This is a genomic window from Streptomyces sp. NPDC091377 (assembly GCF_044757045.1).
Classification (GTDB): domain Bacteria; phylum Actinomycetota; class Actinomycetes; order Streptomycetales; family Streptomycetaceae; genus Streptomyces.
Genome location: NZ_JBIVUE010000006.1, coordinates 1 through 111991 on the forward strand (window position 1 = coordinate 1; position 111991 = coordinate 111991).

The 111991-nt window shown below is 72.3% G+C and carries 104 protein-coding genes and 5 pseudogenes (1 of these 109 cut by a window edge); 65 read left to right on the forward strand and 44 right to left on the reverse strand.

All coding sequences use genetic code 11. The features are described 5' to 3' along the window. Positions 1 to 241 precede the first annotated feature (241 nt). On the forward strand, positions 242 to 607 hold the full coding sequence (locus tag ACIQNG_RS14705) for an iron chaperone (RefSeq protein WP_401485117.1): 366 nt from the start codon (positions 242 to 244) through the stop codon (positions 605 to 607). Between the two features lie 373 nt (positions 608 to 980). Next, the gene (gene istB / locus ACIQNG_RS14710) at positions 981 to 2252 is read left to right on the forward strand and encodes an IS21-like element helper ATPase IstB (protein ID WP_401485119.1); all 1272 of its coding nucleotides are present in this window, start codon (positions 981 to 983) and stop codon (positions 2250 to 2252) included. Between the two features lies 1 nt (position 2253). Here istB and ACIQNG_RS14715 read toward each other — a convergent pair whose 3' ends face one another. From ACIQNG_RS14715 to ACIQNG_RS14725, 3 genes are all read right to left on the reverse strand, one after another. Beyond that, on the reverse strand, positions 2254 to 2535 hold the full coding sequence (locus tag ACIQNG_RS14715) for a hypothetical protein (RefSeq protein WP_401485121.1): 282 nt from the start codon (positions 2533 to 2535) through the stop codon (positions 2254 to 2256). A gap of 126 nt (positions 2536 to 2661) precedes the next feature. Then, a complete protein-coding gene (locus tag ACIQNG_RS14720; protein WP_401428206.1) occupies positions 2662 to 2790 on the reverse strand; it encodes a hypothetical protein in 129 nt (42 codons plus the stop codon). Between the two features lie 208 nt (positions 2791 to 2998). After that, positions 2999 to 6046 carry a helicase-associated domain-containing protein gene (locus ACIQNG_RS14725; protein WP_401485122.1) on the reverse strand — a complete coding sequence of 1016 codons (3048 nt, stop codon included), beginning with the start codon at positions 6044 to 6046 and terminating at the stop codon, positions 2999 to 3001. A gap of 231 nt (positions 6047 to 6277) precedes the next feature. On the opposite strand from ACIQNG_RS14725, the gene ACIQNG_RS14730 reads away from it, so the two are divergent. Together ACIQNG_RS14730 and ACIQNG_RS14735 are read left to right on the forward strand one after the other, a co-directional pair. Continuing rightward, the gene (locus tag ACIQNG_RS14730) at positions 6278 to 7384 is read left to right on the forward strand and encodes a hypothetical protein (protein ID WP_401485124.1); all 1107 of its coding nucleotides are present in this window, start codon (positions 6278 to 6280) and stop codon (positions 7382 to 7384) included. 44 nt (positions 7385 to 7428) lie between these two features. Continuing rightward, positions 7429 to 8097: an HAD family hydrolase gene (locus ACIQNG_RS14735; protein WP_401428212.1), complete on the forward strand. Its 669-nt coding sequence runs from the start codon at positions 7429 to 7431 to the stop codon at positions 8095 to 8097. Here the strand turns inward: ACIQNG_RS14735 and ACIQNG_RS14740 are convergent. Beyond that, a complete protein-coding gene (locus ACIQNG_RS14740) occupies positions 8049 to 8324 on the reverse strand; it encodes a hypothetical protein (protein WP_401428214.1) in 276 nt (91 codons plus the stop codon). The two genes, ACIQNG_RS14735 and ACIQNG_RS14740, sit on opposite strands and share 49 nt — an antisense overlap. Before the next feature lie 320 nt (positions 8325 to 8644). Between ACIQNG_RS14740 and ACIQNG_RS14745 the strand changes: the two genes are divergently transcribed. Further along, positions 8645 to 9028 (forward strand): cold-shock protein, encoded by a 384-nt coding sequence (locus tag ACIQNG_RS14745; protein ID WP_401428216.1) that lies wholly within the window; start codon positions 8645 to 8647, stop codon positions 9026 to 9028. Positions 9029 to 9157: 129 nt separating this feature from the next. On the opposite strand, the gene ACIQNG_RS14750 is transcribed toward ACIQNG_RS14745, so the two are convergent. The 4 genes from ACIQNG_RS14750 to ACIQNG_RS14765 form a co-directional block, all read right to left on the reverse strand. Continuing rightward, positions 9158 to 10075, reverse strand: coding sequence for a 1,4-dihydroxy-6-naphthoate synthase (locus ACIQNG_RS14750; RefSeq protein ID WP_401428218.1), 918 nt, complete (start codon positions 10073 to 10075; stop codon positions 9158 to 9160). Continuing rightward, positions 10053 to 10865: a futalosine hydrolase gene (locus tag ACIQNG_RS14755; protein ID WP_401485127.1), complete on the reverse strand. Its 813-nt coding sequence runs from the start codon at positions 10863 to 10865 to the stop codon at positions 10053 to 10055. The genes ACIQNG_RS14750 and ACIQNG_RS14755 overlap by 23 nt, the downstream gene beginning before the upstream one ends. Then, positions 10835 to 11332, reverse strand: a complete 498-nt coding sequence (locus ACIQNG_RS14760) for a DUF2771 domain-containing protein (RefSeq protein WP_401485129.1) — start codon at positions 11330 to 11332, stop codon at positions 10835 to 10837. Before ACIQNG_RS14760 ends, ACIQNG_RS14755 begins: the two co-directional genes overlap by 31 nt. A 95-nt stretch (positions 11333 to 11427) precedes the next feature. After that, on the reverse strand, positions 11428 to 12819 hold the full coding sequence (locus tag ACIQNG_RS14765; RefSeq protein ID WP_401485130.1) for an MFS transporter: 1392 nt from the start codon (positions 12817 to 12819) through the stop codon (positions 11428 to 11430). Between the two features lie 399 nt (positions 12820 to 13218). On the opposite strand from ACIQNG_RS14765, the gene ACIQNG_RS14770 reads away from it, so the two are divergent. Beyond that, on the forward strand, positions 13219 to 14148 hold the full coding sequence (locus tag ACIQNG_RS14770) for a DUF3027 domain-containing protein (RefSeq protein ID WP_401428226.1): 930 nt from the start codon (positions 13219 to 13221) through the stop codon (positions 14146 to 14148). A gap of 17 nt (positions 14149 to 14165) precedes the next feature. Here ACIQNG_RS14770 and ACIQNG_RS14775 read toward each other — a convergent pair whose 3' ends face one another. Both ACIQNG_RS14775 and ACIQNG_RS14780 read right to left on the reverse strand, forming a co-directional pair. Beyond that, positions 14166 to 14363 carry a hypothetical protein gene (locus ACIQNG_RS14775; protein WP_401428229.1) on the reverse strand — a complete coding sequence of 66 codons (198 nt, stop codon included), beginning with the start codon at positions 14361 to 14363 and terminating at the stop codon, positions 14166 to 14168. Between the two features lie 96 nt (positions 14364 to 14459). Beyond that, positions 14460 to 15089, reverse strand: coding sequence for a TetR/AcrR family transcriptional regulator (locus ACIQNG_RS14780; RefSeq protein WP_401485133.1), 630 nt, complete (start codon positions 15087 to 15089; stop codon positions 14460 to 14462). 50 nt (positions 15090 to 15139) lie between these two features. Between ACIQNG_RS14780 and ACIQNG_RS14785 the strand changes: the two genes are divergently transcribed. Together ACIQNG_RS14785 and ACIQNG_RS14790 are read left to right on the forward strand one after the other, a co-directional pair. After that, entirely contained in the window at positions 15140 to 16069 is a 930-nt protein-coding gene (locus tag ACIQNG_RS14785) for an NADP-dependent oxidoreductase (protein ID WP_401485135.1), read from the forward strand. Positions 16070 to 16419: 350 nt separating this feature from the next. Next, positions 16420 to 17304 (forward strand): TIGR03619 family F420-dependent LLM class oxidoreductase, encoded by an 885-nt coding sequence (locus tag ACIQNG_RS14790; RefSeq protein WP_401428235.1) that lies wholly within the window; start codon positions 16420 to 16422, stop codon positions 17302 to 17304. Positions 17305 to 17340: 36 nt separating this feature from the next. On the opposite strand, the gene ACIQNG_RS14795 is transcribed toward ACIQNG_RS14790, so the two are convergent. Then, positions 17341 to 18189 (reverse strand): BPL-N domain-containing protein, encoded by an 849-nt coding sequence (locus ACIQNG_RS14795; RefSeq protein WP_401485137.1) that lies wholly within the window; start codon positions 18187 to 18189, stop codon positions 17341 to 17343. Between the two features lie 564 nt (positions 18190 to 18753). On the opposite strand from ACIQNG_RS14795, the gene ACIQNG_RS14800 reads away from it, so the two are divergent. Beyond that, positions 18754 to 19392: a DUF4232 domain-containing protein gene (locus ACIQNG_RS14800; RefSeq protein ID WP_401485139.1), complete on the forward strand. Its 639-nt coding sequence runs from the start codon at positions 18754 to 18756 to the stop codon at positions 19390 to 19392. Between the two features lie 51 nt (positions 19393 to 19443). On the opposite strand, the gene ACIQNG_RS14805 is transcribed toward ACIQNG_RS14800, so the two are convergent. Beyond that, entirely contained in the window at positions 19444 to 20523 is a 1080-nt protein-coding gene (locus ACIQNG_RS14805) for a hypothetical protein (protein WP_401485141.1), read from the reverse strand. Then, entirely contained in the window at positions 20520 to 20762 is a 243-nt protein-coding gene (locus ACIQNG_RS14810; RefSeq protein WP_401485143.1) for an ATP-binding protein, read from the reverse strand. Before ACIQNG_RS14810 ends, ACIQNG_RS14805 begins: the two co-directional genes overlap by 4 nt. A 330-nt stretch (positions 20763 to 21092) precedes the next feature. On the opposite strand from ACIQNG_RS14810, the gene ACIQNG_RS14815 reads away from it, so the two are divergent. From ACIQNG_RS14815 to ACIQNG_RS14830, 4 genes are all read left to right on the forward strand, one after another. Next, on the forward strand, positions 21093 to 21950 hold the full coding sequence (locus ACIQNG_RS14815; RefSeq protein ID WP_401485145.1) for a helix-turn-helix domain-containing protein: 858 nt from the start codon (positions 21093 to 21095) through the stop codon (positions 21948 to 21950). Then, a complete protein-coding gene (locus ACIQNG_RS14820; RefSeq protein ID WP_401485146.1) occupies positions 21947 to 22153 on the forward strand; it encodes a DUF397 domain-containing protein in 207 nt (68 codons plus the stop codon). Before ACIQNG_RS14815 ends, ACIQNG_RS14820 begins: the two co-directional genes overlap by 4 nt. 97 nt (positions 22154 to 22250) lie before the next feature. Next, on the forward strand, positions 22251 to 22454 hold the full coding sequence (locus ACIQNG_RS14825; RefSeq protein WP_401485148.1) for a DUF397 domain-containing protein: 204 nt from the start codon (positions 22251 to 22253) through the stop codon (positions 22452 to 22454). A 30-nt stretch (positions 22455 to 22484) separates the two neighbouring features. Then, entirely contained in the window at positions 22485 to 22817 is a 333-nt protein-coding gene (locus tag ACIQNG_RS14830) for a DUF397 domain-containing protein (RefSeq protein ID WP_401485149.1), read from the forward strand. On the opposite strand, the gene ACIQNG_RS14835 is transcribed toward ACIQNG_RS14830, so the two are convergent. The 3 genes from ACIQNG_RS14835 to ACIQNG_RS14845 all read right to left on the reverse strand — a co-directional run bounded on the left by ACIQNG_RS14835 (position 22802) and on the right by ACIQNG_RS14845 (position 26202). Next, positions 22802 to 23653, reverse strand: coding sequence for an alpha/beta fold hydrolase (locus ACIQNG_RS14835; RefSeq protein ID WP_401428256.1), 852 nt, complete (start codon positions 23651 to 23653; stop codon positions 22802 to 22804). The two genes, ACIQNG_RS14830 and ACIQNG_RS14835, sit on opposite strands and share 16 nt — an antisense overlap. Positions 23654 to 23663: 10 nt before the next feature. Beyond that, the gene (locus ACIQNG_RS14840) at positions 23664 to 24698 is read right to left on the reverse strand and encodes a sporulation protein (protein WP_401485151.1); all 1035 of its coding nucleotides are present in this window, start codon (positions 24696 to 24698) and stop codon (positions 23664 to 23666) included. 178 nt (positions 24699 to 24876) lie between these two features. Then, a complete protein-coding gene (locus ACIQNG_RS14845; protein WP_401485153.1) occupies positions 24877 to 26202 on the reverse strand; it encodes a sporulation protein in 1326 nt (441 codons plus the stop codon). 291 nt (positions 26203 to 26493) lie between these two features. Between ACIQNG_RS14845 and ACIQNG_RS14850 the strand changes: the two genes are divergently transcribed. The 3 genes from ACIQNG_RS14850 to ACIQNG_RS14860 all read left to right on the forward strand — a co-directional run bounded on the left by ACIQNG_RS14850 (position 26494) and on the right by ACIQNG_RS14860 (position 31062). Continuing rightward, positions 26494 to 26718, forward strand: coding sequence for a hypothetical protein (locus ACIQNG_RS14850; RefSeq protein ID WP_401428264.1), 225 nt, complete (start codon positions 26494 to 26496; stop codon positions 26716 to 26718). Next, on the forward strand, positions 26679 to 29915 hold the full coding sequence (locus ACIQNG_RS14855; protein ID WP_401485155.1) for a sacsin N-terminal ATP-binding-like domain-containing protein: 3237 nt from the start codon (positions 26679 to 26681) through the stop codon (positions 29913 to 29915). The genes ACIQNG_RS14850 and ACIQNG_RS14855 overlap by 40 nt, the downstream gene beginning before the upstream one ends. 268 nt (positions 29916 to 30183) lie before the next feature. Further along, positions 30184 to 31062 (forward strand): hypothetical protein, encoded by an 879-nt coding sequence (locus ACIQNG_RS14860; protein WP_401485157.1) that lies wholly within the window; start codon positions 30184 to 30186, stop codon positions 31060 to 31062. 78 nt (positions 31063 to 31140) lie between these two features. Here the strand turns inward: ACIQNG_RS14860 and ACIQNG_RS14865 are convergent, their stop codons facing one another. After that, positions 31141 to 33534, reverse strand: coding sequence for an HAD-IC family P-type ATPase (locus tag ACIQNG_RS14865; RefSeq protein ID WP_401485159.1), 2394 nt, complete (start codon positions 33532 to 33534; stop codon positions 31141 to 31143). Between the two features lie 164 nt (positions 33535 to 33698). After that, positions 33699 to 33959, reverse strand: coding sequence for a DUF2530 domain-containing protein (locus ACIQNG_RS14870; RefSeq protein ID WP_401428272.1), 261 nt, complete (start codon positions 33957 to 33959; stop codon positions 33699 to 33701). A gap of 147 nt (positions 33960 to 34106) precedes the next feature. Between ACIQNG_RS14870 and ACIQNG_RS14875 the strand changes: the two genes are divergently transcribed. Next, positions 34107 to 35501 carry an NCS2 family permease gene (locus ACIQNG_RS14875; RefSeq protein WP_401428274.1) on the forward strand — a complete coding sequence of 465 codons (1395 nt, stop codon included), beginning with the start codon at positions 34107 to 34109 and terminating at the stop codon, positions 35499 to 35501. A gap of 159 nt (positions 35502 to 35660) precedes the next feature. Here ACIQNG_RS14875 and ACIQNG_RS14880 read toward each other — a convergent pair whose 3' ends face one another. Then, a complete protein-coding gene (locus ACIQNG_RS14880) occupies positions 35661 to 35849 on the reverse strand; it encodes a ribbon-helix-helix protein, CopG family (protein WP_401485161.1) in 189 nt (62 codons plus the stop codon). Between the two features lie 148 nt (positions 35850 to 35997). Between ACIQNG_RS14880 and ACIQNG_RS14885 the strand changes: the two genes are divergently transcribed. From ACIQNG_RS14885 to thpR, 3 genes are read left to right on the forward strand one after another with little or no spacing between them, the layout of a single operon-like run. After that, entirely contained in the window at positions 35998 to 36435 is a 438-nt protein-coding gene (locus tag ACIQNG_RS14885) for a MarR family winged helix-turn-helix transcriptional regulator (protein WP_401485163.1), read from the forward strand. 60 nt (positions 36436 to 36495) lie between these two features. Next, positions 36496 to 37932: an MFS transporter gene (locus ACIQNG_RS14890; protein ID WP_401485165.1), complete on the forward strand. Its 1437-nt coding sequence runs from the start codon at positions 36496 to 36498 to the stop codon at positions 37930 to 37932. A gap of 7 nt (positions 37933 to 37939) precedes the next feature. Beyond that, positions 37940 to 38512: an RNA 2',3'-cyclic phosphodiesterase gene (gene thpR, locus ACIQNG_RS14895; protein WP_401485167.1), complete on the forward strand. Its 573-nt coding sequence runs from the start codon at positions 37940 to 37942 to the stop codon at positions 38510 to 38512. 221 nt (positions 38513 to 38733) lie between these two features. Here the strand turns inward: thpR and ACIQNG_RS14900 are convergent, their stop codons facing one another. Further along, complete coding sequence (locus ACIQNG_RS14900) at positions 38734 to 39726, reverse strand: aldo/keto reductase (RefSeq protein WP_401485169.1); 993 nt, start codon at positions 39724 to 39726, stop codon at positions 38734 to 38736. A gap of 85 nt (positions 39727 to 39811) precedes the next feature. On the opposite strand from ACIQNG_RS14900, the gene ACIQNG_RS14905 reads away from it, so the two are divergent. Next, entirely contained in the window at positions 39812 to 40621 is an 810-nt protein-coding gene (locus ACIQNG_RS14905) for an aminoglycoside adenylyltransferase family protein (RefSeq protein ID WP_401485171.1), read from the forward strand. Positions 40622 to 40701: 80 nt separating this feature from the next. Here the strand turns inward: ACIQNG_RS14905 and ACIQNG_RS14910 are convergent, their stop codons facing one another. Continuing rightward, entirely contained in the window at positions 40702 to 41385 is a 684-nt protein-coding gene (locus ACIQNG_RS14910) for an SGNH/GDSL hydrolase family protein (protein ID WP_401485173.1), read from the reverse strand. Between the two features lie 86 nt (positions 41386 to 41471). On the opposite strand from ACIQNG_RS14910, the gene ACIQNG_RS14915 reads away from it, so the two are divergent. Next, entirely contained in the window at positions 41472 to 42479 is a 1008-nt protein-coding gene (locus tag ACIQNG_RS14915) for a WD40 repeat domain-containing protein (protein ID WP_401428294.1), read from the forward strand. 253 nt (positions 42480 to 42732) lie between these two features. Here ACIQNG_RS14915 and ACIQNG_RS14920 read toward each other — a convergent pair whose 3' ends face one another. Next, positions 42733 to 43569, reverse strand: coding sequence for a TetR/AcrR family transcriptional regulator (locus ACIQNG_RS14920; protein ID WP_401485687.1), 837 nt, complete (start codon positions 43567 to 43569; stop codon positions 42733 to 42735). 115 nt (positions 43570 to 43684) lie between these two features. Between ACIQNG_RS14920 and ACIQNG_RS14925 the strand changes: the two genes are divergently transcribed. The 5 genes from ACIQNG_RS14925 (at position 43685) to ACIQNG_RS14945 (ending at position 47204) form a co-directional block, all read left to right on the forward strand. Continuing rightward, positions 43685 to 44698, forward strand: a complete 1014-nt coding sequence (locus tag ACIQNG_RS14925) for an ATP-binding cassette domain-containing protein (RefSeq protein ID WP_401485176.1) — start codon at positions 43685 to 43687, stop codon at positions 44696 to 44698. A gap of 14 nt (positions 44699 to 44712) precedes the next feature. Next, the gene (locus ACIQNG_RS14930) at positions 44713 to 45534 is read left to right on the forward strand and encodes an ABC transporter permease (protein WP_401428693.1); all 822 of its coding nucleotides are present in this window, start codon (positions 44713 to 44715) and stop codon (positions 45532 to 45534) included. A 273-nt stretch (positions 45535 to 45807) separates the two neighbouring features. After that, positions 45808 to 46677 carry a helix-turn-helix domain-containing protein gene (locus ACIQNG_RS14935; RefSeq protein WP_401428298.1) on the forward strand — a complete coding sequence of 290 codons (870 nt, stop codon included), beginning with the start codon at positions 45808 to 45810 and terminating at the stop codon, positions 46675 to 46677. After that, complete coding sequence (locus tag ACIQNG_RS14940) at positions 46674 to 46853, forward strand: DUF397 domain-containing protein (RefSeq protein ID WP_401485178.1); 180 nt, start codon at positions 46674 to 46676, stop codon at positions 46851 to 46853. Before ACIQNG_RS14935 ends, ACIQNG_RS14940 begins: the two co-directional genes overlap by 4 nt. Before the next feature lie 84 nt (positions 46854 to 46937). Next, on the forward strand, positions 46938 to 47204 hold the full coding sequence (locus ACIQNG_RS14945) for a hypothetical protein (RefSeq protein WP_401485180.1): 267 nt from the start codon (positions 46938 to 46940) through the stop codon (positions 47202 to 47204). Between the two features lie 156 nt (positions 47205 to 47360). On the opposite strand, the gene serC is transcribed toward ACIQNG_RS14945, so the two are convergent. Both serC and ACIQNG_RS14955 read right to left on the reverse strand, forming a co-directional pair. Further along, entirely contained in the window at positions 47361 to 48479 is a 1119-nt protein-coding gene (gene serC / locus ACIQNG_RS14950; RefSeq protein WP_401428306.1) for a phosphoserine transaminase, read from the reverse strand. Between the two features lie 143 nt (positions 48480 to 48622). Continuing rightward, a complete protein-coding gene (locus ACIQNG_RS14955; RefSeq protein WP_401485182.1) occupies positions 48623 to 49057 on the reverse strand; it encodes a DNA-binding protein in 435 nt (144 codons plus the stop codon). Positions 49058 to 49210: 153 nt separating this feature from the next. On the opposite strand from ACIQNG_RS14955, the gene ACIQNG_RS14960 reads away from it, so the two are divergent. The 10 genes from ACIQNG_RS14960 (at position 49211) to ACIQNG_RS15005 (ending at position 64272) form a co-directional block, all read left to right on the forward strand. Then, on the forward strand, positions 49211 to 52387 hold the full coding sequence (locus ACIQNG_RS14960; RefSeq protein WP_401485184.1) for an FAD-linked oxidase C-terminal domain-containing protein: 3177 nt from the start codon (positions 49211 to 49213) through the stop codon (positions 52385 to 52387). 98 nt (positions 52388 to 52485) lie between these two features. Then, entirely contained in the window at positions 52486 to 53571 is a 1086-nt protein-coding gene (locus tag ACIQNG_RS14965) for an EamA family transporter (protein ID WP_401485185.1), read from the forward strand. 144 nt (positions 53572 to 53715) lie between these two features. After that, positions 53716 to 54510 carry a TIGR03084 family metal-binding protein gene (locus ACIQNG_RS14970; protein ID WP_401485187.1) on the forward strand — a complete coding sequence of 265 codons (795 nt, stop codon included), beginning with the start codon at positions 53716 to 53718 and terminating at the stop codon, positions 54508 to 54510. 89 nt (positions 54511 to 54599) lie between these two features. Continuing rightward, positions 54600 to 56321: an acyclic terpene utilization AtuA family protein gene (locus ACIQNG_RS14975; protein ID WP_401485689.1), complete on the forward strand. Its 1722-nt coding sequence runs from the start codon at positions 54600 to 54602 to the stop codon at positions 56319 to 56321. Further along, the gene (locus ACIQNG_RS14980) at positions 56318 to 57916 is read left to right on the forward strand and encodes an acyl-CoA carboxylase subunit beta (RefSeq protein ID WP_401485189.1); all 1599 of its coding nucleotides are present in this window, start codon (positions 56318 to 56320) and stop codon (positions 57914 to 57916) included. Before ACIQNG_RS14975 ends, ACIQNG_RS14980 begins: the two co-directional genes overlap by 4 nt. A gap of 5 nt (positions 57917 to 57921) precedes the next feature. Beyond that, complete coding sequence (locus ACIQNG_RS14985; RefSeq protein WP_401485191.1) at positions 57922 to 59877, forward strand: acetyl/propionyl/methylcrotonyl-CoA carboxylase subunit alpha; 1956 nt, start codon at positions 57922 to 57924, stop codon at positions 59875 to 59877. A 58-nt stretch (positions 59878 to 59935) separates the two neighbouring features. After that, a complete protein-coding gene (locus ACIQNG_RS14990; protein ID WP_401485195.1) occupies positions 59936 to 61069 on the forward strand; it encodes an acyl-CoA dehydrogenase family protein in 1134 nt (377 codons plus the stop codon). A gap of 158 nt (positions 61070 to 61227) precedes the next feature. Then, positions 61228 to 62826, forward strand: coding sequence for a 4-coumarate--CoA ligase family protein (locus ACIQNG_RS14995; RefSeq protein ID WP_401485197.1), 1599 nt, complete (start codon positions 61228 to 61230; stop codon positions 62824 to 62826). Positions 62827 to 62852: 26 nt separating this feature from the next. Beyond that, entirely contained in the window at positions 62853 to 63587 is a 735-nt protein-coding gene (locus ACIQNG_RS15000) for an enoyl-CoA hydratase family protein (RefSeq protein WP_401485691.1), read from the forward strand. Between the two features lie 82 nt (positions 63588 to 63669). Next, positions 63670 to 64272 carry a TetR/AcrR family transcriptional regulator gene (locus ACIQNG_RS15005; RefSeq protein WP_401428325.1) on the forward strand — a complete coding sequence of 201 codons (603 nt, stop codon included), beginning with the start codon at positions 63670 to 63672 and terminating at the stop codon, positions 64270 to 64272. 23 nt (positions 64273 to 64295) lie between these two features. Here ACIQNG_RS15005 and pdxH read toward each other — a convergent pair whose 3' ends face one another. After that, positions 64296 to 64988, reverse strand: a complete 693-nt coding sequence (gene pdxH, locus ACIQNG_RS15010; protein WP_401485199.1) for a pyridoxamine 5'-phosphate oxidase — start codon at positions 64986 to 64988, stop codon at positions 64296 to 64298. Between the two features lie 314 nt (positions 64989 to 65302). Here pdxH and ACIQNG_RS15015 point away from each other — a divergent pair. Next, positions 65303 to 65545 (forward strand): annotated as a pseudogene (locus tag ACIQNG_RS15015) (citrate/2-methylcitrate synthase); the annotation flags it as partial. Between the two features lie 10 nt (positions 65546 to 65555). Here ACIQNG_RS15015 and ACIQNG_RS15020 read toward each other — a convergent pair. Together ACIQNG_RS15020 and ACIQNG_RS15025 are read right to left on the reverse strand one after the other, a co-directional pair. Continuing rightward, positions 65556 to 66104: an N-acetyltransferase gene (locus ACIQNG_RS15020; RefSeq protein WP_401485201.1), complete on the reverse strand. Its 549-nt coding sequence runs from the start codon at positions 66102 to 66104 to the stop codon at positions 65556 to 65558. Between the two features lie 17 nt (positions 66105 to 66121). Then, positions 66122 to 67378 carry a Tat pathway signal protein gene (locus tag ACIQNG_RS15025; protein WP_401485202.1) on the reverse strand — a complete coding sequence of 419 codons (1257 nt, stop codon included), beginning with the start codon at positions 67376 to 67378 and terminating at the stop codon, positions 66122 to 66124. A 240-nt stretch (positions 67379 to 67618) separates the two neighbouring features. Here ACIQNG_RS15025 and ACIQNG_RS15030 point away from each other — a divergent pair, with 240 nt between their 5' ends. The 7 genes from ACIQNG_RS15030 to tgmC all read left to right on the forward strand — a co-directional run bounded on the left by ACIQNG_RS15030 (position 67619) and on the right by tgmC (position 72244). Continuing rightward, the gene (locus tag ACIQNG_RS15030) at positions 67619 to 68047 is read left to right on the forward strand and encodes an ATP-binding protein (protein ID WP_401428333.1); all 429 of its coding nucleotides are present in this window, start codon (positions 67619 to 67621) and stop codon (positions 68045 to 68047) included. Beyond that, complete coding sequence (locus ACIQNG_RS15035; protein ID WP_401485205.1) at positions 68044 to 68388, forward strand: hypothetical protein; 345 nt, start codon at positions 68044 to 68046, stop codon at positions 68386 to 68388. The genes ACIQNG_RS15030 and ACIQNG_RS15035 overlap by 4 nt, the downstream gene beginning before the upstream one ends. Then, positions 68385 to 69086, forward strand: a complete 702-nt coding sequence (locus tag ACIQNG_RS15040) for a hypothetical protein (protein WP_401485207.1) — start codon at positions 68385 to 68387, stop codon at positions 69084 to 69086. The genes ACIQNG_RS15035 and ACIQNG_RS15040 overlap by 4 nt, the downstream gene beginning before the upstream one ends. An 89-nt stretch (positions 69087 to 69175) precedes the next feature. Next, a complete protein-coding gene (locus ACIQNG_RS15045; protein WP_401485209.1) occupies positions 69176 to 69802 on the forward strand; it encodes a hypothetical protein in 627 nt (208 codons plus the stop codon). 86 nt (positions 69803 to 69888) lie between these two features. Further along, positions 69889 to 70143 carry a putative ATP-grasp-modified RiPP gene (gene tgmA, locus ACIQNG_RS15050; protein WP_401485211.1) on the forward strand — a complete coding sequence of 85 codons (255 nt, stop codon included), beginning with the start codon at positions 69889 to 69891 and terminating at the stop codon, positions 70141 to 70143. Next, positions 70140 to 71111, forward strand: a complete 972-nt coding sequence (gene tgmB, locus ACIQNG_RS15055; protein ID WP_401485213.1) for an ATP-grasp ribosomal peptide maturase — start codon at positions 70140 to 70142, stop codon at positions 71109 to 71111. The genes tgmA and tgmB overlap by 4 nt, the downstream gene beginning before the upstream one ends. Beyond that, positions 71108 to 72244: an ATP-grasp peptide maturase system methyltransferase gene (gene tgmC, locus ACIQNG_RS15060; RefSeq protein WP_401485214.1), complete on the forward strand. Its 1137-nt coding sequence runs from the start codon at positions 71108 to 71110 to the stop codon at positions 72242 to 72244. The genes tgmB and tgmC overlap by 4 nt, the downstream gene beginning before the upstream one ends. A 124-nt stretch (positions 72245 to 72368) precedes the next feature. Here the strand turns inward: tgmC and ACIQNG_RS15065 are convergent. Then, positions 72369 to 72473 (reverse strand): annotated as a pseudogene (locus ACIQNG_RS15065) (citrate/2-methylcitrate synthase); the annotation flags it as partial. On the opposite strand from ACIQNG_RS15065, the pseudogene ACIQNG_RS15070 reads away from it, so the two are divergent. The 3 genes and pseudogenes from ACIQNG_RS15070 to ACIQNG_RS15080 form a co-directional block, all read left to right on the forward strand. Then, positions 72467 to 72985, forward strand: a pseudogene (locus ACIQNG_RS15070) (citrate/2-methylcitrate synthase); the annotation flags it as partial. The pseudogenes ACIQNG_RS15065 and ACIQNG_RS15070 overlap by 7 nt on opposite strands. 478 nt (positions 72986 to 73463) lie before the next feature. Next, entirely contained in the window at positions 73464 to 74303 is an 840-nt protein-coding gene (locus tag ACIQNG_RS15075; RefSeq protein WP_401428350.1) for a GNAT family N-acetyltransferase, read from the forward strand. A gap of 203 nt (positions 74304 to 74506) precedes the next feature. After that, positions 74507 to 76024: a PAS domain-containing protein gene (locus ACIQNG_RS15080; protein ID WP_401485216.1), complete on the forward strand. Its 1518-nt coding sequence runs from the start codon at positions 74507 to 74509 to the stop codon at positions 76022 to 76024. A gap of 146 nt (positions 76025 to 76170) precedes the next feature. Here the strand turns inward: ACIQNG_RS15080 and ACIQNG_RS15085 are convergent, their stop codons facing one another. Continuing rightward, on the reverse strand, positions 76171 to 76926 hold the full coding sequence (locus ACIQNG_RS15085; protein WP_401485218.1) for an SIS domain-containing protein: 756 nt from the start codon (positions 76924 to 76926) through the stop codon (positions 76171 to 76173). A 263-nt stretch (positions 76927 to 77189) separates the two neighbouring features. On the opposite strand from ACIQNG_RS15085, the gene ACIQNG_RS15090 reads away from it, so the two are divergent. Next, the gene (locus ACIQNG_RS15090) at positions 77190 to 77882 is read left to right on the forward strand and encodes a metal-dependent transcriptional regulator (protein WP_401428357.1); all 693 of its coding nucleotides are present in this window, start codon (positions 77190 to 77192) and stop codon (positions 77880 to 77882) included. 719 nt (positions 77883 to 78601) lie between these two features. Next, positions 78602 to 79468 (forward strand): alpha/beta fold hydrolase, encoded by an 867-nt coding sequence (locus ACIQNG_RS15095; protein WP_401428360.1) that lies wholly within the window; start codon positions 78602 to 78604, stop codon positions 79466 to 79468. Between the two features lie 252 nt (positions 79469 to 79720). On the opposite strand, the gene ACIQNG_RS15100 is transcribed toward ACIQNG_RS15095, so the two are convergent. The 3 genes from ACIQNG_RS15100 to ACIQNG_RS15110 form a co-directional block, all read right to left on the reverse strand. Then, a complete protein-coding gene (locus tag ACIQNG_RS15100) occupies positions 79721 to 81286 on the reverse strand; it encodes a transporter (RefSeq protein ID WP_401428362.1) in 1566 nt (521 codons plus the stop codon). A 233-nt stretch (positions 81287 to 81519) separates the two neighbouring features. Beyond that, a complete protein-coding gene (locus ACIQNG_RS15105; RefSeq protein WP_401428364.1) occupies positions 81520 to 82287 on the reverse strand; it encodes an ABC transporter ATP-binding protein in 768 nt (255 codons plus the stop codon). Between the two features lie 93 nt (positions 82288 to 82380). Continuing rightward, positions 82381 to 83034 (reverse strand): bifunctional DNA primase/polymerase, encoded by a 654-nt coding sequence (locus tag ACIQNG_RS15110; RefSeq protein WP_401485220.1) that lies wholly within the window; start codon positions 83032 to 83034, stop codon positions 82381 to 82383. An 846-nt stretch (positions 83035 to 83880) separates the two neighbouring features. On the opposite strand from ACIQNG_RS15110, the gene ACIQNG_RS15115 reads away from it, so the two are divergent. Both ACIQNG_RS15115 and ACIQNG_RS15120 read left to right on the forward strand, forming a co-directional pair. Next, entirely contained in the window at positions 83881 to 85266 is a 1386-nt protein-coding gene (locus ACIQNG_RS15115) for a transcriptional regulator (protein WP_401485222.1), read from the forward strand. 202 nt (positions 85267 to 85468) lie between these two features. Then, positions 85469 to 87493 (forward strand): hypothetical protein, encoded by a 2025-nt coding sequence (locus ACIQNG_RS15120; protein ID WP_401485224.1) that lies wholly within the window; start codon positions 85469 to 85471, stop codon positions 87491 to 87493. A 42-nt stretch (positions 87494 to 87535) separates the two neighbouring features. Here the strand turns inward: ACIQNG_RS15120 and ACIQNG_RS15125 are convergent, their stop codons facing one another. After that, positions 87536 to 88882 (reverse strand): ABC transporter substrate-binding protein, encoded by a 1347-nt coding sequence (locus tag ACIQNG_RS15125; RefSeq protein ID WP_401485226.1) that lies wholly within the window; start codon positions 88880 to 88882, stop codon positions 87536 to 87538. A gap of 117 nt (positions 88883 to 88999) precedes the next feature. Here ACIQNG_RS15125 and ACIQNG_RS15130 point away from each other — a divergent pair, with 117 nt between their 5' ends. Continuing rightward, on the forward strand, positions 89000 to 89500 hold the full coding sequence (locus tag ACIQNG_RS15130; RefSeq protein WP_401485227.1) for a hypothetical protein: 501 nt from the start codon (positions 89000 to 89002) through the stop codon (positions 89498 to 89500). A gap of 30 nt (positions 89501 to 89530) precedes the next feature. Beyond that, the gene (purU, locus tag ACIQNG_RS15135; RefSeq protein WP_401428378.1) at positions 89531 to 90415 is read left to right on the forward strand and encodes a formyltetrahydrofolate deformylase; all 885 of its coding nucleotides are present in this window, start codon (positions 89531 to 89533) and stop codon (positions 90413 to 90415) included. A 75-nt stretch (positions 90416 to 90490) separates the two neighbouring features. Here the strand turns inward: purU and ACIQNG_RS15140 are convergent, their stop codons facing one another. Then, a complete protein-coding gene (locus ACIQNG_RS15140; RefSeq protein WP_401485693.1) occupies positions 90491 to 91729 on the reverse strand; it encodes a maleylpyruvate isomerase N-terminal domain-containing protein in 1239 nt (412 codons plus the stop codon). 146 nt (positions 91730 to 91875) lie between these two features. Continuing rightward, positions 91876 to 92466 carry a sigma-70 family RNA polymerase sigma factor gene (locus ACIQNG_RS15145; protein WP_401428380.1) on the reverse strand — a complete coding sequence of 197 codons (591 nt, stop codon included), beginning with the start codon at positions 92464 to 92466 and terminating at the stop codon, positions 91876 to 91878. 375 nt (positions 92467 to 92841) lie between these two features. On the opposite strand from ACIQNG_RS15145, the pseudogene ACIQNG_RS15150 reads away from it, so the two are divergent. Together ACIQNG_RS15150 and ACIQNG_RS15155 are read left to right on the forward strand one after the other, a co-directional pair. Next, positions 92842 to 93222, forward strand: a pseudogene (locus ACIQNG_RS15150) (STAS domain-containing protein); the annotation flags it as partial. Positions 93223 to 93512: 290 nt separating this feature from the next. Then, positions 93513 to 94025, forward strand: a complete 513-nt coding sequence (locus tag ACIQNG_RS15155) for an EF-hand domain-containing protein (protein WP_401485229.1) — start codon at positions 93513 to 93515, stop codon at positions 94023 to 94025. Here the strand turns inward: ACIQNG_RS15155 and ACIQNG_RS15160 are convergent. After that, entirely contained in the window at positions 94009 to 95577 is a 1569-nt protein-coding gene (locus ACIQNG_RS15160; RefSeq protein ID WP_401485230.1) for a class I adenylate-forming enzyme family protein, read from the reverse strand. The two genes, ACIQNG_RS15155 and ACIQNG_RS15160, sit on opposite strands and share 17 nt — an antisense overlap. Positions 95578 to 95784: 207 nt before the next feature. On the opposite strand from ACIQNG_RS15160, the gene ACIQNG_RS15165 reads away from it, so the two are divergent. From ACIQNG_RS15165 to ACIQNG_RS15180, 4 genes are all read left to right on the forward strand, one after another. Next, positions 95785 to 97029 (forward strand): amidohydrolase family protein, encoded by a 1245-nt coding sequence (locus tag ACIQNG_RS15165; RefSeq protein WP_401485232.1) that lies wholly within the window; start codon positions 95785 to 95787, stop codon positions 97027 to 97029. Next, a complete protein-coding gene (locus tag ACIQNG_RS15170; protein ID WP_401485234.1) occupies positions 97029 to 98165 on the forward strand; it encodes an acyl-CoA dehydrogenase family protein in 1137 nt (378 codons plus the stop codon). Before ACIQNG_RS15165 ends, ACIQNG_RS15170 begins: the two co-directional genes overlap by 1 nt. A 7-nt stretch (positions 98166 to 98172) precedes the next feature. After that, the gene (locus ACIQNG_RS15175) at positions 98173 to 99138 is read left to right on the forward strand and encodes an acyl-CoA dehydrogenase family protein (RefSeq protein WP_401485236.1); all 966 of its coding nucleotides are present in this window, start codon (positions 98173 to 98175) and stop codon (positions 99136 to 99138) included. Positions 99139 to 99706: 568 nt separating this feature from the next. Then, positions 99707 to 100219 (forward strand): ATP-binding protein, encoded by a 513-nt coding sequence (locus ACIQNG_RS15180; RefSeq protein WP_401485695.1) that lies wholly within the window; start codon positions 99707 to 99709, stop codon positions 100217 to 100219. Between the two features lie 415 nt (positions 100220 to 100634). Here the strand turns inward: ACIQNG_RS15180 and ACIQNG_RS15185 are convergent, their stop codons facing one another. Beyond that, positions 100635 to 101561: a cyclase family protein gene (locus tag ACIQNG_RS15185; RefSeq protein ID WP_401485238.1), complete on the reverse strand. Its 927-nt coding sequence runs from the start codon at positions 101559 to 101561 to the stop codon at positions 100635 to 100637. Between the two features lie 85 nt (positions 101562 to 101646). Here ACIQNG_RS15185 and ACIQNG_RS15190 point away from each other — a divergent pair, with 85 nt between their 5' ends. The 3 genes from ACIQNG_RS15190 to ACIQNG_RS15200 all read left to right on the forward strand — a co-directional run bounded on the left by ACIQNG_RS15190 (position 101647) and on the right by ACIQNG_RS15200 (position 104951). Further along, complete coding sequence (locus ACIQNG_RS15190; protein WP_401485240.1) at positions 101647 to 102558, forward strand: SDR family oxidoreductase; 912 nt, start codon at positions 101647 to 101649, stop codon at positions 102556 to 102558. Positions 102559 to 102769: 211 nt separating this feature from the next. Next, positions 102770 to 103885, forward strand: coding sequence for an acyl-CoA dehydrogenase family protein (locus ACIQNG_RS15195; protein WP_401485242.1), 1116 nt, complete (start codon positions 102770 to 102772; stop codon positions 103883 to 103885). Positions 103886 to 103898: 13 nt separating this feature from the next. Next, entirely contained in the window at positions 103899 to 104951 is a 1053-nt protein-coding gene (locus ACIQNG_RS15200; RefSeq protein WP_401485244.1) for a Zn-dependent alcohol dehydrogenase, read from the forward strand. Between the two features lie 18 nt (positions 104952 to 104969). On the opposite strand, the gene ACIQNG_RS15205 is transcribed toward ACIQNG_RS15200, so the two are convergent. The 4 genes and pseudogenes from ACIQNG_RS15205 to ACIQNG_RS15220 form a co-directional block, all read right to left on the reverse strand. Then, positions 104970 to 105092: a hypothetical protein gene (locus ACIQNG_RS15205; protein ID WP_401485246.1), complete on the reverse strand. Its 123-nt coding sequence runs from the start codon at positions 105090 to 105092 to the stop codon at positions 104970 to 104972. Between the two features lie 163 nt (positions 105093 to 105255). Further along, positions 105256 to 105819 (reverse strand): annotated as a pseudogene (locus ACIQNG_RS15210) (XRE family transcriptional regulator); the annotation flags it as partial. Between the two features lie 458 nt (positions 105820 to 106277). Continuing rightward, complete coding sequence (locus tag ACIQNG_RS15215) at positions 106278 to 106931, reverse strand: flavin reductase family protein (protein ID WP_401485248.1); 654 nt, start codon at positions 106929 to 106931, stop codon at positions 106278 to 106280. Positions 106932 to 107187: 256 nt separating this feature from the next. Then, on the reverse strand, positions 107188 to 107373 hold the full coding sequence (locus ACIQNG_RS15220; protein ID WP_401485250.1) for a hypothetical protein: 186 nt from the start codon (positions 107371 to 107373) through the stop codon (positions 107188 to 107190). 21 nt (positions 107374 to 107394) lie between these two features. On the opposite strand from ACIQNG_RS15220, the gene ACIQNG_RS15225 reads away from it, so the two are divergent. Both ACIQNG_RS15225 and ACIQNG_RS15230 read left to right on the forward strand, forming a co-directional pair. Then, positions 107395 to 107676 carry a winged helix-turn-helix transcriptional regulator gene (locus tag ACIQNG_RS15225; RefSeq protein WP_401485251.1) on the forward strand — a complete coding sequence of 94 codons (282 nt, stop codon included), beginning with the start codon at positions 107395 to 107397 and terminating at the stop codon, positions 107674 to 107676. Position 107677: 1 nt separating this feature from the next. Next, a complete protein-coding gene (locus tag ACIQNG_RS15230; protein WP_401485253.1) occupies positions 107678 to 107923 on the forward strand; it encodes a hypothetical protein in 246 nt (81 codons plus the stop codon). 109 nt (positions 107924 to 108032) lie between these two features. Here ACIQNG_RS15230 and ACIQNG_RS15235 read toward each other — a convergent pair whose 3' ends face one another. From ACIQNG_RS15235 to ACIQNG_RS15245, 3 genes are all read right to left on the reverse strand, one after another. After that, entirely contained in the window at positions 108033 to 109031 is a 999-nt protein-coding gene (locus tag ACIQNG_RS15235) for an enoyl-CoA hydratase/isomerase family protein (protein ID WP_401485255.1), read from the reverse strand. A 5-nt stretch (positions 109032 to 109036) separates the two neighbouring features. Further along, the gene (locus tag ACIQNG_RS15240) at positions 109037 to 111289 is read right to left on the reverse strand and encodes an acetate--CoA ligase family protein (protein WP_401485257.1); all 2253 of its coding nucleotides are present in this window, start codon (positions 111287 to 111289) and stop codon (positions 109037 to 109039) included. Positions 111290 to 111444: 155 nt separating this feature from the next. Beyond that, positions 111445 to 111991, reverse strand: partial view of a hypothetical protein gene (locus ACIQNG_RS15245; protein WP_401485259.1) — the 3' portion only. 470 nt of this gene lie beyond the right edge of the window; the window shows 547 of its 1017 coding nt (coding positions 471-1017); its start codon lies beyond the right edge, outside the window — the gene reads right to left on this strand; its stop codon occupies positions 111445 to 111447.

Here is a 111991-nt window from a genome sequence, read left to right on the forward strand (position 1 = left end):
GCCCGCGGACGTCGAGCTCGCCGCATGACCCCAGCCAGCCCGAATCACCCCAAACCCCACAGAGACGCCTTGACGAAGGACATAGAGGCACCCCCGCCGACCGCCCTGGCAATCGGGCCCGCCCCCCGGCCCGGAACGTCCCGGTGGGCCCGCCGAAGTTGCTCCGGACCCCTTACCCGCACGCCGCCGGGGCGCTGGTTTCCGGATTTTCCGGTGCCTCGAACCGCAGTACGCTCGCCGCATGGTGCGGAGCAGGGCGGAGACCGTCGAGGCGTATCTCGGCGAGGCCCAGGAGGGGCAGCGGGCGGCGTTGGCGCGGTTGCGGGCGCTGTGTCGGGCCGAGCTGACCGGTTTCCGGGAGGTGATGGCGTACGGCATGCCCGCCTACGAGCGGGACGGCACCGCCGAGATCGCCTTCGCGGGGCAGCGGCAGTACATCTCCCTCTACCTCATGCGCCCCGATGTGCGGGACGCCTTCGCCGAGCGGCTCGCCGGGCAGGACATGGGCAAGGGGTGCCTGCGGTTCCGCGACGTCGAGCGGATCGACCACGACCTGGTGCGGGATCTGCTCAGGGCGACCGCCGCCATGCCGGGCCCGGTCTGTTAGGGCGGCTCTGTCACCGGGAGGAGTACGGCCGGGGCGCCACGTTCACCCTCCCTCTTGACGGCGGGATCCGCCCCCGCCCCTCGTGCCGGGGCCGTCGGCCGGTCCCGGCGCGACGATCCGCGGGGTGCGCCGGTCGTCCGGCGTTCATCCGTCGTACTGGATACCTAATCCCCCCAACGGGTGTCAGGGGTTGAGCCGGACGGCCGTGAGGTCCGGAGAATCGGGCAATGTGCAGCACCTAACCCCCACACCCACACCAGCCCCACCCACCCCCTACGCATCCGGACCTCCGCCGTCCCCCTATTCCCCCGCTGCCCCGGCAGCCCCGGCAGCCCCGGCAGCCCCGTTGTCCCCCTACCCCCCCGCCCCCCACATGCCGCTGACCCCCACCCCGGCGCCCCTGCCGCCCCGCACCCTCGGCCTCGCCCTCTTCGCCACCCGCTGGCTCCAGGCGCCCCTCTACTTCGGCCTGGTCGCCGTCCAGGGCGTCTACGTCTACAAGTTCTTCTACGAACTCTGGAAGCTGATCGTCACCTGTGTGGGCGGCCGGGCGACCGAGACGTACGTGATGCTCGCGGTGCTCAAGCTGGTCGACGTCGTGATGATCGCCAATCTGCTCATCATGGTCATCGTCGGCGGCTACGAGACCTTCGTCTCGCGCATCGGCCTCCAGGGCCACCGCGACCAGCCGGAGTGGCTCAGCCACGTCAACCCGAACGTGCTCAAGGTGAAGCTGGCCACCGCCATCGTCGGGATCTCCTCGGTGCATCTGCTCCAGATGTTCGTGGACGTGCACCGCACCTCACGGCACTCCCTGCTGTGGGGGACCGTGATCCATATGGCGTTCATCGTGTCGGCGGCGATCCTCGCCTACATGTCCGGGCCGATGTCGGCCCGCGCGGACCAGATCCACAGCGAGATCCAGCAGCACCACTACCGCGAGAGCCACGGCCACGGCGGCCACGGCGGTCCCGGCTCGCCCGCCACCACCGGCGCCCCCGCCGCTACGGAGACCGCACTCCCCGTACCGGCCACACCGGTGGCGATCCCCGCGCCGCGCACGGGCGAGCCGGGTGCCGAGTCCCGGATCACCGAGGCCGGTTTCCCCGACCGGATGCTGCTGGAGCACTTCGACGCCGACCACCCCCGCGTCTACGACCGTGAGACCGTCGCCCGGCTCGGCAAACTGGAGTTCCTGACCACCCACCGCAACGTCGTCTTCACCGGCCCGCCCGGCACCGGCAAGACCCATCTCGCCGTCGGACTCGGCATGCGGGCCTGCCAGGCCGGACACCGGGTGCGGTTCGCGACCGCCGAGGAGTGGGCCGTACGGCTGGCGACCGCGCAGACGGCGGGCCGGCTCGCCGACGAACTGGCCGCGCTCGACGGGTACGCGCTGCTGATCGTGGACGAGGTCGGCTACGTCCCCTTCGCCGCGGAGACCACCCGCCTCTTCTTCCAACTCGTCACCCACCGCTACGGGCGCGGCTCCCTGATCGTCACCGGTGACCGCCCGCCCGGCCGCTGGGACGAGGTGTTCGGCGGCCCGGCCGGGGCGGCGATGGCCGACCGCCTCGCCCACCACGCCGAGGTCGTACGCCTCGAAGGGGACAGCTACCGCACCCGCTGGATCTCCGGGGGATAGCTCACAGCAGGGGCGCGGGCAGGATGATGCTGTTGATCAGCGGCCCCTCCACGGTCACACCCTCGGTGATCAGCGACTCGGGCGTCGTGGGCAGCGGCAGCGGCAGGATGGCGGCGTTCGCCGGGGCCACGGCGGCCGGAGCGGCCGGAGCGGCGGGGGCCGCGGCAGCCGCGGGCGCGAACACGCCGAGCAGCAGGCCCGCGGCGACGGCGACGGCGAGTGCGAGTGCGGGGGCGGGGGCGGGGTGGACGGAGCGGGTCGGGGTGGCGGGCTTGGCGCGCATACGGGCGTCGGGCCTTTCGTCGGAGGGCCGTCCCGGGCGGGAACCGGGGAGACGGGGCGAGCGGGGGCGGGCCGGAGCCGGGGACCAGGACGGTCCGGCCCGTTCCCGTTCGAGGCGGACGCCGGCTCAGATCGCCGGGGTCTCGATGATCAGACCGGCGATCTCGATGCCGATGGCCGCGGCCTGGGTGGCGAAGGCGCCGATGAACAGCGCGGTCGTGGTCAGCACGGTCGCGACTCGACGGGCAGAACGCATGGTGGGGCTTCCTTTCGGCGGTGCTCGCCCGGATCTCTCTGGACCCCGGGCTCGTTCTGGACACCCCCTGGCTGCCCCCGCCCCACCCGCACGATGCGGCACACCCCGCAAGCTCCCCCGTGGGTGGGAAACGCCCGGCGTGGCGCGCATGAACCCGGCCGTACACCCCCAGGGGTGAGGCCGGGGGAGCCCCCGGTGAGCGGAACGGTCAGGCTCCGCCGCCCGGACCCGGCCCCTCCGCCTCCTCCGCCAACTCCGCGACCCCCGTGATCCGGTGCAGGGCGTAGGTGCGGACCTCGTCGGCGGTGTGGTCGTACGCCGTCACGAAACCGCCCTCGACCCGCACCGGCGCGATGACCCGCTGGCTCGCGGCGCCCTCGGCGTTGACGTAGCCGATCCACAGGGTCTGCCCGGTCATGACGGCGGCCTGGAGGGTGGCCAGGGTCTCCCCTGGCCCGGTGCGCGGCGGCTCGGCGCCACCGGGCCGCGGGGTGGGCGGGGCCTTGTGCGGGGCTTTGTGCGGGGCGGTGGCGGCCAGGTCGCCCGCCCGGACGGCCCGGATCGCCGCCGCCAGCAGCGTGGCGTCGGGTGGCGGCGGACCGTCCGGGACGGGTTCGGGCGCGGTGCGCGGCGGGGTGCGGTGGGCGAGGGCCCGGGTGATCAGTACGTCGCCCTCGGCGGACTCGGCGGCCGGCGCGAAGCCCATCGCGCGCAGCCCGTCGAGCAGCGTGGCCGGGTCGGCCTGCGCGGCCAGCACCGTCGGCGCGAGACGGCGCAGCCGCAGTCCGGCGGAGCGCTTGTCGGCGAGGATCTCGCCGAGGACGGTGTCGTCGTCGCAGCGGACGTACGCCGAGGCGGCGCCGACCCGGAGATGCCCGTGCTTACGGGCCACGTCGTCGATGAGGTACGTGAGCGGCTGCGGCACCGGCGTCCGGGAGCGCTCGGCGAGGAAGGCGTGCAGGTCGGTGGCGGTCTGCCCGGCGTCCAGGGCCCGCCGCACCGACCCCGGCGTGAACCGGTACACGGTCGCCCCGCCCTTCGACTCCACCTCCGCGAGCACCCCCAGCAACTCCGCCAACGGCCGCTCAAGAGGCCCCGGCGCGACCGCCGTCAGATCGGCCTGGAGGAGCACATGGCCGAGCGGCTCGGGCAGTTGCGGCGCGAGCAGCCGAGCGGCCGTCACGGCGGCGGCGGCCCGCTCGGCGGGGGAGAGGGGTTCGGGCGCGGGCGGCTCAGGGGGCGGTACGGGAAGGACGTGGTGGTGATGATGAACGGGCAACTTGTCACCCGGCCCGGAGCCCCCGACACCGGGTCCAGCACCGACAGGGCCCCTGACAGCGGCTCCGGTATCGGCTGCGGCAGCGGCTCCGGCTCCGGCTCCGGCTCCGGTATCGGCTGCGGCTGCGGTATCGGCTCCGGCAGTGGAATCGGTTGGGGCAGTGGCCCCGACACCGGGAGCGGCATCGGCACCGGCATCGGCTCCGGCTCCGGTAGCGGCATCGGCTCCGGCTCCGGCTCCGGCATCGGCTCCGGCTCCGGCATCGGCTCCGGCTGCGGCATCGGCTCCGGCTGCGGTATCGGCTGCGGCTGCGGTATCGGCTCCGGCAGTGGAATCGGTTGCGGCACCGGCTCCGGCATCGGCCCCAGCACCGGCCCCGGCTCCGGCACCGGCTCCGGCACCGGCTCCGGCCCCGGCAGCGGAATCGGCCCCGGCACCGGCACCGGAATCAGCAGCGGCATCGGCCTGGCCGCCCACTCCCCCCGCCGTCACCGCGGGCCCCGGGGTCGGCAGTCCCAGGAGTGCCCGGCCGTGTCCCGCGAGGGCTCCGCGGCCGGTCACGCCCAGCAGTTCCGCCTCGGTCAGGGTCCAGCCCGCCAGGCGGGCCCGCAGATCGTCCTCCCGGCGGGGCGGGCGCTCCCACCGCAGCCGGTCCAGCACCGCCTGCCGGTCCGCCGCCGCGCCCGCCGGGAGGGCGGCGAGCAGGGTCAGCACCCGGTGCCGTACCTCGGGCGCCGCCGAGCGGTCCAGGCCGGGGCCGAGCGCGGCGAGGGTACGGTCCTTGCCGTCCCGGCCGCCCACCAGCCCCGGCGTACGCGTCGCGGTCAGCCAGGTCTCCGCGAGCAGCGCCCAGCGCTCGGCCGCCGGACGCTCCCGCCACTCGTCGTACAGCGGCGTCGCCGCGTACCGCTCGGCCGCCTCGCCGTCGGAGGCGATCAGCCCCGCCGCGTAGGCCAGTTCGACCCAGAACGCGGCGACGGGCTCGGAGACGTCGAGCGCCACCGCCGTTCGCTTCAGATCCCGCACGGCCAGGCCGCCCGCGCGCAGCACCGCCGGTCCGCCCTCGTCCCAGTCCTTCAGCAGTTCGTCGACCGTCGCCAGCGCGCCGAGCGCCTGCCCGGCGGCCGTCGCGTCCACAACCTGTGGATGGTGCGTGGCGGCCGGGACGACGGCGGGCGGCACCGGCTCGACGGTCCGGTGCGCGTGCCCCGCCCGCATATGCAGGGCCACCTCCCGCGGCAGCACGACCGTGCCCGGCGCGGTCGGCAGCAGCAGCCCCCGGTCGAGGAGCCAGCGCAGCCGGGCCGCCGGCTCGGCCGTGACCTGACCGTACGGCGGCCCCCACACCAGCCGGTCGAGCACGTCGAGGGACTCCGCCGGGGCCTTGGCGAGCAGCCTCCCCAGCCGTTTGCGGTCGCTGAACAGCATCGTCAGCCGCGCCGCCGCCGACACCGCGTCGGGCGTGCCGCCGAGCCCCGCCGCCGTGACGATCTCCTGGATCCGCCCCGGCGACATCCCGGCCGTCGCCTCCCGCACGGTCGGCCCGAGCCCGGTCGGCGACGGATGCTGGGCCGAGGGCGCGAGCAGCTCACGGGCGGTGCGCACCAGCCGCAGCCGGTTGTCCGCGCCCCACACGAGCGCCTGCTCGCGCAGCCCGGCCAGCGCCCGGGGCAGTGCCGCCGCGGTCACCGGATCGCGCGCGTCGCCCGCCATGAGCCCGAGCAGTTCGTCGTACGACGCCGGATCCCTGGCCACCGCCAGGGCCTGCGCGGTCTGCTGGCTGAACCGGTCCAGGCGCTCCAGCGCCCGCAGCACGGAGGCACGGGTGCCCGCACGGGTCGCGAGCTGGGTGAGATCGGTGGGTACGGGGGTGATGAGGTCCGGACGGGCGCGCAGCAGCGCGGCCAGGGAGGCGTCGTCCCTGCCGCGGAGCGCCTCCGCGAGGGAACGAGGTGCGGCCGGCTTCTCGTCGCTCATCCGCTCAACGTTAGCGGGTCCCCCTGACAGCGGGCCCGTCCTGACCGCGCCACCGGGCCGGTTGTGACAGCGACCCCCGGCACGTCACGACAATGGCCCCGCCCCGCCGCGACACCCGCCCCGCCCCTGCCGTCAGCACGCCGGGAGGGAGAACTCCGGCGGATGCGGGCCGATATGAGCGGCTGCGCTACCGTCGTGGCACGGGCAGTCCGGGACCCGTGAGGGGACAGCGTGGGGATCGAGAGCGACCAGGTCGTCTACGAGTATCTGAGCCGCGTCGGCGACGTGGCGCAGCAGCAGCAACTGCCCTCGGCGACGCGCATGCGGCTGGTGGCGCATCTGCGGGACGAGATCGACGCGCGGCGGGCCAAGACCCCGGTCGACAGTCCGGCGGCGGTGCGCCGCATCCTGACCCGCCTCGGCACCCCGGACGAGGTGGTCGCCAGGGCGGGCGGCACCCCCGTCGCCCCCGACACCCCGACCGCGGCGGTCCCCGTCCAGCGCGAGAGCCAGGACAACCGCCGGGGCCGCGACCACCGCCGGGGCCGGGATCCCGGCCAGGACCGCGACGGCGGCGAGGACCGTACCGACCTGAAGGCCGCCGCCCGCAAACGGCTGCGCCGGGTCATCCCCAAGCCCCGCCCCGCCGAGGCCGCGCCACCCCCCGCCCCTTTCGAGGGGCCGTCCTCCCCGCACTTCGCCCCCACCCACGAGCTGGGCGACCCCTCCGCCCAGCCCGACTGGTGGCGCACCGACAACACCCCCTTCGGCCCCGGCGACCAGGTCCCCGGATTCGTCGGCGGTGTGGAGATCCCCGAACTCCTCAAACCCCCGCCGAAGAAGCGCGACGACGGCGACGACGGCGGGGACGGGGACGGGGACCACGAAGGCACCGAGGGCGCCGAGGGGGATGGGGACGACGCGGCCGGCGCGGAACCCGGCGTGGAGACGGAGGGCGAGGGGTCCGCGAGCCGCCGCCGGCTGCACTTGCCCGCCGCGAGGGAGTGGAACAACCCCCTTCTCCTCCTCGCCGCCGCCCTGCTCGTCACGGGCGCGGTCCTCGGCAATCTGCTGCCCCTCGCGCTGGGCTGGCTCATCGCCTGGGCCAGTCGCCGGCTCACCCGCGCGGAGATGAAGACGGCCGTGATCGGGCTGCCCGCGCTGGCCGTGGCGGCGGCCGTGGTCTGGCTCTGGGGCCGGACCGACGGCCGCTGGGGCGAGCCCATCCCCGAGGGCACGATGGACGACGTCCTCAACGACACCTGGCCCTGGGTCCTGCGCGGCGCGGCCGTGGCCTCGGCGGCGTTCCTGGTCTGGCGCTCCCAGCGCCCGCGCTAGGAACCGGCCCAGGGGCCCCGTCGGGCGGTCGGCACAATGGACCCATGACGTCCGCCCCGGCCACCCCGCCCAAGCCGCCCACCGTCGGGTTCGACCTCGACATGACGCTGATCGACTCCCGGCCCGGAATTCACGCCTGCTACCGGGCGCTGGCCGAGCGGACCGGGACGTACATCGACGCCGATCTGACCATCACCCGCCTCGGACCGCCGCTGACGCAGGAGCTGAGCAACTGGTTCCCGGCGAAGGACGTGCCCGCGATGGCCGACCTGTACCGCTCGATGTATCCGGCGATGGCCATCGAGGCGACCCCCGCGCTGCCCGGCGCCCACGAGGCGGTGACGGCCGTACGGGCGGCCGGTGGGCGGGCGATCGTCGTCACGGCGAAGTACGAGCCGAACGCCAAGCTGCACCTCTCCCACCTGGGCATCGAGCCGGACGTGGTGGTCGGTGACCTGTGGGCCGAGGCCAAGGCGGGGGCCCTGCGCGAGCACGGTGCCTCGGTCTACGTCGGTGACCACGTCGGCGATGTCCGGGGCGCCCGCGCGGCCGGTGCCCTGTCCGTCACGGTGCCGACCGGGCCCTGCGGCACCCACGAACTGCGCGGCGCCGGGGCGGACGTCGTCCTGACGGACCTCACCGAGTTCCCGGCCTGGCTGGCCGCCTACCTGGACGGCACCCCCGACTCCGCCCCGGACGCGGCCCGCGCCTGACGCCGCCCGGCGGCGGCCGACTGCAGCACCCCGGCCCCGGCCATGGCGAAGCCGACGCCCATGAGCATGCTCAGCACGAACATGTACGTCGGGAACGGCGTCGTACCGAGGAACAGCGGGGCCACGGTGACCAGGGTGGCCACCGCGCCGATGATGAACACCACGGCACCGGCCTGGATCAGCCGGTCGCCGGGCGCGGCGGAATTCGCTTGGGTTTTGTCACGCACCCGACCAGGGTAGTTCCCAGCGCAAAGGACCGAAGCCATGGACCGACGCCATGGACCGATGCGACGGATCGATGCAATGGATCGATGCGACGGGCCGACGCAATGGGCCGACGCAATGACCGACGCGGCGGACCGGGCGAAGGACCGACCAGAACGGCCCAGAACGGCCGGGTGAACAGCCGGGCGACGTCTTGTCACCCGACCCGGGACCATTAGCCTGGTAGCGGCGGGTCACGGTCGACCCGCCGCAGTGCTATCAAGGGCCGTTCACGAGCCGTTTCCGAAGCAGTTTTCCGACAAGTACGAGGACGAGGACAGACGTGCCTACCGGCAAGGTCAAATGGTTCAACAGCGAGAAGGGCTTCGGCTTTCTCTCCCGCGACGACGGCGGTGACGTCTTCGTCCATTCCTCGGTTCTCCCCGCCGGAGTCGAGGCGCTCAAGCCGGGACAGCGGGTGGAGTTCGGCGTCGTCGCGGGGCAACGCGGCGACCAGGCCCTTTCGGTGACGATCCTGGACCCGACCCCGTCGGTCGCCGCCGCCCAGCGCAAGAAGCCGGACGAGCTGGCCTCGATCGTGCAGGATCTGACGACCTTGCTGGAGAACGTCACCCAGACCCTGGAGCGGGGCCGCTACCCCGACAAGACGGCCGGCAAGCAGGTGGCCGGCCTGCTGCGCGCGGTCGCCGACCAGCTCGACGTATAGCCACCGCCCCGCCGCCCCCGCCCCTCGCCTCTGCCGTAGCCACCACCGAATCCACCACGTCATCCACCGCGCCATCCACCACGGCATCCACTGACGCAGCCGCCACCGCGGCCGTCGCCGTACCTCCCGTCACGGGAAATCCAGCGCATGAGGGCCGAGGGGCGGTACCAGCCCCTCGGCCGCCGCGCGGGTGAGCAGTCCGCGCACCGCCGCGTACCCCTCCTCGCCGAGGCCGGCGGTGAATTCATTGACGTACAGCCCGATGTGCTGGTCCGCGACCGCCGGGTCCATCTCCTGGGCGTGCTCCATGACATACGGCCGGGAAGCCTCGGGGTCGTCCCAGGCGGCCCGTACGGAGGCCCGGATCGCGTCGGCGAGCGCGTGCAGGGTCGTGTCCCCCAGCGTCCGCCGGGCGATGATCGCGCCGAGCGGGATCGGCAGCCCGGTGGTCCGCTCCCAGTGCTCGCCCAGGTCGGCGAGCTTGTGCAGCCCGTAGTTCCGGTACGTGAAGCGCGCCTCGTGGATGACGAGACCGCCGTCCACCTTCCCGTCCCGTACGGCGGGCATGATCTCGTGGAACGGCATCACCACGATCTCCCCGACCCCGCCCGGCAGCACCTCGGCGGCCCACAGCCGGAACAGCAGGTACGCCGTCGACTTCTCGCTTGGCACCGCCACCGTCCGCCCGGCCAGTCCGCCACCGCCCGAGGCGTGGGCGCCGCCCCCGGCCTCCGGCTCCCGAGTGAGCACCAGCGGCCCGCAGCCCCGCCCCAGCGCCCCGCCGCAGGGCAGCAGGGCGTACGCGTCCAGGACGTAGGGCAGGACGGCGTACGACACCTTCAGCACATCGAGTTCGCCGCGCTCGGCCATGCCGTTGGTGAGGTCGATGTCGGCGAAGGTCACGTCGAGCGCGGGGGCGCCCGGCACCCGGCCGTGGGCGAGGGCGTCGAAGACGAAGGTGTCGTTGGGACAGGGGGAGTACGCGATCCTCAGCGGGCCGGCGGAGTCGGCGTCGCCCGGCTGGTCACCGGTCAGGTCGATGGTCATGTCGGTTCCAACTCTCCAGGGCGGGCGGGAGCTTCCCGAATCCGGCGGTGAGGGCCGCGAGGGCGTCGGGAATGCGCCAGGCGGCCCGGTCGCGCGGGCCGACCGGGTTGGACACGGCCCGCAGTTCCAGCACCGGTACGCCGTGCGCGGCGGCGGCCTCGGCGACCCCGAAGCCCTCCATGGCCTCGGCGAGCGCGTCCGGGTGGGCGGCGCGCAGCGCCTCGGCGCGGGACGCGGTGCCGGTGACGGTGGAGACGGTGAGGACGGTGCCGGTGCGGGCACCGGTGGCGGCGGCCACGGCGGCGACCAGGGCCGGGGGCGGCCGGTGGGTGACGGTACCGAAGCCGAGGTCGGTGACCGGGAGGAAGCCCTCGGTGGTCTCGGCGCCCAGGTCGGCGGCGGTGATCGCGGCGGCGACGACGAGCGAGCCGACGGGCGCCCGGGGCGCGAACCCGCCGGCGATCCCGGCGCTGACGACGAGGTCGTAGGCGGTGCCGGTGAGGGCGGCGGTGGTCAGCGCGGTGGCCGTGGCGGCGGCGGCGAGGGCCGGGCCGACCCCGACGGCGAGCAGATCGGGGCCACCGCCCGCGACCCGCAGCAGAGGGAGCCGCAGCAGCGGGGCGGCAGGGGAGCCGGGGGCGGTGGAGCCGTGGGGCGGGGGCACCTCGGAGACGAGGTGTCCGGGAAACGCGCGTGCCACCGCGTCCCGCTCGGCGGGGACGGCGGTGGCGACCAGGACGCGCGGCGCGGGGCGCGTGATCAGGCGTCCTTCTTGAGCTTGAAGGACCACAGCCCGACGGCCTCTCCCTCGCCCTCCTTGACGGAGACCGTGGTGGTGTTGCCGCTGGCCCCGTACTGGGCGTTGAAGAAGACACTGCCCGGGATGGTCCGGTAGGTCTTGGTGCTCGGGTCGGTCAGCGGCTGACCGTTCATCAGGATGGTCCAGCCCTTGTCCGCGATCTTCGGGTCGACACCGAAGCGGACGGTCTCGTCCGGGTCCACGCTGATCGTCTTGACGTCCGCGTCCTTCAGGCAGGCCGTCAGCTCGGCCGAGGGCACGGGCTTGCCGTCGTTGTAGCAGCTCGCCTCCGAGCTGACCGAGTCGGTGCCGACGGTGAGGGTGGCCATCGGGGACGGCTTCTCGCAGGCCGTCAGGGCGAAAAGTCCGGCGGAGACGGCACCGGCGGCGACGACGGCGCGGCGGCGTCGCACAGCGCGGAGCACAGGGGCGGCTGCGCCGCGGGGCATCGTGGTCATGGCGGAAGATTATCGGGCCGACGGCCCCCCGCCCCCACGAGGGTGGCGGCCGTGCCGCGGGTCGGCCCACCCGTACGGGGCCGGGCGAGGGGGCGTCAGGCGACGCGCGGGTGGGTCCGTCCGCCGCGCCGGGCGGACAGCAGCAGCCCGCGTACGGTGCCCAGCCACCCGACGGCGACGATCACCGCGGCGACGGAGAGCCCGAAGGGCCCGTTCAGCGGCAGCGCGATCCCGATGGCGCCGCCCAGCACCCAGGCCATCTGAAGGAGGGTCTCCGAACGGGCGAACGCCGACGTGCGGACCTGCTCGGGCACGTCCCGCTGGATCAGCGCGTCCAGGGACAGCTTGGCCAGCGCCTGCGCGAACCCGGCGACGGCCGCGAGACAGGCCACCAGGAACGCCCCGAAGAACACCGCGGCGATGATGACGGCCGCCAGCACACCCGCCACCACGGTCACGATGATGACCTCCGGCGCCCGCGACCGCAGCCACGCCCCCACGGCCGTACCGCAGGCGTTGCCCGCGCCCGCGGCGACCGCGACCGTGCCCAGGGAGACGGCGGCGCTCTGCCCGGTCAGCGGATGCTCGCGCAGCAGGAACGCCAGGAAGAAGATCAGGAACCCGGACAGACAGCGCAGGGCGGCGTTGGCGCCGAGCGCGTGGGTGACGGCGATCCCGACGGTGCGCAGCCCGGGCCGCTTCACCCGCCCGCTCCGCGGCCCACGCAGATGCTCGGCGTCGGCCGCGAGCAGCGCCCGGTCCTCGCCCTTGGCCGAGTCGACCTTGGGCGGCAGCGTGAAGGAGAGGACGGTTCCCGCCACGAAGATGACGAACGCGCCGTAGAGCGGCCAGCGTGGCCCGATGAACTGGAGCCCGGCCCCGACGGGCGCGGCGACCCCGGTGGCGAGCAGCCCGCCGAGCGTGACCCGGGAATTGGCCTTGACCAGCGAGAACCTGGGCGGCAGCAGCCGGGGCACCACGGCGCTGCGGACCACCCCGTACGCCTTGGACGCGACCAGCACCCCCAGCGCGGCCGGGTACAGCTCGATCCCGCCGGTGATCACCGCGGTGGACAGCACCAGGGCGAGCAGGGCGCGGGCGAGCATCGCGCAGGCCATGGCGGCGCGCCGGCCGTGCGGGACCCGGTCGAGGAGCGGGCCGATGACGGGGGCGAGGAGGGCGAAGGGTGCCATGGTGATGGCGAGATAGAGGGCGACCCGTCCGCGGGCCTCGTCGGTGGGGACGGAGAAGAACACGGTCGACGCCAGCGCGACCGTGATCATCATGTCCCCGGCGCCGTTGACGCCGTGGAGTTCGATCAGCTTGCCGAGCCCCGACTCGCCGGCCCCGTGCGCGTGGGTCGCCCTGCGGATTCCCCGGGCGGTCCCGGTGAAGGGGCTGCGCAGGGCGCGCCCGACCGCGCGGACAGGACGCCACGGCCCTGAACCGCCGCCTTTCCGCCTGCCTGCGGTTGCCACGCCGTTCATAGTGCCCCGAGAAGGGGCCGGGTAGGCGGGACGCGGGCGGAGCGGGGCGGGGCCGGGGCCCGTACGGCTTGGGGGCGTGGGGGGCTGGGGGGCGTACGGCCCGGGACCGGCGGTCGTACGGCCTGGCGTCGGGGGGTGTACGGCCCGGGACCGGCGGTCGTACGGCCTGGCGTCGGGGGGTGTACGGCATCGGGTCCGGAGTGCGAAATGATCGGCGCGAAGCGCCGAAAAGGACACCGGTGTAGGCCAAGCGCCGACGAACAGGCAGAATGGTTGACGGAGATGTGCCCGAGCGCGACAGGACTCGGACGTCGACGCGGCCCAGAGGTCCGCTCCGTCCGCGCCACCGCCGGAGGAAAGGCGCATCTGAGCGACGGGCGTAGGAGAGAAGCGATACCTGTGAGCGCAGCGACAACGCGAAGCCGTACCCCCGACCGCCTGTGTGCCGAGGCCGTCGACCTCGCCCGTTCCGCCGCCGAGGAGGCTGCGGCACCCGGGGTCGTGGGGGAGCATGACGGGCTGGTCTCGGAGGGCGACCGCGTTGTCACGCACTTCTTCGCCTGCAAGGAGCCCGGGTACCGGGGCTGGCGCTGGGCGGTGACAGTGGCGCGGGCGTCCCGGGCGAAGGTGGTGACGCTCGACGAGGTCGTACTGCTCCCCGGCCGTGACGCGCTGCTGGCACCCGAATGGGTTCCGTGGAGCGAACGGCTGCGCCCCGGCGACATGGGTCCGGGCGATCTCCTGCCCACGGACGCGGAGGATCTCCGCCTGGAGCCCGGCTTCAGCGCCGAGGAGGAGCCGCCGCCGGACTCGGCGGTGTCCGAGGAGATGGCCGAACTGGTGGAGGCGGAGGACGCCGAGGTGACGCGGGGTGTTCCCGCGCATCTGCCGGTGCCGCCGTCCCGGGGCTCGATCGCGGCGACGGCCGAGGAACTGGGCCTGGGCCGGGCGCGGGTCCTGTCCCGCTACGGCCGCGATGTGGCCGCGGACCGCTGGGAGGAGGCGTACGGCGCTCAGACCCCGATGGCCCAGGCGGCCCCGGCGACCTGCGTGAGCTGCGGTTTCCTGGTCCCGATCGGGGGTTCCCTGGGACAGGCGTTCGGTGCCTGCGCCAACGAGTTCTCCCCGGCGGACGGCCGTCTGGTGTCCCTGGCCTACGGCTGCGGCGGCCACTCGGAGGCCGCGATCATGCCGAGGCCCCCGCAGCCGCCGCCCCCCGTCCTGGACGAGACCAGGGTCGACGAACTCCCCCTCCACCCGCCCCACGCCTCCGGCTCCGTCCCGGAGACGGCGTCGGACGACGAGTCGGCGGAACTGGGACATTCCTGAGGAAGGGACCGCCTGTGTCAGGGGCGGTCGGTGTTCTGGTCCCTGGCACGGAGATACGCGTCGTGCAGACCGGGGGCGAAGAGCCCGGCGACGAAGGCGACCGGGCCGCCGTACAGCAGGGGCGGCCCGACCTCGGACATCCAGTCCCCGATCGCGAGAACCGCGATGACATCGACGTAGCAGAACAGGAACAGCAGCCCCGCTCCGACCTTCATCAAGCGTCCTCCCCCCTTGAGGGTCGCCGGGCGGCCACCCGTTCCCCGCTGCATGCCCGGCCCGCCGGCGCCTGAACCAGCGGCTAGATCACGCGGCTAGATCACCACCGGCAGCGGCAGCCGGACCGCCGGGGGCAGCGGCGCGACGGCGGCGGGCTCGGCCCGCATGCCCTGGATCAGCAGCGCGGCGAAACGCCGGGCGGCGGCCACCGCCGTGGTCGGCGAGGTGGTGCGGATGCCGCCGTTGGCCATGAGCACCATGACCAGGTCCTCCAGGACGAAATCCGGGCGCAGACCGCCCGCGGCCTTGGCCCGGCGGGCGAGTTCGGCGATGTGGCCCAGGGTCCGGTCACGGGCGACGGCGAAGTCGACCGGCACCGGGAAGGTCGAGACGAACGCCGCGGCGAAACCCCGGTCCCCCGCGTGCATCGCGCAGAACTTCTCGATGACCAGGCAGAAGCCGAGCCAGGGATCCGGATGGGCCAGCCCCTCCTTGACGACGGCGGCACAGGCCCCCATCTGCTCGGTGAAGACCTCGGTGAGCAGCGCCTCCTTGGTGGGGAAGTGCCGGTAGACGGTCGCGGGGCCGACCTCGGCCCGGCGCGCGATCTCCCGCATCGCCACGTCCAGCCCCTGCTCGGCGAAGGCAGTACGGGCCACGGCGAGGATGCGTTTCCGGTTGTCCCGGGCGTCGGAGCGCGGGGAGTGAGACAGATCGTGGGTCACCGCTCTCACTTTAGCTAAACGGACGGGGTGTTCCGTTAGCGTCCCGGGCCATGAAAGCACTGCAATTCAGCGCGTACGGTCCCGTGAGCGTCCTTGAGATCGCCGAGGTGCCCGCACCGCACGCCGGGCCGGGTCAGATCCGGGTGGCGGTCAGGGCCTCGGGGGTCACTCCCGCCGACCGGTATCTGCGCTCGGGCCGGTTCCGCGACCTGCTGCCGGTGCCGCTGCCCCATGTGCTCGGCGTGGATGCGGCGGGCGTGGTCGACGAGGTCGGCCCAGGGGTGCTCGGTGTGCGGCCTGGTGACGCGGTCTTCGGCCTGGTCGACCTCGCGAAGCACGGCGGCGCGAACGCCGAGTACGCCGTCCTGGCCGACTGGGCGCCGAAACCGGACGCGCTGAGCTGGGAGCAGGCGGGCGGGGCGGCGGGCAACGTCGAGACCGCCACACGAGTGCTCGACCGGCTGGAGGTCGGCACCGGCACGACCCTGCTGATCGAGGGCGCGGCCGGCGGCGTCGGCACGATCGCCGTCCAGCTCGCGGCGGCACGCGGCGCGACCGTCATCGGTACCGCGGGCCCGCACAACCACGCGTTCCTCGCGGGGCTGGGGGCGACACCGACCACCTACGGCCCCGGGCTGGGCGAGCGGGTCACCGCCCTGGCACCGGACGGCGTCGACGCCGTGCTGGACTGCGCGGGCTCCGGCTCGCTGCCCGAACTGGTGAGCCTCGCCGGAAGCCCGGACCGGGTGGTGAGCATCGCCGACCCGGAGGCGCCGCGGCACGGGGTGCATCTGTCACGCTCGGCGGGCCCCGGAGGGGACCTGCCGGCGGTGCACGGCCTCGCCGAGGCCGCCGCCCTCGCGGAACAGGGCCGCCTCACCGTGCCGGTCGCCGCGGCCTTCCCCGTCGAGCGGGCGGCCGAGGCCCACGAGTTGAGCGGGACCGGCCACGCCCGAGGCAAAATAGTCCTCACTTTCTGAACGTCCTCAATTCTCTGAACCCCCTGACTCCCTGGACCTCTTCGACTCCCTGGACCCCCTCGACTCCTTGGACCCCCTGAACTCTCCGGGCTTTCCGGGGCGTTCTCCGAAAGTAGAAGCCGTCTGCGCGAAGGGCGGGGCACCCGGAGCCCGGGTGCCCTGCCTCGCAGGGCGGCGGATCACCCGCGTGTTCGGGCGTACGAGGCCATCGACCGCACGCCGCGCCCCACGGCCGGGCGACCTGTTCCGGTCGATGCGGGACGAACGATCTCGGAGGGCGTACTAGCCTGCGGGGCAGCTCAGTTGGTGGTGTCCGTCCGCTCCGTGGGCCGCTCCCGAAAGGCATCCTCATGCCCCTGCCTCGCCTCGGTGTCTCCCTCCAGCCGCGTTGGCCGCTCGACGACGGGGCGGGTGCGCTGAGAGCGGCGCGACGAGCCGAGGAACTGGGGTTCGACCATGTGGCGGTCGGCAACCGCGTCCTGGACAGCGGCTCCGGTCTCGACACGGACCCTTTCGTGCTGCTGTCCGCCGTCGCGGGAGCCACCACCCGGCTACGACTGCTGACCTCGGTCCTGGTCGCGCCGTACTACCCCGCCCTCGTCCTCGCCAACCAGGCCGCCACGCTCGACGTGATCTCCGGCGGGCGCCTCGTCCTGGGCGTCGGCACCGGTTGGAATCCGGACGAGTTCACCGCCCTCGGCATCTCCGCCCGTGAGCGCGGTGCCCGCACCGACGACCACCTGGGCGCCGCGAAGGCCCTGTGGACGCAGCGTCCCGCCGACTTCGACGGCCCCTTCACCACCCTGCGCTCCGCGACCCTCGGCGTCCCCCCGCTCACCCCCGGCGGCCCACCCGTCTGGATCGGCGGCCACAGCGACGCCGCCCTGCGCCGGGTGCTGCGCTTCGGCGACGGCTGGTACGGCACCGGCGCCGACCCCGCCACGGTCACCGACATCCACCGCCGCCTGCGCGACCTGGACCCCACCGGCGACGCCGACCGCCTCACCCTCGCCTCGATGGCGTTCTTCACCCCACCCGGCATCCCCGCCGCCGTAGGTACCCCCGGCCGGCCCCTCGGTGGCCCCGAGCCCACTCCCGAGAGCGTCACCGACGCCCTCGGCCGCCTCGCCGAGGCGGGCCTCACCGACATCACCCTGTGGCTCCCGATCGCGGCGGACCGGGTGGAAGAGGCCCTGGAATGGACCGCCGCCGAAGTCTTCCCCCGACTCGGCTGAGCGACGCCCCCCCCCGTTGCCGGGTCGGCCCAGGTCTCAACGTGATCCGACGGTCTTCGCGGCGGTCTTGGCGGCGGTCTTCGCGACGGTCTTGGCGACGGTCTTGGCGATCAGTTCCTGGGCCAGGTCGAAGCGGATGCCGTCGGGGTTCTCCAGGTCCGCGTTCTCGTACCAGGTGCGGTCGGCTTCCGGGTGGGGGCCGCTGACGCCGACCCGGCCCTTGCCGTAGGGGGCGACGACGACGGCGGCGGAGCCGTTGGGGTAGGTCGCGAGGACGTCGGCGTCGGCGCCCTTGTCGAGGAGGAACGCCGGGCCGTCCTGGAAATACATGTGCCGCCGTCTGCCACCCCATCGCACCGGTACGACGGTGTCCCGCGCGTCGTGGATCGTGGTGTCGGGGAGGTCGATGTATCCGTCCGTGTCGCCGGGCAGCAGGTCGAACCCGGGGTCGCGTCCGGCGAGGTAGGCGCCGAAGCACAGGCCCAGGTAGCTGCCGCCCTCCCCGACCCAGTCACGCAGCATCCCGGCCGAGCCGCGCAGGTCCCGCCAGGCGCCCTCCAGGTCGGAGCCGCCGCCGGGCTGGACGTACAGCCGCGCCTCGGCCAGCGCGTCGGCGGTCAGCGCGACGTCGGTGCCGGGGCCCACGTAGGTGACCCGGAAGGGCTGGGGCGCCCGGCGCAGCACGGTGGCGATCGACGACGGGCAGTCGGGGCAGCCCTGGGGGCCGCCGTAGACCAGGGCGAGGGGCGGCCGTTCGCTTCGCTCGTCCCCCTCCGATCGGCCGCAACCTGCCAGTGCGGCGGTGACCGGGAGAAGCCCGAGGAGCAGCCGACGCCGATCCAGGGCGGCTGAGCGGCGGCCGGCGTTCGGGAACGTACCGGGCATGGGGCTCTCTCTCCTGTCTCCCGGCCCGGACCTGGACCGGTGGCCGGGGTGGCCGGTGGCGCACGTACCGCGAGCGGCGTCCGCGTGTACGTCCGCGTGTATGTCCGCATGTACGTCCGCGTGTACGTCCGCTGCGCAGACCCCCCTCACCCTGTAGCACGGGATCACGCCCGGCCGGGTTCCCTGTGGCCGGCTTGCTCGGTGGACGGACGGCAGTCGAGTGAGCGTGCGGTCCCGCACGGGAGGAGGGTGAAGAGGGTGTGGAGGTGAAGAGGGCATGCCACTGGTCAAGGCTCGAAGGGTCACGGCTCTGTTCCAGCGCCGCTGAGCCGCGCACACCCGCGGAACGGGGTGGGAACGGTGGCCCGCCCAGCCGTTCCGCCCGATGCCCCGGTCATACGTGTAACAGCGAGGTATTAGGGGCTGGTGGGGCGGAACGGCCTGCCGGGTCGGGGCGGTCCTGGTGTTCAGAAACGGTCGCTCGTATTGACCCGCCGTTCAGATCAGGACCGAGCGGCCGAGTCGACCGGCACCACCGACCGATACCGAGGGAAGAGAAAAACCATGCGCGTTCGCAAGCTCACCGTCGTCGCCCTGGCCGTCGTCGCGGGCCTCTCGCTCACCGCCTGCCAGAACGACGACATGGCCGTCGGAGGCAACGACCGGCAGACCTCCGCCGCCAAGGACTCCTCGGAGCAGAGCAACGGCAAGGACGCCGCCGCGAACGGCTCCGACGGCCAGGGCACGGCGTCCGGGACGGACTCCGGCGACAACGATGCCGCGTCCGGCGACTGCCGTACCGACGAGCTGGAGATCACGGCGACGGACAGCACCATCGGCGGCGATGAGGAAGGCACCGTCGGCGTCACCTTCAAGAACGGCGGCGGCCGGGAGTGCTCGCTCTCCGGGTACGCGGGTGTCGACCTGGAGACCAGCGAGGGAACGCTGTCCGCCGAGCGCAGCGGCGAGGAGACCACCCCGGTCGTCCTCAAGGACGGCGAGGAGGTGCACTTCGGCGTCCAGTACCCGCTCAACGAGTCGGGCGGCTCCGGCGTCCGGATCACCGGGCTGGTCGTGACCCCGCCGAACGAGACGAAGTCGGTCACCCTCGACTGGCCGGGCTCCGCCACGCTGCCCGTCACCGAAGGCGGCGGCTCCTCCGTGACGGTCGGCCCCCTCGGCGGCATCGGTCAGGGTGGCTGACCCCCGCGCGCACCCGGTCGCCGCAGTCACCCGGTCAGCGCGGCCACCCCGTCAACGCACCGGATCACGCCGTACGACCTCGCCCCGCTCGTCCGCCTCCAGCGATGCCGCGCCCTTCGGGCCGGTCACCGAGACCCGGATCTTCAACGCCTCGGTGAGACCGTCCGCCGTGAGCTGCCAGCTCTCCGGCGAGCCCGTTCCCAGCGACGTCCCGGCCTCCTCCACCAGTGCCGGTATGCGGTCGAAGGGCAGCGCGTACGGGTCGAAACCCGGGGCCTTCGTCCCCGCGGCGGCGTACAGGATCGCCACGGTGTGCTCCTGCACGACGACACTGGTCGCCCGGCGCTGCGGCCCTTCCACCGCCTCGGCCAGCGACTCCACCGCCCACCGCAACTCACCCTCGTCCCGCAGCGACGCGTCCCGTTCCACGGTGAGCGTCGCGGACGACGACGACACCGACGTGCTGTACGAGGGTGTCCCGTCCCAGTCCGGCCGGCTCTCCCCGTCGGACAACTCCCCCCGCACCAGCCCGATCACGACCGCCGCCCCCACCACGAAGCCGGCGATCCCGACCGGCCAGAACACCCCGCCCCGCGACGGCTCGCGCACCCACTCCGACTCCGGCGCCGAGTCGATTCCCGCCCCCGCAGCCCGCTCCTCCCACTCCGCCGACGGCCGCCGCACCAACGCCACCCGCCACAACCGCTCCGGCGCGTACTCGACCACCACGATCCGACCCGGGCGGTAGTCCGGCAGGTCGACCAGGTTCACCTGTTCCCTGATCGCCACCCGGTAGGGCCGCCCGTCGTCCGGTACGACCGTCAGATCGAACCGCACCGGTACGTCGCCGGCCCCCTCCCCGACCGCCCGCACGCTCTCGACCCGCGCCAGGGTGGTACGGCGTTCCACCGCCGCCTCCCGGGCCCGCGCCGGCTTCCCGGCGACCACCAGCAGCGCCCCGTAGGCGAGCGGCAGGACGAGCCCCGCCACGAACAGCGGCACGTTCTCGACGACCGTGCCGAGGACCAGCGCCGCCAGGGTCGCCCCCGTCACCCCGGCCGTCACGAACCCCCGCGCCTGCCCGGCGGGACCGGCCTTGCGTACCACCGGCCCGTCCTCTGTGATCGTCATACGCGCGATTGTGCCGACGCCGGGTGCCCGCCGACAGTCCCTACGACCACCTCCGCCCACACCGTCTTCTTCGGATACGGCGCCGACGACACCCCCCACCGGGTCGCCAGCGCGTCCACGAGCATCAGCCCGCGCCCCGACTCGGCGTCCTCCGCCGCCGTGTCGAGCTTCGGCAGCAGGTGACCTTGTGTGTCCGTCAGCTCGATCCGGAGCGTCTCCCGCACGATGAACAGGGTCATACGGAAGTCACGCCCCGTCACCCGCCCATGCGTCGCCGCATTTGCCGCCAGCTCGGCGACGATCGCGCAAGCCGGATCCAACGGCACCTCCCAGAGGCGGAGTTGACCGACGGCAGCCCGTCGTGCCAGGTGAGCGCCCCGAGGCGTGGTGGGAAGCCGCATGCTGAAGTTGCGGAAAGGGGGGATGAGGGCGAATCCGGTGCCCGCGGTTTGTTCATTCACGTGACCCAGAGTGGCGAGGCGTGCGTACGGTGAACAGTGACCGTAGATGTGCGTAGAGTCACTGTCCGGCGCTTGTCCGGGCATGTCGAATCTGTCGGGAGGTGCGCGATGTCGGTCGAAGTGGCCGAAGCGGACGAGTCGGGGTGGGATGTCGATCCGGACGATGACTGGGGTGTCGCTGTCATCGCTGCGGTGGGGCGGCAGTTGCGTCTCAGGCGTGAGGCCGTAGGAATGAAGGTGCCCGACTTCGGCAAGGCGATCGGGTACGGGGACGACCTCATCTACAAGGTCGAGAGCGGGAAGCGGATCCCCCGGCCGGAGTATCTGGACAAGGCGGACGAGGAGCTTGGTGCCGAGGGCCTTATCTCCGCCATGAAGGAGGACGTGGCGAAAGTCCGGTACCCCAAGACCGTAAGAGACTTGGCGGCGATGGAGAGCCGGGCGGTTGAGATAGGGGTGTACGAGTGCAGCCACATTGCGGGGCTGTTGCAGACGCCTGACCATGCACGGGTGCTGCTGGAATCGTGGCTGCCCGCCTACTCGCCGAAAGACTTGGAGCGACGAGTGGCGGCTCGCGTGGCCCGGCAGTGCGTGTTTGATCGGGCACCCGCGCCCGCTCTCGGATTCGTCCTGGAAGAGGCGACGCTCCGGCGACGGGTTGGCGGCACAATGGTGAGGCGACAACAGTTCGAACGCCTTCTGGAGCTAGGCAGGTTGAACAACGTCACACTCCAGGTGATGCCCATGGACAGCGGGGCGCACTCAGGCATGGGTGGAAGGATCGAGTTGCTGAAGTTCGCTGATGGGACAGGCGTTGGACGCTCTGACGGGGCTTTCAGCGGTCGTCCAGTCGGCGATCTGAGGCAGCTGAGGATCTTGGAGCTGCGTTATGGCACGATCCGGGCGCAGGCTCTTCCTCCCGAAGAGTCGCTGGCCTTTATCGATCAACTGCTGGGAGAGACATGATCCGCGAGTCCACAATCGGAAACGCTTCCGAACTGATGTGGTTCAAGAGCAGCTACAGCGGTGGCCCTGACGGTGACTCCTGCGTCGAGGTCGCCCATAGCCCCGCCGCCATCCACGTCCGTGACTCCAAGCAGACCCACGGACCTCAGCTCGCCCTTACTCCCACCGCCTGGGGCGTCTTCGTGGGTTACGCCCAGGCTTGAGCATCGCGTCGGCTGTCCTCCGGGGGTTCCCGGGGGACCGTCGGCGCCCTCGGTCACCGTGAGGCCACAACCTCATCAAGCATCTGCTGGGGGAAGAATGATTCACAGTCCATCGGCTGGGAACACGGATCCGATGTGGTTCAAGAGCAGCTACAGCGACACCAGCAACCCCAACGATTGCGTAGAAGTCGCCCGCACACTCACCGCCATCCACGTCCGCGACTCCAAGCAGACCGACGGCCCTCGGCTCAGGCTCGTCCCCACTGCCTGGGCCGTCTTCGTCAGCTATGCCCGGAACTGAATCACCACGTCGGCCATCCCGGGGGGATGCATGATCCACAGTTCATCGGCTGGGAACGCGTCGGACCTGACGTGGTTCAAGAGCAGCTACAGCAGCGGCAGTGAAGGCGACTCCTGCGTCGAGGTCGCCTTGAGCTGGTTCAAGAGCAGCTACAGCAGCAGCGGTGACGGCAATGATTGCGTCGAAGTCGCCCTGGACTGGTGGAAGAGCAGCTACAGCAGCAGTAGTGAGATCGACTCCTGCATAGAGATCGCCCGCACCCCCGCCACCATCCACATCCGTGACTCCAAGCAGACCCACGGCCCCCGGCTCACCCTCACCCCCGCCGCCTGGGGCGTCTTCGTGGGTTACGCCCAGAACTGAAGCAGCGCGTCGGCCGTCTCCCCGGGGCGTTCCACGTTCGGGGAGTGGTCGGCGCCCTCGATCACCACCTGATCGGCGCCGAGACGGACGGCCATGTCGGTCTGCCACTCCACCGGCCACGCATAGTCCCCGCGGCCGGCCACCACCAGCTTGGGCAACTCGGCGGCGGCCAGTTCCGCCACCCGGTCCGGCTCGGAGAGCAACTGGCGGCCGGTCGCCGTGATCTGCTCCGTCCTCGTGTTCATCCACCGGCGCCGCAGGAACTCCGTGATCGCCGGAGGCAGATCCGCGTCCCGGGTCTCCTCCTTGCGGATCTCCTCCCACACCGCTTCCTTGCCCAGCACAGGCAGCCACTCGATCAACAACTGGATCCGCTTCTGCTGACTCGGCTGGATCGCGGCGGGGCCCGAGCCCATCAAGGTCAGGGACGCCCACGGGTACGGCGCAGCGCACGCCAGCACCGCCGCCCTGGCGATCAGCGCCCCCATGGAGTGGCCCACCAGATGGACGGGACCGTCGTCCAGGGCCGTCGTCCAGGCCAGGACATCCGCTGCCAACCCGGCCTGGGCATACGCCGATTCGTCCGCCGGGCCCGCCGACTCGTGCTGACCCCGGCCGTCCACCGCCACCACCCGGTACCCGCCCGCACTCAGCGGTTCGAGCAGAGGGAGATAGTCCTCCTTGCTGCTGAGGAAGCCCGGGACCAGCAGCACCGACCCCGCGTACGGCACATCCCGCGGCGGCGCGCTGTCCAGGGCGGCGAAAACGCCTCGGTCCGTTTCCATCCGGCACGCACGGGTGCGGGGCGGCAACGCGAGGCTCGGAGGTCGGCTCATGCGGGGGAGGTTACGGGACCGGTGCCGTACGGGCCGCCGGGGCGAACTCCTGTTGCAGCCGGGCCAGGAACCCGTCCACCGCGCCGAGTGCCCGGTGCGGGGCGAGGCCGGTCGAGAGGCGTCGTACATAGTCCCGGGCCCGGCGGGAATCGACGTCCCGCAGGATGTCCAGGGCCCGATGACCCGCGGCGAGACTCTGCTCCAGGTCACGCGCCTGGAGATGGGCCGTGGCGACAACGGTCAGGCGCAGGCCCACCGAACGGGTGAACGCGTTGGGCGCCATCGCGGACGCCTGTTCGTGCCAGGACAGACACGCGCGGACGTTCCCCAGATCCCGGTGGATCTCGGCGGCGTCGGCGGCGAGCCGGGGGCGGGTGAAGAAGTCGATCCACTCCGGGGTGCCGTGGGCACTGGGCTGGTCCAGCAGGCGTTCGGCGGCGCTCAGGGACCGTCCCGCGGCACCGGCGTCTCCGTCACGGGCGTGCGCGCGGGCCTCCACCAGCTTCGCGAACCCCCGTACCCGGGGGTGGGCGCGGTGGCGGCCCGCGTCCAGCGCGGCGGCGGTCAGGGCGAGGGCGGCGCGCGGACGGCCGTAGAGCGTGGTGTGCAGGGCGGTGGTCGTCAGGACGTACGTCATCAGGTCGGGGTCGTCCGCCGCGCGGGCCCAGAACAGGGCCCGGTCGAGGTGGCGGCGGGCGGTGGTGTGATGGCCCGTGTCCAGCGCCGCCCAGCCCGCGAGACGGGCCAACTCCGCGCTCACCGCGCACAGTTCGCGCTCCCGCGACTCCGTCAGGGCCCGGCCCAGCAGGGGTCGTACCCACTGGTCGAGGAGATGTGCCGCCGCCTGGGCCTGGTCGCTGCCGCCGCCGTGGCGGGAGTCGGCGTGCCGGACGGCGGCCACCGCCCGGTGCAGCGCCGCCGTCTCCTCCCGGCTCACCTCACGGCGACCCCACGACGGAGGCGACTGGGGTGGCGGGGGGAGCGCGGCGGCCATGGCGCCGCCGCCCGCCGCCGAGAGGATGCCCCGGCGGTCCGGACGGTGCATCGCTGACCTCCGATCGCAAGCCTGTCGAGCCGAGCCGAGCCGAGCCAATCCGGATCAATCCGAGCCGATCCAATTCCGGTCAATCCGAGCCGAGTCAGTCCCGATCAATCCGATCCGATCCGAGCCGAGCCGAGCCGGGTCGGACGGGTCGTGGGTGGGGCGCGCACCCGCGCGCGGGTCACGCCGCCGTCGCCAACTCCCTGGCAAGGCCCCGCACCTCATGGACGTACGCCGTCACCGTCGGCTCGCGGCGCCACGGTGCCAGGGAATCGGTGTAGATCTTCAGATAGTCCAGGCCCCGCACGCTCTGGAGGCGGGAGAACAGGCGCAGGGACTCGCCGCCGAGGCGCAGGGAGTGGTCCAGTTCCCCGGCCTGCGCGTGGGCCGTGGCCAGCACGGAGAGCCGGATGCCGCGCGAGCGGGCGTACGCGTCACCCGGCATCGCACCCAGCGCGTGCCAGTCGAACGTGGCCCTGGGGCTGCCCAGATCACGGAAGATCTCCGTCGCGTCGGTGACGATCCGCTGCCGGGAGAAGAACTCGATCCAGGTCCGTTCCCCGGCCCCCTCCGCCGTGCCCCGCTCCTGGAGGCGTTCCGCCAGGGAGAGACAGGCCGCCGCCGAGCGGGCGTCCCGCTGCCGGGCGTGGGCGCGGGCCTCGATGAGCTTCGCGAAGCCCAGCACCCGGGGATCGGCCGTCGGGACCCGCTCGTACGCGCCCTGGGCCATGTCGATCGCCTGCGAGACGAAGCCCCGCATCAGCGCCTGCATCGCCATCGTGCTCAGCACGTACGAACCGAGGTGGACGTCGCTGCCCGCCTTCGCCAGCCGCAGCGCCTGGATGAAGTGGCGCTGCGCCACCTGGTGCTGACCCGCGTCGAAGGCGGTCCAGCCGGCCAGCCGGGCCATCTCGGCGGTCACCGAGAAGAGTTCCCGGCCGTCGCGCTCGGTGTACCGGCCGCCCAGCAGGGGGGTCACCCGTTCGTAGAGGTAGGCGGTGAGCGACTGGGACTTCCAGGTCGCCCCGCCGAACCGGGAGTCCCACACGCGGGCCGAGTCGGCCGCCGCCCGTAGCTCCTGGATGTGCGACGGGCCCACCGAGATCCGCCCGGAGGGCGGGGTGACGGGTTCGGTCGGGTTGATCAGCCACCGGGTCACGGGCTCCGTGAAGGCCGAGACGACGAAGGGCGAGGAGGCGAGGAAGGTCCGCCGGTTCAAGGTGCTCCAATACGACGATGCTTCGGTGATCGCGTCGCGCTGGCCCCTCGGGAAGCCCAGACCGGAGTCCTGGTCCAGCCGGCCGGGCCGCTCCATGCCGATCTCGCCCAGCCCCACCGGCCTGCCCAGTCCCTCGGACAGGACCTCGCACAGATGCCGGGGCACCGGCCAGCGCGGGTGGACCCCGCGACGGCACCAGTTGGCCACGGAGGTGTGGGTGTAATCGCTGGTGATTCCGTTCGACCCGCAGATCTGGTTGAGGCGGTGGGCGAGCCTCTTGTGGCTCATCCCGGATTCCTCGATCATGCTTTCCAGTCGGATGTTCCGCTGGGGCCGGGAATTCCTTCCCGGCACGGCCGCTGCGGTCATGTGCGCCTCCTCCTCCGAGGGCCCCGTCGACGCTCTGACGCCAGGATAGCCAGGGGGAGTTGACGTGAGCGTCCCCCTCGATTTGTGAGCCCCCTCGTGAGCCCTCCCGCCTCTTCCGGGCCGTCTGATCTGCTGATGAAAAGCCCGCCGAAGCCCTCCAGACCATTCGGGGGATGGGGCGCTGGGGGGTTTTCCGAATGGAGGCAGAGAATGGGGAAGATCGGTCACTGGAATTCGGGTCGCCCGGCACTTTTCCCGCCGTGGCCCCCGCTCTCCGTCCTGCTGGCGATGACCCTGCTGCTGACCGTCTGCGCGTCGCTGACCGGCGGGTTCGCGGTGCCGCCGCTGCCCGTGCCGCTGCTCGGCGCCCTGGCGCTGCTCACCCGGCTCTCCCCATGGGCGGTACCTTCGTGCTCTCGCCGACGAGGAGTGTGAACGTGACCAGCAAGTACGTGCGGCCCGCGGCCGAGGGTGCCGACCCGTTCGGGACGGCCCGGCTGCGGCGCGGGGTGCTCGACGCCTGGGCCACCAGCCCGGCCCGGTTCCGGGAGGACGCCAACGCCGAGGAAGACCTGGTCCTCGGCGGCTACCGGGACCGGCTGGTGATCGAGCTGGCGCAGAACGCGGCCGACGCCGCCGCCCGCGCCGGAGTGCCGGGCCGGCTCCGGCTCACCCTCCGCGACGATGTCCTCGTCGCCGCCAACACCGGGGCCCCGCTGGACGAGGCCGGGGTGGAGTCCCTGTCCACCCTGCGGGCGTCCGCGAAGCGGGACTCCGCGTCCGAGCCCTCGGGCAGCGACGGGACGGTGGCCGTCGGACGCTTCGGGGTCGGCTTCGCCGCCGTGCTGGCCGTCACCGACGAGCCCGCCGTCGTCGGCCGCCACGGCGGGGTGCGCTGGTCGCTCGCCGAGGCCCGGGAACTGGCGGCCGGGACAGCGGCGGGCCGGGGGCCCGCGGCCGGGGGGACGGCGGGCCGGGACGGTGACGGCAGCGCCGGCCTCGGGGACGAGATCCGCCGCCGCGACGGCCATGTCCCGCTCCTGCGGCTCCCCCTGCCCGCCGAGGGCACCGCGCCCGACCCGTACGACACCGCCGTCATCCTGCCGCTGCGCGACACCGCCGCCGCCGACCTCGCCGAACGGCTGCTCGCCGCCGTGGACGACGCCCTGCTCCTCGCCCTGCCCGGCCTGGAAGAGGTCGTGGTGGAGGTGGGGGCCGGGGAGCCGCGTACGCTGCGGCGCGGCGCGGACGGCGCGCTGATCGTCGTGGACGACTCCCGGGACGGGACCACACGGTGGCGGACGGCCGCCGCGCACGGGCCCCTGACGGCCGACCTGCTCGCCGACCGGCCCGTGGAGGAGCGGCTGCGGCCCCACTGGTCCGTGACGTGGGCCGTGCCGGTGGACCCGGACGGCGCCCCGGCCACCCCCCGCACCAGCCCCGTCGTCCACGCCCCCACCCCCAGCGACGAGCCCCTCGGCGTGCCCGCGCTGCTCATCGCGTCCTTCCCGCAGGACACCACCCGCCGCCACACCGCGCCCGGCCCCCTCACCGACTTCCTGGTGCAGCGGGCGGCCGACACGTACGCCGAACTCCTCGCCGACTGGCGCCCGGTCAGCGACGGTCTCATCGGCCTCGTCCCCGGCCCGCTCGGCAGGGGCGAACTCGACGGCGCCCTGCGTGGGGCCATCCTCGACCGCCTTCCCCGTACGGCCTTCCTGCCTCCCGCCGCACGGCCCGTGGAGGAGGACGACCCCGAGGCCCTGCGCCCCCGCGACGCCGAGGTGGCCGAGGGCGCGGGCGCGGACACGGTACGGGTGCTGGCGGAGGTGCTGCCGACCCTGCTCCCGGCGGGCCTGGAACGCCGGGTCGAACTGCGCACCCTGGGCGTGGCCCGCGTCCCCCTGACGGACGCGATCGACCGCCTCGCCGGGCTGGAGAAGGAACCGGACTGGTGGCGCCGTCTGTACGACAGCCTGGCGGGCGTCGACCCCGACCGGCTGTCCGGCCTCCCCGTCCCGCTCGCGGACGGCCGTACGACGATCGGGCCGCGCCAGGTGCTGCTGCCGAGCCCGGACGCGGCGGGCCTGGACCCGGAGAGCCTGGCCCGGCTCGGCCTGAAGGTCGCCCACCCGGACGCGGCCCACCCGCTCCTGGAGAAGCTCGGCGCGCTGCCCGCGACGCCGCGCGCGGTGCTGACCACCCCGCAGGTGCGGGCGGCGGTCGCCGCGTCCCTGGACGACGACGGCGCCGCGCTGGACTGGGAGCGGGAGACGCCGGACGCGGAGGAACTGGCGGACACCGTGCTGACCCTGGTGCGGGCGGCGGGACTGGAGCCCGGCGACGAACCGTGGCTGGGCGCCCTGGCCCTCCCCGACGAGGAGGGCGAACTGGCCCCGGCGGGTGAACTGGTCCTGCCCGGCAGCGCCTTCGCGGAGGTCATGCGCCCGGACGAACTCGCCTTCGTGGACGCGGAACTGGCGGCGAAGTGGGGCGGGTCCCCGCTGGCGGCGTGCGGAGTCCTCGCCGACTTCGCGCTGGTCCGCGCGACGGACGTGGTCCTGGACCCCGACGAGTTGGAGCCGAGGGAGGGGGACTACGCGGAGCCGGACGACGCGGGCCTGCTGGACGCCGTCGACGTCTGGTCCGAGGACATCCTCGACCGCTTCCCCGACTCGCCGGTCCCGCCGGTGGCGACGGAACTGATCGCCGTACGGGACCTGGACCTGGTGGACGACGAGAAGTGGCCCCAGGCCCTCCGGCTCCTGGCCCGCCCGCCGCTGCGGGACGCCCTGACGCAGCCGGTCCGCGTCCTCCTGCCCGACGGCACGCACGACGTCGTCCGCCCATACACGGCCTGGTGGCTGCGCGGCCACCCCGTCCTGGACGGCCGCCGCCCGGCGGGCCTGCTGGCGAGCGGCGGGGACCCGCTGCTGCGCGGCCTCTACGACGAGGCCGACGCGACCGGCTTCGACGACGAACAGGTCCTGCGCGCCCTGGGTGTCCGCACCTCCGTCGCCGCCCTCCTGGACGAACCGGGCGGAGCGGCGGAACTGCTGGACCGTCTCGCCGACCCCGACCGCGAGGTCACCGGCGCGCAATTGCACGCCCTGTACGGGGCGTTGGCGGACCTGGACCCGGATCAGGTGACCCTGCCGGACGAGGTGCGGGCGGTGGTGGACGGCGAGGTGAAGGTGGTCGACGCGTCGGACGCGATGGTGGTCGACTCCCCGGACCTCCTCCCCTTCACCGACGGCATCCCCCTCCTGCCGGTCCGGCCCGCCCGGGCCGCCGAACTGGCGGACCTCTTCCAGGTCCGCCGCCTCAGCGAGTCCGTGACGGCCGCGATCGACACGGAGGGCGTCGAACACGAGGTCCCCGACCCGGTCCGCGTCCTGCTGGGCCCGGCCACCCCCGCCTCGTACATCGAGCACGAGGAACTCTTCGTGGACGGCCGGGAACTCGACTGGCGCCTGACCCCCGACGGCACCCTCCACGCCGCGACCCTGGAGGGCGTCGCCGCCGGCCTCTCCTGGGCCGCCGCCCAATGGCCCCGCCGCTTCGAGGTGGCAGCCCTCCTGGAGGACCCGTCCCGCACCCAGGAACTGGCCCGGGACCGCTGGTTCGACTGACGCGAGCCGCCCACCGTCCGTGATCTTTCACGGGCGGCTCATTCCCTACGCCTTGGCGGCCCCCCTGCCGCCAAGGCACGCAGGCAGTGGCCACAGCGCCCTGTCGAAAACCGGTCGCAGAATCTTCATTTTCTCGTACAACCATTCACGCGTGTCACGAATCTCACTCGGTGAGTCAACAGGCTCTTTGATCATCTCGGGTCCCGCGCGTGACCGCGCGCCACAGGCATCGCGACCGGCGGGACCCCCATGCTTCTGGGGGAAGCACATGCACAAGCGGGTCACTCTCGGTGTCGTCGTCAGCGGCGCCCTGGCCCTGTCCGTCCTCGCCGTCCCGGCCGCGCAGGCCGACGGCGAGCCCACCGGCTCGAAGATCTCCGCGAAGACCGCGGACGCCGTGCGCGGCACGTCCGCCGACGCCCAGAGCACGCTCCGTTCCTCGGCCGCCGCGGCGCCGCTGGACATCACGTACTCGAACTACAAGGTCGCCAAGGCGATCAAGGTCGGCACGACCGCCGTGGTCTCCACGACGGTCAGCTACAAGATCACCCACAGTGCGGACCTCATCGAGGGCGTGGACTTCCTCACCAACCCGTACCTCTACAAGGGTGACTTCGACTTCCCCGACCACATCATCCCCTCGTTCTACGCCGCGGACTGCACCTACACCTCGGCGACCACCGCCAACTGCAGCGCCGCGATCGACATCGACCCGACCTACAACCTGATCAACTCCGACGCCGGCACCTGGCGGGGCGGGGCGATCTCGTTCAACGAGGACGAGACCCAGGACGCCGACAAGGGCGCCCTCGGCACCACGCTGGTCCAGCGCAACTCCAAGCTGACCGTCAACGCCTCCCCCGAGCCCGTGAAGAAGGGCAAGACGATCACGGTCACCGGGAAGCTGTCGCGGGCCAACTGGGAGACCGGCAGCTACGCCGGGTACGCGTCGCAGTCGGTGAAGCTGCAGTTCCGTAAGAAGAACGCCAGCAGCTACACCACGGTCAAGACGGTCAAGACCAACTCCAAGGGTGAGCTGAAGACGACCGTCAAGGCGTCCCAGGACGGGCACTTCCGGTACGCCTTCGCCGGGACCAGCACCACCCCGGCCGTCAACGCCACCGGTGACTACATCGACGTGAAGTAGTACAGAACAGCAGTACACCTCACCTGCGCAGCCGGGCCGTCTCCTCCAGAGGCGGCCCGGTCTCGTGTTCCGCGGGCTTCACGCCGGGAACCGGCGGTCCACCCACCGCCACAGCAGTTCCAGTACCGCCGCCGCCCCCGCCGCGACCCCGACCGCGATCCACGGCATCGTCGTGCCGACCAGCTTCAGCGCGAAGAAGGTCTGGAGCCAGGGGACGACGAGGACGATCAGGAAGGCCGCGCCCATCGACGCCACCAGGGCCACCCGCCACCAGGTGTACGGGCGGGCGATGATCACCAGCACCCACATCGAGATCAGGAACAGCGTCAGCGTCGCCGCGCTGGTCTCCGCCTCCAGGGAACCGGGGCCCGTGTAGTAGTGGCGGGCGGTCAGATAGGTCGCGAAGGTGGCCAGGGCCGCCAGGACGCCGCCGGGGATCGAGTAGCGCATCACCCTGCGGACGAAGTGCGGTTTCGCCCGCTCCTTGTTCGGGGCCAGGGCGAGGAAGAAGGCCGGGACACCGATCGTCAGCGTGGACAGGAGGGTGAGATGGCGCGGCAGGAACGGGTACTCGACCTGCCAGCACACCACCAGGATCGCCAGCAGCACCGAGTAGACCGTCTTGACCAGGAACAGCGTCGCCACGCGCGTGATGTTGCCGATCACCCGGCGCCCCTCGGCCACCACGGACGGCAGCGTCGCGAAGCTGTTGTTCAGCAGCACGATCTGCGCCACCGCCCGCGTCGCCTCCGAGCCGGACCCCATCGCCACACCGATGTCGGCGTCCTTCAGCGCCAGGACGTCGTTCACCCCGTCACCGGTCATCGCGACCGTGTGGCCGCGTGACTGCAACGCGCCCACCATGTCCCGCTTCTGCTGCGGGGTGACCCGCCCGAACACCGTGCCCTCGTCCAGCGCCCCCGCCATCCCGTCCGGCTCGGACGGCAGCCGGCGGGCGTCCACGACCGTGCCGGACAGACCCAGCTTCCCGGCCACCGCCCCCACCGACACCGCGTTGTCGCCGGAGATCACCTTCGCCCGCACGTCCTGCTCGGCGAAGTAGCGGAGCGTGTCCGCCGCGTCCGGGCGCAGCCGCTGTTCCAGCACCACCAGCGCCACCGGCTCCGCCCCCGACGCCACCTCCGCGTCGTCCAGCTCCCGCACCGCCCGCGCCAGCAGCAGCACCCGCAGCCCCCGCTCATTGAGCCGCTCGGTCTCCGCGAGCGCCGGGTCCTCCGCGCTCAGCAGCACATCGGGGGCGCCCAGCAGCCACGTACTCGACTCCCCGTCCCCCTCGCTGAAGGACGCCCCGCTGTACTTGCGCGCGGAGGAAAAGGGCAGCGACTCCGTGCAGCGCCACTCCTCGCTGTCGGGGTAGGCGTCGATGATCGCCTTGAGGGAGGCGTTCGGGCGCGGGTCCGACTCGCCGAGCGCACCGAGCACCATGCGTACGTACGTCTCCTCCGCCCCGCCCAGCGGGCGCAGCTCGGTGACGTCCATACCGCCCTCGGTCAGCGTCCCCGTCTTGTCCAGGCAGACCGTGTCGACGCGGGCCAGCCCCTCGATCGCGGGCAGCTCCTGCACCAGGCACTGCTTGCGGCCCAGCCGGATCACCCCGATCGCGAAGGCGACCGAGGTCAGCAGGACCAGCCCCTCCGGGACCATCGGGACGATGCCGCCGACCGTCCGGGCCACCGAGTCCTTGAACGCGTTCTCCTTGACCACCAGCTGGCTGATGATCAGACCGATCGCCGTCGGGATCATCATCCACGTCACATACTTGAGGATCGTGGAGATGCCCGAACGCAGTTCGGAGTGGACCAGCGTGAAACGGGACGCCTCCTCGGCGAGTTGCGCCGCGTACGCCTCACGCCCCACCTTCGTCGCCCGGAACGCCCCACCGCCGGCCACCACGAAACTGCCCGACATCACCGGGTCGCCCGGCCGCTTGACCACCGGGTCGGCCTCACCGGTCAGCAGCGACTCGTCGATCTCCAGCCCGTCCGTCTCGGCGCACACCCCGTCGACCGCGATCTTGTCGCCGGGCCCGATCTCCAGTACGTCGTCCAGCACGATCCCGGACGTCGGCACCTCGGTGGCGGCACCGTCCCGCCGCACCGTCGGACGGACCTCGCCGATCAGCGCCAGCGAGTCCAGGGTCTTCTTCGCCCGCCACTCCTGGATGATCCCGATACCGGTGTTCGCGAGGATCACGAACCCGAACAGGCTGTCCTGGATCGGCGCGACGAACAACATGATCACCCACAGCACGCCGATGATCGCGTTGAAGCGGGTGAAGACATTGGCCCGGACGATGTCGCCCAGGGATCTGCTGCTGCGCACCGGTACGTCGTTGACCTGCCCGCGCGACACCCGCTCGGCCACCTCGGCGGCCGTCAGCCCGGTCGCGCCCTTCGGCACGGGCAGGGGGTGCACAGGATCGAGTTCGGCGCCCGCGTCGGTGTGCGTCATGGCACCGACGTTACGTGCCGCACCGGGCGTTCACCCGCCGAGCCCGCGAAGATCCGACCAGGGGAGGACACCTGTGGTTCCGGGGTCGTACGGGTCGGGGTGGGGGGGGTGGCGGTGGAGTGGGGAAGTGGTGGGTGGGGGGAGTGGTGGGGCTGGTCGGCCGGCTATCCCTCGGTGGCGGTGGCCGACGCCCGCTTGATCGCCTGGTCGCGCTTGCGGACGTACCAGATGCCGATCAGTCCGAGCCCGGCGCCCGCCAGGCAGGTCCACACCCACCAGGTGTGCCCGTGCTCGTCGAACCAGCCGTAGAACGGCAGCTGCACCAGGAAGAGGACGAACCAGAGGATCGTGCCGCCCGTGATGGTGCCGACCACGGGGCCCTCCAGGGGCTCCGGCGCCTCGTGCTTCGGTGTCCACTTCGCCATGGGGACAGCTTACGAGCCACCCGCCCCCGCCCTTCCCTCCCCGGGCGCCCCGCTCATCTACGCGCGGAGATGGCTTATCCCTCCCTCATATGTTCATACTGAAACCGTTTCTTACTGGCCACTTATATTCGTAGGAACCCACATAAGATGAACGGCGCTCTCGACCGCTACTTCAAGATCTCCGAGCGGGGCAGCAGCCTGCCCCGGGAGGTCCGTGGCGGTTTCGCCACCTTCTTCGCGATGGCCTACATCATCGTGCTGAACCCGATCATCCTCGGCAGCGCGAAGGACATGTACGGCCACCAGCTCGACAACGGGCAGCTCGTCACGGCCACGGCGCTGACGGCGGCGTTCACCACCCTGCTCATGGGTGTCATCGGCAATGTCCCGATCGCGCTCGCCGCCGGCCTCGGCGTCAACTCCGTCGTCGCGCTCCAGCTCGCGCCCCGGATGTCCTGGCCGGACGCGATGGGCATGGTGGTGCTGGCCGGTTTCGTGGTGATGCTGCTGGTCGCCACCGGTCTGCGCGAGCGCGTGATGTCCGCCGTGCCCTACGGGCTGCGCAAGGCCATCGCCATCGGTATCGGCCTCTTCATCATGCTGATCGGTCTGGTCGACGCCGGGTTCGTCTCCCGGATCCCGGACGCCGCCCACACCACCGTGCCGCTCCAGCTCGGCGGCGACGGCCACCTCAACGGCTGGCCCGTGCTGGTCTTCGTGCTCGGGGTGCTGCTGACCCTCGCGCTGATCGTGCGCAAGGTGCCCGGCGCGATCCTCATCTCGATCGTCGCCATGACCGTCGTAGCGATGATCATCGACGCGGTCGCGAAGGTCCCCTCCTGGGGGCTGACCAGCCCGAAGTGGCCCGGCAACCCGGTCTCCTCGCCCGACTTCGGGCTGCTCGGCGAGGTCAGCCTCTTCGGCGGGTTCGAGAAGGTCGGCATCCTGACCGGCGTCCTCTTCGTCTTCACCGTGCTGCTGTCCTGCTTCTTCGACGCCATGGGCACGATCATGGGCGTCAGCGACGAGGCCAAGCTGACCGACGGCGAGGGCCAGATGCCCGGCATCAACAAGGTGCTCTTCGTGGACGGCATCGCGGTCGCGGCCGGTGGCGCGAGTTCCTCCTCGGCGACGACCTGCTTCGTGGAGTCCACGGCGGGGGTCGGTGAGGGCGCCCGCACCGGCTTCGCCAACCTGGTCACCGGCGGTCTGTTCACCGTCGCCCTGTTCCTGACCCCGCTCGCCACCATGGTCCCGTCCCAGGCGGCCACCCCGGCGCTGGTCGCGGTCGGCTTCCTGATCCTCGCCGGGTCGATCAAGGAGATCGACTGGGCGGACTACACGATCGCCGTCCCGGCCTTCGTGACCATGCTGATGATGCCGTTCACCTACTCCATCACCAACGGCATCGGCATGGGCTTCCTCACCTTCGTGGTGCTGCGCGTCGCGGCCGGGCGCGCGAAGGAGGTGCCGGTGGCGATGTACGCGGTCGCGGCGGTGTTCGGCTTCTACTACCTGATGCCGGCGTTGGGACTGACCTGAGCCCGAGCCTGGGCCCGAGCCGGTCTGGGTCGAGCCTGACCTGACCTGGGCCTCACCTGGGCCTGGGTCGGGTCTGGGTCTTGGGTCTGAGCCCGGGGCTGGGTCTGGGTCTGAGCCCGGGGCTGGGCCCGGGTCTGGGTCCGGCCCGGCTGCCCGGGGTCAGGTGACCCCGTAGAACCTCTCCGTCTCCTCCACCGCCGTCTTGAAGCGCTGGTCGAAGTCGTCCCGCATGAGCGTCCGGATCACATAGTCCTGGACGCTCATTCCTCTTTTCGCCGCATGGCGCCGGAGCTGTTCGTACAGCTCCCCGTCTATCCGCAGGCTGAGCACGCTGGTCCCCATGGGCACGAGGGTCACCCCGCGCAGGCGCCCGACGTGTCACTTTCCGCAGTCGACTCACTCGTTCGGGTGACGGTTCGGTTTCCCCGGCGAGCATCATGGGAATCACAGCGTTTCCGGGTGGTCTTTAGCGAGAGTAATGAGTTACGCTAAGGACATGTCGGACCTCACCTATGCCGGCGATGCCGCCGCCGTGAACGCCCTGCGCTCCGCCGTGATGCGGCTGTCCCGTCGGCTCAAGCACCAGCGGGTCGACGAGTCGCTGAGCCCCACCGAGATGTCGGTGCTGGGCACCCTCGCCCGCTGTGGTTCCGCCACCCCGGGCGAACTGGCCCGCAAGGAGCATGTCCAGCCGCCGTCGATGACCCGCATCGTCGCGCTGCTGGAGGCCAAGGGCCTGGTCCGGCTGGAGCCGCACCACGAGGACCGCAGGCAGAAGGTGGTCACCCCGACCGAACAGGCCGAGGCGATGCTCGAAGAGAGCCGCACCAAGCGGAACGCCTTCCTCGCCACGCTGGCCGAGGGTCTGGACGAGGACGAGTGGGCGAAACTCCGCGCCGCCGCCCCCGTGCTGGAGAAGCTCGCGCATCTGTGAGCCGCGCCGAGCGCAGCGGCCGTAGCAGGAGATCACCACGTCCCAAGGAGGGGAGCGTCTTTGAGTTCGGGACCCGGAGCAGACTCCGCACCCGCACCACAAGCCGACGACAACACCAACGCCAACACTAAGAACAACAACGGCAACACTAAGAACGCCAAGGGCAACACCAAGAACAACAACAGCAGCAGCTCCATGTTCGCCTCGCTGAAGGTCCGCAACTACCGGCTCTTCTTCCTCGGGCAGGCCGTCTCCAACACCGGCACCTGGATGCAGCGCATCGCCCAGGACTGGCTGGTGCTCAGCCTCACCGGCTCCGCCACGGCCGTCGGTGTCACCACGGCCCTCCAGTTCCTGCCGATGCTCCTCTTCGGCCTCTACGGCGGAGTCCTGGTCGACCGGCTCCCCAAGCGGCCCACCCTGCTCGCCACCCAGACCGCCATGGCCCTCACCGGTCTCGCGCTCGCCGCGCTGACCCTCACCGGGCAGGTCCAGGTCTGGCATGTCTACCTCGCCGCGTTCGTCGCCGGTCTCGCGACCGTGCTGGACAACCCGGCCCGGCAGTCCTTCGTCACCGAGATGGTCGGCCCCGACCAGCTCCAGAACGCCGTCAGCCTGAACTCCGCGAACTTCCAGTCCGCCCGGCTGGTCGGCCCCGCCGTCGCCGGTCTGCTGATCACCGGCGTGGGCACGGGCTGGGCGTTCCTGCTCAACGGCGTCTCCTTCATCGCGCCCATCACCGGTCTGCTGCTGATGCGCACCCGTGAGCTGCACTCCGTCGAACGCGCCCCGCGCGGCAAGGGCCAGCTCAGGGAAGGACTGCGCTATGTCGCCGGACGGCCCGAGCTGGTCTGGCCGATCGTGCTGGTGGGGTTCATCGGCACGTTCTCCTTCAACTTCCCGGTCTACCTGTCGGCCTTCGCGGCCGACGTCTTCCACGGCGGTGCCGGCGCCTACAGCCTCTTCAACACCCTGATGGCCGTCGGCTCCGTCACCGGAGCGCTGCTCGCCGCCCGCCGGGGCACCGCGCGGCTGCGGCTGCTCAGCGGGGCCGCGCTGCTGTTCGGCCTGGTGGAGATCGTGACCGCGGTGACGCCGTCGCTGTGGATGTTCGCGCTGATGATGATCCCGGTCGGGATCTTCGGCATGACGGTGAACGTCACCGCCAACACCAGCATCCAGATGGCCACCGACCCCGCCATGCGCGGCCGGGTCATGGCCCTCTACATGATGGTCTTCCTCGGCGGGGCGCCCGTCGGAGCCCCGATCGTGGGATGGGTCACGGACGCGTACGGCGCCCGGGTCGGCCTCGCGGCCGGTGGCGCGATCGCCGCGCTGGCGGCGGCCGTCATAGGCGTCATCGTGGCCCGCGCGGGCGGACTGCGGCTGTCGATGGGCTGGCACGCCGGCCATCCCCGGGTGGGATTCGTGCCCCGGCAGCGCGGCGCCACGACTCCTGACGGGGAGCCCGGGACGACACTGGCGCGGGTGGTGTGAGGTGCCGATGAGACTGTTCGCCGCCGTGCTGCCACCCGCACCCGTCGTCGCGGAACTCGCCGCCTCGGTCGACGCGCTGCGCGCCCTGCCCGGTGGGGAGGGGCTGCGCTGGACCGAGCCGTCCGGGTGGCACTTCACCCTCGCGTTCTACGGAGAGGTCGCCGACGACGTCGTACCGGAACTGTCGGAGCGGCTGGCGCGGGCGGCCCGGCGTACGGCCCCGTTCGCGCTGGCCGTACGCGGCGGAGGCCAGTTCGGGCGCGGGCGGGCGCTGTGGGCCGGGGCCGCCGGGGACCTCGCGGCGCTGCGGCTGCTCGCCGGGCGCGCGGACGCGGCCGGGCGCAAGGCCGGGGTGGCGATGGAGGAACACCGGCGGTACCGGGCGCACCTCACGCTGGCCCGGAGCCGCGCCGCGTGGGAGGTGGCCGAGTACGTGCGGGTGCTGGACCTGTTCGCCGGGCGGGAGTGGGCGGTGGACGAGCTGACACTGGTCCGCAGCCGGTTGCCGGTGTCCGGGGTGGCGGGGGAGCAGCCGCGGTACGAGGTGGTCGGGCGTTGGGCGCTCGGGAGCGACGGTTAGGCTCGGGGGGTGGACCCGAAGACCCGGAACCGGATCATGGCCGGTGCGCTCGTACTGATGTTTGTGGTTGTCGCCATGGCTTCTGCCGTGGGGAGGTAGGTGGGGCGCGGCTCCCCGCGCCCCGCGCCCCGTGCCCCGCGCCCCGTGCCCCTTCCCGGCGTGGAGCGGCGCGGGCCGTGGGCGCCATGGGGGCCGTGGGGGCCGTGGAGGCCGTGGGGGCCTTACCAGGCGAACGCCTCGGGGGACGGGCCCGTACCCGGGAACAGCTCGTCCAGGTCGGTCAGAAGGCTCTCCGGCAGCTCCAGCTCCACCGCCCGCAGGGCGGACTCCAGCTGTTCCGTCGTACGGGGGCCGACGATCGGGCCGGTGACGCCGGGGCGGGTGAGGAGCCAGGCCAGTGCGGTCTCGCCGGGTTCCAGGTGGTGCTTGTCGAGGAGATCCTCGTACGACTGGATCCGGGAGCGCAGCGCCGGGTCCTTGAGGGCGTCGGCGGCGCGGCCCGAGGCGCGGCGGCCTCCCTCGACCTGCTTCTTGATGATGCCGCCGAGCAGCCCGCCGTGCAGCGGGGACCAGGGGATGACGCCGAGGCCGTACTCCTGCGCGGCCGGGATGACCTCCATCTCGGCGCGGCGCTCGGCCAGGTTGTAGAGGCACTGCTCGCTGACCAGCCCGATCGTGCCGTCGCGGCGGGCGGCGATCTCATTGGCCTGGGCGATCTTGTAGCCGGGGAAGTTGCTGGAGCCGACGTAGAGGATCTTGCCCTGGCCCACCAGTACGTCGATGGCCTGCCAGATCTCCTCGAAGGGGGTCGACCGGTCGATGTGGTGGAACTGGTAGAGGTCGATGTGGTCGGTCTGGAGCCGTTTGAGGGAGGCGTCCACCGCGCGGCGGATGTTCAGCGCGGAGAGCTTGTCCTCGTTGGGCCACGGTTCGCCCTCGGCGCCCATGTTGCCGTAGACCTTGGTGGCGAGGACGACCTTCTCGCGCCGGCCGCCGCCCTTGGCGAACCAGCTTCCGATGATCGACTCCGTACGGCCCTTGTTCTCGCCCCAGCCGTAGACGTTCGCCGTGTCGAAGAAGTTGATGCCCGCGTCCAGCGCCGCGTCCATGATCGCGTGGCTGTGCGGCTCGTCGGTCTGCGGGCCGAAGTTCATGGTGCCGAGCACCAGCCGGCTGACCTTGAGTCCTGTGCGTCCGAGCTGCGTGTACTCCATGGGCCACCAGCCAACGGCCTGGAGCGGACTCCAGGCAAGTTAAAGCTTTGGACACGGGGAGTGAGCAACGGCGATAGTGCCGATCATGCCGACCCCCCTCACCGATTCCGTCCACGATTCCCTCCTTCCTCTCGTGGGCCTGCTCCATCGCGTCCTCGGCGACGACATCCGCGCCATCCATCTCCACGGCTCCGCCGTGCTGGCCGGGCTGCGGCCGGACAGCGACCTCGATCTGCTGGTGGTCGTGGAACGGCCACTGGACGAGGAGCGACGCCGGGAACTGGTCCGGGAGTTGCTGCGGGTCTCCGGTGCCCCCGGCGATCCCGAGCGGCGGCCGGTGGAGCTGATCGTCGTGGTGCGCGGCGAGATCAGCCCATGGCGCTATCCGCCGCGCTGCGAGTTCCTGTACGGGGAGTGGCTGCGGGAGGAGTACGAGCGGGGGTACGTGCCGCGGCCCGAGCCGATGCCCGACCTCGCCCCGCTGATCGTCATGACCCGCGACGGCGACACCTCGCTGTACGGTCCGCCGCCCGCCGCGCTGCTTCCCGAGGTGCCGCACGCCGATCTGCGGCGGGCGATCGTCGCCGGGGTCCCCGATCTGATGGCCGAGGTCGACACCGACACCCGGAACGTCCTGCTCACCCTCGCCCGCATCTGGACCACCCTCACCACCGGCGCCATCCGCTCCAAGGACGCCGCCGCCGACTGGGCCCTCGAACGCCTCCCGGCCGAGCACCGGCCGGTGCTGGAGTGGGCGCGGGACGGGTATCGGGGGGAGCGGGGGGAGCGGGTCGGGGGCGTGCGGGTGCCGGTGCGGGTGCCTGCGCCGGAGGGGGCGCGGGGGGCGGCGGAGGCGCTGGCGGCGGCGATCGAGGAGGCTCGGCGGGGGGCGTAGACGTACGGGGTGTGGCCTGGGGGCCTGGGGCCGGGGGGGATGGTGACCGACCCGCGAAGACGGTGGCCGGGCCGGTCGGTTCAGGGGTGTTCCTCGGTGTACTCCCCGCCCAGATCCCACCCTTGGTACAGCGCCTCCGCGAAGGCCGCCGCTATCTTGTGCTCGCCGAGGGCGTTGGGGTGGGTGCCGTCGTAGGTGTCCGTGTCGATGTCGTACGACGTCGGCGGCGAGGCCACCAGCAGCGGTGAGCGCGGCTCGTCCAGGTCGGCCACCGTCTTGGCGAGGAGTTCGTTGAACGTGGCCACCTGGGCGGCGAAGGCGGCGTCCGAGGCGGCCCGGATGTTGGGGGTCACCGGCAGCACCACCATGGCGACGCGCGGCCGGGCCTCGCGGGCGTTGGCCACGAAGGCGCGGACGTTGTCCGCCGTCTGCCGGGGGCCGGTGTAGAAGCCCAGGTCGATCAGGCCGAGGGAGACCAGCAGCACATCGGCCCGGGTCGTGCGCACCGCCTCGCCGATCAGCGGCGCCATGTGCAGCCAGCCCTCGCCCCAGCCGGCCAGATGCCCGCGCGGGAAGTCGGGTTCGGCGTAGGCGTACGAGGTGGGCGCGTCGGCCGTCTTGTCGTGGAGCGTCTCGCGCGGGCCGACCAGGGTGAACGGGCCGCCGTAGGTGGTGCACAGATGCCGCCACAGGCGGTGACGCCAGGTGTGGTCGCCCGCGCTGCCGATGGTCATGGAGTCGCCTACGGGCATGAACCTGAGCATTCGCTCATGATGAACGATCGGCGCGGGGGGTCGGGCCTCGGGGGGCCGGGCCTCGGGGGGCCGGTGGTGATGGCAGTCTTGGGGACATGCGCCGATCCGTGGTCCTCCTTGCCGCCGCCCTGTTCACGGCCGCACTCACCGTGCCGCCCGCCGTCGCCGCCGACGGGGAGGACGAGCACCGGGGCTTCACGATCAAGGACCCGCGGATCACCGAGTCCAGCGGGCTCACGGCGTCCCGGCAGCACCCGGGGATCTACTGGACCCACAACGACAGTGACGACGGGGCGTTCCTCTACGCCGTGGACAGCGCGACGGGCGAGACGGTCGCCACCGTCACCCTCGCCGGCGTCGGCACCCCGCGGGACGTCGAGGCGATCTCCATCGGCCCGGACGACCAGATCTATGTGGGCGACATCGGCGACAACCTCGGCGGCACCTGGGACCACGTCTGGATCTACCGGCTGCCGGAGCCCAAGGAGTTGAAGGACCGGACGATCCGGGCCACGCAGTACGACGTCCAGTACTCCGACGGGGCGCGGGACGCCGAGTCGCTGGTCGTGCATCCCACGACCGGGCGGGTCTACATCGTCGACAAGAACAGCGAGGGCGGGCACCTGTACGAGGGGCCGGCCGAGCTGTCCACGTCCGGCATGAATGTGTTCAAGCCCCTCGCCGCCGTCCCGGACCTGGAGGCCACCGACGCGGCCCTCGCCCCGGACGCCGGTCATCTCGTCGTCCGCAGCTACTTCGGTGCCCTCGCCTACGAGTGGAACGACGGGAAGCTCAAGCGGCTGGAGCGGCTGAACGTGCCGACCGGGTTCGTGCAGGGGGAGTCGGTCACGTACACGGCCGACGGGACGAAGCTGATGTACGGCGCGGAGGGGAAGGGCAGTCAGGTGCTGCCCGAGGACCCGCCGGGCGGCGGGAGCGGGGGCTCCGGCGGCTCGGGCTCGGGCTCGGACTCCGGTTCGGGTTCGGACTCCGGTTCGGGGGCGTTGGGGGAGGGCCGCAGTCTCTCGGTCGGGGCCGGGGCGCTCGCGGTGGTCGTGGCGGCGGCGCTGCTGCTGGGGGCGCGGCGGAGGCGGCGGCGGTAGCGCGGCGGATGGCGGACGGAGGACGGAGGACGGAGGACGGCGGATGGCGGATGGCGGATGGCGTTTGGCTGACGGCTGACCGGTCACGGCGGGGCTGACGGCTGAGGTGACCGCTCACGGCGGAGGTGACGCCTGACGGCGGGGCTGACGGCTGAGGTGACCGATGATGCCGGGGTTGACCGCTGACGGCTGAGCTGACCGGTGACGTCGGATGGGGGCTGCCCGCCGGCCCCGGAAGGTGACGGCCGATGGCCTACTGGGGGTCGGTGGGCGGGGGGCAGGCCCTCTTCCCGGGTTTGGGCGCGGCCTCCGATCCGGCTTCGGCCCGCTGTTCCACCTGTGCCTCCAGGCCGTCGAGGATGCGCTGGAGGCCGAACTCGAAGTGGTCGAACTCGGTGCCCCAGGTGTCCTCGGCGAGGGAGGCCATGAGGGGGAAGCGGCCGGTGGCCAGGACCTGCTCCAGGATCGGCACCTGGGCCTCCCAGAACTCCATGTCGGTGAGGCCGGTCCGGCGCTCCACCTCCTCCTGGTGGACCTGGGTGCGCGCGGCGCCGACGACATAGCTGTCGACCAGGACGATCACGCCGATCAGTTCGGGATCGGTCAGGCCCATCTGCTTGATGCGGCTGAGCACCTTCTCCATGCCGTTCATGGCCCCGGGCCCGAGGATCGGCCGGGACTGGTTGACGTGGAGCAGCCAGGGGTGGCGGCGGTAGAGGGCGAGGGTTTCGCGCCCCATGGCCTCCAGGGCTGAGCGCCAGGTGCCGTCGCCGAGGTCCGCGGGGTCCTCCGAGGGGCGCTGGACGCGGTCGAGCATCAGGTCGAGGAGTTCGGCCTTGCCGGGGACGTAGCGGTAGAGGGACATCGCGCCGGTGCCGAGTTCGGCGGCGACGCGGCGCATGGAGAGTCCCGTCAGCCCCTCGGCGTCCGCCACCTGGATGGCCGCTGCCACGATCCGGTCCAGGGTGAGCCCCGGTTTGGGGCCGCGGCTCGGTCGCCGACCGGTGTCCCACAGCAGTTCGAGGGTGCGGGTGATGTCACCGGCGCCGCTCGTCTCGGTGCTGCCGTCGACGTTCTTGCCGCTCGTCATCCCGGTCGTCATGGCGCTCAGTTTAAACGGCGGAAAGTAAATTGAGTACGTCGTACGCGTAATCGGGTACGCTGTACTCGGTTACTTGGAAGCGGGCCGACGGAGGGGCACTGCCATGGATGGATTCGCGGTGAAGGCCGAGGGGCTGGAGAAGCGGTACGGCGAGAAACGGGCACTGGACGGCTTCGACCTCATGGTGCGCGAGGGCACCGTGCACGGGTTGCTCGGGCCGAACGGGGCGGGCAAGACCACCGCGGTCCGCATCCTGTCCACGCTGGTCAAGCTGGACGGCGGACACGCCGTGGTGGCCGGGCACGATGTGGGCCGACGGCCGCGCGAGGTACGGGCGCGGATCGGGCTCACCGGCCAGTACGCGGCGGTGGACGAGGTGCTCACCGGTCGGCAGAACCTGGAGATGTTCGGCCGCCTCTTCCATCTGGGCGGACGGCGGGCGAAGAGCCGGGCCGTCGAGTTGCTGGAGCAGTTCGATCTGACGGACGCGGCCGACAAGGGCGCCGACGGCTACAGCGGGGGCATGCGGCGCCGGCTGGACCTCGCGGCGTCGATGATCCTCGCGCCGGCGGTGCTGTTCCTGGACGAGCCGACGACCGGGCTCGACCCGCGCAGCCGCGGTGAGGTGTGGGAGTCGGTGCGGGCGCTGGTCGCGGGCGGTACGACGGTCCTGCTGACCACGCAGTATCTGGAGGAGGCCGACAAGCTGGCGTCCCGGATCACCGTGATCGACCAGGGCCGGGCCATCGCCGACGACACCCCGGACGGACTGAAGGACCTCATCGGCGGTGACCGGGTCGAGGTCGTGCTCGCCGAGCGCGCGGACCTCGCGCGGGCGGTGCGGGTCGTCTCCCGGGTCTCGAACGGCGAACCCGAGGCGGACGAGGCGGAGTTGCGGGTGCACGCGCCGGTCACCGACCGGGTGGCCGCCCTCACGGAGGTGGCCCGCACCCTTCAGGACGAGGGCGTCCAGGTGGAGGACATCGGCCTGCGCAGGCCGAGCCTGGACGATGTCTTCCTGCGGCTGACGGGGCACCGGGCGGAGAAGACGGACACGACGAGCGAGGGCGGCGCCCCGGGCAGCCCGGAGCAGAAGAAAGAGGAGGTGGCGGTGTGACGACGACCGCCGACCTGAAGTCCGCCGACCTGACCGGGCCGCCCTCGCGGGGGCAGACGTACTGGCTGCTCTCGGACGTCTGGAACATCGTCCGGCGCGGACTGACCCACTACCAGCGCCAGCCGGTCAACATCGCCTGGCAACTCGGCTTCCCCATCCTGTCCGTCCTCCTCTACGGCTATGTCTTCGGCAGCGCGATGCAGGTGCCGGGCGGCGGGGACTACAAGGACTTCCTGATGCCGGGCATGTTCGTGATGACGATGGCCTTCGGGTTCATCAACACGGCAACGGTGGTGGTGTACGACGCCACGAAGGGGGTCATCGACCGGTTCCGTTCCATGCCGATGTCGTCGTCCGCGGTGGTGGCCGGGCGCGGGGTGACGGACCTGATCATCGCCTGCGCCGAACTGGCCATCATGATGCTGACCGCGATGGCGATGGGCTGGCGCCCGGACGGCGGAGTGGGCTTCCTGGCGGCGTTCGGACTGCTGCTGTGGCTGCGCTTCGCGCTGATCTGGATCGGTGTCTGGCTCGGCCTGATGGTCCCCAACCCGGAGGCGGCGGGCGGGCTGTTCGCGGTGGCGTTCCCGCTGACGATGATCTCCAGCATCTTCGTCGCCCCCCAGCTCATGCCCGACTGGCTCGGCTGGGTGGCCGCGTGGAACCCCATCTCCTCCACGGCGGCGGCGACCCGGGACCTGTTCGGGACGCCGGTCGGCGGCGGGGACTCCTGGATCGAGCAGAACGCGCTGCTGATGTCCGGGCTGTGGCCGCTGATCCTGACGGCGATCTTCCTGCCGCTGGCGGTACGGAGGTTCCAGCGGCTGAGCCGGTGACGGCGTAGACGGGGCACGGGTGGTGACGGGGATAGGCTCCCCAGCCGAAGAACCGGCTGGGGAGCCTACGCGTCGATACTCCCTGCCCCTGCCCCTGCCCCTGTCCGGGTCCCCCTCCTCCTCCCCCTCCCCCTCCCTCTGCTCCTCCTCTTGCGTCGGGTGCATGACCGTCGGGTGAATGTATTCACTCGTCCACTCGATCGAGTGATGGCAGCTCAGAGACCTGGGACGTCTCATGGGCTGTGGGATCGTGCCCGAGGAAAGGGAGGTCCCATGCCCGCAGGTGGACGGCCGACGGTGCGCAGCAGGCGGCTGGGCACGGCGCTGAGGCAGCACCGGCATGTCGCCGGTCTCGACCAGCCGACCGCCGCCGAGGTGATCGCGGCGAGCCAGGCGAGGATCAGCCGTCTGGAGAGCGGGCATGTCACGGCGCGGGTCATCGAGGTACGGCTGCTGCTGGACGCGTACGGCGTGGACGACCCGGAGGAGCGGGCCCAACTGGAGGAGCTGGCCAAGCACTCCAGGAACCGGGGCTGGTGGCTGGAGCACGCGGCGCATCTGCGGCCGGACTACGTGGACCACATCGCCCTGGAGGACGACGCGACCTACATCCGGGAGTGGCAGCCGGTGATGGTGCCGGGCCTGTTGCAGACCCCGGCGTACGCGCAGGCGGCGATCGCGGGCGGTCCGCACTACATCGACCCTGAGCGGGTGGCTCAGTTGGTGAAGGTGAGGGTGGGCCGGCAGGCGAAGATCGAGGAGGGCGGGGCGTCGTACACGGCGATCCTCTGGGAGGCGGTGGTGGCGCACCCGCTGGAGAGCGTGGAGATCCACCGGGAGCAGCTCTCGGCCATTCTCGACATCGCGAAACGCAAGAACGTCACGGTGCAGGTGCTGCCGTTCAGCGCGGGCGGATTGGCTGGATACACCTCCGCGTTCTCGTCCTTCAGCTTCGGCCAGGAACCGACGGTGGAGGCGGTCACGATGGACAACCTCCGAGGCACATCGGTGCTGGAAGGACCCGAGGACCTTGCCGCTTACGCCAATGCATACGACCTACTACGATCGTCAGCGTTGACGCCGGCCGCGAGCGCGAGGTTCATCCGGGGCGTGCTGCGGAGCGTGAAGGAAAACACACCGTGACCGAGGCCATAAGCCCCTTCCGGAAGTCGTCGTACTCGGGGCAGGAGAACAACTGCGTCGAAGTGGCCGAAACCCGATCCGGTGGCCGGGCCCTACGCGACAGCAAGCAGCCCCACGGCCCCCGCGTCACCATCTCGGCCCCGGTCTGGGCCGCCTTCATACGCCAGTTCGCGTAACCCACAACCCCCTTGCGAGCCCTCACGGGAAAGGTCGAGATCGGTCTGGGTGAGGGCCCGGCCCGAGACCTCTGGAGGCAGCTGATGCGCACGTGGAGCCCGAACTTCCCCGGCAGCGGGACGGTCGTCGAGGAAGCGTGGCTCGCGGGCCGCGCGGAAGGTATGGCCAAGGGGCGTGCGGGGGACATCCTGCACATTCTCGGCGTACGCGGGATCGATGTCTCCGACGCCGACCGGGAGCGCATCACGAGCTGCGTCGACCTGGAGGTGCTGGGGGAGTGGTTCGACCGGTCCCTGAGTGTGACGAGCGCCGAGGAGCTGTTCGCGGAGGGCGGCACCGGGGACGACTGAGGCACGGATGAAGAACGCCCCGCGGATCGGAATCCGCGGGGCGTTCTCGTGGTCGTACGTTGTCGTACGTTCTTGTCGTCGTACGTTCTTGTCGTCGTGCGTTCTCCTTGTCGTACGGGCGTTGTCGGTCGCCTCGTGCGACTGGGGGAGTTCAGGTCAGAGCTGGTCGATGACGTAGTCCACGCACTTGGTGAGGGCCTCGACGTCCGCCGGGTCGATGGCCGGGAACATCGCGACGCGGAGCTGGTTGCGGCCGAGCTTGCGGTAGGGCTCGGTGTCGACGATGCCGTTGGCGCGCAGGACCTTGGCGACGGCGGTGGCGTCCACCTCGTCGGTGAAGTCGATCGTGCCGATGACCTGCGAGCGCTTCGCCGGGTCGGTGACGAACGGGTCGGCGAACTTCACGCTCTCCGCCCAGCCGTACAGCGTCCGCGCGGAGGCGGCCGTACGCCGTACCGACCAGTCCAGACCGCCCTGGCCGTTGATCCACTCAAGCTGCTCGTTGAGGAGGAACAGGGTGGCCAGCGCCGGCGTGTTGTACGTCTGGTTCTTGCGGGAGTTGTCGATCGCGGTGGGCAGGGAGAAGAACTCCGGGATGTGGCGGCCCGACGCGTGGACGCGCTCCGCCCGCTCGATCGCGGCCGGGGAGAACACCCCGATCCACAGACCGCCGTCCGACGCGAACGACTTCTGCGGGGCGAAGTAGTACACATCCGTCTCGGCCACGTCCACCGGCAGACCGCCGGCGCCCGAGGTGGCGTCCACCAGTACCAGCGCGCCCTCGTCCGCGCCCGCGACCCGCTTGATCGGCATCGCGACACCGGTCGAGGTCTCGTTGTGCGTGAACGCGTAGACGTCGACGCCCGCCGTCGCCACCGGCTCGGGGTGCGTACCGGGGTCGGAGGCGATGACGTCCGGCTCGGCCAGCCACGGCGCCAGCTTCGCCGCCTTCGCGAACTTGGAGCTGAACTCACCGAAGTTGAGGTGCTGGGACTTGTTCTCGATCACACCGTGCGTGGCGATGTCCCAGAACGCCGTGGAGCCGCCGTTGCCGAGGATCACCTCGTAGCCGTCGGGGAGCTGGAACAGTTCGCGGATGCCCTCGCGCACCTTGCCGACCAGGTTCTTCACCGGAGCCTGGCGGTGGGAGGTGCCGAGCAGGGACGTACCGGTGGCGGCGAGGGCGTCCAGCGCCTCGACACGCACCTTGGAGGGGCCAGCGCCGAATCGACCGTCGGCGGGCTTGATGTCAGCGGGAATCTGGATGTCGGCCACGAGCCGGAGGGTATCGGCTGGGCCAAACCGGGCGGAACCGTGTCCGTCCGATGAGACAGCTCGCCCGGGTCGCGGACTTGTGGGTCCCGACAACCCGATCCCGACAACCCGATCCCGGCGGGCTCTGACTCGGGGTCTCCCCGTCAGCTCGGGGTCTCCCCGTCCGACGTCCGGCTCGCCAGCCGCTCGTACCGCTGCCGGGCCGCCTGCGGGGTCCCCAGTCCCAGCCCGAACGCGATCTCCTGCCAGGTCATCCCGCGCCCCCGCGCCATCTGGAGCAGCCCGGTCTCCAACTCGTCCATCTCGCCGCGCACCAGCGGTACGAGGGTCAGCGCGGCGGTGATGTCCGCCTGGTCCACCTCCGGCTCCCCCTCCTCCCGCAGCGCCGCGCCGCTGAGCAGGAAGGACACCAGCCGTACGGCCTCATGCGGTCCGAGGAAGGCGGGGTGCGTCTGGCGTCGCCGCTGGTCGTCGGTCGCAGCGTGGCGCTCCGCGACCCGCATGAGGGAGGCGTACACCCGCTGCGCGCGCGCCTGTTCGGGGTGCGGGGGAGTGAAGGGGTCTGTGGCGTCGTCCATGCCTCAAGGGTGCACTCGTGTGCGGGTTGATGTCAATGGATTGTTTTAAACGAGTTGTTTAGTGAGGGGGTAATGGGTGTGACAGTACGACAATTGCCGCGCCCCTGTGGACAACTCGACGTCACTGTCCGTGAGCACGTGCATCCTGGACCCATGACGGATCACACGGGTCTCGAAGCGGAGCTACGCGCCGCCGTCCGGGGCGAGGTCGGCTTCGACATCACCTCGCGCGCACTGGTCACCATGGACGCGTCCAACTACCGCCACGTCCCCCGGGGCGTGGTGGCCCCCCGGGACGCCGACGACGTGGCGGCGGTGCTCGCGGTGTGCCGGGCGCGCGGTGTGCCCGTGGTGCCGCGCGGCGGCGGTACGTCGATCGCCGGGCAGGCGACCGGCAAGGGTGTCGTGCTCGACTTCACCCGCCATATGAACGGCCTCGTGTCCCTGGACCCCGAGTCACGGACCGCCGTGGTCCAGCCGGGGCTCGTCCTCGACCGCCTCCAGGAGGCCGCCGCCCCGCACGGCCTGCGCTTCGGCCCTGATCCGGCCACCCACAGCCGCTGCACCCTGGGCGGGATGATCGCCAACAACTCCTGCGGCTCCCACTCGGTGGCCTGGGGGACGACGGCGGACAACGTACGGGAGCTGACCGTGCTCACCGCCCGGGGGGAGCGGCTCCGGCCGGGACGAGGGTGGTCGCCGGGACGAGGGTGGTCCGGGGCGCCCGACGGGCTGCGCGCCCTGGTGGAGGGGGAGGCGGAGCGGTTGCGCAACGGCTTCCCCGACCTCCCCCGCCGTATCTCCGGCTACGCCCTCGACGCCCTGCTCCCCGAGCACGGCACCGACGTCGCCCGCTCCTTCTGCGGCTCCGAAGGCACCCTCGGCGTGCTCACGGAGGCCGTCGTACGACTGGTCGAGGCCCCGCCCGCCCAAGCCCTGGCCGTCCTCGGGTACGCCGACGAGAGCGCCGCCGCCGAGGCCGCCCCGGGCCTGCTGCCGTACGGGCCGCTGACGGTCGAGGGCATGGCGGCCGACCTGGTGCCGGACCGCACGGGGCTGCCGCGCGGCGGCGCGTGGCTGTTCGTGGAGACGGGCGGGGAGACGGAGGCGCAGGCACGCGCGGCGGCCGACGCCGTCGTCCGCGCCGCCGACGCGCTCGACGCGCTCGTGGTGACCGACCCGGTGGTCCGCCGCGCACTGTGGCGCATCCGCGAGGACGCGGCCGGTACGGCGACCCGTATGCCCGACGGCAGCGAGGCATGGCCCGGCTGGGAGGACTGCGCGGTGCCCCCGGCCCGACTCGGCCCCTATCTGCGGGACTTCCGCGCCCTGCTGTCGGCGCACGGACTGCGCGGAACGCCGTACGGCCACTTCGGCGACGGCTGCATCCATGTCCGCATCGACTTCGACCTGCTCAGCGAGGCGGGCGTCGCCCGGTTCCGCCGCTTCTCGCAGGAGCAGGCGGAGCTGGTGGTGGCACACGGCGGCTCGCTCTCCGGGGAGCACGGCGACGGACAGGCCCGCGCCGAACTGCTGCCGAAGATGTACGGGCCGGACCTGGTCGGCCTGTTCGAGCGGGTCAAGGACGTCTGGGACCCCGACGGCCTGCTCAACCCCGGTGTCCTGGTCCGCCCCGCCCCGCTCGACGCCGACCTCCGCTTCGCCGTCCTGCCCCGCACCCCCGTGGACGTGGCCTTCGGCTACCCCGCCGACGACGGCGACTTCTCCGCCGCCGTCCGCCGCTGCGTCGGAGTCGCCAAATGCCGTACGACCACCCCCGCCGGGGCCGACGTCATGTGCCCGTCCTTCCGCGCGACCGGCGAGGAGGCCCACTCCACCCGGGGGCGCGCCCGGCTGCTGCACGAGATGCTCGCCGGTGAGCTGGTGACCGACGGCTGGCGCTCGACCGAGGTACGGGACGCGCTGGATCTGTGCCTGTCCTGCAAGGGCTGCCGCTCCGACTGCCCGGTCGGCGTCGACATGGCCACCTACAAGGCGGAGTTCCTGCACCACCACTACGCCGGGCGCCGCCGCCCCGCCGCCCACTACGCGCTGGGCCGGCTCCCGACCTGGCTGCGCTGGATCAGCCGGACCCGCACCGCCCGGCTGATCAACGCGCTCGCCGCCGTGGGTCCCCTCGCCCGCCTCGGGAAGCGGCTCGCCGGGATCGACCGGGACCGGGCGCTCCCCCGGCTGGCCACCCGGACCTTCAGCCGGTGGTGGGAGGACCGGCGCGGGAGGGCGCTGGTGAGAGCGGAGGGGTCACCCGTGGGAACGGACGGGGTGGCTGCGCGAGCGGACCGGTCGCCGAGGCGAACGGGCGGGTCGCCTGCGCGAGCGGATGGGCCACCCGTGCGAGCGAACGGGTCGCCTGCGCGAGCGGGCGGGCCACCTGGGCGAGCGGACGGGCCACCCGTGCGAGCAGACGGGCCACCCGTGCGAGCGGGCGGGGCGCCTGCCCGAGCGGGTGGGGCGCCGGGGCGGGCCGACGCCGAGTTGGTCATCCTCTGGCCCGACACCTTCACCGAACACCTCTCGCCCTCCGTCGGACAGGCCGCCGTGCGGGTGCTGGAGGCGGCCGGGCTGCGCGTCGGACTGCCGCCCACTCTGCATCTGAAGCGCCCGCCGGTCGGGGACGGAGTGTCGGTCGCCATGGACCCGATGTCCGTCCTGCGGGGACGGGGCCGCGTCTGCTGCGGACTGACGTACACCTCGACGGGGCAACTGGACCGGGCCCGCGCGGTGCTGCGCCGGACCCTCGATCTGATGGGCCCGGTGCTGGAGACACCGACAGCGGTCGTCGTCCTGGAGCCCAGTTGCGCCGCCGCGCTGCGCACCGACCTTCCCGAACTGCTGCCCGACGACCCGCGCGCCGCCCGCCTCGCCTCCCGGGTGCTGACCTTCGCACAGGCCCTGGAGCGGTACGCCCCGCAGTGGAGACCACCCCGGCTCGACCGGCCCGTGGCCGGACAGACCCACTGCCACCAGCACGCCGTGCTCGGCGACGCGGCCGAGCGCCGGCTCCGCGAGGCGGCCGGACTCACCGGCACCCTGTCCGGCGGCTGCTGCGGCCTCGCCGGGAACTTCGGTTTCGAACGCGGCCACGGCGAAGTGTCCCGCGCCTGCGCGGAGGAACAGCTCCTCCCGTCGGTCCGGTCGGCGCCCGACGACGCCGTGGTCCTGGCGGACGGCTACTCCTGCCGCACCCAACTGGACCAGCTCGCCCAGGTGACAGGCCGCCATCTGGCGGAGGTGCTCGCGGACGGGCTGGTGGAGGGACGTGAGGAGGATGACACGGATGTCAGTGGCATTCCTGGTTCACACGCCTGACCCAGTCCACTACCCTGGACTGGAAAGTGCATGCTAATGAACGCCGGGTGCATGCCAGTGAACGCCCGCAGCCCCGCCCGAGCCCCCTGGAACGCCCTGTGACCACCCCCGACTCCGCCCTCACACCGACGTCGACGCCCCCGTCCGCGCCGACGTCGGCGCCCGAGGCCGTGGCAGCCGCCTCGTCCGCCGCCTCCCCCGACGGGGGCAGCCCGGGCCGCCGTGGCTCGCTCGGCCCCGTCGGGCTGGTGCTGGCGGGCGGGCTGTCGGTGCAGTTCGGCGGGGCGCTGGCGGTCAGCCTGATGCCCCGGGCCGGGGCGCTCGGGATCGTCACACTGCGGCTGGCGGTGGCGGCGATCGTCCTGCTGCTCATCTGCCGCCCCCGGCTGCGCGGCCACTCCCGCACGGACTGGGGCACGGTGCTGGTCTTCGGCCTCACGATGGCCGCGATGAACGGCCTCTTCTACCAGGCCGTGGCCCGTATCCCGCTGGGCCCCGCCGTCACCCTGGAGGTGCTCGGGCCGCTGGCCCTGTCGGTCATCGCCTCCCGCCGGGCGATCAACCTCGTCTGGGCGGGCCTCGCCCTGGCCGGGGTCTTCCTGCTGGGCGGCGGAGGCTTCGACACCCTCGATCCGGCGGGCGCGGCCTTCGCGCTGTCGGCGGGGGTGATGTGGGCGGCGTACATCGTGTTCAGCGCGCGGACCGGCAGACGCTTCCCGCAGGCGGACGGGCTCGCGCTGGCGATGGCGGTGGCGGCGGTGCTGTTCCTGCCGCTGGGCGTCGCCGAGTCCGGTACGAAGCTGCTGGACCCGGAGATCCTCCTGCTGGGCGGTGCGGTCGCGGTGCTGTCGTCGGTGCTGCCGTACACCCTTGAGCTGCTGGCGCTGCGCCGCCTGCCCGCCCCCACCTTCGCCGTCCTGATGAGCCTGGAACCCGCCATCGCCGCCCTCGCCGGCTTCCTCGTCCTCAACCAGGCCCTCTCCGCCGCCGAGTCCGCCGCCATCGCCCTGGTGATCGCGGCGAGCATGGGCGCGGTACGGACCCAGGTGGGCGGGAGGAAGCCGGGGGGCGGGAGAACGCCTAGGGCGGGGAAGGAGCCGAAGGGCGGGAGAACGCCGAGGGCGGGGAGGGAGTCGAGAGGTGCCGAGGGAGCGGACGAGGGGTCGGCCGGACCCGCTGACTGACCGGTCGCCGGGGTCGTCGCCCCGCTGCCTGACCGGCCCGGCCCTTCTCGCCCCACCCGGTGGCCGTCGCGGTCACAGTCCCTCCATAAGAAAATCAGGCAAGCGTGCTTGATTTGTTCCGGGGGCGCTGACACCCTCGTGCGCATGGCCGATCCGACGCCCGTCTTTGCTGACCTGTGTGCCGAGAGCGCTGAACTCGACCGGATGGTGGGGGAGTTGGGGCCGGAGCGCTGGGCGCTGCCGACCCCCGCGCCACGCTGGACCGTCGCCCATCAGATCGCCCACCTGGCGTGGACCGACCGTTCGGCGCTGCTGGCGGTGACGGACCAGGACGGGTTCGCGGCGCTGGTGGAGAAGGCGATGGCGTCGCCGGAGACGTTCGTGGACGAGGGGGCGCAGGAGGGGGCCGCGCTGCCGCCCGCCGAAGTGCTCGCGCGCTGGCGGGAGGGGCGGGCCGCGTTGGACGCGGCGCTGCGGGCCGCGCCGTCCGGCGCCCGCTATCCCTGGTACGGGCCGCCGATGTCCGCCGGGGCGGTGGCCACGGGCCGGCTCATGGAGACCTGGGCGCACGGCCAGGACATCGCGGACGCGCTCGGCGTCGTACGGGAGCCGACGGACCGGCTGCGGCATGTGGCCCGGATCGGGGTGCGCACCCGGGACTTCGCGTTCGGGACGCGTGGGCTGACCGCGCCGGAGGACGAGTTCCGGGTGGAACTGACCGCCCCGTCCGGTGAGCCGTGGGCGTACGGGCCCGAGGACGCCGGGCAGCGGGTCACCGGGCCCGCCCTCGACTTCTGCCTCCTCGTCACCCAGCGGGCCCACCGCGCCGACCTCGGGCTGCGTGCCGAGGGGCCGGACGCCGACCGGTGGCTGGACATCGCGCAGGCGTTCGCGGGCCCGCCCGGCGCCGGGCGCGCGCCGAAGGCGGACGGCGCGTGAACGCCGCCCCGGAACCACCGGGGCGCCCACGACCGGAGCCACTGCGCATCGGGAACGCCTCCGGCTTCTACGGCGATCGCTTCGACGCGATGAAGGACATGCTCACCGGCGGTGAGCTGGATGTGCTGACCGGGGACTACCTCGCCGAGCTGACCATGCTGATCCTGGGGCGGGACCGGCTGAAGGACCCGGGGGCCGGGTACGCGCGCACGTTCCTGCGGCAGTTGGAGGAGTGCCTGGGGCTGGCCCAGGAGCGGGGCGTGCGGATCGTGACCAACGCCGGGGGGCTCAACCCGGCGGGGCTCGCCGACGCCGTGCGGGGGCTCGCGGACCGGCTGGGGATCCCGGTACGGGTCGCCCATGTCGAGGGCGACGACCGCACCGCCGACCACCCCGGCAGCCTCGCCGCCCACGCCTACCTCGGCGGCTTCGGTATCGCGGCCTGTCTGCGCGCGGGCGCCGAGATCGTGGTGACCGGGCGGGTGACGGACGCGGCGCTGGTCACCGGCCCCGCCGCCGCGCACTTCGGCTGGGCCCCCACCGACCACGACCGGCTGGCGGGGGCCGTGGTCGCCGGGCATGTCCTGGAGTGCGGCACCCAGGCCACCGGCGGCAACTACGCCTTCTTCACCAGCCTCGGAAGCGCGCTCGGAAGCCCGCTCGGAACCGGCCTCGGAACCGGCCTCGGAGCCGAAGGGGCAGGACCGAGCGCGCTGCTGCTGCGGCGGCCCGGCTTCCCGCTCGCCGAGATCCACGCCGACGGCAGCTCCGTGATCACCAAGCACCCCGGTACCGGCGGTGTCGTGGACGTCGGCACCGTCACCGCGCAACTGCTGTACGAGACCGGCGGGGCCCGGTACGCCGGGCCCGATGTCACCGCGCGGCTGGACACCGTACGGCTCGGGCAGGACGGGCCGGACCGGGTGCGGATCGAGGGGGTGCGCGGTGAGGCCCCGCCGCCCACGCTCAAGGTCGGGCTCAACCGGCTCGGCGGGTTCCGCAACGAGGTTGCCTTTGTGCTCACCGGCCTCGACATCGAGGCCAAGGCGGCGCTGGTGCGGGCGCAGTTGCAGGACGCGCTGGCCACGTCGCCACCGGCGGAGGTCCGCTGGGACCTGGTCAGGACCGACCGGCCCGACGCCGACACCGAGGAGACCGCGAGCGCGCTGCTGCGGCTCGTCGTACGGGATCCCGACGAGACGAAGGTCGGGCGGGCGCTGAGCGGGGCGGCCGTGGAACTGGCCCTGGGGAGTTACCCCGGGTTCCATGTACTGGCCCCGCCGGGGAAGGGCTCGCCCTACGGGGTGTTCGAGGAGGCGTACGTCCCCCAGTCCCGCGTCGACCACATCGCCGTCCTGCCCGACGGCCGCCGCGTGCCGGTGACCCCGCCCGCCGAGACCCTCGTACTCGAACCACTCCCCGAGCCCGACGGCCGCCCCCACGAACCCTCCGGCCTCCCCGAACCGTTCCCGGTGGGGGCGACCCGGCGGGTGCCGCTCGGGCTGGTCGCCGGGGCCCGGAGCGGGGACAAGGGCGGGAATGCCAACGTCGGCGTGTGGGCGCGGTCGGAGGACGCCTGGCGATGGCTGGCGCACGAGCTGACCGTGGCGCGGTTCAGGGAACTGATCCCGGACAGCCGCGACCTCCCCGTCAGCCGCCACGCGCTGCCCCGGCTGCGGGCCCTGAACTTCGTCGTGGAGGGGATCCTCGGCGAGGGCGTCGCCGCGCAGGCCCGTTTCGACCCGCAGGCGAAGGCGCTCGGCGAATGGCTGCGCTCCCGCCACCTGGACATCCCGGAGGCCCTGCTGTGACCGTGCTGAAGACAGCGCTCGACCCCGCCGACCCCGACCACCGGGCCCACCGTGAGGCCATGCTCGCCAAGCTCGACGCGCTGGACGCCGAGCACGGCAAGGCGCTGGCGGGCGGCGGCGAGAAGTATGTGGCGCGGCACCGGGGGCGCGGCAAGCTCCTCGCCCGCGAGCGCGTCGAACTGCTGCTCGACCCGGACACCCCGTTCCTGGAACTGTCGCCGCTGGCCGCCTGGGGCAGCGAGTACCCGGTGGGCGCCTCGCTCGTCACCGGGATCGGTGTGGTGTCCGGCGTGGAGTGTCTGATCACGGCCAACGACCCGACCGTGCGCGGCGGTGCCAGCAACCCGTGGAGCCTGCGGAAGGCGCTGCGCGCCAACGACATCGCGCTCGCCAACCGGCTGCCCTGCATCAGCCTGGTGGAGTCCGGCGGCGCCGACCTGCCGTCCCAGAAGGAGATCTTCATCCCGGGCGGCGCCGTCTTCCGCGATCTCACCCGGCTATCGGCGGCCGGGATCCCCACCGTCGCCGTCGTCTTCGGCAACTCCACCGCCGGGGGCGCGTACATCCCCGGCATGTCGGACCACGTCATCATGGTCAAGGAGCGGGCCAAGGTCTTCCTCGGCGGTCCGCCGCTGGTGAAGATGGCGACCGGCGAGGAGAGCGACGACGAGTCGCTCGGCGGCGCCGAGATGCACGCCCGCACCTCCGGCCTCGCCGACCACTTCGCGGTGGACGAGCCCGACGCCCTGCGCCAGGCCCGCCGGGTGGTCGCCCGCCTCAACCACCGCAAGGCGTACGACGATCCGGGCCCGGCGGAGCCGCCCAAGTACGACCTCGAGGAACTGCTCGGCATCGTCCCCGGCGATCTCAAGGTCCCCTTCGACCCGCGCGAGGTGATCGCCCGGATCGTCGACGGCTCCGACTTCGACGAGTTCAAACCGCTGTACGGGACGAGCCTGGCGACCGGCTGGGCCCGGCTGCACGGCTACCCCGTCGGCATCCTCGCCAACGCCCAAGGCGTGATCTTCAGCGCGGAGTCGCAGAAGGCGGCCCAGTTCATCCAGCTCGCCAACCAGCGGAACATCCCGCTGCTCTTCCTCCACAACACCACCGGCTACATGGTCGGCAAGGAGTACGAGCAGGGCGGCATCATCAAACACGGCGCCATGATGATCAACGCCGTCAGCAACAGCCGGGTCCCCCACCTCTCCGTCCTCATGGGCGCGTCCTACGGCGCCGGCCACTACGGCATGTGCGGCCGGGCCTACGACCCGCGCTTCCTGTTCGCCTGGCCGAGTGCCAAGTCGGCCGTGATGGGCCCGCAGCAACTCGCGGGCGTCCTGTCGATCGTCGCCCGGCAGTCGGCGGCGGCCAAGGGACAGCCCTACGACGAGGAGGCCGACGCCGCCCTGCGCGCGATGGTCGAGGGGCAGATCGAGTCGGAGTCGCTGCCGATGTTCCTGTCCGGGCGGCTGTACGACGACGGCGTCATCGACCCGCGCGACACCCGTACGGTCCTCGGCCTGTGTCTCTCCGCCCTGCACACCGCGCCCTACGACGGCGTGCGCGGCGGCTTCGGCGTCTTCCGGATGTGAGGCGGATGACCCCCGTGACTCCCAAGAGCCCCCTGAACCCCGTAAACCCCCTGAACCCCGTGCACCCCGTGACCCCTGGGACTTCCACGACCCCCACACCCCCTCCGGCGTTCCCGATCTCCACCCTGCTGGTCGCCAACCGGGGCGAGATCGCCGTCCGGATCTTCCGCACCTGCCGCGACCTGGGTGTCCGGACCGTCGCCGTCCACTCCGACGCGGACGAGGGCGCGCTCCACACGCGCACGGCCGACACCGCCGTACGACTGCCGGGCTCCGCGCCCGCGGACACCTATCTGCGCGGTGACCTGATCGTGAGGGCGGCGCTGGCCGCCGGGGCCGACGCCGTCCACCCCGGCTACGGCTTCCTCTCCGAGAACGCCGGTTTCGCGCGCGCGGTGCGGGACGCCGGACTGCGCTGGATCGGACCGCCGCCCGAGGCGATCGAGGCGATGGCGTCCAAGACCCGCGCCAAGGAACTGATGGGGCTCGCCCCCCTCGGCGAGGTCACCGAGGCCGACCTCCCTGTCCTGGTGAAGGCGGCGGCGGGCGGCGGCGGACGCGGGATGCGGATCGTCCGGGACCTGGACCGGCTCCCCGACGCCCTGGCGGCGGCCCGCGCCGAGGCGGCGAGCGCGTTCGGCGACGGCGAGGTCTTCGTGGAGCCGTACGTCGAGCACGGCCGTCATGTCGAGGTGCAGGTCCTCGCCGACACCCACGGCACCGTGTGGACCCTCGGCACCCGGGACTGCTCCCTCCAGCGGCGCCACCAGAAGGTCGTGGAGGAGGCCCCGGCGCCGGGCCTGCCCCCGGGGCTGACGGAGGAGCTGTACACCCTCGCCGAGCGGGCCGCGCGCCGGGTGGAGTACGTCGGCGCGGGAACCGTCGAGTTCCTCGTCGCCGACGGCCGGGCCCACTTCCTGGAGATGAACACCCGCCTCCAGGTCGAACACCCCGTCACCGAGGCCGTCTTCGGCATCGACCTGGTCGCCGAACAGCTCCGGATCGCCGAGGGCCACGCCCTGCCCGCCGAGCCGCCGCCCCCGCGCGGCCACGCCGTCGAGGCCCGCCTGTACGCCGAGGACCCGGCCCGCGACTGGACCCCGCAGACCGGCACCCTGCACCGCCTCGCCGCCCCCGACGGCGTCCGCCTGGACACCGGCTACACCGACGGCGACACCATCGGCGTCCACTACGACCCGATGATCGCCAAGGTCGTCGCCCACGCCCCCACCCGCGCGGAGGCCCTGCGCAAGCTGTCCGGCGCCCTGGACCGCACGGCCGTCCACGGCCCGGCCACCAACCGGGACCTCCTCGTCCGCTCCCTGCGCCACGAGGAGTTCACGGCCGCCCGTATGGACACCGGCTTCTACGACCGCCACCTCGCCGACCTGACCGTCCCCGCCGCCGACCCGCTCGCCCCGCTGGCCGCCGCCCTCGCCGACAGCCACGGCCGCTCCCGCTTCGGCGGCTGGCGCAACGTCCCCTCCCGGCCCGCGTCCAAGCGGTATGTGATGGCGGGCGAGGAACACGAGGCCCGGTACCGCCACACGCGCGCGGGCGGCCTGGAGGCGGACGGGGTACGGGTTCTGGAGGTGGCCGCGGACCGGGTCGTCCTGGAAGCGGGCGGGCTGCGCCGCACATTCGCGGTCGCGCGCTACGGCGATGACCGGGTCTACGTCGACAACACCCCCCTGACCCCCGTCCCCCGCTTCCCCGACCCCACCGCCCAGCACGCCCCCGGCTCCCTCCTCGCCCCCATGCCCGGCACGGTGATCCGGGTGGCGGAGGGGCTGGCGGAGGGGGCCGAGGTGAAGGCCGGGCAGCCGCTGCTGTGGCTGGAGGCGATGAAGATGGAGCACCGGATCACGGCCCCGGTGACAGGAACCCTGACCGCCCTGAACGTGACCCCTGGCCAACAGGTGAACCTCGCCGCGCTGCTGGCGGTGGTGCGACCCACCTGAAGGGGCGCGGGGAACTGCGCGACCAGCCCCATCGAACCCGTACCCGGACGGAGCCCTCATGCCCACCAGCACAGAGTCCGAGGAACACCAGGCCCTACGATCCGCCGTCGCGGCCCTAGGCGCCCGCCACGGCCGCGACCACAACCGCCGGCACCTCTGGTCGGAGGCCGGGAAGCTCGGCTACCTCGGCGTCAACCTTCCGGAGGAACACGGCGGAGGCGGGGGCGGCATCACCGAACTCTCCATCGTCCTCGAAGAACTCGGCGCCGCGGGCTGCCCCCTGCTCATGCTGGTCGTCTCCCCGGCCATCTGCGGCACGGTCATCGCCCGCTTCGGCACCGAGGACCAGAAACGCGCCTGGCTGCCCGGCCTCGCGGACGGCACCCGGACGATGGCGTTCGGGATCACCGAGCCGGACGCCGGCTCCAACTCCCACCGCATCACCACCACCGCCCGCCGCGACGGCGCCGACTGGCTCCTGGCCGGCCGCAAGGTCTTCATCTCCGGCGTCGACATAGCCGACGCGACGCTCGTCGTCGGCCGCACCGAGGACGCCCGCACGGGCCGCCTCAAGCCCTGTCTCTTCATCGTCCCGCGCGACGCGCCGGGCTTCACCCGTCACCCGATCGACATGGAACTGCACGCCTTCGAGAAGCAGTTCGAGCTGGTCCTGGACGACGTACGGCTGCCGTCGGAGGCGCTGGTCGGCGACGAGGACGCCGGGCTGCTGCAGCTGTTCGCCGGACTCAACCCGGAGCGCGTCATGACCGCCGCGTTCGCCATCGGCATGGGACGGTACGCGCTGTCCCGGGCGGTCGCCTACGCGCGTGAACGCACCGTCTGGCAAGCCCCCATCGGCGCCCACCAGGCCATCGCCCACCCGCTCGCCCAGTCCCACATCGAACTGGAACTGGCCCGCCTGATGATGCAGCGGGCGGCGGCGCTGTACGACGCGGGCGACGACGCCGGTGCGGGCGAGGCCGCCAACATGGCCAAGTACGCGGCCGGAGAAGCCTGCGTGAAGGCCGTCGACCAGTCCGTGCACACCCTCGGCGGCAACGGCCTGACCCGCGAGTACGGGCTCGCCTCCCTGATCACGGCCGCACGGGTGGCGCGTATCGCACCGGTGAGCCGGGAAATGATCCTGAACTACGTCTCGCACCAATCCCTGGGCCTGCCCAAGTCCTACTGAGCCCCCTGAAACACCGGCCGGCACAGCTCTCCTGATCCAGCCCAGCTTCCCCGATCCGGCACAGCTCTCTCGATCCGACACAGCTTCCCCGATCCAGGCAGCTCTCCCGATCCAGCACAGCTCTTCCGACCCAGCACAGCGTCGTGCGAGGAGGAACGATGTTCCGGAGCCAGTACGCGGATGTCCCCCCGGTCGACCTGCCCATCCACGACGCCGTGCTGGGCCGTGCCGCCGAGTTCGGCGACGCGCCCGCGCTGATCGACGGCACGGACGGCACCACCCTCACCTACGCGCAGGTAGACCGCTTCCACCGGCGCGTCGCCGCCGGACTCGCGGAGGCGGGCGTCCGCAAGGGGGACGTGCTCGCGCTGCACAGCCCGAACACCGTGGCGTTCCCGACCGCGTTCTACGCCGCCACCCGCGCGGGCGCCTCGGTCACCACCGTGCATCCGCTCGCCACGCCCGAGGAGTTCGCGAAGCAGCTCACCGACTCCGCCGCCCGCTGGATCGTCACCGTGTCCCCGCTGCTGGCGTCGGCCCGCCGCGCGGCGGAACTCGCCGGGGGAGTGCGGGAGATCTTCGTCTGCGACAGCGCGCCCGGCCATCGCTCCCTCGCCGACCTGCTCGCCGGTACCGGGCCCGAGCCGGCCGTCGACCTCGACCCGGTCGACGACGTGGCCGTGCTGCCGTACTCCTCGGGCACCACCGGCACCCCCAAGGGCGTGATGCTCACCCATCGGCAGATCGCCACCAACCTCGCCCAGCTCACGACCTCCGTGATGCCCTCGGGCCCCGGCGACCGCATCCTCGCCGTCCTGCCGTTCTTCCACATCTACGGGCTGACCGCCCTGATGAACGCCCCGCTGAAGCAGGGCGCCACCGTCGTGGTGCTGCCCCGCTTCGAGCTGGAGACCTTCCTCGCGGCCATCCAGAACCACCGCATCACCGGGCTGTACGTCGCCCCGCCGATCGTCCTCGCCCTCGCCAAGCACCCGGCGGTCGCGCGCTACGACCTGTCCTGCCTGCGGTACATCATCAGCGCCGCCGCCCCGCTGGACGCGACCCTCGCCACGGCCTGCTCGCGCCGGCTGAACCTGCCGCCGGTGGGTCAGGCGTACGGCATGACCGAACTCTCCCCGGGGACCCACGTCGTGCCCCTGGCCGCGATGCGCGAGGCGCCGTCCGGCACGGTCGGCCGACTGATCCCCGGCACCGAGATGCGGATCGTCTCCCTGGACGACCCCGGCCGGGACCTCGGCCCCGGTGAGCGCGGCGAGATCCTCATCCGCGGCCCCCAGGTGATGAAGGGCTACCTCGGCCGCCCCGAGGCCACCGCCGAGATGATCGACCCGGACGGCTGGCTGCACACCGGGGACGTCGGGCGGGTGGACGAGGACGGCTGGCTGTTCGTCGTGGACCGGGTCAAGGAGCTGATCAAGTACAAGGGGTTCCAGGTGGCCCCCGCCGAACTGGAGGCCCTGCTCCTGACCCACCCCGGCATCGCCGACGCGGCCGTCATCGGCGGCCACGACGACGACGGCAACGAGGTCCCGCACGCCTACGTCGTCCGCCAGCCGTCCGCCGCCGACCTCACCGAGGACGAGGTGATGACGTATGTCGCCGAGCGCGTCTCCCCGTACAAGCGGGTGCGGCGGGTGACGTTCATCGACGGGGTGCCCCGGGCGGCCTCCGGGAAGATACTCCGGCGCGAACTGCGCGAACTGCGCGAACTGCGCGAACTGCGGGAGCGGCCGTGAGGGCAGAGGGGGAAGAAGCCATGACCATGGCCTTGATCGGCCGTACGCGCGCAAGGGGCGTCGAGACACTGGCCCTCGACTCGCCGGACAACCGCAACGCCCTGTCGGCCGCCCTGGTCGCCGAACTGGCCGGCGCGCTCGCCGACTGCGGCGGGGACGACGGGGTCCGCGCGGTCGTCCTCACCCACACCGGCACCACCTTCAGCGCGGGCGCGGATCTGCGGAACCCGCCCGCGCCCGAGGCCCTCGTCGGTCTGCTGCGGGCCCTGGTGGAGCTGCCGAAGCCGGTCGTCGCCCGGGTGACCGGACATGCCCGCGCGGGCGGCCTCGGTCTGCTGGCCGCCTGCGATCTCGCCGCCGCCGCCGACACCGCGAGCTTCGCCTTCACCGAGGTCCGCGTCGGGGTCGCCCCGGCCGTGATCTCCCTGCCCCTGCTGGACCGTACCGACCCGCGCGCCCTCGCCCGCTACTACCTCACCGGGGAACGCTTCGACGCCGCCGAGGCCACCCGGATCGGCCTGGTCACGGCCTCGGGCCCGGACGTGGACGCCGTACTCGCCCCCGTCCTCGACGGGCTGCGCGCCGCCGAGCCGCGCGCCCTGACCGAGACCAAACGACTCCTCACGGCTAGGGTGCTGGAGTCCTTCGACCGGGACGCGGACGCCCTGACCGCGCTCTCGGCCCGGCTGTTCGCCTCCCCGCAGGCCCGCGAGGGGATGACGGCCTTCCTGGAACGACGGGATCCGCGATGGGTGCTGTGAGCGCAGATGACGTGAGCGCAGGTGCTGTGAGCGCAGATGACGTGAGCACGAGTGACGTGAGGCGGGTGCGGAGGTGACCGGCATGGGCGGTACGGGCACGGTCGACCGCGCACCCAAGCAGGACCGCAGCCGCGCCACCCGGCAGCGGCTCCTGGAGGCCGCCGTGGCCTGTCTCGCCGAGCACGGCTGGGCGGGCTCCACGGTCTCCGCCGTCGCCGAACGCGCGGGCGTCTCCCGGGGCGCCGCGCAGCACCACTTCCCGACCCGCGAGGACCTGTTCACCGCGGCCGTCGAGTACGTCGCCGAGGAACGCTCGACCGCCCTGCGCGCCCTGTTCCCCGACGGCGCGGCCGACGACCGGCGCGCGGTGGTCGCCGCGCTGGTGGACCTCTACACGGGCCCGCTGTTCCGCGCGGCCCTGCACCTGTGGGTCGCCGCGTCCGACGAGGAGCAGTTGCGCGTCCGGGTCACCGAGCTGGAGGCCCGCGTCGGCCGCGAGACCCATCGCATCGCGGTCGAACTCCTCGCCGCCGACGAGACCCGCCCCGGCGTCCGCGAGACCGTCCAGGGCCTCCTGGACATGGCCCGCGGCCTCGGCCTCGCCAATCTCCTCACCGATGACGCGGCCCGCCGCGAGCGGGTGGTGGCCCAGTGGGGGGAGATGGTGGAACGGGAGCTGAGCTGAGCCGACCCTCGCGCGTTCCTCCCTCAGGGAGCCAGCCGCTCCACTTCCCACGCCCCGTCCGGCCGGGCCACGTACCGCAGCCGGTCGTGGAGCCGGTTCTCGCGGCCCTGCCAGAACTCCACCGTCCCCGGCACCACCCGGAACCCGCCCCAGTGCGGCGGCACCGGCACCTGCTCGCCCTCCGGGTAGCGGGTCGCCAACGCGGCGTACGAGGCGTCGAGTTCGGCGCGGTCCGCGACCACCGAGGACTGGGGGCTGGCCCAGGCGCCGAGCCGGGAGCCGTGCGGGCGGGAGCGGAAGTACGCGGCGGTCTCGTCCCGCCCGGTGCGCTCGGCCGTGCCCGAGACGATGACCTGCCGGGCCATCGGATGCCAGGGGAAGAGCAGGGAGACGTAGGGGTTCGCGGTCAGGTCGCGGCCCTTGCGGGAGTCGTAGTTGGTGTAGAAGACGAAGCCCCGCGCGTCGAAGTGCTTCAGCAGCACTGTGCGGGAGCTGGGCCGGCCCTCGGCGTCCGCCGTGGACACCACCATCGCGTTCGGCTCGAAGAGCCGCGCCTCGGTCGCCGCCTGCCGGAACCAGCGCGCGAACTGCTCCACCGGCGTGGCCGCCAGGTCCCCCTCGGCCAGGCCCTCGGCCCGGTACTGCATACGCATCGAGGCGGGATCGGGAGCGGTGGGATCGAGATCGCGATCGGTCACGCGGGTATCTTGCCGCATCGGTCGGCGCCCGATGCGTCGGAGTGGCCTTGATCACCACATGGCACTCAGTGCCGCGCCCTCTCCCCAAAGATGGCACTCACGACTATCGTGCTGGGTGCCGTCCGGTCGGATGACCGCCGCCCGCACGGGCATCACCAGGGTGACGCCCAGGACCGCGAGTCCCGAGGACCGTGGATCCGTCCGACGCACCCGTCCCGGCCTGCCGGCCGCCGGCCTCCGGGCCCCGCCGCTTCCCATCCGCCGTACCCACCCCGAGTCACCGCCGTACCCACCCCGAGTCACCGCCCGTACGCATCCCAAGGAGCCGTCTGATGTCCGAAGTCGTACCCGGTTTCGTACCCGGTTTCGTGCCCGGACTCGAAGGAGTCGTCGCGTTCGAGACGGAGATCGCCGAACCGGACAAGGAAGGCGGTGCCCTGCGGTACCGCGGTGTGGATATCGAGGACCTGGTCGGCCAGGTGTCCTTCGGCAATGTCTGGGGCCTGCTCGTCGACGGCGCCTTCGACCCCGGTCTGCCGCCCGCCGAGCCGTTCCCGCTGCCCGTGCACTCCGGGCGAGGACCGGCTACCGGTGCAAGGGATCCCGCAGCATTGTCGCGAAGGTCGGTGAGTCGTCGAACGGCTGCTGGGGGCCGATGTCCCGGTACCCCCAGGACTCGTACACCGCTTTCACTCGGCCGCCGGAGCTGCCGGGATCTACAAGTAGCGTGGCACGTGCCTCAGTGCGCTCGGCCAGTAGCTTCTCATGCAGCGCGCGGGATGCGCCTCTGCCAGCAGTACCTCGGTGTGCCTCCCGTACAAGGACTTCGTTGACAGCGAAGGTCCGGCTCCCCGTCTCTGTTGTGAACTCCTCCGTCGGCGCCTGGTGCATGGTTGACCACCACAACGAGCCGGGAGCGAGTGGGACTCCGAAGACGTATCCGGCCGGCTCGTCGCCGTGGAAGGCGATGACGGCCTCCCAGCCAGGTCGGGAGGCGTAGCGAGACAGCCGCTCGTCAAATCTGTCCACTGCGTTGAACGACTGGTTCATCAATCCGAAATCGCCCCGGACTTCCGCGTGGACGTTCAGGAAGAGTTGCCGGTACTTCTCTACGTCACTGGTGCGCAGCAGCATCAGTGATTTGGACTCCGTCATATGACTGCCGTTCGATAACGGGCCTGCCAGTCGCAGACCTCGGGGCTGGTGGGGGCCGCGGTGCTGGCCAGGCTGGTGAAAGGGTCAATGAGCCTGCGGATACGGGGGCGCCGCAGCATCTCGTCCGGGATGGCCTGCGCAGTGGCCACAGCCTGTTCGAGTTCCCCTTGGTGGAGTTGAGCTGTGGCAAGATTCGACGCGACCAATGCATGGTTGCGCCGCATGGCTGGGCGTAGGAATGACAGGCTTCGGTGCGCGTGCCTTTCGGCCTCGGGCCACTGCTCCAGGATCATATGGGCGCGCATGGCGAGATGGTCGAGTTCTGCTTGGTCGTAGTAGTCGAACCAGCTTGGACGACGCTTCTCGGGCGCGCGATTCAGTGCCTTCTGGGCGAGGTCCAGATAGCGCCTGGTGTTGGTGACATCCCGGAGCCCTGCGTGAGCCACCGCGAGCCGCGCCATGGCCTGTGACGCGAACAGCGGATCGCTTCGGGTGATAGATGTCACTTTGCACCGCTCGGCCGCTGCGAGGGCGTCTGTCGGACGGTCCAGTTGGATGTAGAGGACGCAGGCGTGGCTCCAGACCCGAAACTCGGTGGCAGCGTCACCGGACAGGCCGGCGAGGCGGATCGTCTTGTCCATGTGCTGTTCGGCCACATCGAGTCTGCGGCCGTCGATGGCGGCCCACATGGCGTTGTTGGCGAATGCGGCGGCCAGCATGTACAGCTCAGAGCGAATGCGTGCTGATGCGGTATGGGCCTTCTGGAGTTCAACCACTTTGCGCGCGAGGTCTGCTGAGTGCTGCTCTATCTCAGGAGTGCCGCCATACCTGTCGTCCTCTACGACCCATGCCGAGAGAGCGGCTTGGAACCCCGCCACATCGTCGGAGCTTAGGCGGTTGCGGCGCGGCTCTGCCCTGCCCGGAATAACGGCGGCGGCAGCCGCGGTCATGAGAGTTCGTCGGTACAAGGGATCATCCTCTGGAGGTAGAGAGTTTGTCTCTATCCTCCCCCGCGGGACGAACCCTAACTCAACATACGTTCGACCGGTCACTCTCTCTAAAGCAGTCCTCAGCACGGAGTTCGGTGACCGGTGTTCACCTCGGAGCAGCTTGTAGATGTGGCTCGGCTCAACCGCTCCGGGCCGCCCTGTCAGGTCGCCGATCTCGGTGTTGACCTTGGCGGCCAGCTCTCTGACCTTCATTCCGTGGTCCTCAAGCCACTCACCGAGCATCTCGTTCCGTGTCTCCACCATGACAGAACGTTAAGGCTTGCGGTCGGACAGAAAGTAAAGGGAAGGTGAAAACGACACTGGTCTGCAAGCGAGTCACCGGCAATACGCCATACACATCCCCGATCCGTACCTGTTGGCTTCTTGCAAGCGCAGCCAAGGGCCGACCCTCCCCTGGCGCTCCCCCCTCTTCTGCCTTCAGAGGACGCGATGAAGACAACAGTCGTAGGCTCTCGCGCGGTTCCGCACCGCCCCGGGACTGTGATGGACGAGCGGATCGCGGTCGAGCCACGAGACCGAGGAACTCCGGTCCCAGCAGAGGACGCGCACCGCGTAGGCATCCTGCGCCGGACTGCCGCCGCCAGGCTCCGGCACGCCGGGCTGGGGGAGTTGATCGATTCGGTCGGGCTCGTCGTGTCCGAGATGGTGACGAACGCGCTACGCCATAGCGGTACGTGCGAGATCCGCCTGGTGCTGGATGTCCAAGACGGCTTCCTCACCGTGGTTGTCATCGACGGGATGCCCGGGAAGGCGACGCCCATCACGCCGGCGGCGGTGACCTCCGAGTCCGGGCGCGGCCTGTTGATCGTGCAGAGCGTGGCCGAGGACCACGGCGGAACCTGGGGGGTCTCGGAATCTGGTGCCCAGACGTGGTGCCAACTCGCCGTGCCCATTCAACAGGCCGCCCAGTGACGGCGGCGCCCGCCATCGCGGGCTTACGCGCTGCCGAGTGCGCTGCCGAGCTGGGCTTCGACGCGGAGGGCCTGGCGCGGCTCCGGTCGAAAGTCCAAACGTGGGCGCCGTACATCGACGGCCTGCTGCTCGCGGACCTGGCTGTCGTGCTTGACGACTACATGCCCGGCAAGGACGAGTCCGAGGTGCTCGGCGGGCGCCTTCGCGGCCACCTGATGCGCCTCGTACGACTCTCTTCGCGTCTGGACCGCCGCGGCGACGTGCCGTCTTACGGAAACCCGGTCCGTGCCCGCCAGCACCTCTTGGTCCTGACCCGCCACCAGAAAGGACGTTTCCGATGACCAGTGCCCTGCCCGCCCGGCTTCTCCACCTGGAGTCAGCGGAGGATCCCGCGATCACGGCCCTGCGCCATGATCTGGCGGAGCGGCTCGATGAGGCCGACCTCCGGGTGCGGATCGAGCCCGCCCCCGGCGACACCGCCATGTCCATGATCATCTATCAATGCGAGTCCCCGTTCGCCAGCGTGCCCGAGGCCGAGGCATGGCTGGGGCGGGAGGCCCCCGGCCTCGCGACGGTACGACTGGACGACCTGGCGGATCTGCCCGCCATCGACCTGCCGACCGCGCAGGCCGCGGAGCGCCTCACGGAGATCCTGCTCACCGCGCATGCCCGGACCCGCGCCGCGGCCATCGCCCTGTGTGAGGCCCTGGCCCCCCACGCCCTTCCGGGCATCGACGTCCTGGGTCGGCTCCGGGTGCAGCTCCGGCTCCGCGACAGCGCCGAGCTGGACACCGCGCAGCTCCTCGCATGCCTGCTGGAAGCGCCAGGACTGGACGACGACCTCAAGCTGGAGCGCACGGACGATCTGCACAGGATGGCCGAGCGATTGTCGTGGCTCCTGACCGGCGTCACCGGGGCCCGTGTCGCGGCCCAGGCCGTACGGGAGAGCCCGCACCAAGCGGACGAGATAGCAGTCACCCTGTCGTGCCTCCAGGCCACCGCACTTGCTGGACGCCTCACGGCCGGGGCCGCCTCGTGAGCACTCCGGCCGCCGGGCAGACGCCACCCCCGACGCAACGCCCGACCCACGCCGGGACATCACACACCCCGTCCACAAAGGAGAGTGACATGACCAGTGACACCGCGAACAGCCTCGCCCGGTACACCACGCCCCCACCACGCCGGATGGGCGTCCAGGCCCTGATCACACGCGATCTGGCCATCGGCATGGTCACGCGCCCATACCTGGGAGAAGAACGCTGGAGCCTTCCCGGCGGCCACGCCCCCGCGAACACCCCACCCAGCCTCGCTCTCGGCCACGCCCTCGACACGCGGCTGGGTGCCCAGGCGATCATCGGGCGCCTGCTGGCCGTCGACTACGTCCCCCAGGGCACGTACCCGGAGGGCACCGTGTTCGTCTACCACGTGGAGCTGCCCCCCGGCGTCGAGCCCGCAGTCACGAACACCGGCGGGTACGGCGAGTGGCGCTGGATCGCCCGCGATGAAATCGGCAACTTCGCCGAAGGGCACGCCTATAAGCGGATCCAGGCAACCCTGCGCGCCTACCGAACCGGCGGTACCGCCGACCTGAGTTACGGCGGGCCCGAGCCTACGACGTGCTCGTGTGACCTCAGCCCTAGGCCAGCGGACGGCGCTGGTGGGGCCGCGACACAGTCGGCGGTGTCGCGGCCCTCTGCACCACACCACAAGAGACCCCTTGGCGGCCCCCAGGACCGGACGAGCCACCAGCACTGAGCAGCGCCGATCTGTCTGGACTTGCTCTACTCAAGCAGGCGACCGAACCACGAAGCTGAGCACCCCCACGATCTGGAGGCAAAACCATGGAAATTGGAACGGTGAAACCCTATGGCCTCACCCGTATGAAGCCATTCCCCGGATCGACTGCGACGGAGGAAGCGGCCACGGCGGTACTCGACCCGGACACCCAGACCGCAATCTGGACCGGGACTGATGCGCATGGCCTGCCGACCCTGGACCGGCACAAGAGGAGCCAGACGGTCAAGGAGACGCGCACGCAGACCTCGCTGGACAGCACTCCCGACGAGGGCAGCGATCAGCAGGGAGAACAGGATTGACCCCGCCGTCACCCGTCGTCGTCGTGACCTGCCTGGACGATCCCACCGCCGATCTCGTGATCAGTGAGCTGGCGCGGCGCCGGGTGCCCGTGGTCAGGCTTGATCCGGGAGACTTCCCCAGCGAGGTCACGGTGAGGGCCGACCTGGGTGAATCCGGGCTCGGCGGCACCCTCCGCACCACCACGAGATCCCTGGCGCTGGACCATGTGCGCTCGGTGTACTGGCGGCGCCCCCGACCGTACGCGGGCCCGCCGGGACTCGACAGCCCGGAAAGCGAGTGGTGCGCCGAACAGGCCCGGTACGGCCTCGGCGGCATCCTCGCAGCCCTTCTCCCGGAGTCGCATTACGTGAACCACCCTTGGGCGAACCGGGCCGCGGAGCAGAAGCCCGCGCAGCTCACCGCTGCTGCCGGCGGTGGATTCCGCGTACCGCCGACGCTACTGACGAACGACCCGCGCGCGGCACGCGACTTCACGGAAGAGTACGGCCGCGTCGTCTACAAGCCGCTCTACAACAGTGACTACGCCGATGAGGACGGCCGCGCTCTGACGGTGTGGGTCGAAGAGATCACCCCGGACGAGCTGAATGCCGGTGTCGCAGTCACCCTGCACCTCTTCCAGCAGCGTGTGGAGAAGGTCGCGGATGTTCGGCTCACCGCAGTCGGCGACAACCTGTTCGCCGTCCGGATCGACGGATCCCCCGGTCTCGACTGGCGCCGCCACTACGATGCGCTCCGCTACACCCTGATCGAGACACCACCAGAAATTGCGAAGGCCGTCCAGGCGTATCTCACGCACTTCCGTCTGACCTTCGGGGCCTTCGACTTCGGGCTCGATCCGACCGGTGGCTGGCACTTCTACGAATGCAATCCCAACGGCCAGTTCGCCTGGTTCCCTGACCACATCACCACCCGGATCGTCCACGCGATCGCCGACCAGCTCCAGCAACCGCACCGAGGTCCCCGATGACGTCTTCCCCCCTCCGCCACGGCCTTGCCGACGCTCTGGCCGCGAAGGGCCACCTGACCGACCCGGCATGGCGCGCGGCCGTCGAACACGTCCCCCGGGAACTCTTCCTCGGCGACACGGTGTTCCGCCCCGACGGCACCCTCTGGGAGCCCGTCAGCCGTGCGAGCGTCGGCGATGACGCGTGGCAGCGCCTGACGTACCAGGACACCACTTGGGTCACCCAGGTCGACGGAATCGGCGCCCAGCACGCCCAGGGCGCCATCTCCGGGCATCCGACCTCGTCCAGTACCCTGCCCTCCCATGTCGTACGCATGCTGGAGTTGGCCGACCTGGGTGAAGGCGACAAGGTTCTGGAAATCGGCACGGGAACCGGCTACTCGACGGCCATCCTGTGCCACCGGCTCGGCAACGCTTCGGTGTGCTCGGTGGAGTACGACAAGGACGTGGCCGCAGCCGCCGCGCAGCACCTCGCCGCCGCGGGCTACTCACCGAACCTCGTTGTCGGTGACGGCCTGGACGGACACCACGAGGGTGCTGAGTACTCCACGGTGATCGCGACCTGCGCCGTCCGCTCCGTTCCACCACCCTGGGTGTGGCAGCTCAAGGACGGCGGGAGCATCGTCACCACCCTCAACGGGTGGATGGCCGGCTCCGGCCTCATCCGCCTCACCCTGGACGACGAAGGCATGGCCCGGGGGCGGTTCACCGGTGACCAGATCTCCTACATGCTCGCCCGACCCCACGAACGCCCGCCTCGACCCACCTTCTACCAGCGTCCCGGCTCCGTACGGCAGACCGAAGTGTCCCCCGATCTCCTGGGTCGCGGTGTCGCAAAATTCGTCGCCCAGCTCGCGGCTCCCTCCGCCGAACTGATCAGCATCGGATCCGACGTCGCACTGATCGACGTCGCCACTGGATCCCAGGCGTGGACGGAATCCGGCAGCGGCGGCTGGAGCTGGACGGTCCACCAGGACGGCCCGCTGCGCCTCTGGGACCAGGTCGAGGCCGCGCTCGACGTGTGGCAGCAGGCCGGCGCTCCCGATCAGACCGCATTCGGCATGACCGTGAACGACTGGGACCAGATCGTCTGGCTGGGCGACCCCGACGGGCCGCAATGGCGACTGCCCACCTGAACCAGCTGCGGTAGGCCGCCCCAGCGTGTGCAGACCGCATTCAAAGCGCTGAGAACCTTCCCCTGGTGGCCGCGAAATGACAGCCGAGCGGCCAGATGCCATTGGCAGACTGCCTACACCTCGGGGCCCCGGAGAGGGCGGCGGCCACATCGGCGCCGGTGGAGGCGATGACGCGGGCGGTGAAGGTGGAGGCGTTCATGCCGTGCTCGGCGGCGGAGGTCCAGTAGGCGCGTCGGCGCCATGTCCGGCCCGCTGCACGGCGGCGCCCCCTCCCGGGTCCTGCACATGATCGAGGAGATCGAGCGCACCGGAGACGCCGGGGCGTACGTCCGGCGGACCCTGGACCAGGGCGAGCGTCTGATGGGCTTCGGGCATCGGGTCTACCGCGCCGAGGACCCGCGCGCCCGCGTCCTGCGCCGCACCGCCCGCGATCTGGACGCCCCGCGCTACGAGGTCGCCGAGGCGCTGGAGAAGGCGGCCCTGGCGGAACTGCACCACCGGCGCCCGGACCGGGTCCTCGCCACCAACGTGGAATTCTGGGCGGCCATCGTCCTGGACTTCGCCGAGGTCCCGGCGCACATGTTCACATCCATGTTCACCTGCGCCCGTACCGCGGGCTGGTCCGCGCACATCCTGGAGCAGAAGCGCACCGGCCGGCTGGTCCGCCCCTCGGCCCGCTACACCGGCCCCGGCACCCGCGACCCGCGCGAGATCGACGGCTGGGCCGACCTGGGGCACTGAGCCCGACGGGCGTCCCGCACGGTCCGTACACGCACGGTCCATACACGCAGACGACCCGCGAGTCTGGTCCCTCCGGAGAGGAGCCGGCCGGACGTACCGGCGACTCGCGGGTCGGGTGACTGCTGGGATTGGGCCGGCTGCACACATCCTTCATGTGCTGGTCCGGCACCGCACTGAGTGTGGTGGCGAGCCGCTAGCCCGCAGTCACCTCACGCGTCCGGTTCTCATACATCTGCCGAACCACCTCCCTTCTCGTGTGCTCGACACATTAGGAACCACACCGCCCGGCCATCAACTGTTTTTTGATTTCTTTGACGGGGTCTGTGGCACAGCGGCTTGATCATCTAGCGTCGGGCCCATGGAGGACAGGTCCGACGAAGACAGGCCACGCGAAGACAGGCCACGCGACGAAAAGCCACGCGACGACAGGCCCAGCGACGACAGGCCCAGCGACAACAGGTCCAGCGACGACAGGCCCGTGCGGGAGACGGCGCGGCGGGCGATTCTCAGCGGCTCGACGTTCGAGGAGCGGATCGGCTACGCGCGTGCCGTGGTGGACGGGGACTGGGTGCATGTCTCCGGGACCACCGGCTACGACTACACCACCATGACGCTCTCCGACGACGTCGTGGAACAGGCCGAGCAGTGCCTGCGCAACATCGGCGCGGCGCTGGCCGAGGCCGGCTGCACCTTCGCCGACGTGGTGCGGGTGCGCTACCTGCTGCCCGCGCGCGAGGACTTCGAACCGTGCTGGCCGGCGCTGCGGGCGGCCTTCGGCGAGGTGCGTCCGGCGGCGACGATGGCGGTGTGCGGCCTCGCGGACGAACGGATGCGGATCGAGATCGAGGCGTACGCGCGGCGCGGCCCCGCCCGGGACCTGCGGGTCGAGGCGGCCGACGGGGACACCCGGCTGGAGCAGTGGCGCCGGGTGCACAACGAGATCGTGCCGCCGGCCGCCCTCACCCCGGCCGAGGTGCGCGAGCGGGCCGGACGGTACCGCCTGGTCAACGCCTACCTCGGTGAGCTGCTGGTGGGCTGCTCGACGGTCCGCCCGCCGGACGGCGAGGGCGTGGCGACGGTCATCGCGCGCGTGCTGCCCGAGTTCCGGGGCCGCGGCATCGGGCGGGCCCTCTACGAGGACGGCGTCGCCCACGCGCGCGGACAGGGCGCCCGGGCCCTTGGGACGGTGGTCCTCGCGGCCAACACCGACGGACTGCGGTTCGCCGCCGCGCGGGGCTTCACGGAGACCGAGCGCTATGTGCTGCCGGGGGAGCGCGACGAATGGGTCGACCTGCTGCTGACGGAGGCCGGGCGATGAGGGCGGGACGGGGGCGGGCGATGCGGGCTGTTCGACGCCGGGCGATGAGCGTGGGACGGGCCGGGGCGCTGATGTGCCGGATACAACGATTCCCCGCAATCTTGTGGGAACCAGATGTGGGCTGCGTCACGTTCGAGTTGAATGATTGCAAGTGAGCGAACCGACGCGCCGTTCGTGCGGACGCCAACGTGCAGGGGGTCCAGGTGAGTGCTTCCCGGCGTAGCGGGGCCACGGACGAGATCGGCCCCGACGGCCCTGACGGTCCCGGTGGCACCGGTGGCACCGGCGGCCCGGGCGGGTCCGAGGGTCCTGGCGGCCCTGACGCGTCCCGTTCCGGTCCCGGCGGCACCCGTGGCCCGGATCTGCTCGCGGCCCTCCTCGACGGCATGGACGCGGCCCTGTGCGCGTTCGACGCCGACGGGGTCGTCACCCACTGGAACCGCGAGGCCGAGCGGATCCTCGGCTGGAGCGCCCAGGAGGCGGTGGGGCGGCAGGGGCTGGCCGGCTGGGCGGTGCGCAGCGCGGACGCCGACGAGGTCGAGGCCCGGCTGATGGCGGCCATGCGGGCGCCGGGCCGGCAGGTGAACGAGTTCGCGCTGCTGACCAAGGACGGCGGCCGGGTGCTGGTGCGCACCCAGTCCGCGGCGGTACGCGGCCCCGACGGCAGGCCCGCCGGGGTGTACTGCGCCTTCAGCGAGGTGCACGCCCAGATCGACCTGGAGCGGTCCATCGCGCTGAGCGAGGCCCTTTTCGAGGACGCGAGCTGGGGTGTCGTCCTCGTGGACGTCGATCTGCGCCCCGCCGTCGTCAACGGGTACGCCGCCCGCGCCCTGGGCAGCGGCCGTACGACCCTGCTGGGCCGTCCGCTGGGTGAGCTGCTGGCGACCGGCTCCGAGGAGCTGGAGAGCGCGCTGACGCACGTCCTGGCCGAGGGGGCGCCGCCCGCGCCCGCCGAGCTGTGGGTGACCGTGCGGCTGCCCGACGGCAAGGAACGGCGGCGCTGCTGGCGCAGCGGCTTCCTGCGGCTCGCCTCGCCGCTCGCGGAGGAGCCGGTGCCGCTCGGGGTGGGCTGGCTGTTCCAGGACGTGACGGAGGCCAAGCAGGGCGAGCAGGAGGCGGCGCTGCTGCGCTTCCGCGCCAATCAGCTGCACCGGGCGGCGCGGGCCGCCGCGGAGTGCGAGGACCCGGCGGAGGCGGCGACCGTCCATCTGGACTTCGCGCTGGCCGGTTTCGCCGACCACGCGCTGATCGACCGGGTCGCGGGCGGCCCGCTGGCCGACGGCGCTCCGGGGCCGGTGCGGCTGGTGCGGGTCGCCGAGACGCCCACCGGCACGCCGGGCCCGAGCAGGTTCGGCGGCCAGGCGGGGCTGCCCGCCCGGTACGCGCCGGGGCATCCGGCGCTCCAGTGCGTGGAGCGGGTGGGCTCGGTGCGGGCGAGTGCCGGGGCGGTCCCGCCGGAGCAGGCGCGCGGCTGGGCGCAGTCCCGGCAGTGGCCCGCGGACACCGTCCACGTGCTGTGCGCGGTGCTGCGCAGCCGCGGGCGGACGCTCGGTGTCGTGACGTTTCTGCGGGGCGCGGGGCGCAACCAGTTCGAGCGGTCCGACAGCACCTACGCCGAGGATGTCGCCGTACGGATAGCGACGGCCCTGGACCTGGCGGAGGCGACCGGGACGACGGAACGCGACGGCATCGACGGAGGCGCCGGTGGCGCCGGGAGATAGCGGGAGGCGGCGTCAGGGGCAAGAGGGGGCGACCGCGAGCGACCGCCCCCACCCCCCCCGTACGACCCCATCCCCCCGTACGACCCGACCCCGGACCCCGGCCGTACGACCCGACCCCGGCCGTACGACCCGACCCCGGCGGCGCCTCAGCGCCGGTAGAAGATCCGGTCCCCGTACTCCCGCATGACCTCCGCGTTCCACTCCAGGCCGCCGTCCACGTTGCCCGAGCGCAGCAGGGGTGGCTCGATGCCGCGTTCGACGAGCCGGCCGGCGGCGGTGGCCATCACCGACTGGAGCAGGGCGGTGGTGACGACCGTGGACGCGGGAGCGAACGGCGCCGGCACGCTCTCCAGGCTCAGCTCGGCGTCCCCGACCGGGATCTTCGAGTCGAGCACCAGATCGCAGTGGTCCTTGAGGTACGTCCCGGAGGCGTGCCGGGACGCGGTCTGCCCGGCGTAGGCGACCGAGGTCACGCCGATCACCCGCACCCCGAGCGCGCGGGCGTTCGTGGCCATCTCGACGGGCAGGGCGTTGCGCCCGGACAGCGAGATGATCACCAGTAGGTCCCCGGACCGCAGCGGGGAGGAGTCCAGTACCGCGGCGGCCAGTCCGTCCACCCGCTCCAGCGCCGAACCGAGTGTGGCGGGCATCACATCGACCCCGACGACCCCCGGTACGGTGAGCAGATTCATCAGGGCCAGTCCGCCCGCCCGGTAGACGATGTCCTGCGCGGCGAGCGAGGAATGGCCGGCACCGAAAGCGAACAGTCGCCCACCTGCGGCGACGGTGTCGGCGATCAGTGTGCCGGCGGCCTCGATCGCCTCGGCGTCCTCGTCCCGGACCCTTCGCAGCAACTCGATCGCGGCGTCGAAATACTGGTCGGCCAGCTTGCCGTCACCCATGCAGAGCCCCTTCGCCCTTCAGTGCATGACCTCTGTGTCGCGGATCACGGTGCGGTCTGGACCATTGTGCTGTCAATACGGCGTTGAAAGGCGTGGGCGTACGGTGGTCGCAGTCGTCGCGTGTGCGGGCATTTCCCTGCGCGCGAGCCGCCGTTTTCCCGGCAGGGCCCGGTTGTCAGTGGTATGCGTCAGAATTGGATCCAGGGCCAGCGCACGCGCCGGAGAGCCGTCGAGCCTCCGGAAGAGCTAATCGAGGGGCACGTATGTCCGGACTGATCGACACCACGGAGATGTATCTCCGCACCATCCTCGAACTCGAAGAGGAAGGTGTGGTCCCCATGCGCGCCCGGATCGCCGAGCGGCTCGACCAGAGCGGGCCGACGGTCAGCCAGACGGTGGCCCGTATGGAGCGTGACGGACTGGTGTCCGTGGCGAGCGACCGCCATCTTGAGCTGACCGACGAGGGCCGTCGGCTGGCCACCCGGGTGATGCGCAAGCACCGCCTGGCCGAGTGCCTGCTGGTGGACGTGATCGGGCTGGAGTGGGAGCAGGTGCACGCCGAGGCGTGTCGCTGGGAACACGTGATGAGCGAGGCCGTGGAGCGCCGCGTCCTCGAACTGCTGCGCCACCCGACCGAGTCGCCGTACGGCAACCCGATCCCGGGTCTGGAGGAGCTGGGCGAGAAGGACGGCGCCGACCCGTTCCTGGACGAGGGCATGGTCTCGCTGGCCGACCTCGACCCGGGCGCGGAGGGCAAGACGGTCGTCGTGCGCCGGATCGGCGAGCCGATCCAGACGGACGCGCAGCTGATGTACACCCTGCGGCGCGCGGGCGTGCAGCCCGGCTCGGTGGTGAGCGTCACGGAGGCGGCCGGCGGGGTCCTGGTCGGCAGCGGCGGCGAGGCGGCCGAGCTGGTGTCGGACGTCGCGTCCCACGTGTTCGTCGCCAAGCGCTGACCCCCCGGCACCGGACAGCACGGCAGCCGGGGAGAGGTCGGGGAGAGGCCCGTCGAAGGCCGGAGGGAACCCGGAAGGAGTCCGGAAGGAGCCCGGAGCGGGTCCGGCGGGGAACCGGAAGGGGCCCGTCAACTCACCGCCCCCGGGCGGCAGTTGCCGTGCATCGCGCACGGCTTGTCGACGGCTCGGCCATTGCTGCCCCATCGTTGTGTCAAATCCCGGTCCGGCGGCGCCGAAGGGCAGCGCCGGGGCGCGTCCCGTGTCACGCTGTCGCGTGAGGCATATGACCGGCAGGGGGTGGCGGATGTGCCGTGGGCAGGTGTGCGCGCGGACGGGTGGGGCCCGGCGAGTGGAGGGCCCCGGCGCCGCGCGGCGCCGGGGCCTGTCCTCCCCTGTTCCGACCTGGAGCCCCGAGCTCTCAAGGTCGTCCCCGCGGACCGATTTCCCCGAGCGGTCCGCCTCCCGCAGAAGGTCTCCCCTGGGCTGAGGCGATCATTCCTGGTAGGGGGTCACTCGAACGAGGGGTGTTGTCCGCGGAAGCAGCAATTTCGAATGCGCGTTCGATAGGCTGGGCCGACAGCGTCGTCGGACGGCAAGGGCCGATCGGCGCGGAACAGCGAAGCGGCACAGCGGTACTACGGCAGGCAGGACGCGGTGAGCGGGCCGGTCCCTCCCCCCGGGAGGGGCGGGCCGCGCGAAGCTTGGGGGTACCAGAACCGATGATGCGGCGCATCGACGTGACCGGGACGGACGGCGTGCGGCTGGCCGCCTGGGAATTCGGCGACCCGCCCAAGCCGGACCGGGCGGGCGAGACGGGCGACGGCTCGCCCGGAGTGCTCTTACTCCACGGTCTGATGGGCAGGGCCTCCCACTGGGCCCCCACCGCCCGCTGGCTCTCCGAGCGCCACCGGGCCGTCGCGCTCGACCAGCGCGGCCACGGGCAGAGCGAGAAGCCGCCCCATGCCGCGTTCACCCGCGAGGCGTACGTCGACGACGCGGAGGCCGCGCTCGAACAGCTCGGACTCGCCCCCGTCGTCCTCATCGGCCACGCCATGGGAGCGCTCACCTCCTGGCAGCTCGCCGCCCGCCGCCCCGATCTGGTGCGGGGCCTGGTCATCTGCGACATGCGGGCCTCCGCGCTCGGCGCCGCGTCCCAGCGGGAGTGGGCCGAGTGGTTCACGTCCTGGCCGCTGCCGTTCGCGACCCTGGCCGACGTACGCAAGTGGTTCGGCGAGGACGACCCCTGGGTGGAGCGGCCCAACCCCGCGCGCGGCGCGTTCTACGCCGAGGTCATGCAGGAGTCCCCCGACGGCTGGCGTCCCGTGTTCGACCCCGAGCAGATGCTGAGGACCCGGGAGACCTGGGTGCACGACGCCCACTGGGACGAGCTGGCGCAGGTCCGCTGCCCGACGCTGGTGCTGCGCGGCCTGGACGGGGAACTGGGCCGGGCCGAGGCCCAGGAGATGGTCCGGGTGCTGCCCCTCGGGGAGTACGCGGAGGTGGCGGACGCCGGGCATCTCGTCCACTACGACCAGCCGGGGGCCTGGCGGGGCGCGATCGGACCGTTCCTCGACCGGATGGGCTGACCCGGACCCCGACCCCGACCCGGACCCGGAGCCCGACCCGGCCCCCGACCCGGACCCGGAGCCCGACCCGGACCCGGACCCGGAGCCCGACCCGGACCCGGAGCCCGGCCCGGACCCGGACCCCGGCCCGGACCCGGACCCCGGCCCGGACCCGGACCCCGGCCCGGACCCCGGCCCGGACCCCGACCCGAAGCGACCCGGCGCAACCCGACCCGACCCGACCTGGATCCCGGCGGCGCTCGGGCGGCGCCGCTACCCCTTGCTGACCGCCGTGAGGATCTCCGGCAGACTGCCCGCCGTCCTCGGGGCCGCGAGCTTCAGGCCCAGATAGGCCAGGACGACGCCGTAGGCCGTGCCGAAGGGGAACAGGAGCCAGGTCCACTCGTCGCCGCCCGCACCGGTGTTGAGCAGGACCGTCAGGACGATCACCGGGGAGCACAGCAGGGCCGCCGCGACCATGCCGCCGAAGATCGACAGGAAGGCGAGCCCGCTCTGACCGGGGGCCACGTTCTTGTAGCCCTCCTGCGGGATGGAGTACGGGTAGCGGGCCGAGGTCCACGCGCCGGTCGCCAGCATCGCGCCCAGCAGCGCGAAGGACAGCCCCAGCACCTGCGGCAGCCGCTCCCACTCGCCGAGCAGCGCCGTGGTCAGCACCGTGACGAGCGTGGCGTACGGCAGGGTGATCACCAGCAGGGCGAACGCCCGCGCCCGCAGCTCCACATACGCGTCCCGGGTCGAGGACACGGTCATGGCGACGATCCAGAACGCCGAGGTGTCCTGCCCGAACTGGTTGTACATCTGGATGCCGAGCATCCCCGCCGCGAAGCACGCGAAGTAGACCGAGCCCGTGCCCTGGAGCGCGTTGAACACCGGCACGATCAGACCGATGGCCAGCGAGGTCACCCAGGCCGCCTTGGTCTTCGGGTCCCGCCACACATAGCGCAGACTGCGCTCCATCACCGTCCCGGTCCGCCCGCCCGGCAGCAGCCGCGCGAGCCCGCGCGCCGAAGGGTCCCGTACGGAGGAGTCCCCGGCGGCCTGGAGGGTCGAGCCGTCCGGCGAGATCATCAGCCGGTCCAGATGCCGCGCCCACAGGGCGAGCAGCCCGGCCAGCGCCGCCACGCTCGCCGCGAGCTGTGCCACGGCGATGCCGTACGCCCCCTCGCTCACCGACTCCACGGCACCGAGCGCCGACGCGGGCGGCAGCCAGCGCAGCACCTCCGCGGCCGGTTCGAGCTGGCCGAGCCCGGAGGAGCCGAGCCGCTGCACCCCGAAGTTCACGAACTGCGCGCCGACCGCGATCACCAGTCCGCTGAGCACCGCGAGATCACGGCCCTTGCGGCTGGTCAGCAGCCGGATGTTGGCGGCGGCCACGGCCCGCGCGAGCGCCACGCACACCAGTAGCGCCAGTACGATCGCGACCAGGCCGACGACGAACGCCGCCGTACCGTGCGCCACCGCGATCACCGAACCGACCAGCAGACACAGCGTGAACACCGGCCCGATGCCCACCAGCGACGCCACCAGCAGCGCCCGCACCAGCGGCCGGGGCCGCAGCGGCAGCATCACCAGCCGGGTCGGGTCCAGCGTCTCGTCCCCGCCGGGGAAGAACAGCGGCATCACCGCCCAGCCCAGTGCCAGCACGGCGACCAGCGGCACGATCACCGCGCCGGCGTGCTCGTGCCCCCGCAGGGCGATCAGCCCGAGCAGTTGGAGCGCGGCGAAGAGCAGGACGACCACGGCCGACGAGATGAAGGCGAACCGCCGCCCACCGGACTGGCGCAGCCCGTTGCGCAGCAGCGAGAGCTTCAACCGCACGAAGGTGGCGGTCAGACCAGCGGCGGCGACCGGGTGACGCGGGGTGCTCGGGGTGCTCGGAGGGCTCGGTGTGCCCGGTGTGCCCGGTGTGTTCGCGGAGCCCGGTGCGCCCGTCGTGTTCGGCGTGCCCGGTGTGTTCGCGGCGCCCAAAGTGCCCTGCGTACCCGCGGCGCCCGAAGTGCCCTGCGTACCCGCGGCGTCCGGCGGCGTGCCCTGTGTGCCCGGGGCGTCGTTCATCGCGTACCGCCCAGCCAGTCCAGGTCCGAACCGGTGTCCCGGCCGCCCGCGCCCACCAGGGTGAGGAACGCCTGCTGAAGGGTCGGGGCGTCGCCGCGGACCTCCGCCAGCGTCCCGTGCGCGCGGATCCGCCCGGCCGCCATCACCGCGACCCAGTCGCACAGCGACTCCACCAGCTCCATCACATGGGAGGAGAACACCACGGTCGCGCCCGAGGCGGTGTACCGCTCCAGGACCCCCCGGATGGTCTGCGCGGAGACCGGGTCGACCCCCTCGAACGGCTCGTCCAGGAACAGCACCTCGGGGTTGTGCAGCAGCGCGGAGGCCAGCCCGATTTTCTTGCGCATCCCGGTCGAGTAGTCCACGACCAGCTTGTGCTGCGCCCCCGCGAGATCGAGTACGTCGAGCAGTTGCGTGGCCCGCTTGTCGACCTCGTCCCCCGGCAGTCCGCGCAGCCGCCCCGTGTAGGCGAGCAGTTCCCGCCCCGACAGCCGCTCGAAGAGCCGCAGTCCCTCCGGCAGCACCCCGATCCGCGCCTTGACCTCCACCGGGTCCCGCCACACGTCGTACCCGACGACCTCGACGGACCCCTGATCGGGCCGCAGCAGCCCGGTCACCATCGACAACGTCGTGGTCTTCCCGGCGCCATTGGGCCCCACCAGCCCGATGAACTTCCCCGCCGGCAGATCGAGATCGATCCCCCCGACGGCGACCTGATCACCAAACCGCTTCCAGAGCCCACCAATACGAACAGCAGAGGTCATACGCGAACTTTACGCGCCCCTACCTGACCTGCGAAAAAGCCGAGTCCTACGGGGCCGGAGACAGAAAACCCGTCGCGCCCGGGACGCACCGCGTCAGCGATCCCGCCCACACGCGTACGCCAACGCCGACACCAACTCCTCCGCATCCGGCAGCCACCGGTTCGCAGGCGTGGGCCGGCAGGCCCACTGCACGGCCCCCCGTGACAGGAAACGCGTCGGCGGCGCCGCCACGAACCCGCCCTCCCCCAGCACCACGAGATCGAGGGACCCCGGCGTCCACCCCAGCTTCCGCACCAGATCCGGCACCTTGGCCGCCCCGCCCGGCAGGACGAAGAAGCTCATCCGCCGGTCCGGCGCCGAGGTCACGGGACCCGGCGTGAGCCCCATCCGCTCCATCCGCGCCAACGCCAGGAACCCGGCCGTCTCCGGGACGGAGATCGCGTCGAAGGTCCGCCCCGTCGGCAGCAGGATCGACGCGGTCGGCTGCCGCTGCCACATCCGCCGTGCGACGGTCGCGCTCCCGGTCGCCTGGGTCGCCCAGTCGGGGCGCGCGGGGTGCGCACCGGGCGCATCGCACGCCGGATCCGCGCAGGAGCAGCGCCGCCCGCCGTCGACGGCTTCCAGCCAGGTGCCGGGGACCACGTCCCAGTGGCGCTCCTCGGCATAACGTACGGCTGTCTCCAGCAGGGATTCCCCGCGCTGCTGCGGAATCTGTCCGGCCTCGGTGCCCGGGATCGTCTCTTTCACGCTGAACACAACTCCCAGGCCAATCCCGGGTTACGGGCGCGGCGCGCGCCGGGGAGGGGCATCGCTCCTGGCTCCGGGGCGCATGGATGCATGTGCGGGGGCGCGCGGGAGGATCCGTGGCGGGACCTGGGTAGCCACGTGTGGGGGCGCCATCCGCCTTTACCCCGGCAATCCTCGAATGTCTCGCATTAGCGGTATGTCCACGGGGCAATGATCTCCCCGGCCGGATCTTTTCGACCCTCTCCCGGAAGGAACCGTACGGAACCCAGAAGGAAACGACCGGAACCCACAAGGGACCGGAAGTGCCCCCGGGATCCGGAGGAACCGGAAGGACCGAACCCGAAGGACCGAACCGGAGGAACCGGAAGGGACCCGAACCGGAGGAACCCAACCGGAGGACCGGACGGACCAGAAGTCCCGGACGGACCGGACGGACCGGACGGACCGGCGGTCCCGGAAGGACCAGAGGTCCCGCAAGGGCCGGAAGGCCCGGAAGGGGCCCGACGGAACCCACGGAACCCACGGAACCCACGGAACCCACGGAACCCACGGAACCCACGGAACCAGACGGACCCAGACGGACCGGAATGACCAAACGGGCCCGGATGGAACCTGACGGGACCGGACGGAACCCGACGGAACCCGACGGAACCATAAGGAACCCGCACGGCCCCGACGGACCGCACGGCCCCGACGGACCGAGCGATTCCGACGGACCGAAAGGGGGACAACGGGAGCCCCGGCCGGGAAGTCACGTCAACTCGGTGCGCGGGCACGCACCGTTGTCATACGGCGGTCGGCCGAAGGGTCACCCTAGGCGTCCGCCAGAAAGCAGGGGGTAAGCCCATGGCCGCTAGGCCACTCGTCGCGCGGCAGCCCAATGAACGGCTGCAGGCGCTCATCCAGGAAGCGGGCTGCTCGAACGCAGGGCTGGCCCGGCGGGTCAACATGTGCGGCGCCGAGCACGGACTCGATCTGCGCTACGACAAGACGTCCGTGGCGCGCTGGCTGCGCGGACAGCAGCCACGCGGACGCGCCCCGGCGATCATTGCCGAGGCCCTCGGCCGCAAGCTCGGCCGTACGGTCACGATCGACGAGATCGGCATGGCCAACGGCAAGAACCTCGCCTCGGGCGTCGGGCTCCAGTTCTCGCCGACGGTGCTGGGAGCCATCGAGCAGGTCTGCGAGCTGTGGCGCAGCGACGTCGGGCGCCGGGACTTCCTGTCCGGCTCGTCCGTCGCCGCCTCCGCGCTGGTGGAGCCCAGCCGGGACTGGCTGATCTCCTCCCCGGACACCCAGGTCGCCCGCTCGGCGGGGCCGCGCGTCGGCCAGTCCGACGTGGCCGCCGTACGGGCCATGACCCAGGCGCTCGTGGACCTCGACCACCAGTACGGCAGCGGGCATGTGCGCCCGGTCGTCGTGCACTACCTCAACAGCGTGGTCTCCGGGCTGCTCGCCGGCTCCTACCGGGAGGCGATCGGACGCGATCTGTTCGCCGCGGTGGCCCGGCTCACCGAACTGGCCGGCTACATGGCCGTCGACACCGGACAGCCCGGCCTCGCCCAGCGCTACTACATCCAGGCGCTGCGCCTCGCCCAGGCCGCGGGCGACCGCGGGTACGGCGGCTATGTGCTGGCCGCGTCCATGAGCCATCTCGCCGCGCAGCTCGGAAACCCCCGGGAGATCGCCCAGTTGGCGCGCGCGGCGCAGGAAGGGGCGCGCGGACAGGTCACGCCCCGGGCGGAGGCGATGTTCCACGCGGCGGAGGCGCGCGGACACGCCCTCCTCGGCGACGCGCGCTCGGCCCAACTGGCGTCCTCGCGGGCGGTCGGCGCGATGGACCGGGCCGATCCGGACTCCGGCGACGACCCGGTGTGGATCGCCCACTTCGACGGGGCGTACCTCGCCGACGAGTTGGCCCACTGCCATCGCGACCTCGGCCAGGCCGACGCGGCGGCCCGGTGCGCCCAGGAGTCCCTCGCCGGGCACCCGGAGACCCGGGCGCGCAGGCGGGCCATCGGCTATGTGCTGCTCGCCACGGCACAGGTGCAGAAACGGGAGATCGAGGAGGCGTGCAGTACCGGGCTGAAGGCCGTGGAACTCCTCGGATCCCTGCGCTCCAACCGGGGCGCCGAGTACCTGGAGGACTTCCAGCAGCGGCTGGAGCCGTACCAGGAGGAGCCGGTGGTACGGGAGTTCGGGGCGCGGCTGGATCTTCAGCCGGCGGCGTGAACGCCCGCTCGGACGCGGGGTGAACCCGTGGAGAACACGAAGGGCGAGGAACGGGAGGTGACATCAGCAGCGAAGGGCGGGCCGGTTTCGTTACGCCGGTCACAGGGCAAGACGTCTTGTTCTGTGCGGCGTGGCATCGCGCTCGGATGACCCGGTAGCGTGAGCCGACGATTCCGAAGGTCCCCCATTCGTAGGAGTCCCGGTGACGCAGAGTGGACAGGGCGAGGAGCCCTCGCGACCCGCGCGCGAAGGCATTGTGCTGCCTTCCGACGGCGGTGAGCCCCTGCTGCCGGGCGCGCTGAACCAGGGCGGCGCCGGACCGGTGCCGCCCGGCGGCGCCCTGTCCGGAGGTCCGCCACCAGGCGGCGCGATACAAGGCGGCGCGGTGTCCGGCGTACCGCGCGGTACGTCACCGCCCGCGGCACCGCCGGGCGCGCAGGCGTGGGACCAGCCGTGGGGCCCGGACCAGCCCGCGGCCCCGCCCGCCGACCAGCCCTGGCAGGCCGCCCAGGACCGGCCGTGGGCCCCGGCCCAGCAGGAGCCCGCCCCCTGGACGGACCCGCCGCCCTCGCACCCCGGCCCGGGCCCGCTCCCCCCGGAGACGGCCCGACAGCCGTACGGCGACGCGCCGACGTACGACACCCCGAACCCGTACGACACCCCGCAGCCTTACGACACCTCGAATCCGTACGGCGCCCAGCGCCCGGCCGGGAACGGGACCGGGACCGGGACCGCGGCCCCGTACGACACCCCCCAGCCCTACGGCGCCCCCGCCCCGTCGGCCCCCCTGCCCCCGGCACAGGCACAGGCACAGGCACAGAGCCCCTACGGTCAGCACCAGCACCAGCATCACGCTCAAGGCCCTCACCAGGGCTTCCCGCCCGCCCCGCAGGGCGCGGCCGATCCGGCGACGCAGTATCTGCCGCCGGTGCAGGACCTCCCGGCCCCGCCGGCGCAGACCCACGGCGGTCCGCTGCCCCCGGCGCACGCCGGTCCGATGCCCGGTCAACCCGCGCACGGGGGCGCACACGCGGCCCCGCGGCCGGTCGACGAGGCCGCCACCCAGTTCATCCCGCCGGTTCCCGCGGGCCCGGCCCCGGAGTCGGCGGCCGAGGCGACGCAGTACCTCCCGTCCGCCGGGCTGCCGCGGCAGATGCCCGCGGCGGACGAGGGCGCGACGCAGTTGCTGCCGCCCGTCGGGCCCGGCGCGCTGCCGCCCGAGGTGCCGCAGGGCGGTGCCGGTGCGGGGACCGCGGTGACGACGACATTCCTCGGGCGGGCCCCGCAGCGGCCCGCGCCGGGCGGCGGGTCGGACTCCGAGGCCACCCAGTTCATCCCGCCGGTGACCGGGGGAGCCCCGGGTGCCGCGCCCGGCCGGAGCGGGCCGCCCGCCGAGTTCGCCGGGCTGTTCCGTGAGGAGCCCGGGGAGAGCCCGGCCGCCTCCACCCAGCAGATGCCGCGCTTCCCGCAGCCGGGGCCCGACGGCCCGGGGACGGGGCCGCGGCAGACGCCCCGGGCGGGTGCCCCGTACGCGGGATCCGGTGGACGGGGGCATCGCGCGGGCCGCGATGACAACGTTGGGCGGCGTGGCGGCCGGGGCGGTTCGCGGGTGCCGTTGCTCGCGGCGATCGGCGTCGGGATCGCGGTCGTCGGGGTCGGCACGGGCGCGCTGATGGGCGGCGGGGGCGGCGACAAGGACGAGCCGAAGACCGTGTCGGCCGAGGCGCCGGCGCCCAGCGAGGAGGCGTCGCCGTCGCCGAGCGTGGACCCGGTGCGGGCGCAGGCCGTGGAGCTGGACAAGCTGCTCGCCGACAGCGGGAACAGCCGGACGACCGTGATCAACGCGGTGGCGGACGTGAAGTCCTGCAAGAACCTCGGCCAGGCGGCCGAGGATCTGCGGGGCGCGGCGAAGCAGCGCAACGACCTGGTGACCCGGCTGTCGGGTCTCACCGTCGACAAGCTGCCGGACACGACCGAGCTGACGACCGCGCTCACCAAGGCGTGGCAGGCGTCCGCGGCGGCCGACGACCACTACGCGGCCTGGGCGGACGAGGTGGCGGGCAACAAGAAGTCCTGCCGCAAGGGCGAGGCGAAGGCGACCGGGAGCACCCGGTCCGGCAACCGGCAGAGCGGCACCGCGACCGCCGAGAAGGAGAAGGCGGCGCGGCTGTGGAACCCGATCGCCAAGCAGCACGGGCTGACGGAGCGGACCCCCACCCAGCTGTGACCGGCACGGGTGCCGCCCCCACGCGGTGGGGGCGGCCCGCGCTCAGGTGTCCGCGTCGGCCAGGGTCCGCGTCACATCGAGGAACCCGTCGCCCGCGGCGACCAGTTGGCCCTCGCGCACCAGTTGGAGGGTGACGTTGGCGTTGACCAGCCGGGGGTAGCCGACGGAGCCCAGGGCGCCGGAGAACTCCCAGCGCAGGTCGGGGGTGAGACCGCCGGTGTCGATCCTCATCCCGGAGTCCAGGGCACGCCGTACGGTGTCGGCGTTCACGTCGCCGCCGCCGAGGCTGTCGACGGCGGCCTCGAACACGGTGTAGGCGATCCAGGTGGTCTGCACCCCCGCGTCGCCCGGGTCGATCCGGGTGTCGGTGAACGCCTGCTCGCTGATCACCTTCTTCATCGGGTCCCAGCGCGCGTCCGTCGCCACCGGGTACCAGCCGGTGACGTACGACCCCTCGTACGGGCCGGACCGGCCGCCGGAGGCGTCGATGGCGGTCTGGTCGACGCTGCCGAGCACCGTACCGGTGCGGACGTGCTGGTAGTCCTCGCGGACCCGGCGGAAGGAGTCCATGAAGGTGCTGGTGCGGTCGCCGAGGGCAGGGACCACACAGGCGCCGTCGGTGAGCGGGTCGGCGGTCGCCCGCTCCAGGGCCTGCTGCGAGGGGCCGGTGTACGCGGTGGCGTCCTCGGGGGCCCGCAGATCACCGGCCGCCTTGCCGCCGCCCGCCGCCAGGCCCGCGTTGAACAGGGCGGGCAGTTCGTCGCCCGCGATGGTGTCGGGCCGTACCAGCACCGCCGTGCCGCACTCGGCGGCCAGTTCCTTGCCGAGCCCGGCGAGCAGCGCCGGCTGTCCGCCGTTGACGGGGTAGGACAGCGGGGAGGTGAACTCGGCGCTTGTGGTGCCGGAACCCCCTATGTAGGGGATGCCGGCGCTCTCCAGGATGGGGAAGAAGGAGGTGGCGTGCTGGCTGTAGGAGCCGACGACGGCGACCGCCCGCTCCTTCACCGCGCGCTCGGCGCACTTGGCCGCGCCCACGCTGGAGTTGTTGTCGTTGCAGGTCAGTACGCGCAGCTTCCGGCCGCCGAGCCCGCCCTTGGCGTTGATCCCGCGCGCGTAGGCGCGGGCGAAGGCCGGCATGCCGGGTTTGTTGGTGGCGTCGGTCTTCTCCGGGGCCCAGGTCATCACGGTGATCGCGGAGGTCCCGTCGCCGCCGGGCAGCCCGGTGACGGCCCCGCAGCCGACGGTGAGCGCGGCGCACGCCACGAGGGCGGCCGTCGCGCGGATCCCGGCTCTCACCGGGGGCCGGGACGGGGCGGGGGAACCGTCGGCCGGGGAAGAGGCGTGTACGGCGGAGGGGAAAGTGCTTCGGGTGAGGCGCCTGCCGGTCATGGGTCCGCACGATTCCGCCACATCCCTAACCCGAGCGTGACCCTTGGTCAATACGCGGTGACGCCCGGGTGAATTACGGGGGGCGCTGCGGGGCGCGGGGTGAGGAACGTACGATCGGTGACCGTGCAAGGTTCGGAGAACTCTTCCCGTCGCGGCCGTCGCTCCTCCACCATGGGCGGCATGCCACTCAACGACATGCCGTGGTGGCGCTGGCGCAGCAATGTGCGCTCCGCGCTGCACATGCTCTCCGATCCGGCGTTCCAGCGGGACGTCTGGCTGGCCGGCGCCGAGGGCTACGGGGACGTCACCGACGCCGTGTACCGGCTGGTCGAGGACACCTGGCTGGACAACTGGTCGGCCGAGAAATACGTCGGCACGATCTTCCGGGACTCCCAGGAGGCGGCCCTCGTGGACACCGCCGTCCTGCGGGTGCTGCGGATCATGCACCAGGTGGGCCCGGACGCCGCCGTCTCCTCGTACATCCAGCACGCGTCCTGGCCGGAGGCGATCCGGGCGGCGCGTGACGCCCATGTGCGGATGGCCGTCAGTGACGGCGAGGACCCGGACGAGCCGCCGCGGACCCTGGAGGTGCTGCACATCCTCACGCGATCCGCGTGAACCCGGCGGGGGTGTGTCACCCTGTGGTGCATGAACGATCAGCCCACCGGTAGCGCCGCGGCCCCCGCCGAGCAGTACGTCCTCATCCTTTCCTGCCCCGACAAGCAGGGCATCGTGCACGCCGTGTCGAGTTACCTCTTCATGACCGGCTGCAACATCGAGGACAGCCAGCAGTTCGGTGACCACGACACGGGACTGTTCTTCATGCGGGTCCACTTCTCGGCGGAGTCGCCGGTGACCGTGGAGAAGCTGCGGGCCAGCTTCGCGGCGATCGGGGACTCGTTCCAGATGGACTGGCAGATCCATCGGGCCGAGGACAGGATGCGGGTCGTCCTGATGGTCAGCAAGTTCGGGCACTGCCTGAACGACCTGCTGTTCCGCGCCCGGACCGGGGCGCTGCCGGTGGAGATCGCCGCGGTGGTGTCCAACCACACCGACTTCGCCGAGCTGGTGGCCTCCTACGGCATTCCCTTCCACCACATTCCGGTGACGCGGGACACCAAGGCCGAGGCGGAGGCGCGGCTGCTGGAGCTGGTGCGGGAGCAGGACGTCGAGCTGGTCGTGCTCGCCCGGTACATGCAGGTGCTCTCGGACGATCTGTGCAAGCAGCTCAACGGCCGGATCATCAACATCCACCACTCCTTCCTGCCGAGCTTCAAGGGCGCGAAGCCGTACCACCAGGCTCACGCCCGCGGTGTGAAGGTGATCGGAGCCACGGCGCACTACGTCACGGCCGACCTCGACGAGGGACCGATCATCGAGCAGGAGGTCGAGCGGGTCGGCCACGACGTCACCCCGGAGGGCCTGGTCGCCGTGGGCCGCGACGTGGAGTGCCAGGCGCTGGCCCGCGCCGTGAAGTGGCACGCCGAGCGCAGGATCCTCCTCAACGGCCGCCGGACGGTCGTCTTCGCCTAGGGCCTGCCGTTCGGATCATCCCGGCGTCCCGGAGCCAATGGAAGTCCTGGGTGCCTCGGACGCCCCGGATCCTTCTCACAGGCGGCTCAGTGTCGCCGTCGCGAGCAGGATCTCGCGGATCGCGGTGCGGTCGCCGAGCTGGCCCGCCACCGCCTCCTCGGGCGGGACGCGACCGGCCGCCAGATGGCAGAACTCGATGCCGTCCAGGGCGACATGGGCCACCTCGTGGTCGGCGGAGCCGACCGCCGCCGGGGAGTCGAGCGGGATCAGCCACTCACCACCGCCCGAACCCTCGATCTCCAGCCGGACGCTGCGGCCCGGCCCGCCGGCCGTGACCAGATGGCGGGTCTCGGCCGGCCGCGCGAGCCCCGCCTGACGGCGGGCCGCCAGCGCCGTCGGCAGGGTCCGCGCCGCCAGGTCGATCATGTGGTGCAGATGGCGCGGGGACGGCGGATCGTACGGGTAGTCCACCGCGTCCGCGATGTCCTCCGCGTGCACCCAGCACTCGAACGCCCGGTCCGTCAGCGCGTCGTGCAGCGGAAGCGTGAACTCGCCGTAGGACACCGGCAGTTTCCCGGCGCCGCTGCCCGTGAACGACGCCGTCCGCACGATGTCGTGCACCTGGTCCCGCCAGGGCCCGCGCACCGCGTGCGCCGGCGGCCCGTGCCCGGTGCGCCAGTACGTCTCCGTACGCCCCGCCGGGCCGGTTCCGTCGGGCGGCGGTTCGCCGAGCGGGTCGGCCAGGCCCAGCGCGAGGGCGATCAGCCCGTCCACCGCGAGCAGATGGCCGATCACCCCGCCGACCGTGGTGGGCCGGCTCGTCGCCGCCGCGCCGTCGAACCAGCGCAGCCGCACCGGCGCGTCCCACTCGGCGTCCCCGAAGTCCTGGAGCAGCGCGTCCAGCCGGGCGGTCTCCGCGTCGTACGACCGGGCCCAGACGGGGACCGGGATGCGCGGCGGGCGCCGGCCCAGACAGTGCTCCAGGACGCGGGTGCGCAGAGCGGGGTCCAGGTCCAGGGTCTCCGGCGGATGCAGCAGCCCGACCGCCGCCCGCAGCCGCAGCGCCTCGTCGGCGCACCCGGCGCAGCTGCCGAGGTGCTCCTCGACGGCACCCGCCTCCTCCGGCGAACACGCGGCCAGCGCCCAGGCACCCAGCAGCGACCTCAGCACCTGGTGATCCAGGCCCGGCGTCGGCGGCGGCGCGAGGTCCGGCGACGGCAGCTCCCCGTCCTCGACGGAGCCGCGGGGCAGCGGTATCCGCGGCTGCCGCGCGACCCGGCCGGCCACCTCACCGCCGTACCCGGCCGGCGACATCGCGCGCCCGCCCGGTCCCTCGCACGCGAAGGTGCCCCGGGTCCGGTCCCGGCGTCCGCCGCCGGGCCCGTCCCCGTGTCTCGCCCCCTGGGGGCCCGGCTGGTCGCCCTCCCCGTCGTCCGGGTGGTCGCGCCCGTCGTGCGCGTTCACACGGCACCTCCGTAGCCGGGCGGGCCGCCGGGTGTGCCGCCGGGCGTGCCGGTGTCGTGGGCGGTGGCGAGGAGCTGGAGGCCCAGGCGCAGCCGGCGCCGGGCCTCGTCCTCGGTGACACCGAGGTCCACGGCGGTGCGGCGGTAGTCGTGCCGCTGGAAGTAGGCCAGCTCCAGGGCGGCGCGCAGGGGCGCGGGCATGGACTGGACGATGTAGTCGGCGCGGGCGCCCACGGCGGCGCGGCGGACCGTGCGCTCCAGGTCCTCGGTGGTGCCGCCGCCGATGGCGAGGGCGGCGCTCTCGCTGGTGCGCAGCCGTGCCACCGCGCGGCGGTGGGTGAGCGTGGCCAGCCAGGAGCGCAGCGGGCCCTGTCTGGGGTCGTAGGTGTCCGGGCGCTCCCAGACGTGGGCGAAGACCTCGCGGGTGACGGCGTCGGCGGCCTGTTCGTCGCCGAGCACGCGGTGGGCCAGACCGTGCACGAGGGAGGCGAAGCGGTCGTACAGCTCACCGAGGGCGGCGGCCTCGCCACGCGCGAGCCGCTGCTGCATCTTGCGGTCCCCTCGCGGCGGTGTGCCCTGCTGCGCCATGCGGCTCCCTCCCCGTGCTGGTGTCGGTCCGGTGATCAGCGTGCGCCCGCCTTGTTCCCGAATCTAGTCCGCACGTCTTACGACGCACGCCCCTTTGTGGCGACGCACGCCCTCGGCGGGCCGGGTACGGTCAGGCGACCTTTGCTACACCTCACGGCTTCTGTCGCGCCTACCCACCCTTCGAATGATCAGACCCACTTGAAATACGATCGAACAGGATCAAAGGCGACTGAAACAAGCCTTTATCGACCGCTTTTCGTTTTCACGAGAGCGTTTCGGGGAACGGCGGCTGGGCAGCCGCGCTGAAGGGAAGCGTAGGAACTGGCTCCGGTTGCGGGCGGTCACGGGGGTTCGTGGATCCGGCGGACGAAGGGCATGGTGGTGGCGTTCAAAGTGACCGGCGAGGAGCACGGTGAGTGGACCGTCCTCCGGGTCTCCGGCGAGCTGGACCTGATGACCTCCCCGACGCTGCGGCAGCGGGTGCACGACGCGGTCGCCGAGGGGCGCCACCGGGTGGTGATCGACCTCTCCGATGTCTTCTTCTGCGACTCCAGCGGGGTCGGGGTGCTGATCGGCGCCCGCCGGCTGCTGCGCTCCTGTCAGGGCCGGCTGCGCATGGTGCTGCCCGCGCACGGCGCCGAGGACGCCGGCACCGGCTCCGGGTCCGGCTCCCATGTGAACCGGGTGATCAACGCCCTCGGGGTACGACGGCTCTTCGACGTCCAGCCCGATCTCACCTCGGCCGTCACCCAGGACGTCACCGGGAGTGACGCCGAGCGGGGTGTCGATCGAGGTGTCGAACGGGGTGTCGATCGAGGTGTCGAGCGGGTCGGCGACGGGGGTGCGGGGCGTGGTGCCGGGCGGGGTGCCCGACCCGGGGAGCCGAGCCGTCTGTCGGCCTGAACGGCACACCGTTGTCCCAAATTTTCCCCGGTCTTGGCACAACCGTCGTTTTCCGTCTGCGCGAGCGCCGCCGACGTCGTACGCTCCAGCACGGATGCACCCCACAGGCGCGTAGGACAGACGTGAGGCAGGCACGAAAAGACATGGTCAGCAGCGAGTACGAGCGCAGGATCGCGGCCCGATTCGCCACCTTCGACCAGGACGGCAACGGCTATATCGACCGTGAGGACTTCAGCGGGGCGGCCAAGGCGCTGCTCGCGGAGTTCGGCACGGCGGCCCGCTCCGACCAGGGCCAGGCCCTGTACAGCGGTGCGGAGGCGTTCTGGCAGGGCATGGCCGGGATAGCGGACCGCGACGGTGATCAGCGGATCAGCCGCGAGGAGTTCGTGAACAGCGCGGTCAAGCGGCTGCGCGACAACCCCTCCCGGTTCGCCGAGATCGCCCGGCCCTTCCTGCACGCGGCCCTCGCGGTCGCCGACACCGACGGCGCCGGCGCGGCCACGGTCACCGACACCATGCGCGTCCTGCGCATCCTGGGTGTCCAGGACGACATCTGCCGTACGGCCGCCGCCGCGCTGGACACCGACGGTGACGGCCGGGTCGGCGAGGAGGAGATCGTCCTCGCCTTCGCCCGCTACTTCACGGTCCCGGAGTAGCCGGGGGCCGCACCTCCCCGGGCACCTGCCCGGCGGCTCCGAACCGCTCGCGCAACCGGTGCTTGAGCACCTTGCGCAGTGTCTCGTTGCGCGGAAGGGCGTCGACCACCTCAAGCCGCTCCGGCAGCTTGTGCACCGCCAGCCCTTCCGCGCGCAGATACGCCGTCACCGCCGCCAGTGTCGGGGGCGGCGCCCCCGGCGCCCGCTCGACCACCGCGCACACCAGTTCCCCGCGCTCCCGGTCCGGCAGCCCGATCACGGCCACGTCGCCGACACCCGGACGGCCGTGCAGCAGGTCCTCGATCTCCTGGGCCGAGATGTTCTCGCCCTTGCGGATGATCATGTCCTTCAGTCGCCCGGTCAGCACCAGATGCCCGCTGTCCGTGAGATGTCCCAGGTCACCGGTGCGCAGAAACCCGTCCGCGTCGAACGCGCGGGCCGTCTGCTCCGGGTCCAGATAGCCCTGGCAGACCGCTTCGCCGCGCAGCCGCACCTCGCCGTCCACGATCCGGATCTCCATGCCCGCGGGAGGTCTGCCCTCCGTCGTCGCCAGGTTCTCGGGGGTGTCGTCCGGGTCCCCCATGGTGATCATCGGCACCTCGGTCATCCCGTAGCCGTGGGTGAGCCGCACCCCCAGCTCACGGACCACCTCGTGGTACAGCTCCGGCGGCTTGGGCGCCCCGCCGCCCGCCAGCAGCCGCAGCGTCGGGATCACCTTCTCCCCGGGCCGCTTGCGCTGCTCGGCCAGGAACATCGCGTAGAACGCCGTGGAACCGCCCGCCACCGTCACCCCGTGCCGCCGGTACTCCGCCAGCGCCTCCGGCAGCGCGAACTGCTCGAACAGCACCGCAGGGAACCCGTACAGCAGCATCATCACCAGATAGTCGGGGCCGCCGATATGGGCGTACGGGAAGGCGATCGAGCCGACGTCGGAGGGGCGCGGGCGCAGCGCGTGGCCGAGGCAGGCCCCGGCCGCGATCAGCGAGCGGTCGGTGTGCAGCACGCCCTTGGGGTCGGCGGTGGTCCCCGAGGTCCAGTGGATCCAGCGCACGGCGGTGCCGTCGGAGGGCGGCGGGGGCAGTACGGCGGGATCGCCGTCGGGCAGGGTGTCGTACGCCTCGAAGACCCCGTCGGCGCCCAGGCGGCGGGCCATCGCCGTGTGGTCGTGGCCGCGCCAGGTGCCCGGCACCGCGAAGTACTGCGCCTTCGAGGCGCGCAGCGCGAAGCCGACCTCGCGGTCCCGGTGGAACGGGATCACCGGCGACTGCACGGCCCCCAGCCGGGCCAGCGCGCAGGAGAGCAGCACCGTCTCGATCCGGGTGGGCAGCTGCCAGGCCACCACCGTGCCGGGGCCGATTCCCGTGCCGTGGAGCCCGGCCGCCACCCGCTCGGCGCGCTCGCACAGGGCGCCGAAGGTCAGGGCGCGGTCCTCCTGGAGCAGGGCGGGGTGGTCGGGGGTGGTGGCGGCGCGGCGGCTGATCAGGGACCACAGGGTGCGGGAGGCGGCCAGCGCGTGTGCGGTGCCGGTCGTCGCGGTCACGTTCACGGTCACGGGAACCCCCTGGGTGTCCGGGTCGTGGCGGGCGCCGCACCCTGAACTGACGGCTCATCAGATATTGCCGTGAGCGTAAGGGTCCGCGCCTTGTCGGTCCAGGGGTGCGGGACTAGCCTGCTGGAGGAGCCGTATCTGACGGTCCATCAGATAGCAGCGGGATGTCATCAGACGCCCATCGGACGACTTGCCCGGCGGAGGGGACCCATGGCGAGCGAACTGCCCCGCATCATCAGCGTCGACGATCACGTGATCGAACCCGCGCATCTCTTCGAGACCTGGCTGCCGCGCAAGTACCACGACCGCGGTCCGCGCCCGCTGACCGCCGGGATCGGGGAACTCGCCTACGTCGGCGGCAAGTACCAGATCACCATGGACCCGCACGGCCAGCCCACCGACTGGTGGATCTACGAGGACCTCAAGTTCCCCTACAAACGCAATATCGCCGCCGTCGGCTTCGACCGCGACGAGATGACCCTGGAGGGCATCACCCGCCCCGAGATGCGCCCCGGGTGCTGGGACCCCGCCGAGCGGCTCAAGGACATGGACCTCAACCATGTCGAGGCGTCGCTCTGCTTCCCCACCTTCCCGCGCTTCTGCGGCCAGACCTTCGCCGAGGCCCACGACAAGGAGGTCGCCCTCGCCTGTGTGCGCGCCTACAACGACTGGATGGTCGAGGAGTGGTGCGGCGACAGCGGCGGCCGGCTGATCCCGCTCTGCCTGGTCCCCCTGTGGGACGTGGGACTCGCCGTCGCCGAGATCCGCCGCAACGCGGCGCGGGGCGTGCGCGCGGTGACGTTCTCCGAGATCCCCACCCACCTCGGGCTGCCGTCGATCCACTCCGGGTACTGGGACCCCTTCTTCGCGGTCTGCGAGGAGACCGGCACGGTCGTCAACATGCACATCGGGTCCTCGTCCCAGATGCCCGCCGCCTCCCCGGACGCCCCGCCCGCCGTCCAGGCCGCGCTCTCCTTCAACAACGCCATGGCCTCGATGATGGACTTCCTCTTCAGCGGCGTCCTGGTGAGGTTCCCCCGGCTGAAACTCGCCTACTCCGAGGGCCAGATGGGCTGGGTCCCCTACGCCCTCGAACGCGCGGACGACGTGTGGGAGGAGCACCGCGCGTGGGGCGGGGTCCGCGATCTGATCCCCGAGCCGCCGTCCACGTACTACTACCGGCAGATCTACTGCTGCTTCTTCCGCGACAAGCACGGGGTCGCCTCGATCGACGTCGTCGGCCGGGACAACGCCACCTTCGAGACCGACTACCCGCACGTCGACTCGACCTTCCCGCACACCAAGGAGGTCGCTCTCGACCATGTGAAGGGGCTGGACGACGAGACCGTCTACAAGCTGATGCGGGGCAACGCCATCCGGATGCTCGGACTGGACCTGGACCTGGACCCGGACTTCCACCTGGACGGGGCCGGGGACAGGGGCCGGGGGCGGTAGTGGACCTGGAGCACACGGCCGAGGAGAAGGAGTTCCGGGCCCGGCTGCGGTCCTGGCTCGCGCGGGTGCTGCCCGCCCTGCCGCCCAAGCCGTCACCGGACGACTGGCCCGCCCGGCGCGCCTACGACCTCGGCTGGCAGCGCAGGCTCCACGACGCCGGGTACGGGGAGGTGCACTGGGACGCCTCACCGACCACCCGGCTGATCTTCCTGGAGGAGACCGAGATCGCGGGCGCCCCCTACGTCGGCGCCAACTTCGTCGGGCTGCTGCACGCCGGGCCCACCATCGCCGCCGAGGGCACCCCCGAGCAGCGGGCCCGCTGGCTCGGGCCGATCCTGCGGGGCGAGGAGGTGTGGTGCCAGGGGTTCAGCGAACCGGACGCCGGGTCGGACCTCGCCGCGCTGCGGACCCGCGCGCACCGCGACGGCGACACCTACGTGGTGACCGGCTCCAAGATCTGGACCTCGCACGCCGAGGTCGCCGACTGGTGCGAACTGCTCGTGCGGACCGATCCGGACGCCCCCCGGCACCGGGGGATCAGCTGGCTGGCGCTGCCCATGGACGCGCCCGGCATCACCGTACGGCCGCTGCGGACGCTGGCCGGTTCGGCGGAGTTCGCCGAGGTGTTCCTGGACGAGGTGCGGGTGCCGGTGGCCCACCGGGTCGGCGCCGAGCACGACGGCTGGCGGGTGACCATGGTGACGCTCTCCTTCGAACGGGGCACCGCGTTCGTGGGCGAGGTCGTCGCCTGCCGCCGAGTGCTGACCGAACTGGCCCGCGAGGCCCGCGCCAACGGCCGCTGGGACGACCCCGGGCTGCGGCGCCGGCTCGGGACGCTGAACGCCGAGTTCCGCGCGCTGTGGCGGCTGACCCAGTGGAACGTCAGCGAGGCGGAGGCGTCCTCGCGCGGAGTGCCGGGGGTGGGCGGCTCGGTCTTCAAGCTGCGCTACTCGCACGCCCGGCAGCGGCTCTACGACACGGCGGCGGAGGTCCTCGGCCCGGACGCCCTCGATCTGGACCGGCCCTGGACGCTGGACCGGCTGTCCGCCCTGTCGTACACGATCGCGGCGGGCACGTCGCAGATCCAGCGGAACATCGTGGCCGAGCGGATCCTGGGGCTGCCGAAGGGGCGGTGAGGCGCGGATGAGATTCCAACCGACCGAGGACCAGCGCGCGTTGCGGAACGGCGTACGGGGGCTTCTCGAACGCCGCTTCGGACGCGACGCCCTGTGGGCCGCCGTGGCGTCGGGCCGCCTCGACCGGGAGCTGTGGCGGGCCCTGGGCGACGCCGGGTTCTTCGCCCTGCGCCTGCCCGAGTCCGACGGCGGGGTCGGACTGGGCCTCCCGGAGACGGTGTTGGCCTTCGAGGAGGCCGGGCGGGCCCTGCTGCCCGGACCGCTGATCGCCACGCATCTGGCGGCGGGGACGGTGCCGGGGGCGGCGCAGGGCGCGACGGTCGTCACCGCGGCCGACGAGGGGTTCGTGGAGTGGCTGGCGGCGGCCGACTCGGTGGGCGAGGAGCCCGCGGACGGGTGGCGTACGGCGGCGGGGGCGGTGCCCGTGCGGTCGGTGGATCCGCTGACGCCGCTGCACCGCCTGCCGGGCGCGCGGGCGGCGGAGGACGGGGGCGTCAGCGGGACGGTGGCCTCGCTGCTGACCGCCGCCGAGCAGCTCGGCAGCGCGGGGCGCACCGGTGAGCTGGCCGTGCAACACGCCCGTGTCAGGGAACAGTTCGGGCGGCCTGTCGGCGCCTTCCAGGCGGTGCAGCACCTCTGCGCCGACCTGCTGGTGCGGGTCGAGGTGGCCCGCGCGGCGGTGTACGCGGCGGCCGTGACCGCCGACCCGGTGGACATCGCGGCGGCCCGGCTCCTCGCCGACGAGGCCGCCGTGCGCGGCGCCCGGGACTGCCTCCAGGTGCACGGCGGCATGGGGTTCACCTGGGAGTCGGAGGTCCATCTGCACCTCAAACGGGCCTGGGTGAGGGAACGGAGGGCCGGCGGCGGCGTGGCGGGGGCGGAAGCGCTCGCCGGGGATCTGCTGGCCGGGGATCCGCTCACCGCGAATCCGCTCACCGCGAATCCGCTCGCCGCGGGATCTTCGCCCCACTGAGTCGTGCCGTCGGGCCGAACGCCCGGACCGGTTCGGACTTGCCCTGGACCAGTTCGGACCCGCCCTGGACCAGTTCGGACTTGCCCTGGACCGGTTCGGATTCGGCCCGGGCCGGTTCGGACTCGCCCCGGCCCCGGCCTGGATGGCACTGGATGTCGCCGATCGTGGCACTCAGGTGTCACGGAGCGTCGATATCGGGTTGTGTCCTGCGGAACGGCCGTCGTGCCCGAACGGGATGATCGCCTCGGGTACCTTGGGACAGATGCGAGCGGTTCCGCACACACCCGCCGGGACGGATCGTCACCGTGCGATGTCTGGAATGGCCCATGACCGGGCAGGACGTCGCACAGTATGCCGCACGGGTACTCCTTCACGCTGGAATATGCCCAATGCGCTTGTTGAAGTGACTGAAGGTCAATCAAGCTGTCTCGTAAGGGATTCACGTTCCGTGAACCTTGCTCAAGTTCATTGTTCTGCGCATGCGGAAAATGGCTACGATCGTGGCCCTCGTGAGGCGTGAGCCAAGTGTCCGCCGGTTCGGATGGTGTGAGCGGTGCAGGTGCTTCAAGTGCAACTGGAGGTCCGTCCCGACCCCGCGGAGGTGGGACGAGCGCGGAGGTGGGCCCGGGCTCGACTCGCGCGGTCGGGGATAGAGGCCGACGAGCCGCTCGCCGAGACCCTCGTCCTGCTCGTCTCCGAGCTGGTCACCAACGCCGTGGTGCACACAGGCCGTACCGCTGTGCTGCGGCTCTCCCTGCCGTGCGGGGCCGCCGCCGACTCGGCCACCGTCCGCCTGGAGGTGGCCGACAGCAGCGATCGGGCGCCGGTGCCGCGGCACCCGGACGGCGAGCAGACCGGCGGTCGCGGACTCGCCCTGGTGGACGGACTCGCCGACCGCTGGGGCTGGAGCCGTGAGGGCGCCGGGAAGCGCATCTGGTGCGAACTCGACCGCTGCGAACGCGCCCAGAGGGCCCGGGCGTGCGGAGGCGGGATCCCCTACGAGGACTGCGAGGGGCTCCAGGGGATCCAGGGTCTGGAGGGCCTCGAAGGATTCGAGGGGCTGGCGTACGAGGCGGTGTAGGGCGACGGGGGCCGTGAGCGGTCGGTGTGCCGTGAGTGGTCGGCGTGCCGGGAGCGGTCGGTGTGCCGTGAGCCACCCGCCTGTCGATGGTCTGTGCGCCCTGGTGTGCTTCTGTGCGCGGCCGAAGAGAAACGGGCGTAAGTAATAAATCCCCGATCGGGTGTTGACGCATGGTGTCCGTTTGATCACGCTTATGGACAGCGATTCGCTGTGAGGGGACGGCGAGGGTGTCGGTGACGGAAGCCCTCGGCGAGTGTGGATCGTGACGCGGCGCCGGTTCCCTCAGGGCTGTGGGGAACCGGGGGCGGGAGCGCCGGAGGCCGGACGGCGGCGCGCGAGGCCGGGCGCCGCCGTCCGGCCGTACGGGCAGGGGCGTGGGGGCGTGGGGGCGTAGAGGTACAGGTGCGGGCGCGGGTCAGAGGATGGCCACGGGGGCGACGGGGGATCCGGTGCCGCCGGTGAACGGCTCGGGCATCGCGGAGAGCAGGAAGGCGTAGCGCCCGGTTTCTCCACAGGCTGTGGACAACTCCTCCAGATTCCAGTTCTGGCCCTGCATCATCCCCATCTCCACCAGGTGCAGCGCGTGCACCGGCAGCCACAGGTCCTCGATCTCGGGCGGGAAGATCTCGAAGGTCAGCGTGTCGTTGGCGACCGCGGCCACATCGCGGGCGTGGAACCACTCCGGCGCACGGATCGACAGCCCCGGGCTCGGATGGCCGTAGGCGTGCTTGTCCCCGGCGAGCAGCACCCGTATCTGACCGGTCCGTACGAGCACGATGTCGCCCGCGCGCACCCGGGTGCCGGCGAGGGTCTCGGCCGCCTCCAGGTCCTCCGGGCCCACCGGGTGGCCGCCGTCCAGGCGTTCGACGCCCCGCGCGCGGGCCACGTCGAGCAGCACCCCGCGCGAGACGACCGTACGGGCCTTGTCGATACCGGAGAACGCGGCGCGGCCGTGGGCGGTGATGGTGCTCGTGGGGCGGCCGTTGTAGAGGCGGCCGGAGTGGGAGACATGGGTCAGGGCGTCCCAGTGGGTGCCCGCCTGGAGGCCCATGGTCACGGCGTCGTCGCTGCACGCCACCGTGCCGGGGCCGAAGATCTCCTGGTTGATCTGCACCATCACGTGCAGCGGGTCGACCCGGCCGGGGATCAGCCCGGTCTGCACCCCGCCCTCCCGCAGCGGCAGCGCGAGCGGGACACGCCGGCCGGTGCGTACACAGGCCGCGGCCTCGCGGACCACCCCGTCGGTGATCAGGTTGAGGGTGCCGATCTCGTCGTCCGCCCCCCAGCGGCCCCAGTTGTTCACGCGTCCGGCGATCTCGTGGAACGCGTCCGGCAGTGACATCGGTCCCTCCCCGGGGGTTGTCCTCGCCCGTCTGACGGGTCATAAAATCTAACGGTCCGTCAGATTCCACGGGAAGGGGCCGGACGTGGGGAGCTTCTTGGCAGGCAAGGCCGTCGCCGTCACGGGCGCCGGGCGGGGCATCGGCCGCGCGGTGGCGCTCGCCGCGGCGGCGCAGGGCGCGCGGGTCGTCGTCAACGACCACGGGGTGGCCGCCGACGGCACGGCACCCACCAGCGAGGTCGCCGACGCCGTGGTCAAGGAGATCGAGGCGGCCGGCGGCGAGGCCGTTGCGGTCGCCGACGACATCTCCACGATGGCCGGCGGACAGCGGGTCGTGGACACGGCCCTGGCGTCCTACGGGCGGCTCGACGGGGTGGTGTGCGTCGCCGGGATCCTGCGGGAGCGGATGCTGTTCAACATGACCGAGGACGAGTGGGACCCGGTCCTCGCCACCCATCTCAAGGGCACCTTCACCGTGTTCCGCGCGGCGGCGGCCGTGATGCGCGAGCAGCGCTCCGGCACCCTCGTCGGCTTCACCAGCGGCAACCACCAGGGCTCCGTGGCGCAGGCCAACTACAGCGCCGCCAAGGGCGGGATCATCTCGCTGGTGCGCAGCGCCGCCCTCGGGCTGCACAAGTACGGCGTGACCGCCAACGCGGTGGCGCCGGTGGCCCGTACCCGGATGTCGGCGAACGTTCCGACGGAGCTGGCCGAGATCGGTGAGCCGGAGGACGTGGCCGCCTTCGTGGTCTACCTGCTGTCCGACTGGGCCAGGGAGCAGCAGGTCACCGGGCAGGTCTACACCGTCGCCGGGCCCAAGATCGCCGTATGGGCGCAGCCGCGGGAGCTGCGGGCCGCGTACGCCGAGGGCTCCTGGACCCCGGAGCGGATCGCCGACCTGCTGCCGGGGACGGTCGGGACGGATCCGATGCCGATGCTGGCACGGCTGGAGGAGATGGCGCGGGCGGCGCGGGAGGGGGCGCGGCCCAACGCGTGACGGGGCCGGGGCGGGCGGAGGCCCGCGGGGCCGGGAGTTCGGGGATGCGGGACTGCGGGAGGCGGTTGTGGAGTTCGGGTTCGCGCGCGAGGACGAGGAGTTCCGCGCGGAGGCACGTGACTGGCTGGCCGCGCGGGGGGAGGCGGGCGGGGGAGTGCCACGGGCAGGTGCAGGTGCAGGGGCAGGGGCAGGGGCAGGGGCGGAGGCGCCGGTGGGGGCGGGGGCGGGGGCGGGCCCGGACCTGGAGGCGGGTGCGCCGGGCGGCCGGGACCGGCGGGGTTGGGAGCGGGTGCTGGGCAAGGGCGGGTGGATCGGGCTCGGGTGGGCCGAGGGCGGGTACGGCAACCGGCGGGCCACCCTCACCCAGCAGGTCGTCTGGGCCGAGGAGTACGCCCGCTCGGGCGCGCCGCCGCGCTCCGGGCACATCGGCGAGAACCTGCTCGCCCCGACCCTGATCGCCCACGGCACCGACGAGCAGAAGGCCCGTTTCTTGCCGCCGATCGCGGCCGGGGACGAGCTGTGGTGCCAGGGCTACAGCGAACCCGGCGCGGGCTCCGACCTGGCGAGTGTGCGGACCAGGGCCGACCTCGGCGCCGACGGCTACCGGATCACCGGCCAGAAGATCTGGACCTCCCTCGCCCACGAGGCCGACTGGTGCTTCGTCCTGGCCCGGACCGAGCCCGGCTCCCGCCGCCACCACGGGCTGAGCTTCCTGCTGGTGCCCATGGACCAGCCCGGCCGCGTCGAGGTCCGCCCGATCCGCCAGCTCACCGGCACCAGCGACTTCAACGAGGTCTTCTTCGACGGTGCCCACGCCCGCGCGGAGCATGTCGTGGGCCGCGCGGGCGACGGCTGGCGCGTCGCGATGAGCCTGCTCGGCTTTGAACGCGGTGTGTCCACCCTCGCCCAGCAGATCGGCTTCGCCGCGGAACTGGGCCGGGTCGTGCGCACGGCGGTCGACACCGGCGCCGCCGAGGACCCCGTCGTGAGGGAGCGGCTGGTACGGCAGTGGGCCGAACTGCGCACCATGCGCTGGCACGCCCTGCGCACCCTCGGCGGCGCGGGCGACGGGGGCGCCCCGAGCGTGGCCAAGCTGCTGTGGGGCGGCTGGCACCAGCGGCTCGGCGAGCTCGCCATGGCGGTGCGCGGCGCGGAGGCGGGCGTGGGACCGGCGGACTGGTCGCCGACGGCGTCGTACGAACTGGACGCGGCGCAGCACCTGTTCCTGTTCTCCCGGGCGGACACCGTCTACGGCGGTTCCGACCAGATCCAGCGCGACATCATCGCCGGGCGGGTGCTCGGCCTGCCACGGGAACCCAAGGGCTGAGGGGGCCGCCGCCATGCGAGGTGTGCTGTTCGACGGGAAGCGCGTCGAGGTCGTGGACGACCTGGACGTACGGGATCCGGGGCCGGGGGAGGTGCTGGTCGCGATCCGGGCGGCCGGGCTGTGCCACAGCGATCTGTCGGTGGTGGACGGCACCATTCCCTTCCCGGTGCCCGTGGTCCTCGGCCACGAGGGCGCGGGTGTGGTGGAGAGGGTCGGCGCGGGCGTCACCCATGTCGTGCCCGGTGACCATGTGGCGCTCTCCACCCTCGCCAACTGCGGCACCTGCGCCGAGTGCGACCGGGGGCGGCCGACCATGTGCCGCCGGGCCATAGGGCGCCCGGGGCGGCCCTTCACGCGCGCGGGAGGCGAGCGGGTGCACCAGTTCGCCGCCAACTCGGCCTTCGCCGAACGGACCGTCGTCAAGGCGGTGCAGGCCGTGCGGATCCCCGACGACATCCCGCTGCCGTCCGCCGCGCTCATCGGCTGCGGGGTGCTGACCGGGGTCGGGGCGGTGCTCCATCGCGCGCGGGTCGACCGCGGAGACACGGTGCTGGTCATCGGTACCGGCGGGGTCGGCCTCAACGTCATCCAGGGCGCGCGGATCGCGGGCGCCCTGCGGATCGTGGCCGTGGACGCCAACCCGGCGAAGGAGACGGCGGCGCGGCGGTTCGGGGCGACCGACTTCCTCACCTCCACCGAGGGCGTGCGCGATCTGCTGCCGACCGGGGTGGACCACGCGTTCGAGTGCGTGGGGCGGGTGGAGCTGATCCGGCAGGCCGTCGACCTGCTCGACCGGCACGGCCAGGCCGTCCTGCTGGGCGTCCCGCCGGCCGACGCCGAGGCGGCGTTCCGGGTGTCGTCCCTGTACCTCGACAAGTCCGTCCTGGGCTGCCGCTACGGATCCTCCCGGCCGCAACATGACATCGCCCTGTACGCGGAGATGTACCGCACGGGGGCGCTGCTCCTGGACGAACTGGTGACGCGGACGTACCCGGTGGAGAGGTTCGGGGAGGCGATGCGGGACGCGGAGGCGGGGCGGGTGGCGCGGGGGGTGGTGGTGTTCTGAGCCCCGCCGCAGCCGTCGCTAGGAGGGGGCGGGAGAGGGGGCGGGGGCGGGGGCGGTGCCCGCGCGGAACGTCGTGCGGTACGTCGTCCTGCGGTACGTCGTCGGGGTCACGCCCAGCGCCGCCCGGAGGTGCTGCCGCATCGACTCGGCCGTGCCGAATGCTGTCCTTCGGGCCACTGGAAGGCTGGTAGCGCTTCGGGGAAGCTGAAAGCGTTTCGCGTCCCTGCCCGTTCCCACCGGTCCGGGTGGAACCTGGGGCAAGGCACCGGTACGGGGCGGTCCCACGGGGGAGCGCACCGATCCCTCACTCCGGTGTGGTCGAGTACCGCTTGATGCTCGCGCGGCCTGTCGATCGGTCGAGCAGGCGCAGCTCCCACGGGCCCGTGTTCACATCGAAGTCCTTGCCGAACCCGACCCACTTGCCTGCCATGCGTCGGCCTGTCGGCTCGATGAGCAACTGAATCGCACCGTGGTACCGGGCGCCCTGGTAGTACCCGTGAGCCGCCGTCTGTTCGGTCCACGTACCGGTGACGACGTTCCGATCAACGGTGAGATCCAGGGACAGTGGGCTGTCCGGGTTGGTCGACGCTTCGGGCAGGCTCTGGGCTGTCAGCCGGTTGCCGTGCTGGACGATCACGACATGATGCTTGCAGTCGAACGTCTCGTCACGGCTGGACGAGTAGAACTCGTACCGGGAGAGCCAGATGCCCGTGTACTCGCTCTGCGGATCTGGAACCGGGCTTGTGGCAGCGTCAGCCGTGCCGACTTCGCCGGCCTCCATGTCGTGGCCTCCTGCCCCGTCCGAGTGGACGCGTGCCATCGGGATCGCGAACCCCAGCGACTCAGGGGTACGGCCGGTGAACCGCTTCGCCTTCGCCCGTAGTCGTCATGATCCGAGGGTAGCCACGTCACGCCTCCCATGACACCGGTTTGACGCCCTCGGGGTGACGCCGACATGACGCCCGAGAGACGCCTCGAACGTCGCCGCAATGGTCGTGATCAATCCGGAACATGGTCGGCATGTCCATCCGCATCAGCGCTTACACGGTGAGAGCCGACGGCACTCGGACGAGGCCACGAACCCTGTACGAGGGTGAGGGCGGCGAACCCCTCGCAACTGGCCTGATGCCGCCATGTCTGTGTCCCAAGTGCAGGGGTGGGCGACGTGACCAGAGCACCACGGACCCCCAATGACGTGGAGGCAAGCCAGCATGAGCACGGCAGTAGTGATCCGCGACCCGAAGGCGTACGTCACCCCGCTAGGGGGCCGACATGGTGATCCGGACGGGGGACGGGGGACGGGGTCGGGGGTGGAGGTCGGGGGCCTCAGGTGAAGCGGCCCCGGTGGAAGAGCAGCGGGGACGCGTCGTCCGCGCCGGTCCCCAGGGCCTCGACCCGGCCGACGACGATGAGATGGTCCCCGCCGGGATGCACCGCGTGGATCGTGCAGTCGATCCAGGCGAGCGCCCCGGTCAGCCGGGGTGAGCCGGAGACCGGCGCCGGGGTGTGGTCGACCCCGGCGAACTTGTCGCCGCCGCGCACCGCGAACCCCCGGCACAGCTCGGCCTGCCCGGCGCTGAGCACATTCACGCAGAAGACGCCCGCGCGGGCGATGCGCGGCCAGGTCGTGGACGTACGGCCCACCAGGAAGACGACGAGGGGCGGGTCGAGGGAGAGCGAGCTGAAGGACTGGCAGGCGAAACCGGCGGGGCCGTCCGCTGCGGGGGCGGGAGCGGGAGTGGGGGCAGGGGTGGTAGCGGGCGGTGGTGTCGGTGCCGGAGTCGGCGATTGTTCCGGTGCCGGTGCTGTGACAACGGTCACGCCGGTGGCGAAGTTCCCCAGCACACGGCGGAACTCCGCCTGATCGACCGGCGCGCGCTCGTCCTCGCCGACACACCGGAGTTCGGGGCGCGGCAGCGGCTCTACGCGCGCGGGGGGCAGGTGCGGTGCCCTGAGATAGCGGACGGCTGCTGCGGCCATTCCTACATGTCCCATCACGCTCCCCATTGAAACTGACGACCCGTCAGATAGGAAGCCCCGGGGCGGCGGGACGCCATCGGTCAGGTCAGCGGTCGTGCGGGGCCGTCGCCGCCGTCCCTGTCGCTGAGCAGTTCCTCCGTGTACGCGGCGAGGCGGGCAGCGGCCCCGGGGTCCAGGGTCTTGAGGGACATCGGGACCGGTTTGCCCCGGTCGACCGCGGTGAGCGCCTCCGCAGGGGGCCGGTCGATCCACCGGACTACCGGCCGTACAGGAAGGTCAGATCCGGGCTCGCCGCCCGGTCGAGCAGGGCCCGCCCCTTGGCCTCGCTGCTGCCGATGACGGTGACCCGGTCGCCGCGCGCGAGCCGGGCCAGGGCGGTCTCCCGTGCCATGCCGTCGGTCCCGCCGCTGACGATCACGGTCTTCCGCGGTTGGCCCGGCACGGTGTCCTCCATAAGCGTTTCATGTCCGGTACGAACATCGATGTGCCCTCCGGGGTCGCCACCGTGCCCTCCGTCCTCGCCCATGAGCTGCCCCGTCCGATACCGGCCGACGAACTCGCCGCGTGCCCGGTCGGGGACGTCTTCCGGTGGGTGGGCGACAAGTGGAGCATGCTGCTGGTGATCCTGCTGGGCGGACGCCCGCACCGCTACAACGAGTTGCACCGCGCTGTCGAGGGCATCAGCCAGCGCATGCTGACCCGCACCCCTGCGCACGCTGGAGGCCGACGGTCTCGTACGGCGTGAGGTGTTTCCGACCGTGCCGCCCAGCGTCGAGTACAGCCTGACCCCGCTGGGCCGCTCCCTGCTTGCCCCCTGTCCGCGCTGGCCGACTGGGCCGTACGGCACGCGGGGAGATCGACGCGGCGAGGACGGCGGGCACGGAGGCCGAGACCGGGCGCTGAATGGAGAGCGAGGTGGAGGGGCTGGGGTGCAGAGGTGCAGAGGTGCAGAGAAGCTGAGGTGCAGAGAAGCTGAGGCGCAGGCGGGTTGAGGGCTGAGGGGCCTACGCCGCCCTTCTGCCTCCCTCCCGCCGCCTTTCTTGCGGCCTTTCTGCCGCTCTTCTGCCGCCCTTGTGCGGTCCTTCTGCCGCCCCCCGCCCCTCATCGCCCCTCGAAGACCGTGCTCCTCCGCTCCATGAAGCTCGCCAGGCCCTCCCGGGCGTCCCGGGTCGTCATGTTGATCTCCTGGGCGGTGGCCTCGGCGGCGAAGGCGGTGGCGCGGTCGGAGTCGAGGGAGGCGTTGACGAGTTGCTTGGTGAGGGCGAGGGCCCGGGTGGGGCCGGCGGCGAGGCGGTCGGCCCAGGCGTGGGCCGTACTGGTGAGGTCGGCGTCGGGGACCACCCGGTTGACCAGGCCGAGGCGTTCGGCGTCGGGGGCGCTGAGCGCGTCGCCGAAGAACATCAACTCCTTGGCCCGCTGCGGCCCCACCAGCCGGGGCAGCAGATAGGCGCCGCCCGCGTCCGGCACCAGACCTCTGCGCACGAACACCTCGATGAACCGCGCCGATTCGGCGGCGAGGACCAGATCACAGGCGAGGGCGAGATGCGCGCCGAGCCCGGCCGCCGTTCCGTTCACGGCCGCGATCACCGGTTTCTCGCAGTCCAGGACGGCCGCGATGAGCCGCTGGGCACCGAGGCGCAGGGTACGGGCCACGTCGCCGGGTATCGCCTCACCGCCCCCGGCACCTTTCCCCTTCCCCTTCTCCGTGCCGGTGCTCGTCCTCGCGCCGCGTAGATCCGCGCCCGCGCAGAACCCGCGGCCCGTCCCGGTGAGGACGACCGCCCGCACCTCGGGGTCGGCGGAGGCGTCGGCGAGCAGCGAGATCAGTTGTTCTCGCAGGTCAGGGGTGATGGCGTTGAGGGTCTCGGGGCGGTTGAGGGTGATCAGGGAGACGTGATTGTCAGTGGGGTGATGTACCAATGACGCAGCGGAGTTTTCCGGCACTTGGGGCTCCGTGGACGTAAGCGCGCAGTCAGGGACCTGTCGTAAGAAGTCGGTGACGGGCCGGGGAAGGGTGCCGGGCCGTGAAGGGGGAGAGGGGAGAGGGGATCGGATCGATGAGGTCGTTTCGGGAGTTGTTCCGTTGGTGCGGGCGCCCATGGGGGCTACGGCGCTTGGTCCGCCGTCGGACGGCACACCGCCAGGGCGTCGAGGGCGACCGCGCCCTGTCCCTGGGGCAGCACCATCAGCGGGTTGATGTCCAACTCGGCGAGGTCGTCACCGAGTTCGAGTGCCATGCGCTGGACCCGCAGGACCACTTCCACCAGCGCGTCCACATCGGCCGGCGGCCGTCCCCTGACCCCGTCCAGCAGGGCCCGCCCCCGCAGCTCCGTGAGCAGGTCCCGCGCCTGCTCCTCACCGAACGGCGGCACGCGTACGGCGGTGTCCCGCAGGACCTCCACGAGCACCCCGCCGAGCCCCACGGTCACGGTCGGCCCGAACAGGTCGTCGTGCGAGATCCCGACGACCATCTCGACCCCCTGCTCCACCATCTGGCAGACCAGGACGCCGTCCAGGTCGACCTCCTCGCAGCGCGCGATGTCGGTCAGCTCGCGGTACGCGTCGCGGACCTGCGCCGCCGAGGTGAGCCCGACCTTGACCAGCCCCAGCTCCGTCTTGTGCGCGATCCGCGCGCCGGACGCCTTCATCACCACCGGATACCCCACCAGCCCGGCCGCGCGGACGGCCGCCGCGGCGCTGGTCACCAGCTGCTCGCGCGGCACGCGGATGCCGTACGTCCGCAGCAGTTGCTTGGCCGCGTGCTCGCTGAGCTGCTGCCCGGGCCGGAACAGCTCCCGGGCCTTGCGGTACGAGGGGGAGGGGACGCGGGGTGCCTCGTCGAAGGGGGAGTGGTAGTCGGCGGCGAAGCGATGGTGGTCGAGGTAGGCGCGGACGGCGGTGAGGCAGTTGCCGACCGTGCGGAAGGTCGCCACGCGCGAGGAGCCCAGCAGCACCTCGCGGTAGGCCGGTTCGGTCCCGGCCGGCGAGCCCCAGACCACGCACACCAGCTTGTCCGACGCCTCCGCCGCGTCGACCAGGTCGCGCACGAGCCGGTCGCTGAGCGGCGGGAAGGGCCCGGTCACCGGGCAGATCAGCACGCCCACGGCCGGGTCGGCGAGGAGCGAGTCGATGATCCTCCGCCCGCGCCAGTCGCCCACCGGGTGCCCGCCGTTGTCGACCGGGTTGGCGACGCTGAGATACGGCGGTATCCACTGGTGCAGTTCGTCCTGCCGCGCCTCGGACAGCTCCGGCAGCCGCAGCCCGGCGGTGGTCGCCAGATCGGCGACGTGCGCGCCCGTGCCGCCCGAGATCGAATAGACGACGACGCCGTCCGCGCGGGGCGGGCGGGCGCGGGCCAGCAGGGTGGCGGTGTCCTGGAGTTCGTCCAGGCCGTCGACGCGGATCACCCCGTACTGCCGCATCGCCGCGTCCACCACCGCGTCCGCACCGGTGAGCTTGCCGGTGTGTGAGGCGGCGGTGCGGGCGCCGGTCTCGGTGCGGCCCACCTTGACGGCGACGACCGGCACCTTGCGGCGGGCGGCGCGGTCGGCGGCGAGCAGAAAGGACCGGCCGTCCTTGAGGCCCTCGACGTAGCAGGCGATGGCCCCGACCTCGGGGCGCTCGGCGAAGTAGGAGAGGAAGTCGGCGGTCTCCAGGTCGGCCTCGTTGCCGGTCGGCGCCCAGTGCGAGAGCCGTACGCCGAGTTCCTGGAGGGCGAAGACCGGGCGGCCCTGGTGCCCGGACTGGGTGATCAGGGCGATCGCCGGGCCGTCGAGGTCGTCGCGGAACCGCTCGAAGGCGTTGAGGTTGGTGTTCGGGCCGAGCAGCCGGATGCCGGAGCGGCGCACGGCTGCCGCCAGCCGGGCCTGGGCGGCGGCGCCCTCCGCCCCGGTCTCGGCGAACCCGGACGCGAAGGCGACGGCGTACTTGGCCTTGGCCTCGGCGAGTTCCTCCACCACGGGAAGGGGGTCGGAGACCAGCAGCACGGCGAGATCGACCTGTTCGGGCAGGCCGGTGACGGAAGGGGTGCAGGGGATGCCGAAGACGGAGTCGCGGGTGGGGTGCACCGGGTACAGCCGGGCGCCGACCCGGTCGGCCCAGCCGATCAACTGCCGGGTGATACCGGCGTTCGGGCGCCCCTCGGTGTCCGAGGCGCCGATGACCGCCACCGACTCGGGCCGGAAGAGGCGGTCCAGATCGGGGGCATCCGCGTAGAGCGGGCGTCCGCTGACATCGAGGTCGTCCGCGTCGGCCGTACGGCCGTGGACGGCGGGGCCGGGTCGCTGCTCACCGCAGGCGATGACCCGGGCCGCCCGGCGGGAGTCGGTGGTGAGGGTGCCGTGGGTTGATCCAAGCATCGGTCCGCCCGCTCCTCTGTGACAGCTGAACAACTGACGCTGTGTCAGATTACTGAACTGACAGACCGTCAGGAACAGGTGTGCGCGCAAAGTTACAAGAGGCCCGCCTCGGCCACCGGCGGCGCCGGACCCCGCCCGGGCTCCGTGCCGTCGGGTCACCCGGGGTGCTGGGGCGTGGGCCGGCGCCGGGTCACGCGGGCGTGCAGGAAGACGGCTGCCGTGAACGCGACGGTGGCGGCGCCCAGGGCGGTCAGCGCGGTGACGGTGGCGGTGTCGGGGGAGGTGAAGGGCTGGCCGCGATGGGCCTGCCAGGTGAGGATGCCGGTCAGGGCGAGGCACGCGGCGGCGGCGATCCAGACCAGGGCGGTGCGGTGGCGTTCGCCGAGCATGCGGGGGCCGAGGGTGAGGAGCAGGCCGAGCAGGGCGAGGAGCTGGAGGGAGTGGACGCCGAAGAAGTGCGGGACGCGCCAGTCACCGCCGACGGTGCTGAAGTTGGTGATCGGCATTCCCGGTCCGCCGTCGGGCGGGCCGACGGTGTGCGCGCCGATGTACGGCATTCCGCCGAGGTACGGCGAATCGGGCCGGGGATCCGCCGCGGCCTCCTGTGCGGGTGTGGCCTGCACCATGAGGTAGACGGCGACCATGCTCACGGTGATCACCACCATGCCCAGCCGCAGGGCCCAGGCCAGGGCCGGCGGCTCG

Coding starts and splice junctions, on each gene's coding strand:
- ACIQNG_RS14705 (WP_401485117.1), top strand. CDS start 242: ATGGTGCGGAGCAGGGCGGAGACCGTCGAGGCGTATCTCGGCGAGGCC.
- istB (WP_401485119.1), top strand. CDS start 981: ATGCCGCTGACCCCCACCCCGGCGCCCCTGCCGCCCCGCACCCTCGGC.
- ACIQNG_RS14715 (WP_401485121.1), bottom strand. CDS start 2,535: ATGCGCGCCAAGCCCGCCACCCCGACCCGCTCCGTCCACCCCGCCCCC.
- ACIQNG_RS14720 (WP_401428206.1), bottom strand. CDS start 2,790: ATGCGTTCTGCCCGTCGAGTCGCGACCGTGCTGACCACGACCGCGCTG.
- ACIQNG_RS14725 (WP_401485122.1), bottom strand. CDS start 6,046: ATGAGCGACGAGAAGCCGGCCGCACCTCGTTCCCTCGCGGAGGCGCTC.
- ACIQNG_RS14735 (WP_401428212.1), top strand. CDS start 7,429: ATGACGTCCGCCCCGGCCACCCCGCCCAAGCCGCCCACCGTCGGGTTC.
- ACIQNG_RS14750 (WP_401428218.1), bottom strand. CDS start 10,075: ATGACCATCGACCTGACCGGTGACCAGCCGGGCGACGCCGACTCCGCC.
- ACIQNG_RS14760 (WP_401485129.1), bottom strand. CDS start 11,332: ATGACCACGATGCCCCGCGGCGCAGCCGCCCCTGTGCTCCGCGCTGTG.
- ACIQNG_RS14765 (WP_401485130.1), bottom strand. CDS start 12,819: ATGAACGGCGTGGCAACCGCAGGCAGGCGGAAAGGCGGCGGTTCAGGG.
- ACIQNG_RS14775 (WP_401428229.1), bottom strand. CDS start 14,363: ATGAAGGTCGGAGCGGGGCTGCTGTTCCTGTTCTGCTACGTCGATGTC.
- ACIQNG_RS14785 (WP_401485135.1), top strand. CDS start 15,140: ATGAAAGCACTGCAATTCAGCGCGTACGGTCCCGTGAGCGTCCTTGAG.
- ACIQNG_RS14790 (WP_401428235.1), top strand. CDS start 16,420: ATGCCCCTGCCTCGCCTCGGTGTCTCCCTCCAGCCGCGTTGGCCGCTC.
- ACIQNG_RS14795 (WP_401485137.1), bottom strand. CDS start 18,189: ATGCCCGGTACGTTCCCGAACGCCGGCCGCCGCTCAGCCGCCCTGGAT.
- ACIQNG_RS14800 (WP_401485139.1), top strand. CDS start 18,754: ATGCGCGTTCGCAAGCTCACCGTCGTCGCCCTGGCCGTCGTCGCGGGC.
- ACIQNG_RS14805 (WP_401485141.1), bottom strand. CDS start 20,523: ATGACGATCACAGAGGACGGGCCGGTGGTACGCAAGGCCGGTCCCGCC.
- ACIQNG_RS14810 (WP_401485143.1), bottom strand. CDS start 20,762: ATGACCCTGTTCATCGTGCGGGAGACGCTCCGGATCGAGCTGACGGAC.
- ACIQNG_RS14815 (WP_401485145.1), top strand. CDS start 21,093: ATGTCGGTCGAAGTGGCCGAAGCGGACGAGTCGGGGTGGGATGTCGAT.
- ACIQNG_RS14820 (WP_401485146.1), top strand. CDS start 21,947: ATGATCCGCGAGTCCACAATCGGAAACGCTTCCGAACTGATGTGGTTC.
- ACIQNG_RS14825 (WP_401485148.1), top strand. CDS start 22,251: ATGATTCACAGTCCATCGGCTGGGAACACGGATCCGATGTGGTTCAAG.
- ACIQNG_RS14830 (WP_401485149.1), top strand. CDS start 22,485: ATGATCCACAGTTCATCGGCTGGGAACGCGTCGGACCTGACGTGGTTC.
- ACIQNG_RS14835 (WP_401428256.1), bottom strand. CDS start 23,653: ATGAGCCGACCTCCGAGCCTCGCGTTGCCGCCCCGCACCCGTGCGTGC.
- ACIQNG_RS14840 (WP_401485151.1), bottom strand. CDS start 24,698: ATGCACCGTCCGGACCGCCGGGGCATCCTCTCGGCGGCGGGCGGCGGC.
- ACIQNG_RS14845 (WP_401485153.1), bottom strand. CDS start 26,202: ATGAGCCACAAGAGGCTCGCCCACCGCCTCAACCAGATCTGCGGGTCG.
- ACIQNG_RS14850 (WP_401428264.1), top strand. CDS start 26,494: ATGGGGAAGATCGGTCACTGGAATTCGGGTCGCCCGGCACTTTTCCCG.
- ACIQNG_RS14855 (WP_401485155.1), top strand. CDS start 26,679: ATGGGCGGTACCTTCGTGCTCTCGCCGACGAGGAGTGTGAACGTGACC.
- ACIQNG_RS14860 (WP_401485157.1), top strand. CDS start 30,184: ATGCACAAGCGGGTCACTCTCGGTGTCGTCGTCAGCGGCGCCCTGGCC.
- ACIQNG_RS14865 (WP_401485159.1), bottom strand. CDS start 33,534: ATGACGCACACCGACGCGGGCGCCGAACTCGATCCTGTGCACCCCCTG.
- ACIQNG_RS14870 (WP_401428272.1), bottom strand. CDS start 33,959: ATGGCGAAGTGGACACCGAAGCACGAGGCGCCGGAGCCCCTGGAGGGC.
- ACIQNG_RS14875 (WP_401428274.1), top strand. CDS start 34,107: ATGAACGGCGCTCTCGACCGCTACTTCAAGATCTCCGAGCGGGGCAGC.
- ACIQNG_RS14885 (WP_401485163.1), top strand. CDS start 35,998: ATGTCGGACCTCACCTATGCCGGCGATGCCGCCGCCGTGAACGCCCTG.
- thpR (WP_401485167.1), top strand. CDS start 37,940: ATGAGACTGTTCGCCGCCGTGCTGCCACCCGCACCCGTCGTCGCGGAA.
- ACIQNG_RS14900 (WP_401485169.1), bottom strand. CDS start 39,726: ATGGAGTACACGCAGCTCGGACGCACAGGACTCAAGGTCAGCCGGCTG.
- ACIQNG_RS14905 (WP_401485171.1), top strand. CDS start 39,812: ATGCCGACCCCCCTCACCGATTCCGTCCACGATTCCCTCCTTCCTCTC.
- ACIQNG_RS14910 (WP_401485173.1), bottom strand. CDS start 41,385: ATGCTCAGGTTCATGCCCGTAGGCGACTCCATGACCATCGGCAGCGCG.
- ACIQNG_RS14915 (WP_401428294.1), top strand. CDS start 41,472: ATGCGCCGATCCGTGGTCCTCCTTGCCGCCGCCCTGTTCACGGCCGCA.
- ACIQNG_RS14920 (WP_401485687.1), bottom strand. CDS start 43,569: ATGACGAGCGGCAAGAACGTCGACGGCAGCACCGAGACGAGCGGCGCC.
- ACIQNG_RS14925 (WP_401485176.1), top strand. CDS start 43,685: ATGGATGGATTCGCGGTGAAGGCCGAGGGGCTGGAGAAGCGGTACGGC.
- ACIQNG_RS14935 (WP_401428298.1), top strand. CDS start 45,808: ATGCCCGCAGGTGGACGGCCGACGGTGCGCAGCAGGCGGCTGGGCACG.
- ACIQNG_RS14945 (WP_401485180.1), top strand. CDS start 46,938: ATGCGCACGTGGAGCCCGAACTTCCCCGGCAGCGGGACGGTCGTCGAG.
- ACIQNG_RS14955 (WP_401485182.1), bottom strand. CDS start 49,057: ATGGACGACGCCACAGACCCCTTCACTCCCCCGCACCCCGAACAGGCG.
- ACIQNG_RS14960 (WP_401485184.1), top strand. CDS start 49,211: ATGACGGATCACACGGGTCTCGAAGCGGAGCTACGCGCCGCCGTCCGG.
- ACIQNG_RS14970 (WP_401485187.1), top strand. CDS start 53,716: ATGGCCGATCCGACGCCCGTCTTTGCTGACCTGTGTGCCGAGAGCGCT.
- ACIQNG_RS14975 (WP_401485689.1), top strand. CDS start 54,600: ATGAAGGACATGCTCACCGGCGGTGAGCTGGATGTGCTGACCGGGGAC.
- ACIQNG_RS14985 (WP_401485191.1), top strand. CDS start 57,922: ATGACCCCCGTGACTCCCAAGAGCCCCCTGAACCCCGTAAACCCCCTG.
- ACIQNG_RS14990 (WP_401485195.1), top strand. CDS start 59,936: ATGCCCACCAGCACAGAGTCCGAGGAACACCAGGCCCTACGATCCGCC.
- ACIQNG_RS14995 (WP_401485197.1), top strand. CDS start 61,228: ATGTTCCGGAGCCAGTACGCGGATGTCCCCCCGGTCGACCTGCCCATC.
- ACIQNG_RS15000 (WP_401485691.1), top strand. CDS start 62,853: ATGGCCTTGATCGGCCGTACGCGCGCAAGGGGCGTCGAGACACTGGCC.
- ACIQNG_RS15005 (WP_401428325.1), top strand. CDS start 63,670: ATGGGCGGTACGGGCACGGTCGACCGCGCACCCAAGCAGGACCGCAGC.
- pdxH (WP_401485199.1), bottom strand. CDS start 64,988: ATGCGGCAAGATACCCGCGTGACCGATCGCGATCTCGATCCCACCGCT.
- ACIQNG_RS15020 (WP_401485201.1), bottom strand. CDS start 66,104: ATGCTGCTGCGCACCAGTGACGTAGAGAAGTACCGGCAACTCTTCCTG.
- ACIQNG_RS15025 (WP_401485202.1), bottom strand. CDS start 67,378: ATGGTGGAGACACGGAACGAGATGCTCGGTGAGTGGCTTGAGGACCAC.
- ACIQNG_RS15030 (WP_401428333.1), top strand. CDS start 67,619: ATGGACGAGCGGATCGCGGTCGAGCCACGAGACCGAGGAACTCCGGTC.
- ACIQNG_RS15040 (WP_401485207.1), top strand. CDS start 68,385: ATGACCAGTGCCCTGCCCGCCCGGCTTCTCCACCTGGAGTCAGCGGAG.
- ACIQNG_RS15045 (WP_401485209.1), top strand. CDS start 69,176: ATGACCAGTGACACCGCGAACAGCCTCGCCCGGTACACCACGCCCCCA.
- tgmA (WP_401485211.1), top strand. CDS start 69,889: ATGGAAATTGGAACGGTGAAACCCTATGGCCTCACCCGTATGAAGCCA.
- tgmC (WP_401485214.1), top strand. CDS start 71,108: ATGACGTCTTCCCCCCTCCGCCACGGCCTTGCCGACGCTCTGGCCGCG.
- ACIQNG_RS15085 (WP_401485218.1), bottom strand. CDS start 76,926: ATGGGTGACGGCAAGCTGGCCGACCAGTATTTCGACGCCGCGATCGAG.
- ACIQNG_RS15090 (WP_401428357.1), top strand. CDS start 77,190: ATGTCCGGACTGATCGACACCACGGAGATGTATCTCCGCACCATCCTC.
- ACIQNG_RS15095 (WP_401428360.1), top strand. CDS start 78,602: ATGATGCGGCGCATCGACGTGACCGGGACGGACGGCGTGCGGCTGGCC.
- ACIQNG_RS15105 (WP_401428364.1), bottom strand. CDS start 82,287: ATGACCTCTGCTGTTCGTATTGGTGGGCTCTGGAAGCGGTTTGGTGAT.
- ACIQNG_RS15115 (WP_401485222.1), top strand. CDS start 83,881: ATGGCCGCTAGGCCACTCGTCGCGCGGCAGCCCAATGAACGGCTGCAG.
- ACIQNG_RS15125 (WP_401485226.1), bottom strand. CDS start 88,882: ATGACCGGCAGGCGCCTCACCCGAAGCACTTTCCCCTCCGCCGTACAC.
- purU (WP_401428378.1), top strand. CDS start 89,531: ATGAACGATCAGCCCACCGGTAGCGCCGCGGCCCCCGCCGAGCAGTAC.
- ACIQNG_RS15140 (WP_401485693.1), bottom strand. CDS start 91,729: ATGTCGCCGGCCGGGTACGGCGGTGAGGTGGCCGGCCGGGTCGCGCGG.
- ACIQNG_RS15145 (WP_401428380.1), bottom strand. CDS start 92,466: ATGGCGCAGCAGGGCACACCGCCGCGAGGGGACCGCAAGATGCAGCAG.
- ACIQNG_RS15155 (WP_401485229.1), top strand. CDS start 93,513: ATGGTCAGCAGCGAGTACGAGCGCAGGATCGCGGCCCGATTCGCCACC.
- ACIQNG_RS15165 (WP_401485232.1), top strand. CDS start 95,785: ATGGCGAGCGAACTGCCCCGCATCATCAGCGTCGACGATCACGTGATC.
- ACIQNG_RS15175 (WP_401485236.1), top strand. CDS start 98,173: ATGAGATTCCAACCGACCGAGGACCAGCGCGCGTTGCGGAACGGCGTA.
- ACIQNG_RS15185 (WP_401485238.1), bottom strand. CDS start 101,561: ATGTCACTGCCGGACGCGTTCCACGAGATCGCCGGACGCGTGAACAAC.
- ACIQNG_RS15200 (WP_401485244.1), top strand. CDS start 103,899: ATGCGAGGTGTGCTGTTCGACGGGAAGCGCGTCGAGGTCGTGGACGAC.
- ACIQNG_RS15205 (WP_401485246.1), bottom strand. CDS start 105,092: ATGCGGCAGCACCTCCGGGCGGCGCTGGGCGTGACCCCGACGACGTAC.
- ACIQNG_RS15215 (WP_401485248.1), bottom strand. CDS start 106,931: ATGGCCGCAGCAGCCGTCCGCTATCTCAGGGCACCGCACCTGCCCCCC.
- ACIQNG_RS15225 (WP_401485251.1), top strand. CDS start 107,395: ATGTCCGGTACGAACATCGATGTGCCCTCCGGGGTCGCCACCGTGCCC.
- ACIQNG_RS15235 (WP_401485255.1), bottom strand. CDS start 109,031: ATGGGCGCCCGCACCAACGGAACAACTCCCGAAACGACCTCATCGATC.
- ACIQNG_RS15240 (WP_401485257.1), bottom strand. CDS start 111,289: ATGCTTGGATCAACCCACGGCACCCTCACCACCGACTCCCGCCGGGCG.